The organism is Streptomyces kanamyceticus (assembly GCF_008704495.1).
GTDB classification, from domain to species: domain Bacteria; phylum Actinomycetota; class Actinomycetes; order Streptomycetales; family Streptomycetaceae; genus Streptomyces; species Streptomyces kanamyceticus.
Genome location: NZ_CP023699.1, coordinates 4238134 through 4352193, shown reverse-complemented (window position 1 = coordinate 4352193; position 114060 = coordinate 4238134). Strand labels below are relative to the sequence as shown.

108 protein-coding genes (2 of these 108 cut by a window edge) are annotated in these 114060 nt (G+C 69.8%); 72 read left to right on the top strand and 36 right to left on the bottom strand.

All coding sequences use genetic code 11. The annotated features are described in order from the left end of the window. Nucleotides 1–4226, bottom strand: the 5' portion of a protein-coding gene (locus CP970_RS18110) for an FtsK/SpoIIIE domain-containing protein (RefSeq protein ID WP_055551202.1). Its footprint begins 517 nt before the window's first position; 4226 of the gene's 4743 nt are visible here — the first part of the coding sequence; its start codon is at nt 4224–4226; its stop codon lies off the left edge, out of view. A 309-nt stretch (nt 4227–4535) separates the two neighbouring features. Between CP970_RS18110 and CP970_RS18105 the strand changes: the two genes are divergently transcribed. From CP970_RS18105 to CP970_RS18085, 5 genes are all read left to right on the top strand, one after another. Continuing rightward, a complete protein-coding gene (locus CP970_RS18105) occupies nt 4536–4847 on the top strand; it encodes a hypothetical protein (protein ID WP_055551204.1) in 312 nt (103 codons plus the stop codon). Then, nucleotides 4847–6217, top strand: a complete 1371-nt coding sequence (locus CP970_RS18100) for a hypothetical protein (protein ID WP_055551206.1) — start codon at nt 4847–4849, stop codon at nt 6215–6217. The genes CP970_RS18105 and CP970_RS18100 overlap by 1 nt, the downstream gene beginning before the upstream one ends. Beyond that, nucleotides 6217–6879 (top strand): hypothetical protein, encoded by a 663-nt coding sequence (locus CP970_RS18095; RefSeq protein ID WP_055551208.1) that lies wholly within the window; start codon nt 6217–6219, stop codon nt 6877–6879. The genes CP970_RS18100 and CP970_RS18095 overlap by 1 nt, the downstream gene beginning before the upstream one ends. 1 nt (nt 6880) lies before the next feature. Continuing rightward, entirely contained in the window at nt 6881–7477 is a 597-nt protein-coding gene (locus CP970_RS18090; RefSeq protein WP_055551210.1) for a hypothetical protein, read from the top strand. An 82-nt stretch (nt 7478–7559) separates the two neighbouring features. Then, a complete protein-coding gene (locus CP970_RS18085; RefSeq protein ID WP_063806168.1) occupies nt 7560–8201 on the top strand; it encodes a hypothetical protein in 642 nt (213 codons plus the stop codon). A gap of 22 nt (nt 8202–8223) precedes the next feature. Here CP970_RS18085 and CP970_RS18080 read toward each other — a convergent pair whose 3' ends face one another. From CP970_RS18080 to CP970_RS18060, 5 genes are read right to left on the bottom strand one after another with little or no spacing between them, the layout of a single operon-like run. Beyond that, on the bottom strand, nt 8224–8829 hold the full coding sequence (locus CP970_RS18080; protein WP_055551214.1) for a hypothetical protein: 606 nt from the start codon (nt 8827–8829) through the stop codon (nt 8224–8226). Continuing rightward, a complete protein-coding gene (locus CP970_RS18075; protein WP_055551215.1) occupies nt 8826–9452 on the bottom strand; it encodes a hypothetical protein in 627 nt (208 codons plus the stop codon). The genes CP970_RS18080 and CP970_RS18075 overlap by 4 nt, the downstream gene beginning before the upstream one ends. Further along, on the bottom strand, nt 9439–9873 hold the full coding sequence (locus CP970_RS18070; protein ID WP_055551218.1) for a hypothetical protein: 435 nt from the start codon (nt 9871–9873) through the stop codon (nt 9439–9441). Before CP970_RS18070 ends, CP970_RS18075 begins: the two co-directional genes overlap by 14 nt. A 55-nt stretch (nt 9874–9928) precedes the next feature. Then, entirely contained in the window at nt 9929–11194 is a 1266-nt protein-coding gene (locus tag CP970_RS18065; RefSeq protein ID WP_055551220.1) for a hypothetical protein, read from the bottom strand. Nucleotides 11195–11206: 12 nt separating this feature from the next. Continuing rightward, the gene (locus CP970_RS18060) at nt 11207–11503 is read right to left on the bottom strand and encodes a hypothetical protein (protein WP_055551222.1); all 297 of its coding nucleotides are present in this window, start codon (nt 11501–11503) and stop codon (nt 11207–11209) included. Between the two features lie 411 nt (nt 11504–11914). Between CP970_RS18060 and CP970_RS18055 the strand changes: the two genes are divergently transcribed. Next, entirely contained in the window at nt 11915–12214 is a 300-nt protein-coding gene (locus tag CP970_RS18055) for a WXG100 family type VII secretion target (RefSeq protein ID WP_063806169.1), read from the top strand. Between the two features lie 159 nt (nt 12215–12373). On the opposite strand, the gene CP970_RS18050 is transcribed toward CP970_RS18055, so the two are convergent. Then, nucleotides 12374–13024, bottom strand: coding sequence for a hypothetical protein (locus CP970_RS18050; RefSeq protein WP_055551224.1), 651 nt, complete (start codon nt 13022–13024; stop codon nt 12374–12376). 185 nt (nt 13025–13209) lie between these two features. Here CP970_RS18050 and CP970_RS18045 point away from each other — a divergent pair, with 185 nt between their 5' ends. Genes CP970_RS18045 through CP970_RS18030 form a run of 4 tightly spaced genes read left to right on the top strand, consistent with a single transcriptional unit; the run spans nt 13210 to nt 16005 of the window. Next, nucleotides 13210–13521 carry a type VII secretion target gene (locus CP970_RS18045; RefSeq protein WP_055551227.1) on the top strand — a complete coding sequence of 104 codons (312 nt, stop codon included), beginning with the start codon at nt 13210–13212 and terminating at the stop codon, nt 13519–13521. Then, entirely contained in the window at nt 13518–14735 is a 1218-nt protein-coding gene (locus CP970_RS18040; protein ID WP_150493535.1) for a putative T7SS-secreted protein, read from the top strand. The genes CP970_RS18045 and CP970_RS18040 overlap by 4 nt, the downstream gene beginning before the upstream one ends. A 35-nt stretch (nt 14736–14770) precedes the next feature. Then, nucleotides 14771–15424 (top strand): hypothetical protein, encoded by a 654-nt coding sequence (locus tag CP970_RS18035; RefSeq protein ID WP_224058501.1) that lies wholly within the window; start codon nt 14771–14773, stop codon nt 15422–15424. Between the two features lie 5 nt (nt 15425–15429). Continuing rightward, nucleotides 15430–16005: a hypothetical protein gene (locus CP970_RS18030; protein ID WP_055555972.1), complete on the top strand. Its 576-nt coding sequence runs from the start codon at nt 15430–15432 to the stop codon at nt 16003–16005. A 43-nt stretch (nt 16006–16048) separates the two neighbouring features. Here the strand turns inward: CP970_RS18030 and CP970_RS18025 are convergent, their stop codons facing one another. The 9 genes from CP970_RS18025 to CP970_RS17985 form a co-directional block, all read right to left on the bottom strand. Beyond that, complete coding sequence (locus CP970_RS18025; RefSeq protein ID WP_055555955.1) at nt 16049–17065, bottom strand: hypothetical protein; 1017 nt, start codon at nt 17063–17065, stop codon at nt 16049–16051. Further along, nucleotides 17062–17706: a hypothetical protein gene (locus CP970_RS18020; protein WP_055555957.1), complete on the bottom strand. Its 645-nt coding sequence runs from the start codon at nt 17704–17706 to the stop codon at nt 17062–17064. The genes CP970_RS18025 and CP970_RS18020 overlap by 4 nt, the downstream gene beginning before the upstream one ends. Nucleotides 17707–18002: 296 nt before the next feature. Then, nucleotides 18003–18614: a hypothetical protein gene (locus CP970_RS18015; protein WP_055555960.1), complete on the bottom strand. Its 612-nt coding sequence runs from the start codon at nt 18612–18614 to the stop codon at nt 18003–18005. Nucleotides 18615–18663: 49 nt separating this feature from the next. Continuing rightward, nucleotides 18664–19374: a hypothetical protein gene (locus CP970_RS18010; RefSeq protein ID WP_055555962.1), complete on the bottom strand. Its 711-nt coding sequence runs from the start codon at nt 19372–19374 to the stop codon at nt 18664–18666. After that, entirely contained in the window at nt 19371–19970 is a 600-nt protein-coding gene (locus tag CP970_RS18005) for a hypothetical protein (protein WP_055555965.1), read from the bottom strand. Before CP970_RS18005 ends, CP970_RS18010 begins: the two co-directional genes overlap by 4 nt. Before the next feature lie 9 nt (nt 19971–19979). Further along, nucleotides 19980–21296: a putative T7SS-secreted protein gene (locus CP970_RS18000; protein WP_055555966.1), complete on the bottom strand. Its 1317-nt coding sequence runs from the start codon at nt 21294–21296 to the stop codon at nt 19980–19982. Then, nucleotides 21293–21607, bottom strand: coding sequence for a hypothetical protein (locus CP970_RS17995; RefSeq protein WP_055555968.1), 315 nt, complete (start codon nt 21605–21607; stop codon nt 21293–21295). The genes CP970_RS18000 and CP970_RS17995 overlap by 4 nt, the downstream gene beginning before the upstream one ends. A gap of 141 nt (nt 21608–21748) precedes the next feature. Then, entirely contained in the window at nt 21749–22834 is a 1086-nt protein-coding gene (locus tag CP970_RS17990) for a hypothetical protein (RefSeq protein WP_055555974.1), read from the bottom strand. Further along, nucleotides 22831–23490 (bottom strand): hypothetical protein, encoded by a 660-nt coding sequence (locus CP970_RS17985; protein ID WP_055555970.1) that lies wholly within the window; start codon nt 23488–23490, stop codon nt 22831–22833. The genes CP970_RS17990 and CP970_RS17985 overlap by 4 nt, the downstream gene beginning before the upstream one ends. A gap of 277 nt (nt 23491–23767) precedes the next feature. Between CP970_RS17985 and CP970_RS17980 the strand changes: the two genes are divergently transcribed. The 6 genes from CP970_RS17980 to CP970_RS17955 are packed head-to-tail and all read left to right on the top strand — an operon-like array spanning nt 23768 to nt 28455. Then, nucleotides 23768–25147 carry a hypothetical protein gene (locus CP970_RS17980; RefSeq protein WP_224058499.1) on the top strand — a complete coding sequence of 460 codons (1380 nt, stop codon included), beginning with the start codon at nt 23768–23770 and terminating at the stop codon, nt 25145–25147. Between the two features lie 30 nt (nt 25148–25177). Further along, nucleotides 25178–25492, top strand: coding sequence for a hypothetical protein (locus CP970_RS17975; protein ID WP_055547595.1), 315 nt, complete (start codon nt 25178–25180; stop codon nt 25490–25492). A gap of 8 nt (nt 25493–25500) precedes the next feature. Then, nucleotides 25501–26745 carry a putative T7SS-secreted protein gene (locus CP970_RS17970; RefSeq protein WP_055547593.1) on the top strand — a complete coding sequence of 415 codons (1245 nt, stop codon included), beginning with the start codon at nt 25501–25503 and terminating at the stop codon, nt 26743–26745. Next, nucleotides 26742–27209, top strand: coding sequence for a hypothetical protein (locus CP970_RS17965; RefSeq protein WP_055547591.1), 468 nt, complete (start codon nt 26742–26744; stop codon nt 27207–27209). The genes CP970_RS17970 and CP970_RS17965 overlap by 4 nt, the downstream gene beginning before the upstream one ends. Then, complete coding sequence (locus CP970_RS17960; protein WP_055547589.1) at nt 27206–27868, top strand: hypothetical protein; 663 nt, start codon at nt 27206–27208, stop codon at nt 27866–27868. Before CP970_RS17965 ends, CP970_RS17960 begins: the two co-directional genes overlap by 4 nt. Continuing rightward, nucleotides 27865–28455, top strand: coding sequence for a hypothetical protein (locus CP970_RS17955; RefSeq protein ID WP_063806089.1), 591 nt, complete (start codon nt 27865–27867; stop codon nt 28453–28455). The genes CP970_RS17960 and CP970_RS17955 overlap by 4 nt, the downstream gene beginning before the upstream one ends. 23 nt (nt 28456–28478) lie before the next feature. Here CP970_RS17955 and CP970_RS17950 read toward each other — a convergent pair whose 3' ends face one another. Next, nucleotides 28479–29237, bottom strand: coding sequence for a hypothetical protein (locus tag CP970_RS17950; RefSeq protein ID WP_055547585.1), 759 nt, complete (start codon nt 29235–29237; stop codon nt 28479–28481). 183 nt (nt 29238–29420) lie between these two features. On the opposite strand from CP970_RS17950, the gene CP970_RS17945 reads away from it, so the two are divergent. From CP970_RS17945 to CP970_RS17920, 6 genes are all read left to right on the top strand, one after another. Next, on the top strand, nt 29421–30083 hold the full coding sequence (locus CP970_RS17945; protein WP_055547584.1) for a hypothetical protein: 663 nt from the start codon (nt 29421–29423) through the stop codon (nt 30081–30083). A 74-nt stretch (nt 30084–30157) separates the two neighbouring features. Continuing rightward, nucleotides 30158–30691: a DinB family protein gene (locus CP970_RS17940; RefSeq protein ID WP_055547582.1), complete on the top strand. Its 534-nt coding sequence runs from the start codon at nt 30158–30160 to the stop codon at nt 30689–30691. Nucleotides 30692–30803: 112 nt separating this feature from the next. Then, complete coding sequence (locus CP970_RS17935; RefSeq protein WP_055547579.1) at nt 30804–31445, top strand: hypothetical protein; 642 nt, start codon at nt 30804–30806, stop codon at nt 31443–31445. A gap of 106 nt (nt 31446–31551) precedes the next feature. Continuing rightward, nucleotides 31552–36135: a DUF6531 domain-containing protein gene (locus tag CP970_RS17930; RefSeq protein WP_079043516.1), complete on the top strand. Its 4584-nt coding sequence runs from the start codon at nt 31552–31554 to the stop codon at nt 36133–36135. 7 nt (nt 36136–36142) lie between these two features. Further along, a complete protein-coding gene (locus tag CP970_RS17925; RefSeq protein ID WP_055547575.1) occupies nt 36143–36685 on the top strand; it encodes a barstar family protein in 543 nt (180 codons plus the stop codon). 38 nt (nt 36686–36723) lie between these two features. Beyond that, entirely contained in the window at nt 36724–37062 is a 339-nt protein-coding gene (locus CP970_RS17920) for a hypothetical protein (protein WP_055547605.1), read from the top strand. Nucleotides 37063–37290: 228 nt separating this feature from the next. Here the strand turns inward: CP970_RS17920 and CP970_RS17915 are convergent, their stop codons facing one another. Further along, complete coding sequence (locus CP970_RS17915) at nt 37291–38178, bottom strand: S1 family peptidase (protein WP_055547573.1); 888 nt, start codon at nt 38176–38178, stop codon at nt 37291–37293. Nucleotides 38179–38807: 629 nt separating this feature from the next. Here CP970_RS17915 and CP970_RS17910 point away from each other — a divergent pair. From CP970_RS17910 to CP970_RS17840, 15 genes are all read left to right on the top strand, one after another. Beyond that, on the top strand, nt 38808–39530 hold the full coding sequence (locus CP970_RS17910; protein WP_055547571.1) for a hypothetical protein: 723 nt from the start codon (nt 38808–38810) through the stop codon (nt 39528–39530). A 17-nt stretch (nt 39531–39547) separates the two neighbouring features. Beyond that, nucleotides 39548–40375, top strand: coding sequence for a hypothetical protein (locus tag CP970_RS17905; RefSeq protein WP_055547569.1), 828 nt, complete (start codon nt 39548–39550; stop codon nt 40373–40375). Further along, nucleotides 40372–41682: a CpaF family protein gene (locus CP970_RS17900; protein ID WP_055547567.1), complete on the top strand. Its 1311-nt coding sequence runs from the start codon at nt 40372–40374 to the stop codon at nt 41680–41682. Before CP970_RS17905 ends, CP970_RS17900 begins: the two co-directional genes overlap by 4 nt. 7 nt (nt 41683–41689) lie before the next feature. Beyond that, entirely contained in the window at nt 41690–42685 is a 996-nt protein-coding gene (locus CP970_RS17895) for a type II secretion system F family protein (RefSeq protein WP_055547566.1), read from the top strand. Then, nucleotides 42682–43611 (top strand): type II secretion system F family protein, encoded by a 930-nt coding sequence (locus tag CP970_RS17890; protein WP_055547564.1) that lies wholly within the window; start codon nt 42682–42684, stop codon nt 43609–43611. Before CP970_RS17895 ends, CP970_RS17890 begins: the two co-directional genes overlap by 4 nt. Before the next feature lie 87 nt (nt 43612–43698). Next, nucleotides 43699–43950, top strand: a complete 252-nt coding sequence (locus tag CP970_RS17885) for a hypothetical protein (RefSeq protein ID WP_055547562.1) — start codon at nt 43699–43701, stop codon at nt 43948–43950. A gap of 72 nt (nt 43951–44022) precedes the next feature. Next, complete coding sequence (locus tag CP970_RS17880; protein ID WP_055547560.1) at nt 44023–44457, top strand: TadE/TadG family type IV pilus assembly protein; 435 nt, start codon at nt 44023–44025, stop codon at nt 44455–44457. 50 nt (nt 44458–44507) lie between these two features. Next, nucleotides 44508–44930: a TadE/TadG family type IV pilus assembly protein gene (locus tag CP970_RS17875; protein WP_055547603.1), complete on the top strand. Its 423-nt coding sequence runs from the start codon at nt 44508–44510 to the stop codon at nt 44928–44930. 38 nt (nt 44931–44968) lie between these two features. Further along, nucleotides 44969–45427 carry a TadE/TadG family type IV pilus assembly protein gene (locus CP970_RS17870; protein ID WP_055547601.1) on the top strand — a complete coding sequence of 153 codons (459 nt, stop codon included), beginning with the start codon at nt 44969–44971 and terminating at the stop codon, nt 45425–45427. Between the two features lie 348 nt (nt 45428–45775). Then, complete coding sequence (locus tag CP970_RS17865) at nt 45776–46417, top strand: hypothetical protein (protein ID WP_055547558.1); 642 nt, start codon at nt 45776–45778, stop codon at nt 46415–46417. A 131-nt stretch (nt 46418–46548) separates the two neighbouring features. Beyond that, nucleotides 46549–47514, top strand: a complete 966-nt coding sequence (locus CP970_RS17860; RefSeq protein ID WP_398655303.1) for a hypothetical protein — start codon at nt 46549–46551, stop codon at nt 47512–47514. 41 nt (nt 47515–47555) lie between these two features. After that, nucleotides 47556–47855 (top strand): hypothetical protein, encoded by a 300-nt coding sequence (locus CP970_RS17855; RefSeq protein ID WP_055547554.1) that lies wholly within the window; start codon nt 47556–47558, stop codon nt 47853–47855. Next, nucleotides 47852–49027, top strand: coding sequence for a WXG100 family type VII secretion target (locus CP970_RS17850; protein WP_055547552.1), 1176 nt, complete (start codon nt 47852–47854; stop codon nt 49025–49027). Before CP970_RS17855 ends, CP970_RS17850 begins: the two co-directional genes overlap by 4 nt. Next, nucleotides 49024–49671: a hypothetical protein gene (locus tag CP970_RS17845; RefSeq protein ID WP_224058497.1), complete on the top strand. Its 648-nt coding sequence runs from the start codon at nt 49024–49026 to the stop codon at nt 49669–49671. The genes CP970_RS17850 and CP970_RS17845 overlap by 4 nt, the downstream gene beginning before the upstream one ends. A 30-nt stretch (nt 49672–49701) precedes the next feature. Then, on the top strand, nt 49702–50991 hold the full coding sequence (locus CP970_RS17840; RefSeq protein WP_055547550.1) for a hypothetical protein: 1290 nt from the start codon (nt 49702–49704) through the stop codon (nt 50989–50991). Nucleotides 50992–51096: 105 nt separating this feature from the next. Here the strand turns inward: CP970_RS17840 and CP970_RS17835 are convergent, their stop codons facing one another. Then, nucleotides 51097–51747: a hypothetical protein gene (locus tag CP970_RS17835; protein WP_055547597.1), complete on the bottom strand. Its 651-nt coding sequence runs from the start codon at nt 51745–51747 to the stop codon at nt 51097–51099. Nucleotides 51748–52102: 355 nt separating this feature from the next. Between CP970_RS17835 and CP970_RS17830 the strand changes: the two genes are divergently transcribed. The 6 genes from CP970_RS17830 (at nt 52103) to CP970_RS17805 (ending at nt 61334) form a co-directional block, all read left to right on the top strand. Continuing rightward, nucleotides 52103–55156: a bacterial transcriptional activator domain-containing protein gene (locus tag CP970_RS17830; protein ID WP_150493533.1), complete on the top strand. Its 3054-nt coding sequence runs from the start codon at nt 52103–52105 to the stop codon at nt 55154–55156. A gap of 91 nt (nt 55157–55247) precedes the next feature. After that, complete coding sequence (locus CP970_RS17825; protein WP_079043803.1) at nt 55248–55967, top strand: prepilin peptidase; 720 nt, start codon at nt 55248–55250, stop codon at nt 55965–55967. A 114-nt stretch (nt 55968–56081) separates the two neighbouring features. Beyond that, nucleotides 56082–57281, top strand: coding sequence for a cyclic dehypoxanthinyl futalosine synthase (gene mqnC / locus CP970_RS17820; RefSeq protein ID WP_055552187.1), 1200 nt, complete (start codon nt 56082–56084; stop codon nt 57279–57281). Between the two features lie 7 nt (nt 57282–57288). After that, entirely contained in the window at nt 57289–57888 is a 600-nt protein-coding gene (locus CP970_RS17815) for an imidazolonepropionase-like domain-containing protein (RefSeq protein ID WP_055552185.1), read from the top strand. 152 nt (nt 57889–58040) lie between these two features. Continuing rightward, a complete protein-coding gene (locus CP970_RS17810; RefSeq protein ID WP_055552183.1) occupies nt 58041–58736 on the top strand; it encodes a demethylmenaquinone methyltransferase in 696 nt (231 codons plus the stop codon). 213 nt (nt 58737–58949) lie between these two features. Then, nucleotides 58950–61334 (top strand): zinc ribbon domain-containing protein, encoded by a 2385-nt coding sequence (locus CP970_RS17805; protein ID WP_150493531.1) that lies wholly within the window; start codon nt 58950–58952, stop codon nt 61332–61334. Nucleotides 61335–61379: 45 nt separating this feature from the next. Here CP970_RS17805 and CP970_RS17800 read toward each other — a convergent pair whose 3' ends face one another. Together CP970_RS17800 and CP970_RS17795 are read right to left on the bottom strand one after the other, a co-directional pair. After that, the gene (locus CP970_RS17800) at nt 61380–61667 is read right to left on the bottom strand and encodes a PASTA domain-containing protein (RefSeq protein WP_240507279.1); all 288 of its coding nucleotides are present in this window, start codon (nt 61665–61667) and stop codon (nt 61380–61382) included. Nucleotides 61668–61769: 102 nt separating this feature from the next. After that, nucleotides 61770–62303: a GNAT family N-acetyltransferase gene (locus CP970_RS17795; RefSeq protein ID WP_055543683.1), complete on the bottom strand. Its 534-nt coding sequence runs from the start codon at nt 62301–62303 to the stop codon at nt 61770–61772. 97 nt (nt 62304–62400) lie between these two features. On the opposite strand from CP970_RS17795, the gene CP970_RS17790 reads away from it, so the two are divergent. After that, nucleotides 62401–63687 (top strand): geranylgeranyl reductase family protein, encoded by a 1287-nt coding sequence (locus CP970_RS17790; protein WP_055543684.1) that lies wholly within the window; start codon nt 62401–62403, stop codon nt 63685–63687. 58 nt (nt 63688–63745) lie between these two features. After that, entirely contained in the window at nt 63746–64075 is a 330-nt protein-coding gene (locus CP970_RS17785) for a putative quinol monooxygenase (RefSeq protein WP_055543685.1), read from the top strand. A gap of 101 nt (nt 64076–64176) precedes the next feature. Here the strand turns inward: CP970_RS17785 and CP970_RS17780 are convergent, their stop codons facing one another. After that, complete coding sequence (locus CP970_RS17780) at nt 64177–65004, bottom strand: C40 family peptidase (RefSeq protein WP_055543686.1); 828 nt, start codon at nt 65002–65004, stop codon at nt 64177–64179. 840 nt (nt 65005–65844) lie between these two features. On the opposite strand from CP970_RS17780, the gene CP970_RS17775 reads away from it, so the two are divergent. The 15 genes from CP970_RS17775 to recQ all read left to right on the top strand — a co-directional run bounded on the left by CP970_RS17775 (nt 65845) and on the right by recQ (nt 84196). Beyond that, nucleotides 65845–66204, top strand: coding sequence for an NADH-quinone oxidoreductase subunit A (locus tag CP970_RS17775; protein WP_003992243.1), 360 nt, complete (start codon nt 65845–65847; stop codon nt 66202–66204). Nucleotides 66205–66224: 20 nt separating this feature from the next. Then, the gene (locus CP970_RS17770; protein WP_031035164.1) at nt 66225–66779 is read left to right on the top strand and encodes a NuoB/complex I 20 kDa subunit family protein; all 555 of its coding nucleotides are present in this window, start codon (nt 66225–66227) and stop codon (nt 66777–66779) included. Further along, nucleotides 66776–67531 (top strand): NADH-quinone oxidoreductase subunit C, encoded by a 756-nt coding sequence (locus CP970_RS17765; RefSeq protein ID WP_055543687.1) that lies wholly within the window; start codon nt 66776–66778, stop codon nt 67529–67531. The genes CP970_RS17770 and CP970_RS17765 overlap by 4 nt, the downstream gene beginning before the upstream one ends. Next, complete coding sequence (locus CP970_RS17760; RefSeq protein WP_055543688.1) at nt 67531–68865, top strand: NADH-quinone oxidoreductase subunit D; 1335 nt, start codon at nt 67531–67533, stop codon at nt 68863–68865. Before CP970_RS17765 ends, CP970_RS17760 begins: the two co-directional genes overlap by 1 nt. After that, nucleotides 68862–69635, top strand: coding sequence for an NADH-quinone oxidoreductase subunit NuoE (gene nuoE / locus CP970_RS17755; RefSeq protein WP_079043120.1), 774 nt, complete (start codon nt 68862–68864; stop codon nt 69633–69635). Before CP970_RS17760 ends, nuoE begins: the two co-directional genes overlap by 4 nt. Continuing rightward, nucleotides 69635–70996, top strand: a complete 1362-nt coding sequence (nuoF, locus tag CP970_RS17750; protein WP_055543689.1) for an NADH-quinone oxidoreductase subunit NuoF — start codon at nt 69635–69637, stop codon at nt 70994–70996. Before nuoE ends, nuoF begins: the two co-directional genes overlap by 1 nt. Beyond that, nucleotides 70993–73560: an NADH-quinone oxidoreductase subunit G gene (locus tag CP970_RS17745; RefSeq protein ID WP_055543690.1), complete on the top strand. Its 2568-nt coding sequence runs from the start codon at nt 70993–70995 to the stop codon at nt 73558–73560. Before nuoF ends, CP970_RS17745 begins: the two co-directional genes overlap by 4 nt. After that, entirely contained in the window at nt 73560–74942 is a 1383-nt protein-coding gene (gene nuoH, locus CP970_RS17740) for an NADH-quinone oxidoreductase subunit NuoH (RefSeq protein WP_224059237.1), read from the top strand. Before CP970_RS17745 ends, nuoH begins: the two co-directional genes overlap by 1 nt. After that, complete coding sequence (nuoI, locus tag CP970_RS17735) at nt 74935–75657, top strand: NADH-quinone oxidoreductase subunit NuoI (protein ID WP_224058494.1); 723 nt, start codon at nt 74935–74937, stop codon at nt 75655–75657. The genes nuoH and nuoI overlap by 8 nt, the downstream gene beginning before the upstream one ends. Beyond that, the gene (locus tag CP970_RS17730) at nt 75654–76493 is read left to right on the top strand and encodes an NADH-quinone oxidoreductase subunit J (protein ID WP_055543691.1); all 840 of its coding nucleotides are present in this window, start codon (nt 75654–75656) and stop codon (nt 76491–76493) included. Before nuoI ends, CP970_RS17730 begins: the two co-directional genes overlap by 4 nt. Next, on the top strand, nt 76490–76789 hold the full coding sequence (nuoK, locus tag CP970_RS17725; RefSeq protein WP_055543692.1) for an NADH-quinone oxidoreductase subunit NuoK: 300 nt from the start codon (nt 76490–76492) through the stop codon (nt 76787–76789). The genes CP970_RS17730 and nuoK overlap by 4 nt, the downstream gene beginning before the upstream one ends. A 14-nt stretch (nt 76790–76803) precedes the next feature. Continuing rightward, nucleotides 76804–78699: an NADH-quinone oxidoreductase subunit L gene (gene nuoL / locus CP970_RS17720; RefSeq protein ID WP_055543693.1), complete on the top strand. Its 1896-nt coding sequence runs from the start codon at nt 76804–76806 to the stop codon at nt 78697–78699. A gap of 5 nt (nt 78700–78704) precedes the next feature. Then, nucleotides 78705–80318, top strand: a complete 1614-nt coding sequence (locus tag CP970_RS17715; RefSeq protein ID WP_055543694.1) for an NADH-quinone oxidoreductase subunit M — start codon at nt 78705–78707, stop codon at nt 80316–80318. Beyond that, nucleotides 80315–81964, top strand: a complete 1650-nt coding sequence (gene nuoN / locus CP970_RS17710) for an NADH-quinone oxidoreductase subunit NuoN (protein WP_055543695.1) — start codon at nt 80315–80317, stop codon at nt 81962–81964. The genes CP970_RS17715 and nuoN overlap by 4 nt, the downstream gene beginning before the upstream one ends. A 228-nt stretch (nt 81965–82192) precedes the next feature. After that, nucleotides 82193–84196 carry a DNA helicase RecQ gene (recQ, locus tag CP970_RS17705; RefSeq protein ID WP_055543696.1) on the top strand — a complete coding sequence of 668 codons (2004 nt, stop codon included), beginning with the start codon at nt 82193–82195 and terminating at the stop codon, nt 84194–84196. Between the two features lie 114 nt (nt 84197–84310). Here the strand turns inward: recQ and fahA are convergent, their stop codons facing one another. Further along, nucleotides 84311–85600 carry a fumarylacetoacetase gene (gene fahA / locus CP970_RS17700; RefSeq protein WP_224058492.1) on the bottom strand — a complete coding sequence of 430 codons (1290 nt, stop codon included), beginning with the start codon at nt 85598–85600 and terminating at the stop codon, nt 84311–84313. A 200-nt stretch (nt 85601–85800) separates the two neighbouring features. Between fahA and CP970_RS17695 the strand changes: the two genes are divergently transcribed. From CP970_RS17695 to CP970_RS17685, 3 genes are all read left to right on the top strand, one after another. Beyond that, on the top strand, nt 85801–87072 hold the full coding sequence (locus CP970_RS17695) for a carboxylate--amine ligase (protein ID WP_055543697.1): 1272 nt from the start codon (nt 85801–85803) through the stop codon (nt 87070–87072). A gap of 54 nt (nt 87073–87126) precedes the next feature. Next, the gene (locus CP970_RS17690) at nt 87127–88329 is read left to right on the top strand and encodes an FAD-dependent oxidoreductase (RefSeq protein WP_055543698.1); all 1203 of its coding nucleotides are present in this window, start codon (nt 87127–87129) and stop codon (nt 88327–88329) included. Between the two features lie 145 nt (nt 88330–88474). Then, a complete protein-coding gene (locus CP970_RS17685; protein WP_055543699.1) occupies nt 88475–89287 on the top strand; it encodes a Cof-type HAD-IIB family hydrolase in 813 nt (270 codons plus the stop codon). Between the two features lie 46 nt (nt 89288–89333). On the opposite strand, the gene CP970_RS17680 is transcribed toward CP970_RS17685, so the two are convergent. Together CP970_RS17680 and CP970_RS17675 are read right to left on the bottom strand one after the other, a co-directional pair. After that, on the bottom strand, nt 89334–91334 hold the full coding sequence (locus CP970_RS17680) for a CocE/NonD family hydrolase (protein ID WP_055543700.1): 2001 nt from the start codon (nt 91332–91334) through the stop codon (nt 89334–89336). 28 nt (nt 91335–91362) lie between these two features. Next, complete coding sequence (locus CP970_RS17675; protein ID WP_055543701.1) at nt 91363–92877, bottom strand: peptide MFS transporter; 1515 nt, start codon at nt 92875–92877, stop codon at nt 91363–91365. A 258-nt stretch (nt 92878–93135) separates the two neighbouring features. Between CP970_RS17675 and CP970_RS17670 the strand changes: the two genes are divergently transcribed. From CP970_RS17670 to CP970_RS17655, 4 genes are all read left to right on the top strand, one after another. Next, nucleotides 93136–94146 (top strand): polyprenyl synthetase family protein, encoded by a 1011-nt coding sequence (locus CP970_RS17670; RefSeq protein WP_055543702.1) that lies wholly within the window; start codon nt 93136–93138, stop codon nt 94144–94146. A gap of 238 nt (nt 94147–94384) precedes the next feature. Further along, nucleotides 94385–95638 carry a LolA family protein gene (locus tag CP970_RS17665; RefSeq protein WP_055543703.1) on the top strand — a complete coding sequence of 418 codons (1254 nt, stop codon included), beginning with the start codon at nt 94385–94387 and terminating at the stop codon, nt 95636–95638. Between the two features lie 105 nt (nt 95639–95743). Continuing rightward, nucleotides 95744–96715, top strand: a complete 972-nt coding sequence (locus CP970_RS17660) for an ABC transporter ATP-binding protein (RefSeq protein WP_055543704.1) — start codon at nt 95744–95746, stop codon at nt 96713–96715. Further along, nucleotides 96702–97625: an ABC transporter permease gene (locus tag CP970_RS17655; RefSeq protein WP_055543705.1), complete on the top strand. Its 924-nt coding sequence runs from the start codon at nt 96702–96704 to the stop codon at nt 97623–97625. The genes CP970_RS17660 and CP970_RS17655 overlap by 14 nt, the downstream gene beginning before the upstream one ends. Nucleotides 97626–97648: 23 nt before the next feature. Here CP970_RS17655 and CP970_RS17650 read toward each other — a convergent pair whose 3' ends face one another. From CP970_RS17650 to CP970_RS17635, 3 genes are all read right to left on the bottom strand, one after another. Then, nucleotides 97649–98245 (bottom strand): flavodoxin family protein, encoded by a 597-nt coding sequence (locus CP970_RS17650; protein ID WP_055543706.1) that lies wholly within the window; start codon nt 98243–98245, stop codon nt 97649–97651. Nucleotides 98246–98464: 219 nt separating this feature from the next. Next, complete coding sequence (locus CP970_RS17640; RefSeq protein ID WP_055543707.1) at nt 98465–99430, bottom strand: M28 family metallopeptidase; 966 nt, start codon at nt 99428–99430, stop codon at nt 98465–98467. 160 nt (nt 99431–99590) lie between these two features. After that, the gene (locus CP970_RS17635; RefSeq protein WP_224058490.1) at nt 99591–101045 is read right to left on the bottom strand and encodes a hypothetical protein; all 1455 of its coding nucleotides are present in this window, start codon (nt 101043–101045) and stop codon (nt 99591–99593) included. 186 nt (nt 101046–101231) lie between these two features. On the opposite strand from CP970_RS17635, the gene CP970_RS17630 reads away from it, so the two are divergent. Next, on the top strand, nt 101232–102119 hold the full coding sequence (locus tag CP970_RS17630) for an NAD(P)-dependent oxidoreductase (protein WP_055547924.1): 888 nt from the start codon (nt 101232–101234) through the stop codon (nt 102117–102119). A gap of 29 nt (nt 102120–102148) precedes the next feature. On the opposite strand, the gene CP970_RS17625 is transcribed toward CP970_RS17630, so the two are convergent. After that, nucleotides 102149–102601 carry a VOC family protein gene (locus CP970_RS17625; RefSeq protein WP_055547921.1) on the bottom strand — a complete coding sequence of 151 codons (453 nt, stop codon included), beginning with the start codon at nt 102599–102601 and terminating at the stop codon, nt 102149–102151. A gap of 174 nt (nt 102602–102775) precedes the next feature. Between CP970_RS17625 and CP970_RS17620 the strand changes: the two genes are divergently transcribed. After that, on the top strand, nt 102776–103909 hold the full coding sequence (locus tag CP970_RS17620) for a hypothetical protein (RefSeq protein ID WP_150493529.1): 1134 nt from the start codon (nt 102776–102778) through the stop codon (nt 103907–103909). Here CP970_RS17620 and CP970_RS17615 read toward each other — a convergent pair. Further along, nucleotides 103864–104331: a winged helix-turn-helix transcriptional regulator gene (locus CP970_RS17615; RefSeq protein WP_055547917.1), complete on the bottom strand. Its 468-nt coding sequence runs from the start codon at nt 104329–104331 to the stop codon at nt 103864–103866. The two genes, CP970_RS17620 and CP970_RS17615, sit on opposite strands and share 46 nt — an antisense overlap. Before the next feature lie 91 nt (nt 104332–104422). Between CP970_RS17615 and CP970_RS17610 the strand changes: the two genes are divergently transcribed. Next, nucleotides 104423–105943: an MFS transporter gene (locus CP970_RS17610; RefSeq protein WP_150493527.1), complete on the top strand. Its 1521-nt coding sequence runs from the start codon at nt 104423–104425 to the stop codon at nt 105941–105943. On the opposite strand, the gene CP970_RS17605 is transcribed toward CP970_RS17610, so the two are convergent. Beyond that, the gene (locus tag CP970_RS17605; RefSeq protein ID WP_055547905.1) at nt 105883–106755 is read right to left on the bottom strand and encodes an AraC family transcriptional regulator; all 873 of its coding nucleotides are present in this window, start codon (nt 106753–106755) and stop codon (nt 105883–105885) included. The two genes, CP970_RS17610 and CP970_RS17605, sit on opposite strands and share 61 nt — an antisense overlap. Before the next feature lie 86 nt (nt 106756–106841). Between CP970_RS17605 and CP970_RS17600 the strand changes: the two genes are divergently transcribed. Then, nucleotides 106842–107720 (top strand): NmrA family NAD(P)-binding protein, encoded by an 879-nt coding sequence (locus CP970_RS17600; protein WP_055547903.1) that lies wholly within the window; start codon nt 106842–106844, stop codon nt 107718–107720. A gap of 54 nt (nt 107721–107774) precedes the next feature. Here the strand turns inward: CP970_RS17600 and rarD are convergent, their stop codons facing one another. Both rarD and CP970_RS17590 read right to left on the bottom strand, forming a co-directional pair. Next, nucleotides 107775–108785: an EamA family transporter RarD gene (rarD, locus tag CP970_RS17595; protein ID WP_055547901.1), complete on the bottom strand. Its 1011-nt coding sequence runs from the start codon at nt 108783–108785 to the stop codon at nt 107775–107777. Between the two features lie 183 nt (nt 108786–108968). Continuing rightward, nucleotides 108969–109829: an SDR family oxidoreductase gene (locus tag CP970_RS17590; RefSeq protein ID WP_055547899.1), complete on the bottom strand. Its 861-nt coding sequence runs from the start codon at nt 109827–109829 to the stop codon at nt 108969–108971. A 102-nt stretch (nt 109830–109931) separates the two neighbouring features. On the opposite strand from CP970_RS17590, the gene CP970_RS17585 reads away from it, so the two are divergent. After that, nucleotides 109932–110312 (top strand): winged helix-turn-helix transcriptional regulator, encoded by a 381-nt coding sequence (locus tag CP970_RS17585; RefSeq protein ID WP_055547898.1) that lies wholly within the window; start codon nt 109932–109934, stop codon nt 110310–110312. A gap of 45 nt (nt 110313–110357) precedes the next feature. Here CP970_RS17585 and CP970_RS17580 read toward each other — a convergent pair whose 3' ends face one another. From CP970_RS17580 to CP970_RS17570, 3 genes are all read right to left on the bottom strand, one after another. Then, nucleotides 110358–111449, bottom strand: coding sequence for a 2-oxoacid:ferredoxin oxidoreductase subunit beta (locus CP970_RS17580; RefSeq protein ID WP_055547897.1), 1092 nt, complete (start codon nt 111447–111449; stop codon nt 110358–110360). After that, nucleotides 111442–113373 (bottom strand): 2-oxoacid:acceptor oxidoreductase subunit alpha, encoded by a 1932-nt coding sequence (locus CP970_RS17575; RefSeq protein WP_055547895.1) that lies wholly within the window; start codon nt 113371–113373, stop codon nt 111442–111444. Before CP970_RS17575 ends, CP970_RS17580 begins: the two co-directional genes overlap by 8 nt. 328 nt (nt 113374–113701) lie before the next feature. Then, nucleotides 113702–114060, bottom strand: partial view of a response regulator transcription factor gene (locus CP970_RS17570; protein WP_276204652.1) — the 3' portion only. It continues 301 nt past the right edge of the window; the window shows 359 of its 660 coding nt (coding positions 302–660); its start codon lies beyond the right edge, outside the window; its stop codon occupies nt 113702–113704.

Here is a 114060-nt window from a genome sequence, read left to right as displayed (position 1 = left end):
GTGGAGCGGCCCGACTTGGCCGGGCCCGCGATGACGAACGCGGGCACGCCCTCGGCGAGGTCGGGGCCGTGGCCCATGACCTCGTCGCCACCGATGCCCACCAGGGCCCACAGCTTGGAGCGCGATGCCTCCGGGTCGCGCAGCTCCCACGCCTCGTCGAAGGTGATCCGGCTCGGCAGCGTGTCGACGCGGAACGGGCGCATGGCGCGCGGCACTTCGGCGTCGCGGGCGGTCGCCGCCTCGCCGATCGCGCTGATCGCGGCGGCCTGGCCCTGTCCTGTGACGTCCTCGGAGAGGAGCGCGAACTGCGTCTCCGTACCGCTCTCGTTCTTGAAGGCGCGGCCCGGCGCGATCTCCTCGGGGACCTTGCGGGCCGGGATGCCGAGCATCGAGAAGTCGGAGCGGTCGGCCAGGCGCAGGCCGTACTTGTCCTCGGTGAGCGAGGAGATGCGGCCCACCAGGAGCTGGCGGTCACCCGTCATCACCAGGTGGATGCCGACGCTCGCGCCCTCGCGCATCATCGTGGAGACCTCGTCGGTCAGCGAGCCGTGGTCGATCTCGCCGAGCGTGGGCAGCCAGCCCTCCCAGCGGTCGAGCAGGATGACGATGTGCGGAAGGCGCTCGTCCGCCGCGGCGTCGGCCCGCTGCTCGCCGATGTCCGCGTAGCCCTTGTCGGCAAGAAGGTCCTGGCGGCGGGTGAGTTCGCCCTTGAGGCGGTTGACGAGACGCACCACGCGCTCGGTCTGGTTGCGGCTGACGACGGCGCCGCAGTGCGGCAGGCGGGTCAGGGCGTTGAGCGCGCCGTTGCCGCAGTCGATGCCGTAGAGGTGGACGTCGGCGCACGAGTGGGTGCGGGCCAGGGAGCCCGCGATCGTACGGAGCACCTGGGAGCGTCCGGAGCGCGGGGCGCCGCCGATCATCAGGTGGCCGAAGTGCGCGAAGTCCACGACGACCGGGCGGCGTGCCTGGTCGGCGGGCAGGTCCTCGACGCCGTACGCGGCGGGTGCCAGGGCGCCGGGGCCCGTGCGGGGCGCGGGGAGCGGGATCTCGTCCAGCAGAAGCATCTCGCCGAGCGCGGGCAGCCACGGGCTGTGCTGGGCGGGGATGCCGAGGGTCTGGTTGGCCTCGATGATCGTGTCGACCAGGACCTTCAGGTCGGTGATCTCCTCCTCCTCGCGGGCCTCGGCCTTCGGCTTGGTGGCCACGGCGCGGCCGAGCGAGGTCCAGTCCAGGGCGTCGACCCAGGGCGCGAGCACCGTCGGGTCGGCGGCGCCGGGGCGGCGGCCACCGACGCGGCCCGACTGGAAGGGCACGAGGGAGGCGTGGCCGAGCCTGACGTACGCGCGTCCCGGGGTGTTCTTGGAGATGTGTCCGGCCTCGGGGGCGTCGATGACGTCGGAGGACTCGCCGCCGTCGGTGACGCGAAGGGCGATGCGGAGGTTGGTGTTGGCGCGGATCTCGGGGGAGACGACACCGGAGGGCCGCTGGGTGGCGAGGAGCAGATGAATGCCGAGCGAACGACCCCTCTGCGCGATGTTCACGAGCCCCGTAACGAAGTCGGGCAGGTCGCGCACCATGGAGGCGAACTCGTCGATGACGATGAGGAGTCGGGGCACCGGCGGGTGGGACGGATCGCGCCGCACCAGGTCCTGATAGTCCTCGATGTCCTTGGCGTCGGCGTCGGCGAGGATGTGCTCGCGCCGCTTGAGTTCGGCGCCGAGCGATTCGAGGGCGCGCTCCACGAGGTGCGCGTCGAGGTCGGTGACCATGCCGACGGTGTGCGGCAGCTTCACACAGTCCTTGAATGCGGACCCGCCCTTGTAGTCGACGAGGACGAACGTCATGTTCTCGGGGGTGTTGGCCACGGCGAGCGCGGCCACGATCGTCTGGAGCAGCTCCGACTTACCGGAACCGGTCGTACCGGCGATCAGGCCGTGCGGCCCGTCCTTGCGCATGTCGAGGCCGAAGGGACCGTCGTAGGACTCACCGATGACGGCCATCGTCGACTGCCCGCCCGCCTGCCAGCGTGCGGTGATGGCACCGGGCGTCGGCGGCTCCAGCTGCAGTACGTCGAGGAGCCTGCTGGACCCCGGAAGCGCGGAGTCCTCGGTCTCCCCGCTGATGTCGCGCAGCGGCGACACGGAGCGCGCCAGACGCAGGCACCAGGCGGGGGTCACGAAGTCGGGGCGTACGTCCTTGAGGCGCTCGGCACCTGTCATCTCGACGCGCAGCCGTAGTTCGCTCGGGGCGCTGGTCTGCCGGGTGTCAGGCGCGGTGGCGTGCCAGGCCTGGAAGGAGGGGAAGCCGCCGGGGGCCTGCTGCGGCTGCGCGGGCAGCTGCTGCGCGGAGGCACCGGAGCCGGGGGAGTTCTCGTGCTCGCGGGGCTTGGGCTCGGCGACCACGAACGCCTGGCACTCGCCGGGCAGGAACCGTTCTTCGGTGTCGAGGCAGAGCGCGTACATGCGGACGGCGGGGCCCTCGCGCAGCAGCCGTACGACGCCGGGCAGCGAGCGGAGCCGTCGCGAGCCGTCATAGACGACGACGATGTCCGGTTCGCTGAAGTTGGCGCCCTGGCTCTTGTTCTCCTCCAGGATCTTCAGGCGCGCTTCGAGGACCTGGGTCAGCTCGCCGATGCGGGCGCCGACCGTCTCGGCGTCCGTGCCGATCAGGACGTTGATGTCCTGGCCGCCGGACGGCCTGGCGTGCGGCAGCCAGCGCATCCAGTCCCAGGACTCCTGCGAGGTGTTCTCGGTCAGGACGTAGAACTGGACGTCCATCGGGCTGTGCAGCGTCGCGGTCTGCGCGACCGCCCAGCGGCCGAGCGCGGTCGCCGAGTCGCCGGGGCCCGCGATGCCGATGACGCCGAGGCCCTTCAGGGGCAGCGCGACGGGCGCGTCCTCGATCTTCCACGTGACCTGGCGGCGGTGCTCGTCCTTCTCGGGGTCGTCGAGCACGACCTCGGAGGGCAACTGCCCGGTGCCGAAGCGCAGCAGCAGATGATCGGCGTCGGTGCGGCGCCGCTCCCAGAGCCGGGTACGGGGCCCGGTGCTCAGCGCGAGCACGGTCGCCGGATCGGGGACGGCATTACGTCGATCGAACCGCTCGGCGACGAGCGCGTCCTGCGCGTCCTTCTCGATCCGGGCCTTGGTCTCCTTGTACTCCTTGACCTGCTTCGCATGGGACTTGCGCCCGTGCTTCTTGTCCATGAAGTAGTTGCCGAAGAGCATGATGGGGCTCAGGCCCGCCATGATCAGGTAGTACCAGCGATTGAAGATCATCGCGGCGACGACGGCACCGACGAGCGGGAAGAGCGCCATCAGCCAGGGCAGCGGCCGCGCCTCGAACTCGCGGGGCGGCGTGGGCAGCCGGAACGTCGTCTGCCGCTCGGGCGGGCGCAGCCGCGGCGGCCGGTTGTAGTCGAGCCCCGCGCCGTCCTCGGACCACTTGAGCGCGGCGTTCGGCGGGACGTACCTGACGAGTTCGAGGAGGGTGTTCCCGAGCGCGATCTGAGCGCCGAGGGGCCAGGCGACGGTGGAGCGCGGCCCCGCGGCCCGAGCCCTGGCCCGAGCCTCCTTCCGCTCCTTCCACTCCTTCCGCGCCTGCTTCTCCCGCTGCTCCCGTGCCTTCCTGTCCTTCTTGGACTCTCCCTCGGGCACGGGCTCCGTGATCGGCTCGTCCTCGTCCTTCTCCTCACCGAAGGGGGTGCCGTCGAGGGTCACGCCCGCCTTGTCCTTGTCGCTCCCGTGCAGGGCGGCCTGGCAGGTGCCGTCGGTCGCGACGGACAGGGTGAGGGCGCGGGCGGGCATCTCCGGGTCGTCGACGCGGATGTACGAGGCGGGCCCGCTGCCGATGTCGTACCGCCCGATGCCGAGCCGGTGCACGGCCCCCGCGGCCGCCCCGCTCGCCACCCGCAGCTCGACCAGACCGGACGGCTCCCCGGGCAGACACCCGGCAGGATCGTTCAGGCTCACGACGGCACCCTCGCGCAGCGGCGAGGTCACGACGGTGGCCGAGGGATCGACGGCGTACCCGTCCACATAGATCATCGGCGCGCCCGCGGCCGGAGCCTGATGCTGCCCGATCGGAATGATCTGGGCCCCACTGTGCCCGACCTGCCGGGCCAGCTCCACCGCTATGTCCTGCACGGTGGACTCGGGATCCGCGTCGAGGACCACGTCGGCGGTGCCACCGCCGAACGGATCGACGACGGTCAGAGTCAGGCGCACGATCGTCCTCCCCGTAACTGAACAATGGCTGAGACGATATCCGCTCCCCCCTTTCCGGGGGCAACGGCCTGGACACAGGCCCACAGCGGAGTCGCACGACCCGCGACCGGCGCCGCTTCGCACTTGCTCACGGCGGCGTTGTGGTGGAAACGGACTGTGATCCCTTGTGCACCATCCGTAAGATGCCTGCGCGAGAGCGGGAGATCACATCATCCGTTTGAGCGTTCACGGTGTGCCACGGGGGCGGTCCCTGCTGCCTGTCCTCGCTGCCCGTGGCCGGGTACGACGACGTACGGAGGGGGCGCCCCCATGGGCGAGTACTCGAGGATCGACGACCTGGAGGTCATCCGGGAGATGGGGGTCGGTCTCGCGAGGATCAAAGACGCGTTCGACGGTCTGGGGAAGCTGAAGGGCCAGTACGAGGACGACTTCGGTGAGCATGACCTCTCCTGGCAGTTCGGGGACTTCGTGGGGAACTGGGAGAGCCACCGCGAGGAACTCGGCGACGAGATCAAGCAATTGGGCGAGCTCGCGAAGGCTGCCGCGAAGACGTACGAGAGCGTCGACAGCGAATTGGCAAGGGTTCTGCGGGAGTCCGACAAGAACAGGAAGAAGCCCTGATGGCCGGCGCGCGCACGAAGGACTGGCAGCCGCTCGCCGACCACGACCCGGTGCCGGGCGATCCCGATCGCCTGGAGCAGCTGGGCCGCAAGCTCCGCAAGACGGCTGACGAGCTCGAGCGACAGGTACGTCACCTCAAGGCGGCGTCCGAGGTGGAGTCCTGGGACAGCGACGCGGGCAAGGAGTTCCGTGAGAAGGCCAAGAAGTGCCGGGGCCGCCTGGAGGCCGCGCACAAGCGCTACAAGACGGTGGCCGACGAGGTCGGCGACCGGATCGTGGACCACGGACCCGACTACGAGTCGAATGCCGCGGCCAGGCCCGGCAACTACGCCACCGAACTCCACCGTGCCCAGCGGATCGCCGAGATCGCCCGGCAGGACGCCCAGGATGCCGAGGCCGACAAGGGAGCCGCCCAGAAGGGGCTGGACGGTCTTTCCGGTGACTCCGGCAAGGGCGGTGAGGGCAAGGAGGGCGGCAAGGGGCGCAAGGAGAAGTTGGAGGACCGGGCGGAGGCTGCCGGAAAGGCCCTGGAGGAAGCCCGGGAGAAGCTGCGGAAGGCGCAGGACATCCGCGACGCGGCTGCGAAGAAGGCGCGCGAGGCCATCGACGACGTCATCTCCGGCGATGCCCTCAAGGACGGCTTCTGGGACGGCTTCGCGGATTTCGTGGAGTGGGCGGCGGGATGGACCGAACTCATCTCCAAGTGGGCCGGAATCGCGGCCCTCGCGGTCGGCTGGATCCCCATCATCGGGCAGGGCCTCGCAGGGCTCCTGGGCGCCATCTCCATGGTGGCCACACTGGTCAACATCGCGTGCACGGCCATCCAGGTCGCCATGGGCGACGAGTCCTGGACGGCGCTCGCCACGGCGGCGGTGGGGTTGCTGATGATGGGGGCGGGCAAGGCGATGTCCAAGGTCAGTGGGCGGTATGCCAAGGGGTTGTTGGGGCGTATGCGGCTCGCCAAGGGCGGCAAGGCGACTCCGCGGCAACTCAAACGAAACCGCCACAAACTCAACCATGATGCGGGAGTCGTCAAGGGAATCGAGCGGGGAGACATCTCGAAGTCGATCACGGAGCCCGTCACCGAGATCTTCAAGAGCTCCACGTGGAAGGACGGCTTCAAGGGTGGCTACCGTGAAGCCGCGCAGGCGCTCCGAGATCGCGGAAACGGCAGCGTGATCAAGGGAGGGCTCAAGTCGATGTCCCTGTCGGACGCCTCCGTGGCGTCGGACCTCAAGGAGCTCAAGCATCTGGGCAAGGGGCTGGGCGACGGATACGCGGTCAACCAAGTGTCGAGTCGAGTGACGGCACTGAACGTGGCGGGCAGCGGGATCACCGCTGGTGGCCTTCTCATTGACGAGGTGAGCTGATGGAATCAGAGCAGAAGAAGTCCGCGGAGAGCTCGCTCGGCCCCGAGGACGACTACCTCGTCGAGTTCGACTTCGACAGCGGTTGGCTTCCCCTGACACTGCACGAGGGAACTCGCGCGGAGGCCGCGCAGATGGCCGCGGACCTCGCGGCGCAGTTCAATCCGCTGAGTCTCGGTGTCAGCAAGGCGTCACTCCAACAGGAGCTGGAGAAGCACGCCTTGACGGCCTTCGAGTCCGGCCCTCTCCTGACGACAGTCGCGTACACGGAGGGCGGCATCTTCCTGGCGGACCTGTCGGTCCTCGCCTACGGAGAGGACGGCGTCCCCCGTCCCTCTCCCGAGGAGTACCGGGAGATGTTGCTGAAGTGGTCCTACGCCGAGGTGAGGGGTGAGCCACAGATCCACGACGTCGAACTGCCGATCGGCCCCGCGGTCCGGGTGCAGGCGGTACTGATGGAGAAGAGGCGCTTCGGATGGGGCAAGAAACTCAGTGAGTGCCTCCGGTACTGGGTCTGGCCCACCGGCCATGAGGAGATCCTGCTGATCGAAGCAAGATGGCTCAACTTCGAACGCACTGACGAGCTGACCGATCTCGTGGACCGCCTCGTGCCCAGCTTGCGCCTCGTCCCCGTCCCCGTCCCCGGCTCCTGCGACGAGGAATGAGATGCCCCTCCCCGCCGAATGGGACACCCCACCCACCGACTACACGATCTTCGTTCCCGCTGGCTGGTTCCAACTGCACCTCGACCCCGACGAACGCGACCGCGGCATCGTCGCCCTTGCCGACCGGCAGTTCGCGGGCATCGACAACGCGCCCGTACTCAAGGAACGGCTGATGAGGGACCTGCAGAAGCAGGCGAAGGCAGCCCACCGCGAGGGTGGTGTCGAGCTGTACATCTCGCTGCTGACCGTCGAGGGCGTGCCGTTGGCGTCGTCGCTGCTCGTGAGCCTGCTTCCGGACGGCTGGCCGGGTTGCCGCACGGCACACGACCTGGCCCGCCGCCTGGTGGACACGGGGCACCCGGCCGACGTGCGGAAGCTGGACGCCGCGGGTGACGCCGTACGGACGGAGAAGACCGAAGCCCCTGATCCCAAGCGTCAGATGGGGAACACTCTCGCGACGACGACCGTGAGCTACCACGTGCCCGTCCCCGCGAGCAGGCAGTGGCTGACTCTCACCTTCTCCACTCCGATGGAGGGCCTGGCGCCGAAGATGGTGGAACTCTTCGACACCGTGGCCGGGACGCTGCACTGGGAGTAGACAAAGTCGGCCCTGGCAAAGGCATTGACCCCTTCAGTACCTTCGGGTGGCTCGTCGAACTGTCGCCCCTTGGGAGTCATACGTGAACCGCAGCCGCATCCGCCCGATCGCTGTCTCGCTCGCGGCTGCCGCAGCCCTCTTGCTGACGGCGTGCGGAGGCGGGGGCGACGAGAACGGTGGGAAGAAGAGTGAGAGCCCGCGGGTGCGGAAGAGCGAGGCCGCGGGGAGCGACCGGCCCGAGATGTCACTTCCGTCGGATGTCAGCCTCGTCTTCGACAAGGTGAACGTGACCGACCCCGATCAGGCAGCGGCCATGGGGAATGCGCGGAAGTTCGTGCGGGCGATTCGCCATGGGATCACGAAGCAGGACGTGGACGACCCGGCGTACAAGTTCTACTCGGAATCGCGGAGCCCCGCTCAGGCCTATGCGAAGGACCAGATCGAGCAGCGCGTGGACAGGGGCTTCTCCATCAGCGGGGAGATGCGCTTCAGCCGGACCAAGGTCTCACCGGCCGAGAACGAGAAGTCGGCCGTCGTCTCCTTCTGCAGCGACAGCAGCAAGCTCTACAGCAAGGAAGTGAAGACCGAGAAGGTGCACCGCACGGAGCCGAGCATTAGCGACTACAACTCCTGGCAGGTGCTGATGACTCCGGCCAAGAACTCCGAGGGCCCCTGGCGGGCCCAGAAGGTGCGGGTCGAGGAGAAGGCCGTGGAGTGCCGGTAACCGCGGTGCGGGCTGCGGCCCGTCAGGCGTCCACGTTCACGAACAAGCTCCGCGCGAACTCGTCGAACTCGTCGATGTTCGCCGTGATCCACCCGATGTCCTCGCCCAGGGTTCGTACGATCACGTCGATGCCCAGGGACTCGATGCGCCACGCGTAGTTCACCGAGACGCACATGGCCTCGGCCTTGGCGGCGACGAAGTAGCGGATCGAGCGTTTGCCGCGGCCCAGGTGGGTGGTGTCGAAGTCGATGACCTCGGGGTCCTGGGCGGCGCCCGGCTCGTTCTTCTGGACGAGCTCGTCCAGGGTCGCGTCGACGTCGCCCTCGCTCGGGCCCGCGTGTACGAGGAAGGTCAGGAACTCCCGGCGCGGGTCGGGGACGTAGAGGAAGACCTGGTGGACGGGGACGGTCCGGGGGAGCTGTTCCGCCACGGAGTCCAACTCGTAGGCCAGCATCTTGACCTGCTTCTTGTCGACGGGTTCGTCGTCGACGAGGGCCCACAGCAGCTCCGAGGTGCGGCGGGCCCACTTCTTGCGGTCGCGCGCGGCGCCCCGTCCCTCCCCGAGGATGGGCATGGCGGGCCAGACGGTGGCGTCGCTGTCCGTGTCGAGGGAGAAGGTGACGGTCACTCGGTCCTCCAGCGGAACGTAGTCATGACGGCGTCGAAGAGCTCGACGAGGATCTCGGTGAAGTCGCCCTCGGGGTCGCCGTCGCCGAGGGTGCTGAAGCTGACGACGAGCCAGCCGGAATCGGCTCCGTTCGACGGTACCTGGACGACGTAGTCGACGTGCCGGGACGGTGCCTCGACACCCTTCGCCGGGTCGGCCGGCACCGTGCGCGCCTTGCGCACCGCCGCCGCGCCGTCCACCTCGGCGGGCTCGGAGTCCGTGGCACCGGCGAGCAGCTGGGTCAGCACGTCGTGCCGTGTGACCCCGTCCCGCTGCGCCGTCTCCGGCTTGGTGACGATGATCGAGGCGGCGATGAGGAGCCCGTGCATGGGCTCCACCGGAAGGTAGAGGTCCACGCCGTCCCGCTGGCGTGCCTCCTTCACCGAGGCGTTCAGCCGCCGGTACAGCTCCAGGCGCGCGTCGGCCACCTTGTCCCTGGGCAGGTCGGGGGAGAGCCGGTCCGCGGCGTCGTCGACGATCTTCTTGACCGCGTCCTGGGTCCCCTCCTTCAGAGGGATCCTCGTCCACCCGGGAGGGATCACGAGGGTGTAGCCGAAAGCGTTCCTGGCGTCAGCCGTCGGCATGGTGGCGGCTCCTTCGGTCGAGCGCTCCGTACGCGAGGGTGAGGGCGCCGGGCAGCAGCGGGCTGATGAGGACCGCGGGGTAGTGGTGCATGAGGAGGAGAAGCGGGGCGAGTTGGGCGAGCCCGCCGCCCGCGAAGTAGAGGAGGAAGTCCCCTCGCCACCGGCCCTGGCGGCGCAGCGTGACCACGCCGAGGGACAGGGCGGCGACGGCGAGGAGCGGCAGCGCCTGCCCCGGCACCCGGAAGACGCCGCTGAGCGAATCCGGGAGCGCGCCGGAGTTGATGAGCACCCCGCCGATGATGGCGACGATGAGGAAGGCGAGCGGCGTCACGAGGACGATGCGCGCGTTCCTGATCACCTTTCTGTCCTCGGGGGGCAGGGCGGCGGCCGCGCCGGTGCCCGCTGTGGTGTTGTCCGTCATCCGCACGGCTCCTGGTTCGGTCTGTCGCGGCCTGCCGGCGCGTTGTCGCGGTCGCTCACCAGGCGGACTGGGCCTGTGTCACGCCGTGGCTTCCCTTGAAGTCGTTGTACGCGTCCCAGCTGGGCTTGTGCGGGATGTCGAGACCGTCGCTCGCCGCGTTCAGGGTGTCGTTGTCGCCGAGCAGCTTGTCGCCCCAGTCGACGGCGGTACCGGCGTAGGCCGACCCCATGGCGGCGCCGTAGGCCACGTTGCCGCCCGCCTTGGTGCCGTGCGAGATGCCGTCGCCGAAGAGCTTCTTGTTCGTGCTGATCCCCTTGCGCAGGGCCGCGAGCTCGCTGTCTCCCAGGTGCGCGGCCGTGGACCACTTGCCGGGCGGCGGCAGCTCGTCGGCCACCTTTCCCGCGCGTCCCGCGATGCCCTTGCGCAGGGCGTTCATCTCCGCGCGGATACCGGCCTTGGCCGTGTCGTCGGTCGCGCCCGCCAGCCGGTTGGCCAGCTGGTTGCGCATGGACTTGGTGGCCGCGAGGCCGCCCTTGAGCTTGGTGACCCGCTGCACGGTGGAAGCGGCGCGAGTCGACTTGCTCGCCACCTTGAGCCCGGCCATGGCGCCCCGGCCGATGCCCATGGTGAGCAGTCCGAAGGCGTCGAAGGCGACGTCCATCCAGGTGGCCTTGCCCGCGGCGACGAGCAGCATGCGGCCCAGTACGACGGCGATGCCGATGCCGATGACCAGGAGATTGAGCCCGGGTACGAAGATCGCGACGATGGCCAGGGCCGTGCCGACCCAGCTGAGGATGTCGAGGAAGAGCTTGAAGCCGTCCGCGTGTTCCTTGGCCCAGCCGACCAGGTCGTCCCAGGTGCTGTCCTCCACCGCGTCGTCGATCGCGTCCAGGATGTTCCTGCGCGCCGTCATGGCGTGGCTGTTGAAGTGGGACGTGGCCTTGGTGAGGTCCTTCTTCGCCTCCTTGACCGCGTCCTCGTCCTTCTCGTCGGCCTGCGCCTTGTCGCGCGCCTTCTTGGCCATGCCCTGGGCGTGCTCCAACTCGTCGGCCCAGGTGGTCAGATGGCCCGACACCTTCTCGTACCGGCCCTTGGTCTTGTCGAAGCGCCCGGCGAGTTCGTCCGACTCCTCCTTGAGGCTCTTCGCGTACTTGCCCTTGATGTTGTCGTCGTCGCCGAGCTGACGGAGCTTCTTCACCTGCCGGGACAGTGTCTCGGCGATGCTCGCGAGCCGCTTCGCCTCCGCGCGCACGGCGACCGGGTCGCCCGGAGTCGGGTCTGATTCGGCGAGGGGGGACCAGTCGACCGGACGGCCAGTCACGTGCTGTCTCCCTTACTTGTTCTTCTTCTTGCCCTTGCTGGCCTCGGCCAGTTCCTTGTCGAGCTCCTCGAAGTTCTCGATGGCCTGCTCAACGAGCTTTCCGACCTTGTCGATGTTGTCGAGGAGCTCTTTGCGGTGGTCGTCCCAGTTGGTGGTGAAATCACCCATCGCCCCGGAGACGTAGGGCGATCCGTACTCGTCCCGCAGGTCCTCCTGGTGCCCGGTGCAGTCCTTGAATTCCCTGCGCACCGTGCCGAGGTCGTTCTTGATCGTGTAGAGGTAGTCGTAGTCCACACCGAGATCGGTCACGGTTGTCTCCTTGCGACAGGCAGGGTGCGAAGGGTGTCTCCAGTGCGCCGACGTTAACCGTGGGGTGGCCGGACCGCCAGGGAAGATAGCGGGACAAGTTGCCGCATCCCGCTTAACTGTCACGGTGTCGTGACGCGAAGAGCGCACGGGTGGCCGTCCCCGTCGCCTTTGGCCCGCCTGGGCCGCCGCGTCGAATTGCGTGGTTGCGGTTGCTATCGGCTCGTGTGGGCCCTCATGCGGGTCCTCGTGTACGCGGGAGGGTGCGCGGTTATAGCAGAGCTGCAACTGAACCGGGGTGTGTTCCCCTCCGCCTCACCCGTAAGCTGCTGCCGCAGGAGCGGACGATCACATCTTCCGTTCTGAACGGGAGCCACGGGGGTTGGCCCTGGGGCGAGTTGAAGAGGAGGGTCAATGTCCAAGGACCTTGATGTCACATATCAGGACATGCGGGATGCTGCGAAGCATGTCGTCAAGGAGAAGGACAAGCTCAAGGAGAAGCTCGACGGTCTGCGGAAGTACATCGCGAACCTGGTCGAGTCCGGCTTCGTGACCAAGAGCGCCTCGAAGGCGTTCGACGAGAGCTTCGACGAGTTCGTCAAGGGCGCGAAGGACACCATCGACGGTCTCGACGGCATGGGTGACTACCTCACCAACGCCGCGGACAAGTTCGAGCAGATCGACGACGAGCTCGGCAAGGCCGCCAAGAAGTAGCCGCGGACGTCACGCCGACGAGGAGTGGGGCGACGGGGGTGCCTCCGTCGCCCCACTCCCCGTCGGTAGGCGGGTGGGCCCGAGGCGGTGCGGCGGCGCCGCCGCGGGCCGGTCGTCGGCTCCGTGCGATCCGCGGCGCCAACTCCCCTGCGTGAAGCGTCAGTTGCCCGACGACGGCTGCCGGAGCACGTGCATGTGGAGCTCGCCGCGGAACTCCTCGGTCGTGAGCCGCAGCCACGACCCGTCGTGGAACTTCAGGAGCAGCAACTGGGTCCTGAACTCGCCGAGGAACGGGTCGAAGAGCACGGCTTGACCGGTGGCCAGGCGGGCGACGACCTCCATGCGCTTGTCGCGTCCCACCGACACGCGCTTGGGCGGCGCCGCGAGGACGACCTCGTCCTCGGTCGCGACGACGAAACGCTGATGGTGAGAGGAGTGGCCGTACCAGCGGAGCAGGAACTGCCCCGCCGCGCCACTCCAGTTGCCGTCGAAGACGCGGTCGAGCCCCTGCTCGGCGACGATGGCCTTGCGCCGGGCCTCGTCCTCGCGCGCCCGCCGCTTCTCGTCCTTCTTACTCTCGAACAGCCGATCAAGTGCCTCTCGGGCACTGTCCAGTAGGGACAGCAGCATGACGAACGGCATGAGCAGCGCACCGACCGCTGTCCCGAGCATGCCCAGCGGGGGCATGACGGCCGGGCGCAGCCGTGGGTTACCGGCCGCCTGAAGCACCTCGGCCGGCGGGTCCGGGATCTTGTCGATCGTGCACCATCCCGCCGCCTCGGCCCGGACGCCGAGACGATCGGAAATCATGCGCTGCTCGCCCCTGGAAGTCACGTCAAGACTCTCCTCGTCGGCACGGAATGTCGGTACGGAACAAACTTGCTGCAATCGAGAGCGTATCGGGTGCCGGGTGGCACCCGGGAGGAAGAATTCGGTTGGTGGGACCGCTGTTGTCCCGTGCATAGCCGGTATCAGCCAGAAGGGGGGTGGTCCCCGTGGGGGACCACATCAAGGCGGATCTAGCCGCCATCAAGAAGTGTTCACGAGATCTGGGGAAGATCCACGACGAGTTCGAACGCAACGGGAATCCCGCCGACGAGTACGGCGCCGCGGTGGGGCACGGCGGTCTGAAAGATGCCTTTTCGGAATTTGGGGACACCTGGAAGAAAACCAGGAAGAAGCTCATGAAGGAGCTCGAGAAGCTGGCCGAGTTCACTTCGACCGCCGCCAAGACGTACGACAAGATCGATGAAGAGTTGGCCAAGGCGATCAGGGAAGCCAAGGCGCAGAGCAAGGGGAAGAAATGAGCAGGACGGACAGCGACTGGCCGCCGCTGTGGCATGACGACCCGACCCCGGGCGATCCGGAGGAAGTCGCCGAACTCGGGCGGAAATTGCGCAAGATGGCCGACATGATCGATGAGCAGTCCCGGGTCATCAAGGCCCTCTCGTCGGTGGAGGGCTGGGACAGTGAGGCCGGTAAGGGCTTCCACGAAATGGCGGGTGGCACCGCGGACAAGCTCAAGAAGTCGTACGAGCGCTACGACGAGGCCGCCAAGGCCGTCGGTGAGCAGGTGCGCGAGGGCAGCTCGGACGAGTTCGCCAGCGAGATGCGCAGGGCGCAGCGGAAGGCCGACAAGGCGCTGAGCGACTATCACCTGGCGAAGGGTGACCATGACGTCGCCGAGCGTGAGGTGAAGAAGTTCACCGACAAGTATCCGATGAACAACATTCCCGCGAAGGACAAGGAGGAGTACGACCGCTGGGTCAAGAAGAAGTCCGAGGCCCTTCTCGACATCGGCGCGTCGCGGAAACTGGTGAAGGAAGCCAGGGAGATCTACGACGACGCGGGCGACAAGGCCGCCAAGCACATCAAGAACGTCGTGCACCACGACGACGTGCGTGACCCCGGCGGCTTCATGAACTTCCTCGCGGATTGGGCGGACGCGCTGTCGAACATATCCGCCGTACTGTCCGTGCTCGCGGTGATCTGCGCCTTCGTGCCGCCACTGCAGTTCCTCGTGCCGATCTTCGCGACGCTCGCCGTGCTCACCAGCGCCGCGGCCCTCGCGGGGCATGCGTACGACATGATCGCGCGCGGCGGGAAGCTCGACTTCCTGAAGCTGGGTGCCGACCTGCTCGGTGTGCTCCCCGGCCTCGGCGCCCTGAAGGGCTTCAAGCTGGTCAAGGGCCTCAAGGGGCTTTCCAAGCTGAAGGCGCTGCGCTTCAACGGGCTGCGCGCGCTGGACGGCGTCGGACACAACTTCCTGAACGGCGTGGCGGTCAAGGCGGCCAACAAGATCCTCGGCAAGACCGCGCGCAAGGAACTCCTCGACGGAAAGAAGATCACCGCGGCCATCAAGGGAGGGGGCCTCGCCAGCGCCCTGAACCGGATGTTCCACGGCGAGAACGGCGAGAAGACCGGGTACCAGGCGCCGCCGAAGAAGCCGGCGCCCACCCCCACGCCCTCCCCCTCGCCCCGTCCCTCGCCGAAGCCGTTCAACGCGGCTCTGGCGGCCTGAGAATGAAGGTTCGGATGGCCACTGACAGTACTGAAGTGGAAGAGGACAGCCGCAGCCTCGCGGGGGGCGACGGCATCGAGGTCCGCTGGGTGATGCCCGAGGGCTTCCTCGAGCTGCCCTTCGAGGCCGAGGACCTGGACGACCTCGCCGACCAGCTGCTCGCGTTCGCCGCGACCACGCTGCCCGGCGCCGATGAGGAAGTGCGCGTGCAATGGGCTGTCATGTGCGCGCTGAACTACGACGATTTCATCGAGGCGGGCGTCCAGTACGCCGGGTTCGTCACGACCGAGGTGGAGGGCGTGCGCTGCACCGCCACGGTCAACGTCAGCATGACGGACCTGGACGAGCGGGCGGGACGTAATCCCGCGGGCTTCATCGCCACCACGATGCGGCACCTGGACATCGGCGAGGTGACCGAGGTCATGCTGCCCTGCGGCCCGGCGGTGACCTGCGTCGGCAGCCGTCAGGCCATGGTGGACGCCGCGCTGACCCAGACCGGGCAGGCGGAGCCGCTGACGACCTCCTTCATCCAGGTGCAGATCCCGGTCAAGAACGGGACCGCCGTGGTCCTGGAGATGGGCACCCCGACCGCCGAGGGATGGGACACCTTCTCCGCCATGTTCGCCGGGATCGTGAAGAGCGTGCGCTTCTTCGACGACGAGGGGGCGACTGTGGTGATGCCGGGGTGACGGACATGCCACCGGGGACCGATCTGCCCCCGCCCCGGGCGGCGGTTCCCAGGGACTACCGCCTGCTCGTTCCCCGGGACTGGTTCCGCATCGATCTCACCCAGGACCGGTGGCGCGCCCAGCTCAAGACCTTCGTGGACCGGCAGGCGGAGGGCCGCGGCGTCTCCGCCGACCTCACGCGCAAGGTCTGGGCGACCCTGCGCAACACCGCGGAGACGGGGCGCACGCGCGGCGCCATGGAGTTCTACCTCCTGGCGACCTCGCGGGACGGCGGCATGCCCGCCTCGCTCCTGGTCTCGCTGGTGCCGCTGGGCAAGACTCCGGCGGAGCCGGAGGCGTACGCGGAACTGCTCGAACTGAGGCAGGAGGAGGGCGGTCCACAGCGCGAGATCACGGTGGTGGACCTGCCCGCGGGCCCCGCCGTACGCGTCCTCGGTCCCGCGAGCCTGGACTTCCACGTCCACATGCCGGGCGGCACGGGCTACTTGATGCTCGCCTTCGCGGCGCCGCTCACCGGGATGGTGGGGCCGATGGAGCGGCTGTGCGAGGCGATGGCGGGTTCGCTGGGCTGGGTGGACTGACTCCGGGCCGGTGCCTGCGCACCGGCCCGGTCGTCTCACCGGTTCACCGGTTGATGGACTGGATCTCCTTGACGGCGACGTCCTGTTCGAACGTGGACAGGCCGTCGGGGAGCGCCGGCTGCTGCGCGGGCCCTTCGGGGTCCGCGGAGTTGGTCCAGGTCACCTTCCAGGTGACGCGCGCCTGGAGCTGGTAGGCACCGTCACCTGAGGACTTCCGGTACTTGATGTTGCAGCCGTCCTTCGACGTGTCCAGCTGGTAGCCGGACTTGGACTTGGTCAAGTCGTACGTGCAGGACTGCGGGTCGGCGAATTCGGTGCCCGCGTCGACGCGGAGGGCGACGGGCCTGGCGACGGTGGTCGCCGCGATGTCGACGCCGAGGTGGTCGAAGTGGGCCGTCACCCAGACCGGGTCGATCGGCGCGTCGAACTTCACGTGCGTGGCCAGGTTCACGATCTGGTTGTCGGCGGCGGGCCGGAGCGTGACCGGGGGCGCGGGGAGCTTGGTCCGCGCGTAGGCGAGGCCGGCGAGCACGAGCGGCGAGATGGCCTGCTTGGGCGGGTCTCCCTGCTCGACCCACTGAACGGGCGTGATCGGCGTGCACTTGGCCATGTCAGCGGGCTTGACGTTCCCCGACCTCAGCCGGTCGACGTCGTACGTCCGGTACCACCAGGCGCCCTTGTCCTTCTCGTGGAATTCCTTGCCCTTGTCCCAGCCCGGCAGGGGCTTGCCGGAGGTCGGGTCGATGGGCGCGGTCTTCTCCGAGTACTCCTTGTACTGCTTCCCCGTGAACTTGGGCTGGGTCCAGCACAGCGGCGGGTCCCACGAGCCTTCGCTCTGGGCGATGGGGCTGGCGCCCTTGCCGCCCTTGAAGTTGGTCTTGAACTGGACCTGCGCCCCGATGGCGCCGTTCCCGGACGAGCCGCCGCCGTCACCCGCGGGCGGTTCACCGGAACTGCCGCTGCCGTCGCCCGCCACCGCCGGGCCCACGGAGCCGAGCACCAGGAGAACCGCTATGCCCGAACCTGCCGCGGTGCGGGTCACCTTGCGCAGCCTGCTCACTGGCACTCCTTCGACGAGGTCTCACCGCGGAAGGACTGCACGAGCCAAGTGTCTTGTTCGGTCCTCGCGAGCGTGGCCGTGTTCTTGATGAAGTCCTCGGGGCTCGGCTTGGTCTTGCGCGCCTTGCCCGACTTGATGTCCTTGGCGTACGCCTTGGAGCGGTCCTCGCAGTAGGTGACGGTCGCGGTGTCGTCGTCGTGGCTCTGGACCTTGCGGTCGTAGTAGCGGTAGAGCCCGGTGATGGTGCGTCCTTCCGCCTTCGCTTTCTTGATCTCCGAGACGTAGAACGCGAGTGCCTCATCGGCGTAATACCGCGTCAGATAGCGCGAATTGGGGTCCAGGTCCACATAGACGCGCTGCCGGGCCATCAGCCCCTCGGCCTGCTCCTTGAGGATCCGGTCCTTCGCCTTGTCGCCCGTCGTGTCCGACTCGATCTCGACCTTCACATCGGCGGGCAGGCCGAAGTCAGGGAGCTTGGCCGGTGCGGTGGACGAGTCCTTAGGGGTCTTCGGGCTCGTGCTCGCCTCCCCGCCCGCTCCCTCGATCTTGTCGCTCGAATCGGAATTGCTGCTGCAGCCCGTGAGGACCAGAGCCGTGGTCGCGGCGAGCACGGCGATGGTGGGCATGGTGCGGCGTTTCACGGTCGGCTCCTGTTGGGCGAGAGGGTCTCCATCGCACCGACGGTATCTGTGGGATTGACGGCCGCGCCACCGGCGAAAATGGTGCAAGTCGCCTTATCCAGGCTTACCGTCGCCGTATCGTTCGGCGAAGAGCGCAACGGCCCGTGGCTCCAACAATGGCCCCCGCACCTGGAAAAGCCGGAAGCTGCCGTGCCGCATTGCGGGTTGCTGTCGCTATCGCCTCCCGGATCGCCTCGCGACGGGCGGCGAACCGCACCCTGGGTGTGGGGTTGGACACGGGAACCCCGGCAGGCTCCTCAGTACCTGTTCCGCTCCGGCAGTTCGAGTTCGTCCGCCTCCGGGTGGAAATTCGCCGCGAACGGATAAGGGCCGTAATGCGGGTAGAAGGTCGGAATGTCACCGCCGTTCTCCGCGGCGATGTGGGCGATCTTCCGGTACGCGGCCGCGCGGGCCCTGACTTTCTGGCGCGGGCGATTTCCCCACTGCCGGACCAGTGTGACGACGAAGAGCAGGAGTGTCACCGCGACGATGGCTCCGGCTCCCGCGTAGAAGAGCGACTTGTTGCGGTCCGATTCCCAGGCCTGGACGTACGCGCCCCAGTAGACGAAGAGACCGAAGAGGATGAAGGCGGTGGGATAGCCCGCCCTCTTCCCGGCGCTGATGAGCTGTTCGTCGTCGATGGAGCGCAGCCGCAGCATCTTCAGGACCGCCTCGTCGTCGAGGAAGTCGAACTGCACCCTGCGGCCCTCTACTTCGGCGGCTTTTCGGGCGGCGGGCACGGCGGCGATGACCTCGCCGGGGATCAGCTTCCTGATGAACCCCTCCCGCGCCCGGTACTCCCACGGCCCGGGCTCGCGGTCCTTGTCCTCGTCCCCGTCCCTGTCCTCTTCTTCCCGGTCGTCCTGCATGGGGCCACCGTAATGACTCCCCGGCGGTCGCACACCCGTTTCACACCGGTCACTCCGGCTCGATGACCAGCGGGGTGCCGTCCGCGTGGAACAGGCGGATGCTGCTCACCACGTTCCCGAAGACCGTGCAGAACGTGTCCCAGCCGACCGGTGTGGGCGTGCTCATCTCCAGCACGACCGTGGTCAGGTTCGGCAGCGGGAGGTACACGCGGACGTACGACGTGGGGACCGGTAAATCCGCGCCGGATTCCGTCAGTTGGCCGCTGATCCGGTCCTCGCGGGTGCCGATGCAGGAGACGGCGGGGCCGCACGGGAGCTGGATCTCGGTGACCTCGCCCGCGCGCAGCCCGCGCAGGCCGGCGGCGATCGCCGCGACGGCGTCGCCGTCCTCCGTCTCGGGGCTGTCGGTGAGGGAGGTGAAGACCGTGGCGGTGCACGGTTCCTCGCCGATCGCCGCCACGCAGACGGCCGCGAACTCGGCCCCGTCGGCGAGCAGGTCGTCCATGCCGAGCGCGATGACGACCGCCAGTTTGAGGCAGTCCTCGGGCTCGGCCCCGGGCAGCGCCTTCTCGGCCAGCTCCTCCAGGAGCCGCACCGCCTCGTCCTCGTCGTCCTCGTGCAGCGGGATGTCGTGGAAGATCTCCGGCATCACCCAGCGGACGTGAATGGTGTCGGAGCGGACCGTGGCCGTGTTCGCGCCGGGGGCGGGCCCGGTGGGGATGAATTCGAGGCGGTCCGGCAGTTCGGTGGGGGCGGTCACGTGAGGCCGTTGCCTTCCGGGAGGACCGGGACGGGGTGTTCGGGCGCTTCGGGGAAGAACTTCCGCGAGGTGATGTACATGCCGTAGTGCGGGTAGAGCAAGGGGACGTCGGCCCCGCCGTTGCGCGCGATGACGGCGATCTTGCGGTAGAGCCGCGCACGGCACCGCATGTTGCGGTTGGTCTCGTCGAGCAGGCTGCGCCGCCGCAGCAGGTAGAGCGCGACGAGCAGACCGACGACGATCACGGCGTCCGCTACCAGGAACGCGATCTGGAACGAGCGCGGCTTCTCGACGGCGACCAGGTCCCAGAACGGCCAGGCGCCCGCCCCGAAGACGAACAGCGGCAGGGCGAAGAGACAGCCGAGGACGCCCGCCTTCGCCGTGTCCTGACTGCGGCGGTACAGCATCGCGAGTACGGCACGGTCGTCGAGGAAGTCGAACCGCACCTCCCGCCCGTACCGCTCGGCCGCCTCCTTGGCTGCGGGGACGGAGGCGATGACGGAGGCGGGGACCAGATCGTGCGTCTGGCCGCCGTCGTCGACGAACTGTCCGTTCTGGAGCGCCTGGAAGTCACGGCGCGACGTGGGGCCTGGCATGGCTCCTCCTTACCCTGCGGGTGCGAGCGCGCCGTGGAACGGCGCGGACGTCGGACTCGGCCGCGGGGAGGGCGACGGGCGGTCCGGGGTGGACGGTGGCGTACTCGGGCCCGGCTTCGGGCTCGGCCCCGGACTGGGGTCGGGGGTGGCGTGCTTGGGCGCCTGGTCGCTCTGGTCGGGCAGCGCCCGGTTCAGCTTGATCGCCGACTGCACGCCGAGGTTCGCCAGCGCGGCGCCCTTGATGAAGCGCGTCACGTTCTCCGGCAGGAAGCCGGCGCCGGGGAGCTTGGAACCGATCTTGCTCAAGCCTGGCACCTTCGCCGCCAGCTTCCCGCTCAGCAGCTTCGACGCGAGGCCCACGCCGCTGTTGATGCTCTTCACCGCGATGCCGTTGGTGAACATGCCCCAGGCGACCTCCCTGGCGGCGGCGAGCCGGGTGACGCCCTTGGCGCCCACCGCGAGGCCCTTGAGCAAGCCGACGCCGGGGACGATGCCGAGCACGTCGATGGTGATCTTCACCCAGTCGAACTTCCCGCCCCTGGCGAAGACGTCGTACAACCGGCCCGTCAGCGCCGTGGCGCTCAGCGCGGCGGCCACGCCCACGATGATCGCGGCGATACCGCCCGTCAGGACGACCGCCGCCACCAGGGCCACCACCGCCAGGATCGTGGCCGCCGCGGTGAACCAGTCGGCGTGGTCCGCGATCCAGTTCATGAATCCGCCGGGGTCACGGACCTCGTCGTGATGGATGATCCGCTTGATCTTCTTGGCGGCGGCGCTCGCCGCGTCGTCACGGATCTCCTGGGCCTGCATGATCGTCTGCCGGTGCCCGGCCATCACCTTCGTGGACTCGTCGAGCTTCTTGCGCTGCTTCGAGCGCTCGACGCTGTCCTCCGCCGATGACGGCACCGTGCCGTCGGTCTTGCCCAACGCGGCCTGCGTGGCCTTGTGTTCGGGCTCCATGGCCCGGAAGTCGGCCAGCGCCTTGTCCGCCATGCGCTGCGCGCGGTGCAGCTCGCTGGCGTACTCCTTGGACTCGCCGCCGCCCTCGTTCACCTTGGTGCCGATCGCGAGGGCTGCCTCGTCATAGCGGTCGTACGCGTCCCGCAGGCGCTTGGAGGTGTCGCCCGCCGTCTCGTGGAAGGCGCGCCCGGCCTCGCTGTCCCAGTTCTCGACGGACGCGAGCGCCTTGATGTTCCTGGCCTGCTTGTCGATCTCGTCGGCCATCCGGCGCAACTTCTTGCCGAGCGCGGCCACTTCGTGCGGATCGCCCGGTATCGGATCCGAGTCGAAGAGCGGTTCCCAGTCGGTCGGCCGCGCGCTCACTTCTTCCCCTTCTTGGCGCTCTTCTTCGCGTCCCTGAGGGCCTCGGCGAGGGCATGGTCCACGTCGTCGTACGTCTTGGCGGCTTCCGCCGTGTACTTGGCGAGGTTCTCGATGTCCTTCATCAGCTTCTTGCGCGTCTTCTTCCACGTGCCGGAGAAGTCGTCGAAGATGTCGCGGAGCTTCTCGCTGCCGAGGGCCTTCTCATAGCCGTCGGAGGGGTCTCCGTGCTCCTTGAACTCTCGGTGGATGCCGTACAGCGCATCCGAGCAATCCTTGATGAGGTCCAGATCCGCTCTGAGTCTGTCACCCATATCTCGGCCCCCCCGCCTCGACTTGAACCCGGACGAACGTATCCAGGGGGCCTGGGGTGCCACTAGTGACGATAGTGAGGGGCGCGCCCTTACTTTCGACAGGTTCGATAGTGAAGGGCGCACCCAACTGAGCATGTTCTGCTATCGGTTGATCGACTGCACTTCCTCGACCGCGATGTCCTGAGTGACCTCGATCGTCCCGTCGGGCATCGGCTGCGCGCCCGCCTGGCCCGTGCCCGTCCAGCTGATCTCCCAGGTGAGGGCGGCCTTGAGGGGGAAGGTCTCGCCGCCGGACGAGCGGCCGTAGACGATGCCGCAGGGCGGGGTCTCCTTGGACTTGCCCTTGGCGTACGGCTCGCCGATCTTGCCGTCGACGATGGGGCATTCGCCGCTCGCGGGGATCAGGGTGGCGTCGCCGGTGCCCGGCTTGAGGGTGAGGGACTTGGGCTTGGCGGTCGTCGTCGCGTGGAGTTCGAACCCGGGCACGTTGATCGCGGCCGTCGCCTCGACGTCGTCGAAGACTGCCTTGTCGAGCCAGGCCCAGGTGGGCAGGTTCACCTTGGTGGTGCCGTCGGGCGCGAGGGACACCTTGGTGTCGGGCAGTTGCATGTGCTGGTAGGCGAGGGCGGCGAGCATCTCGGGCGTGATGGCCTCCTCGTACCGGGCCGGCGGCTTCTCGCCGTTGTCGACCCAGAACGGCAGGTCCGTGCAGGACTTGCGCTTGAGGTAGTCGGGCTCTTCGGGGTTCTCGACCCCGGCCCAGAACATCCCCTTGCCGTCCTTGTCGACGTTGTAGTCCTTGTAACCGGGGGTGTCCGCCCAGCCGTAGTCGTCCTCGTAGTGCCGCTGCGTCTCGGAGAGCGCGGCGCCCGCGTGACCGCCCATGCCGGGCTTGCCCATGGCGTCCTTGAGGTTCCCGGACATCTCCTTCTTGAAGTCCTTGGCGCCGAGGTACGGGGCGTACCAGCAGGGCGGCGGGTCCCAGGTGACGTCGGAGGAGGTGACGTTGCCCGGGCTGCCGGGCTTGCTGACGGCGCCGGTGTATTTGACCTGGGCGGCGGCGTAGATGCCGGTCCCGTCGCCGCCGCCTTCCGTGTCCGTGCTGGCGCCCTTGTCCGAACCCACGGGCTTCCCCGCGTAGGCGGGCCCCGCGAGGACGAGAACGCTGACGGCGAGTGTCAGGGCTGTGATGGTGGCTCTGGGGGCAGTACGTCGCGATCTGTTCACCGGCACTTCTCCGCCTTCGTCTCGACGAACACCTTGGACGCCTGCCACAGGCCTTTACCTGTGGGGTACTTGACCATGATGATCTTGTAGTGGTCGAAGTCCTTGATGCTGCCCTCGGTCTTCAGGACCTTCCCCGACTTGATCTCTTTGCCATAGAACTTGCTCGAGTCCGCACAGAACGAGACCTCCACCGACTTGCCGTTCGCGGACGACCGCGTGCTGGCCTGGTAGTGGCGCAGGGTGCCTGTGGCGGTCCAGCCGCCGTCGATCCACTCCTTGATCTGGACCTTCGCGTAGCGGAGCCCGTCGGCAGTGGAGTAGGCGGTCACGGCCGCGTCGTCGGTCGTGCGCTTGTCCACGCCTCGGTAGATGGCCCGGAAGAAGTTGGCGGCGTCACTCATCGCGGCCGCTTCGTTCTTGTCCTTCGGCTTGTTCCAGTCGAAGACCAGATTCATGCTCTTCGGCAGGGTCAGGTCGACGCCGTCCGGCTTGTCCTCCGCCGGTGCCCCGGAGGGATCCGCCGACTTCTCCGGCTTATCCGCGCCCTGCTCGGCTCCCGCGATCTTGTCGCTGTCCTTGGATTCGTCGCCGTCGGAGCCGCCGCAGGCCGTCAGGAGCAGGGCCCCGGTCACGGCGAGCGCGGCGGTGACAGGCATGGTGCGCGTAGTGCGGCGGTTCACAGTCGGCTCCCGGTGGGGCGAGGGGTGTCTCCAACGGGGTGACGCTAGCTGGGGGGTTGACAGTTCCGCCAGGTTTGATAACGGGATATGTCATGCCATCTCGCCGGACTGTCATCGTGTCGTGACGCGACGGGCGTGACGGGTTCCCGGTGGACGTAGCTGCCGGGGCGAGGTCCACTTGCGATGATAACTTCGCTCTACATAGGTGTAGTAGAGCGATGGGTGGGGCGATGGGAGCGGCGGTGCACACGGCATGAGCCACGACGCGCCCGATGCCGTGGAGGATCCTGTGGCGGATCCCGTAGCGGATCCCGTGGCGGATGCCCCGGTCCCGCCCGAGCCCGCCCTCAGGCCCCGCGCCCAGCCCGGCCCCGGCGTGGAGCTGAGCCGTCGCGCGCGGCTCTTCGTCGACGGCGGCGACCTGGTGCTGCGCACCCGCTCCGGCACGCGGCGGCTGCCGGTCGGGGGCGAGGGGATCAGCCGGGCCGTCTTCGTCGATGTGGGGGGACCGGACGCGGAGCGCATGGGGCCGCCGCTCCCCGGCACCTGGGGCGAGCTCCAACTGCAGGACAGTAAGGGCCTGTTGATCGGGCGTGTGCGTCTCGACGACTGGCTGCCCGAGGCCGATCAGCTGCCGCAGCGCTACGTACACGGGGAGCAGCTCCTCAGCCGTACCGGAGTGGCGGGCCTGCTGGCGGCCGCCGGTATTCCGCTGCACACCGTGCGGGACGCGGACGACCCGCTCGTCGACCGGCGCACCCGCCAGCGCGTTGTCTCGCTGGCGCCGGGCGGCGTCTTCCCCGCCTGGTACTGGCTGACGCGCGGCGGCGCCGCCGCCGTCTGGGGCGCCACCTTCACCGCGCTCCTGTTCTCCGACGCCGCCGCGCCGTGGCTCGTCCTGGTGTCGGCGGGCGCGGCCCTGACCGCCCCGGCGGCCCGCCTCGCGCTGCGCGCCTGGACCCGCCTGCGGCTGCGGCGCCACACCGCCCCCGCCGCATCGGCCCGGATCACTCCGCGCCCCACCTCCGGCACGCGCGCCACGGTCAGGTTCTGCCGCGACACCGAGCTCCGCGTCGAGCGCCACGACCTGGTCCTCAAGGACATCTCCGGGCAGGAGCACCGCCTTGCCCGCCGGGGGCCGCACGCCGTGACCGCGCTGGTGCTCGTACGCGTGCGGTCGGGTGAGCCCGTGGGGGTCGAACTGCGCGGCCCCGACGGCCAGATCAGAGTCGTACTGCCCTGGCGCCAGTGGTTCGGCGGCGACGGCGGGCGCGACGGATGGGCGGCGCTCCGGGGCGCCCTGGCCCTGCCGGTGACCGAACGACGGGTGACGGGGCAGGCGGCCTGGCCCAAGGGACCGGCCCTCGGTCTGCGCCTGCTCCCCACGTCCGGGCGGGCGGCGCGGGCGGTGTCCCGCTTCCCCCGCACCCTGGTCGGCGTCTCCTCCACGGCGGTCATGGCCGTCGGCTCCTGCTTCTCGGTCGTGCACGGGGTCCGGCTCATGGACACGCACCCCGCCGCCGCGTGGACGGCGGTGCTCATGGGGGTTCTCGCGACGCTCCTGCAAGCAATTCCGTATGTGATCCATCAACAGCGCGGCAGGTTCCTGCTCGACCGCCCCGCGTGCGGCTAAGAACAGAACGAAGCGAGAAGGGGGAATCGCGTGGGCACTCCGGACCTGTCGGTCGACATCACGCTGCTCAAGACGACGGAGAAGCAACTCCACTTCATCAAGGGCGAGTTCGAGGGCATCGACGACTGGAAGAAGGAACTCAGGGCCGTGGTGGGGGCGCCCCGCATGGCCAAGGCGATGTCCACGTTCGTCGACAACTGGGACCGGCACCGCAAGGGCCTCGTCGAGGAGATCGACAAGATCGGCGGCTGGGTCGAGACGACCAGGCAGACGTTCGAGAAGGCCGACAAGGACCTGGCGGATTCGGCCGCGAAGGCGAAGCGCGAGAAGGCGAAGGGGAAGTAGGGAACATCATGGCGCGCCCCACGGACTGGCATCCGCTCGCCGACAGCGACCCGGTGCCCGGGTCCCCCAAGGACATCGACGACGAAGTCGAGCACATGAAGAACGTCGCGAAGAAGCTGCGCGACCAGGCGGAGAAGCTGCACAAGATAGCCAAGAAGGAAGGCCTGAAGGGCAAGTACTCGGACAAGCTGACCGAGGGCGCCGCCGAACTCGGCAAGAAGCTCGACCAGACAGCGGAGCGGTACGAGGGCGTCAAGAAGCACCTCTCGGGCTGGGCCGGTGAGCTGCGCGGCGCCCAGTCCGCCGCCGGGGACGCCCTTGAGCTGGCCAAGAGCGACGAGGACCAGGCCAAGAAGGACCTGAAGAAGGCCAAGGAGAAGTACGACAACGAGGCCGACCACTACGCCACGTTGATCGAGAACGCCATCGACGACGACCCGCTCACCGACAGCTGGTGGGACAACGTCAAGGACTGGATCGACAAGAACGCGGGCTGGCTGAAGGTCGTCATCGAGATCGCCAGCTACGTCGCCACCGCCCTCGCCATCGCGGCGATCTTCATCTCCGGCATCGGGATCGGGGTGGTCCTCGCCGCGGGAATCGCGGTCCTTGTGGCGAGAGTGGGGATGGCGGCCGCCGGACAGGGCTCCTGGGCGGACGTCGCCCTCGACGTGTTCGCGCTCGCCACCATGGGCCTGGGACGCGGTGCCGTGTCCGGCCTGAAGGCGGGCCAGGCGGCCACCCGGCTCGCCGCGGGGCAGGGCGCCAAGAAGGCCGCCACGAGCGCCGCGAAGAACGGCATGAGCAAGGCGTACGGACAGGCCGGGCGGACCCTCGCCAACAAGGGCGCGTCCAAGGCGCAGAAGCGGGCGGCCCGCGAGGCGATCGAGCAGGCCGACGCGCTGGCGGCCAAGGCGGGCGCTGGCGCGGAGAAGGTGGCCACCAAGGCGCCGCTGCCCAAGGTCAGCAAGGCGGACATCCTGCGGGCGGGCGGCGACAAGGACGCGGCCGTGGCGTACAAGGACATCATGAAGACGCGGGCCGCCTACGCGGGCGACGACGCCGTCCACACGGCCAGCCAGGGCGCCGAGAGCTATCTGCGCCACAACCAGCAGGTCTTCGCCGCGGGCCAGGGCATCGACCTGGGCGGCAAGCTCGCCGGGTCCAGCGACACATGGACCGACAAGCCGTACTTCGAGCCGTTCCAGAACTACAAGAACGAGTACACCGCCGAAGTCGGGTCCACCTGGTGAGCCGGGGGAGCGGTGACGGCGGCCGACGTGAGCCCGGCGAGCGCTACTTCGCGGCCCTCGACCGGAGCCGTGAGGCGAAGGAGCGGGCGGCGGAGGAGGCGGAGGAGGCCTACGGCAAGGACGTCGCCGTGGTGCGTGTGATCTCGCTGGTACCTCCGCTCCTGTACTGCGCGGCCATGATCGTGGCTGCCGCGTCGGATGACGTCACGGCGTTCGTCGTGCGCTATGTCCTTGGACCCGCGAGCGTCGTCGCCACGGCCTTCGTGATCGGGCTGATCCTGAAGTACGAGCGCTCGCCGCAGCGCGACTTCGGGATTCCGGTCGTGGTCTTCGCCCACGCGCTCTTGAACGGCCTGACCGGGTTCGTCACCGGTTCCCTCTTCTACGTACTGATCCCGCTCGCGGCGCCGCTCACCCAGTGGGGCCTGCCCAAGTTCCGTGCCCTGCGAGGGCGCAAGCCATGACCGACGACCGCATCTCACCGAAGGCCGACGTGACCGACCGCACCACCACCGCCCCCCGCGGCTACCAGCTGATCCTGCCGCCCGAGTGGGTCCGCGTCCCCATGCGGTCGGGCACGGAAGAGGCGATACGCGCCATCGTCGACGACGCCTTCGCCACGCTGCCGGCGGACGCGCCGCGCGACCGGATCGGGCCCTACCGGCGCGAGCTGGAGCGACGCCTGAAGGACGCCGTGACCGAAGCCCGCAAGGCCGAGGCGCTCGACGTCTACCTCCCGCTGGAGCGGATGCACGGCATCGCGGTGCCCGCCTCGATCGTCGTCTCGGAGATGAAGTTCCCCGACGAGGTCGCCGTGGACCCCTCGGCCGTCTCGCGCCGCCTCCTTCAAGCACCGGGACGGGACGGCGAGACCACCGCCGCCGAGCTCGACGGCGTACGGGCGGTCCGTACGGAACGCACGGTCGCCGCCAGCGCGCCGGGCGGCGGCGAACTCGCCTCGCGCCGCGTCGACTACGTCGTCCCCGTGCCCGGCGACCCGGGGCGCTGGCTCGGCGTCGTCTTCTCCACGCTCGGCGAGGGCGACCCCGACGACGCGCTCGCCGACCTCTTCGTAGAACTGTTTGACGCGATGATGAGCACCTTCCGATGGAGCCGAGCATGAGCTGGCCGCACGTGGACTACGACACCGATCTGTGGATGCAGATCCCGAACTCCTGGACGGGTACGCCGTGGAAGGGCCCCAAGGAGTGGGGCCGCTACATGTCCGACGCGTGGTGGGGCGACACCGACCTGGACCCGACCCGCAAGGACCTCAAGGGCCTGGCCGCCACGCTGCGCGCCTGCGCGGAGCGGTTTCCGGCGAGCCACCCCGGGTTCGACGTCTACCTCCACCTGCCCGACCCGCGGGAAATGCCGCTGCCCGTGTACGTCGCCTCCGTCGAGGCGGACGGCGACCGCGAGGAGAGCCTGCGGGCCCTGGTCACCACGGACGACACGGCGCTCGTGGAGAAGCCGATCGTGGAGGACTTCACCACCGACGCGCTCGGCACGGGCCTGCGCTCCCTGCGGTACACGCAGACGGACGAGGACCGCGCGATCGTCGCCGGGGTGCGCTACGCCTGGCGCCACGAGGCCGCCGGGTGCGACGTCGTGGTCATCGCCGCGGCGCCGGATCCGCGGCGGATGCTCGGCGCGATGGACGACATCGACGCGTTCGCCGGGTGGATCAGCGTGACGCCGGGCGCCTAGGGCGCGCTGTTACCCGCTGTCCGCTACCCGAGCTTCGCGCTCTGCGCGTTCACGACCGCCGTGGCGATCTTCGCGTCGCCCGGGCGGGACTGGGTGAACGCGAGACCGTCCACGGCGAAGTAGAGCGCGATGGTGTCGCCGTGGCGGGCGGCCTGGGCGCGCAGCGTGTGGGTGTTGTTCTGGTACTTCTGCGTGGCCTTGAAGGCGAAGGACTCGTCGGCGCCCGCGGGGGCGGGGGCGGTCTCGGCGGCGATGGAGGAGTACGGGTTGGTGGTCTTGCCCGCCTTGGCCGTGAAGCCGCCGCCGCAGGCGCTCACCGCCTTGGAGAGCTCGGCGAGAGCGGTCTTCGCCGCGCCCTTCTCGTACGTGGCGAGCGTGACGTAGGTGAAGGCGCCGGGCCCCTTCGCGCCCGCGGCCACGCGTATCGCGTCGGCCTTGGGGGTGCCGAGGGGGAGCTGGTTCATCGCGTACGCCAGCGGGGCGCAGTCCGCCTTGTCGAGCTTGATCTCACCCTTGGACTTGGCGAACACGAACTCCTGGGCGGGCTTGTCGATCCGGTAGCCCTTCACCTCGTCCTTGGCGAGGACGGCGCGGTCGAGATCGGCTGCCGGGTCGGCGGCCTTCTCCGGGGCGTCCGACGTCCCCGACTTGTCGGCGGAGTCCTTGGAGCCGTCGGAGGAGTCGGAACCGGAGTCGGAACCCCCGCAGGCGGTGAGGGCGGCCGCGCAGAGGAGGGCGAGGACGGGGGCGGCGGCGGCCTGGGTGAGGCGGGTCCGCTTCATGAGAGCTCCTGACGTGGTTCCTGTGGCGGGTGGTTCTGACGGGTGGGGCGGGACCGTGCGTCCGCGGCACTTTACTGTGCGTGCGTTCCCGCACCGCAGCAACCTCCCACCGTGCCCGGCCACTTGTCCCCGCACTCCACTGGTGGTGGAGTGACAGCACGGCACAGTTGTCAGGGGGGCATCATGCTGGCCAGGGAGTACGGGTACCGGGTGCTGCCCCGCAAAGCCATCGACACGGCGTCGACCGCCCGTTACCTCGGTGTCTGGCGGCAGAAGGCCGAGGTGGACCACCGCGCGACGCGGCGCAGGACCGTACCGCTGTACATGGCCTTCACCTTGATCCTCTGCGTCATGGCCGCAGGAATCACGGACTCCGGCCCCCTGACCTTCCTTACCGTGTTCGTGATGCTCGGCGTGTGGCCCTTCGCCGACGACTGGTCCCGTGCGCAAGGCGCGCGCCCCCTCGCGCAGGCCCGCGAGCTGCTCACCGCGTCCCCGTGGCAGGTCTGGCCCTGCCGCGTGGAACGCACGCCGCACAACCCCCAGATGCATCTGGTCCACCTGCTCTCCCCGGACCGTGAAGTGGTCCGTACGTTCGTCGGCCGCATGCCGGAGGATGCCTGGCTGTCCATGACCGATGGCCGGGGCATAGTCCTGGTCTGCGGTGATCTGCGATTCCCCGTGGCCATGGCCACCAAGCGGGGGCGGCCCGTCTGGCTCGGCCAGCCGATTCCGACGCCCGCCAGGCCGGACGCCGCGTCGGCCCAGCCGCCGGGCCCCGTCGACGAACTGATCCGGCAGGCCGGACAGGACGCCGTGTCGAACTGGCTCAACGACCTGCTCTGAGCCGGATGTCGCCGTCGCCCCTGGTCCCCATATTCCAGATGCGTACGCACGTGCCCCCTCGGCATGATGGCGCGATGCCCGAAACCGCCGAGACACGCACCGCACCCCACCGCCGAGCCGAACCCCCGCGCTCCGGTGCGGGCGAACGCGCCTCCCTGGTCGCCTTCCTCCAGTACCAGCGCGAGACCCTCGCGATGAAGTGCGCGGGCCTCACCGCCGACCAGCTGCGCGAACGGGCCGTACCGCCCTCGGAGATGTCCCTGCTCGGACTCGTCAGACACCTCGCGGAGGTGGAGCGGAGCTGGTTCGGCAGCGTGCTGAACGGCGAGGACCCGCACGCCCATTGGCGCTCACGGGTGCCCGGTGAGCACGCCGACTTCGACGTGGCGGACGCCGACCCCGACGAGGCGTTCGAGATCTGGCACGCGCAGTGCGCCCGCTCCCGCGCCCTGGTGGACGCCACCGACTCGTTCGACGCCACGGTGCGCTTCCGCGACGAGGAGTACTCCCTGCGCTACATCCTCACGCACATGATCGAGGAGTACGCCCGCCACAACGGCCACGCGGATTTCTTGAGGGAGCGGATCGACGGGGTGACGGGGGAGTAGGGCGACGGGGGAGTAGGGGGAGCCGTCCGCCCTGGCCTCGTAGGCTGGTCGGCGGAAGCCGATCACGACGGTGACGATCACAACGGGGAACGGAACGGGGAGGGCGCCGACCATGGCCCGCTACACGGAACCGCAGACCATCGCGCGCGGTGGATTCAGCATCAAGGTGCCGGAGACGTGGTGGGAGTTCGACGTGCGCCCCGAGTCGCGCGACGCCGCCATCCGGCAGATGCTCAACGACCGCATCCGGCAGCGCCCCGAGCTGGCCCCGCACCGCGAGACCTACGAGGCGTTCCTGCGCAAGGCGTCGCACGACGCCTGGCAGTCCGGCGCCCTGTACTGCGGCTGCATGGCGGAGAGCTTCGGTGGCGACACCCCGGTCACGGGCTCGGTCACGGTCTCCCTGGTCGGCGCCCGCACACCGAACGGCGACGTCCTGCCGACGGACCCCGACCGCATCGTCGCCCAGCTCGGCGTGCGCGAGGCCAAGCGGGAGGGCGATGCGTGGCGGAAGGCGACGACGGTCGACATCCCCGGCGTCGGGCTCGCGGCGCGTACGTACGGCATCGAGGACATCTCCGTACCGGGCGACGAGCGCACGATCCGGGTCGTCCTGATGCAGACGTTCATTCCGGTTCCGGGGCAGGAGGGCAAGGTGGCTCTGGTGTCAGGCAGCAGCCAGCTCCTCGAGCTCACGGACTCGTTCTTCGACATCTTCGATGCGGTGACTTCCACGTTCCGGTTTGCGGAATGACGAGAGGCGACTGAATTCCTCCGCCCCTTCCGCCACTTGCACCTCTGCGAGTAGTTTCGTCCCCGCGTACCCATATTGAAGTTGCACGTGTGACGGGGGAAGTCGCGTGGGAGGCCATCGGCCGAGGGATTGGCATGTCCTGGATCTGGAGAAGGATCCGACGCCGGGTGATCCGCACAGGGTGCGGTCGTTGGCGGGAAATCTGCATGATTTCGCCGATGACGTCGGCAGGGTGCTGCGGGACATCAAGGGGATGGCGGGCGAGGACGCGATCCTGCGGTGGGCGGGCAAGACGGCGGACGCGTTCACCGAGAAGTTCGAGGATGCCCCGGCCAAGCTGAAGAAGCTCAAGAAGAGCTATGAGATGGCGGGCGACGCGCTGTCGGGGTACTGGCCGGAGCTGGAGCGCGCGCAGTCCATGGCGGACAAGGCGCTGGCCGACGGCCGCGCGGCGCGGGCGGATCTGAACAGCGCCAAGTCCCGTCTGTCTTCGGCCGATTCCTGGGTGGAGCGGGCGGGCAAGGAGGCCGACAAGTACCAGGACAAGCCCGGCAAGGACGTTCCCAAGCCGGACGGGGACAAGGTCAGGGCCGCCACGCGCAACGCCGACTCGGCGGAGAAGGCGCAGAAGTCGGCGAAGGGCGAGGTGTCCTCGGCGCAGAGCGCGCTGGACGCGGCGAAGAAGATGGCCGAGGACGCCCGCAAGATGCGTGAGGACGCGGCGGGGACGGCGAAGCGGAAGATCGACGAGGCTTCCGACGCGGGGATCCGCAACCGCAAGTGGTGGGAGGAGATCGGCGACTGGGTCTCGGACAACTGGGACACCATCGTCGCGGTGTGCAAGGTCGTCGTCGCGGTGGTCGGGATCATCGCGATGATCGTCGGCGGGCCGATCCTGGCCGCGATCGTGATCGTGGCCGGGGCGATCGTCCTGGCGGACACCTTGAGCAAATACGCGAAAGGCCAAGCCACGTTGATGGACGTGGCGTTCGCCGCGCTGGACTGCGTACCGGGCATGAAGGGCATCACCACCGCCGCCAAACTCGGCAAGGGACTGAAGGGCCTCAAGGGTGGATTGAAGGGCTTCAAGTCTGCCCGCACCGCGCTCAAGGACGGCGCGAAGGGTGCCTACAACCGGGTCAGGAGCAAGATCAAGGGCTGTGGTGACCCGGTGGACGTGGCCACCGGGCAGATGTTCCTGGCCGAGACCGACGTGACGCTGCCCGGCACCCTGCCGCTGGCCTTCACCCGCCGGGTCGCCTCGGGATACCGCAGCGGCGGCTGGTTCGGACCGACCTGGACCTCCACCCTGGACCAGCGCCTGGAAGCCGACGACGAGGGCGTCGTGTTCGTCACCGAGGACGGCATGCTCCTCGCCTACCCCCACCCCGAACGGCCGGGCCGCCCCGTGCTGCCAGAGTCCGGGCCGCACTGGCCCCTGGTAGCGGCCGAGGACGGCGGCTACCACCTCACCGACCCGGTCGCGGGCCACACCCGCCGCTTCGCCCCGCCCACGCCCGGTGACGGAGTGGCACTGCTGACCCGGATCACGGACCGCAACCACAACACCATCGACTTCGAACACGACGCCGATGGCACCCCGACCGCGATTCGCCACAGCGGCGGCTACCACCTGAAACTGACCGTCGAGGACGAACGCGTCACGGCCCTGGCCCTGACAGGCCGGGACCCGGGCAAGAGCGACGCGGACGGCGCGGACACCGTGATCAAGCGGTACGGCTACACCGACGGCAACCTCACCGCCGTCACCAACTCCTCCGGCCTGCCCATGCGGTTCGCCTACGACGAGCGGCTGCGCCTCACCGCCTGGCAGGACACCAACCACAGTCGCTACAGCTACACCTACGACGACCAGGACCGCTGCACCGCTCAGCAGGGCATGGCCGGGCACATGGCCAACACCTTCACCTACGACCTCAAGGACCCCGCAAGGGCCGGCTGCCGCATCACCGAGATCACCACCCCGCAGGGCGCCACCACCCAGGTCGCCGTCGACGACCGCTGCCTGATCGTCGCCGAGACCGACCCGCTCGGCTCCACCGTCACCACCGCATACGACGCCCGTCAGAATGTCACCGCGAGGACGGACCAGCTCGGACACACCACGGCCTACTCCCACAACGAACTGGGGCAGCCGACCGAGGTGACCCGGCCCGACGGCACCTTCATCCGCATCACCTACGACGAGCGGCACGTCCCCACGGCCATGGAGTTGCCGGACGGCGCCTCCTGGCAGTTCGCCAACGACGAGCGCGGCAACGTCACCGCCATCACCGATCCGCTCGGCGCGACCACGCACTTCACGCGCGGGACGGACGGCGGCCTCACCGAGACCCGGGACGCCACCGGCCGCTCCGCCGTCCGCACGAACAACGCCGCGGGACTGCCGCTGACCGTGACCGACGGCCTCGGCGGCACCACACGCTACGCGTACGACGCCTTCGGTCTGACCTCCGAGGTGACGGACCCGCTCGGCCACCGCACCCGCCTGGAATGGACGGTCGAGGGCCTGATCGCGCGCCGCACCGACCCGGAAGGAGCGCACGAGAGCTGGGAGTACGACGGCGAAGGCAACTGCGTCCGCCACATCGACTCCGTCGGCCAGGCCACCACGTTCGAGTACACCCACTTCGACCGCCTCAGCGCCCGCGTCGGCCCGGGCGGCGACCGCCACACCTTCACCCACGACGCCGGTCTCCAGCTCACCCAGGTGACCAATCCCCAGGGCCTGACCTGGAATTACACCTACGACCCGGTGGGCAGGCTGCTCTCCGAGTCCGACTTCGACGGGCGCACCGCCCACTACGCCTATGACGCGGCCGGACTCCTCACCTCCCGGACCAACGCGCTCGGCCAGCACATCCACTACCGGCGCGACGCGTTGGGACAGACCACCGCCAAGGACGCGGACGGCTCACTGACCACGTACACGTACGCGGCGAACGGCTCACTGACCGGGGCCGTCGGTCCCGAGAGCAGTCTGCGCGTGGAACTCGACGCGGCCGGCCGTCGCATCTCCGAGACCGTCGACGGCCGGACCATGCGCTTCGGCTACGACCTCGCGGGCAACCGCACCCTGCGCGCCACCCCTTCGGGCGCTCGGAGCACCTGGGAGTACGACGCCGCGGGACGTACCGTACGGCTGGCCGCGGCAGGCCACACCATCGACTTCGCGCACGACGCCGCGGACCGCGAGGTCGCCCGGCACATCGACCGTGCGCTCGCCCTCACCCGCGGCTACGACGGCGTCGGCCGACTGGTGACACAGGAAAGCAGTGCGCCGGGCAACCGCCCGCTCTCGGAGCGCTCCTACTCCTACCGCCCCGACGGGCACCTCACCGGGATGCGGGACTCCCGCACAGGCAGCCGCCGCTTCGACCTCGACACCCAGGGCCGTGTCACCGCGGTGCACGCGGCGGGCTGGAGCGAGCGCTACGCCTACGACTCCGCGGGCAACCAGACCGAGGCGGCCTGGCCGACGCGGCACCCCGGCAACGAGGCCACGGGATCGCGCGATTACACGGGAACACGGCTGACCCGGGCAGGCCGGGTCCACTACGAGTACGACGCCCAGGGACGGATGGTCATGCGCCGCAAGTCCCGGCTCTCCCGCAAGCCCGACGTCTGGCTCTACGAGTGGGACGCCGAGGACCGGCTCACGGCCGTCACCACGCCGGACGGCGGCCGCTGGCGCTACACCTACGACCCGCTGGGCCGACGTACCGGCAAGCTCCGCCTCGCCGCCGACGGGGAGAGCGTCCTGGAGCGCACGGTCTTCACCTGGGACGGCAACACGCTCTGCGAGCAGACAACTGAGGGGCCGGAGGAGGCCGCGCAGCGGATCCCGGCGCCGTCTGCCGGGCAGGGCGGCGGGAGCGCGGGCCTGCGCACCACACTCACCTGGGACCACGACGGGCTCTCGCCCGTGAGCCAGGCCGAACGCGTCTGGGCCGCCGACGCGCCCCAGGAGACCATCGACGAGCGGTTCTTCGCCATCGTCACCGACCTCGTCGGAACCCCGGTCGAGCTGCTCTCGCCGGACGGGGACATCGCCTGGTACACCCGGTCCACCCTGTGGGGAAGCACGGTCTGGAACAGCGACGCGAGCGCGTACACACCGCTGCGCTTCCCCGGTCAGTACCACGACCCGGAGACCGGCCTCCACTACAACCACCACCGTCATTACGACCCCGAGACGGCCCGCTACACCAGCCCCGACCCCCTCGGCCTGCTCCCGGCACCGAACCCCGTCGCCTACGTCCACAACCCGCACACCTGGTCCGACCCGCTGGGCCTGGCACCCCTGTGCCAGCAGCACGGCGGGGACAGCGGCAGCCCCGAAGGACTCGGTCGCCTCCCCGGCCCCGCACCGCAACGCGCCACGGACATGCTGAACCAGGTCAATGCCCGGCCCGGCGGAATCGGAAAGGTCGACGGCTACCATGGCAACGCGAACTGGGGTAACAACAAGTCCGCCCTGCCGGGCGGCAAGTACAAGGAATGGGACGTCAACGCCAAGACCGACCTGCCGCAGTGCAGTGCACCGGGCTGCGGAAAGGAGATCAGGGGTCCTGAACGGCTCTTGACTCCGAAGGACGGACCCGGCCCCGCGTACTACACCCCGGACCACTACGGAACGTTCTACTACGTCGGCGAATTCACGGGGTGAAGCAGAAATGACCGGCTTCGATGTCACGGGGACCGCAGCTCCCTGGGTCGTCTTCGTCCCCCGGGGAACCGCCGAGGTGCAACGCCAGTTGGCCGCCCTGGAGTCCAAGGGCGGCCAGGTCCACCGCTTCGCCGCGGCCGACCTCATGACCGAGCAGGGTGTGCACCGCGCGTTCGCCGAGGCCCTTCGGTTCCCCGGCTATTACGGCAGGAACTGGGACGCCTTGGTGGACTGTCTGGACGACCTGTGCGGCGCGGTCACCGGTCGCTTCGGTATCGCGGGTGTCATTCGCGGAGCGGATTCACTGCTCGACGCGGAGCACTTCCCGCTTTTCGTGTCGGTGCTCTGCCAGGGCGCGGACCGGGCGAATTCGGCGGTGGACCTCGACGGATTCCCGCTAGACCGACCCGCCGTCGCTGAGCATTTCATCTTCGAGTTCGACACATTCGACCGTGAAAGGGTCGAACTCGCCGTGCGGCAGCCCGACCTGGTCGTCACGTCGGGGGACGGATTCGTCGCGGCCGAGCTCGATCCGGACGAGTGGCACTGACTCGCGGTACCGACGCCATACGCAAGGGGGACACCATCATGGGCGGCAAGGGCAAGAGTGATCTCTCCATCCCACTCACCGACCTCGAGGACTACGGCGATCGGCTGCGCTCCGTCAAGGACCGCATGAACCGCACCAAGAAGACCTTCGAGTCCTACGAGGACGACATCGGCGACAGCGGCGTGTACGACTCCCTCGATGACTTCGAGTCCAACTGGGAGGACGGGCGCGAGGACATCGGCCAGCAGCTCGACCAGTTGGCGGAGTTGTCCGACGCGGTCGTACGCGAGTTCAAGAAGCTGGACGACGACCTGGCCAAGCAGGCCAGGGACTCCGTGAAAGCGGGCAAGGAGAAGGGCAAGAGCGACGGGGAGTGACGGGGTGAGTGGCGACTTCGGCGGTCTCGCCAGTGAGGAGAGAGGGCCCGCCGGACCATGGCCCGCATGGGTCTCCGGCTCGACCCCGTCGCGGCCGAGTGGGAGGACCCCCCGACGGCAAGGTCTACATCGGCATGGACAGCGTCACACTCCTCGCGGAGACGGCGGTCCGGGGCGTCCTCCTCACACGACGCCCCGGACCGTCAACTCACGTCACCCGCCGCCACTTCAGCGACGGTGCATCGCCCGCTTCACCTTCTTGCCCGCCGCGGACTCGTCCAGCGTCTTCCACAGCTTGGCCGAGCTGAGGGACGTGTAGACGCCGGGGGCGCCCTGCGCGCCGCAGCCGTCGCCGTACGAGACGACGCCGATCAGGATCGGGGCCCTGCGACCGGGCACGTCGCGGAAGATGGGGCCGCCGCTGTCGCCCTGGCAGGAGTCCTTGCCCTCGACCCCGGCGCAGAAGTTGACCTTCGAGTCGTACTCCTTGTAGCTCGTGCCGCATTCGGCGTGCGAGATGATCGGGACCTTGACCTGGCGCAGCCGGTCGGGCGTGTAGGTCATCTCGGTGTCCGTGTTGCCCCAGCCCGCGACGGTGGCCTTCTGGCCCGGGCGGATCAGGGCGTCGGTGCCCTGCGTGGGCAGCGCGACCGGGGCGATGCCGCGGACCGGCTTCGCCAACTGCAGGAAGGCCACGTCGTACGCCTCCTTGCCCTTGAGGTAGCGCGGGTGCACGACCACGCCGCCCTTGGCGACGCTGCGTATCTGCCCCTGCTCGGCGGAGAGCACGGTCCGCCCGACCGCCACCTGGAGGGACTTGGGCTTGACCGGCTTGCCCGCGTCGTCGACGAGGCAGTGCGCGGCCGTCACCACGGTGTCGGCCGTGACGAGGCTGCCACCGCAGAACTGCCGGTCGAGCGCGCTGCCCGACCCCTTGTCCATGAGCGCGACCATGAACGGGTAGGCGTCATTGGAGACTTCGGTGCCGCCGATGACGGCGTGCGCGGCGGGGGCGGAGGTGGCGACCATCGCCAGGGCGGCGGCGGAGGCGGCGACTCCGGCGGCGGTTCTCGTACGGGTCTTCGTGCTTGTACGGGTCTTCGTGGGGGTCTTCATGGGGGGTTGGTTTCTCTTTCGTGCGAGCAGGAATTGCGGTCATTTCTTTGTGCGCGCGAAAGGTCCGAACCAATCGACCGCCAACTGCCGGTGAATGAACGGGGTTTGGTCTATCGTTCAACAATTGCTTTCCGGTTCCCTTGCGCCGGAATGTGAGAGGGGGATGGCGGGAGTCCGGTTCATTCGGCGCCGGGCGGAACCGAGTTGCGTGGGTTGTGGGGAGGAGTGGCGGGCGTTCCGTGACGGCGCCGCCGGGGCGAGGTGCGTGCCGTCGTACGAGGCGTGGCTGGTGGGAACCGATCGGGGCCTGCCCGGCGTCACCTCTGTGGCTGACAAGTGCCCCATCGTGCAAAGCGTCTCTATTCGCGTACGCACATCGATCCCACTTCCTGAGACCTGGGAACGGCATCGGAACCAAACGGCGCGGATTGCGCGTGGATAACGATGAGAGGCCCGTGCTTCGCGATCCTTAACGCGCCTTGAGGGGCTTATGTGCTGCTGATACGGTGCGATGACTTGACACTGATCCTGGGGCTGAATAGCCCGCCCGAGGTGGAGCGTAGAGAGTCGCGAGTGTCACGAATGACGGAAATTGACCGAATCTTCTTGGGCGTGCGGGGAGCAGTTGCGTGAAGATCCAGGAGCGTATGGGGGCGGGCAACAACCGTTCCGCCGCGCCGGCTCAGCCAGGTGTCGGTGAGCGCCTTCCCGCGCCGCCTCGCGAGCGCAAACCGGCACTGGCCGCGCTGGCCGTGCTCCTCATCCTCGTCGGCGCCCTCGGCGCCACGGTTCTCGTGCTGCGCGCCGGTGACCGCATCGAGGTCGTGAAGGTGGTCGCGCCCATCGCGGCGGGCGAGTCGCCCGTCGAGAACAAGAACATCAGGTCCGTGCTCGTCTCCGACGACACCGGCCTGAACTTCGTCAAGTGGGAGCAGCGCGGCGCCCTCTCCAAGCTCAAGGCGAAGAGCGCCATCCCCGCCGGATCCATCGTCGTCGGCGAGATGTTCGCCAAGAGCTCCGGCCTGCCCGCGGGCAAGGCGTCCGTCGGTCTCTCCCTCAAGGAGGGCCAGTACCCGTCCGACCTGAAGTCCGGTGACACCGTCGCCGCGTACCCGGTCGTCTCGGGCACCTCCACGGGCAAGGGGTCGGCGAGCGGCAACGGGGCCGCGGCCGGTGAGCCGCTGGTGGCCTCCGCCCGCGTGAACACCGTCGCGGAGAAGAGCGACGCCACCGTGAGCACGGGCAACCTGAACATCACCCTCCTCGTGCCGCAGGAGGAGGTCGCGGGACTCGCCAGCTCCGCGTCCGACGGCAAGGTCGTCATCGTCCGCGTCACCAATGACAGCAACTAGAGGCGAGTAGAAGAGACATGGCGCTCATCGCTCTCGCCGCGGACAAGGGTTCCCCCGGCGTCACCACCGCCGCCGTCGCGCTCGCCGCCGTCTGGCCGCGCCGCGTGCTCGTCGCGGAGACCGACCCCGCGGGCGGCGACCTGGTCTACCGCAGTGCCGCCGCGCACGGCGGACCGCTCAACCCCAACACCGGCATGCTGAGCATCGCCGCCACGGCCCGGCGCGGGCTCGTGCCCGACCAGCTCTGGGACCACACCCAGCCGCTGTCGGGCGGGCTCGAAGTGCTCGTCGGCCTCGGCATCGCCGAGCAGGCCGCCGGGCTCGCGGGCCTGTGGCCCACCCTCGGCCGCGCCTTCTCGCAGCTCGCCGACTCGCCGAACGCGCCCGCCGACGTCATCGCGGACTGCGGGCGGATCAGCGGCGACACCCCGGCCGTCGAGCTCTTCCCGCAGGCGGCGCTCGTGCTGCTCGTCTCGCGCACCGAGCCCGAGGCCATCGCGCGCGTCCGGGACCGGGCCGCCGCCCTCGCCACCAAGCTGCACGGCGGACCGCGCGGCGCCGCGACGCTCGCGCAGCCGCTCATCGGCGTCCTGCTGATCGCCGACCCCTCGACGTCCGCCAAGCTCGTCCACCAGGTCAACGACATGCTGGTGGCCGCGCAGACCGGCGCCCGCGTCGTAGGCACCCTCGCCGACGACCCTGCGGGCGCCGAGCAGTTGGCCGGGCGCAGGCGCGGCCGCCTCGACAAGTCGCTGCTCATCAGGTCGGCGCGCAAGGTGACCGTCGACCTGTACCAGCAGTACGGCGCGGCCTGGGCCAACCCGGCCGCGGGGGCGGGCCGATGAGCGCACCCGTCGATCATCAGCTGGTCAAGCGGTTCCGGCAGGACGCCGGTGACCGCATCGCCGAGCAGCGGCGCCTCGACCAGGTCTCCGGCGTCACCCCGATGTCCGGCGAGGACGAGCGGCACTACGCCCGCGCCGTCATCGCGCAGATCCTCGAGGAGCACGCGCGCACGGAGATCAACGCCGGGCGCACCCCGCTCGACGCGGAGACCGAGGAGCAGTACGCGGCCGCCGTGCACGCCGCGCTCTTCGGCGTCGGCAGGCTCCAGCCGCTGCTCGACAACGCCGAGGTCGAGAACATCGACATCAACGGCTACGACCAGGTGTTCGTCGGATACGCCGACGGCAGCGAGACCAAGGCCGACCCGGTCGCCGAGACCGACGAGGAGCTCGTCGAGCTCATCCAGATCCTCGGTGCCTACTCCGGTCTCTCCTCCCGCCCGTTCGACTCGGCCAACCCGCAGCTCGACCTGCGCCTGCCCGACGGCTCGCGCCTCTCGGCCGTCATGGACGTCACGCGGCGCCCCGCCCTCTCCATCCGACGTGCCCGCATGGGCAAGGTCTTCATGTCGGACCTGGTGGGGAACGGGACTCTGACGCCCGAGGTCGGGCACTTCCTGGCCTGCGCCGTCCGGGCCCGCAAGAACATCATGATCGCGGGCGCGACGAACGCCGGAAAGACGACGCTCCTGCGCGCCCTCGCCAACGAGATCCCGCCGCACGAGCGCCTGGTGACCGTCGAGCGCGCCCTGGAACTCGGCCTCGACACCTTCGCCGATCTGCACCCCAACGTGGTGGCGTTCGAGGAGCGGCTGCCCAACTCCGAGGGCCAGGGCGAGATCTCGATGGCGGAGCTGGTGCGCCGTTCGCTGCGCATGAACCCCTCCCGCGTCATCGTCGGTGAGGTGCTCGGCGACGAGATCGTGACGATGCTGAACGCGATGTCGCAGGGCAACGACGGCTCGCTCTCCACGATCCACGCCAACAGCTCCAGCGAGGTCTTCAACCGCATCTCGACGTATGCGCTGCAGGCCTCCGAGCGGCTGCCCATCGAGGCCAGCCAGATGCTCGTCGCGGGAGCCGTCAACTTCGTCGTGTTCATCCAGCGGCGCAACAACTACCAGACCGGCGGCAAGCTCCAGCGCATGGTGACGTCGGTGCGTGAGGTCAACGGCGTCGACGGGCGGGTGCTCTCCAGCGAGGTCTTCGCCGAGGCCCCCGACGGCCGCGTCGTCGCGCACGCGCCGATCGCCTGCATGGACGACCTCGCGGCCTTCGGCTACCGGCCCGCCGGGCAATGGGGGTGAGCACGACATGAACTCACTCGGCTCGATGGGCGGAGTCTTCTCGCTGCCCGTCCTGTACGCGCTGGGCTGCGGCGTCGCCGCGGGCGGCGGCCTCGCGCTCCTCGCGATCGCGATCCGCGGCCTGCCCGCCAAGCCCGCGCACGAGAAGCAGAAGGCGAGCGAGCGCGCCGGCGAACTGATCAGCTTCATCGGGCGGCGCGGCTCCGCGGCGATCGGCGTCGGCCTGGTCGTCCTGCTCCTGACCCGCTGGGCCGTCGCGGGCATCGCGGCGGGCATCCTCGTCTTCTTCTGGGACAAGCTCTTCGGCGGCGCCGCGGAGGAACGCACGCAGATGCGCCGCGTCGAGGCGCTCGCCGCCTGGACCGAGTCCCTGCGCGACACGATCGCGGGCGCGGTCGGCCTCGAACAGGCCATCCCCGCCTCCGCGCGCGCCGCGGCCCCCGTCCTGCGCCCGCACCTGGACGCCCTCGTGGACCGGCTGCGCGCGCGCACGCCGCTGCCCGAGGCGCTGCAGGTGCTCGCCGACGAGATCGACGACGCGTCCGCGGACATCATCGTCGCGGCCCTGATCCTCAACGCGAAGCTGCGCGGCCCCGGTCTGCGGCACGTGCTCGGCGCGCTCGCCAAGTCGGCGCGCGAGGAGGTCGACATGCGCCAGCGCGTCATGGCGCAGCGCGCGTCGACCCGGCGTTCGGTGCAGATCGTGGTGGCGGTCTCGGTCGCCTTCGTCCTCGGCCTCTCCATCTTCAACAGGGACTTCGTCGAGCCGTACGGAACGGCGGTGGGACAGGCCGTACTCGCCCTGGTCTGCGGTCTGTTCGCGCTCGGCTTCTGGTGGCTGCGCAAGCTGTCGACGGTGGAGACGCCGGACCGTTTCCTGGTCAAGGACGAGCCGGGCGTGCAGTTCGTGCGCCCGCGCGGCCCCGACCAGGCGGCGCAGCCCGCCCAGCCCGCCCAGCAGGGTCTTCCCGGCTACTCGAACCCTGAGGGGGTACGTCGATGAGCCTGACCATGCCGATAGTGATCGGTGCCGTCCTGGGCCTCGGCATCTTCGCCCTCGTGCGCGCCCTGATGCCGTCCAAGCGCAGCGCGGTCGCCACGGTCGCCCGCATCGACGCGATGCGGGCGCGCGGCGCGGCCTACGAGTCGCACCGGGCCACCTCGGACACCGAAGCCCCGGGGCGGCTCGGCACCATGCGCTCCCGCGTGGGCACGCGGGTCGCCGACTTCTACCTCCAGCAGGGCTGGGAGCAGCGCTCGCTCCGCGCGGACCTCGCGGTCCTCGACCGCAGCTGGGAGAAGTTCCTCGCGACCAAGGTGCTGCTCGCGGCGGCCGGTGTGTTCTTCGGGCCCTTCCTCTTCGCCGTCATCTGGACGCTCGGGGTCGGCAAGAGCCCGATCATCCCGGTGTGGCTCGCGCTGATGTTCGGCGCGCTCTTCTTCTTCCTGCCCGACCTGGAAGTACGCAGGGACGCGGCAGACAAGCGGCGCGATCTGCGCCGCGTCATCGGCGCCTATCTGGACCTGGTGTCGATGAGCCTCGCGGGCGGCCGTGGCCTCCCCGAGGCGCTCATGGCGGCGGCGGAGGTCTCCGACGGATGGGCGACGCAACGCATTCGAAACGCTCTGGCCGACGCCCGGATCACGGGTGTCAGCCAGTGGCAGGCCCTCGGCTCGCTCGGCGAGGAACTGGGCGTCGAAGAGCTCAAGGACCTGTCGGCGTCCCTGGCGCTGGTGGCGGACGACGGCGCGAAGGTGCGCGAGTCGCTGGCCTCCCGCGCCGAGACGATGCGGCACCGCGAACTCGCCGAGATCGAGGGCAGTGCGGGCGAGAAGTCCCAGTCGATGCTGGTCGCACAGCTGATGCTGTGTGCGGGATTCCTGGTCTTCCTCATCTACCCGGCGGCGATGCGCGTGTTCCAGGTCTAGCGGCAGCGATCCAACGACGACGGCGGTGCCGGACGACAACGGGGCCCGGCACCCATCCCCCCACCACTCCTGAGAGGACAACTCACCATGAACGGACGGAACTTCAGCACCGGTAACGCGGGTCTGGACTTCATGATCACTTTCCTGCAGGGCCGGGTGCAGCGCGCCCGCTCCGGCGAACTGGACCGCGGCGCCTCCGCGGTCGAGTGGGTCATCATCTCGGCCGTCGTGGTCGCGATCGTGGGCGTGGTCGCCGCGGTGATCAACGCGGCCCTGGACAAGGGTGCGCACAAGGTCAGCGACTGCATCGAGGGCGCGGACGCGGGCAGCACCTGCTGACGCCCGTCTGCTGGGGGCACTGACGGCATCGTGAAGGGCGACGGGGACGGGGACGGGGTTCGGGTGCGAAGAATGCGTGGATTCGTACGCCGCAGGGTGGAGGCCGCCTCCACTCGCGGCGAATCCGGCATGACCGCGATCGAGTTCGTGCTGCTCACTCCGGTCCTGTTCTTCATGATCTTCGCGACGGTGCAGTTCGCGCTGTACTTCTTCGCGGACCACGTCGCGCAGGCCGCGGCCCAGGCGGGCGCGCGCAAGGCCCGCGCCACGGCGGACGAGAACGCGGGCGGCTGGCGGGGCGAGGCGCGTGACGTGGCCGACGCCTACATCCGCCAGCTCGGCCCGAAGCTGGTGCTCAACCCGGCCGTGAAGACCATCCAGCAGGGACAGGGCACGGTCGGGGTGGAGATCACGGCGAAGGTGCCCTCGGTCTTCCCCGGCTTCAGCATGACGGTGCACGCGCAGTCGGCGGGGCCCGTGGAGCGGTTCGTGGAGGAGGGCGAGTGACGCGGCACGCACCGCGCGAGGGTTCGGCCTCCGCCTCTGCCTCCGCCGGGATGCGGGACGACCGGGGACTCTCCAGCGATGATCGGGGACTCTCCAGCATCGAAGTGGTGTTCCTGGCCCCGGTGATGATCCTCTTCATCCTGGTCCTGGTGGCCTTCGGTCAACTCGTCGACGGCCGCGGGGCCATCGACGGCGCGGCGCGGGACGCCGCGCGCGCGGGCTCGATCCAGAAGGAGCACGGTACGGCGATGGCCGAGGCGAAGAGGGCCGCGCAGGCCGACCTCGCGGACGTCTGCTCGGGCCCGGTCAGCGTCACGCAGAAGAGCGCGGGCTTCGACCCCAACGTCGACCCCTTCTTCACGGTCGAGGTCAGCTGCCGGGTGAAGGGCCTGGCGATGCTGGGCCTCGACGTCGCGACCACGCTGAAGGCGGAGTTCAGCTCCCCGCTGGACCCGTACCGGAGGTCGGCGTGAAGCTCTCCCGGGCCATCTCCCCGGCCATCTCCCCGGCCATCTCCCCGGCGGTACGCGGCTGGCTCGACGCCCGCCGCACGCGCCTGGACGACCGCGGCTCGGGCGCGGGCGCGGTCATCATCTTCGCGATCGTCTTCCTCACGCTCTCCGCGTTCGTCATCGACGGCGGCCTCTCCATCTCCAAACGGGAACGCGCCGCGGACATCGCCGAACAGGCCGCGCGCTACGCGGCCCAGGACCTCGACACCGAGGGCATCTACGAGGGCGCCAAGGGCGCACCCATCAACTACCAGAACTGTGAGGCCCGAGTCCGCGCCTTCGTCGAGGAAGCGGGCCTGATCGGCGCGGACGTCGGCAACACCCACTGCGTGACGGCCAACGCCCAACAGGTCGAGGTCGAGGTCCAGATGACCTACAGCCCGGTGTTCACGGGGATGTTCTACGGGGGCGATGTGACGGTGAAGGGCCGGGCTGTGGCGGAGAACGAGGTCGGCTAGGCCGGAGCGGCGGGGTGCCGGGTCGGCTCATCACACGTATTGATGATGCGTCGGGGCGTATGCCAGGGGCGCTTGCTCTGAGCTGTGGCTGATCCCGGGGGCCGAGCGACTGCGGGCGGCCAGCAGGCGGTCCCTGCGTGTCTTGCCTGGTCCGAGGCATCGGAGCACGGATTCCGCGGGGACCGGGCGGGTGCCTCTCACCCAACAACACCCTCCCTGCGGCCGGTGCGGCCCACCCCGTCCACCGCACGGGATTGGCGGAAACGTCCCGAATGCGCTGGGCCCTGATGGATAGCGTGCGGTTCGCATGAGCGAACCCCATCGCCTCCCTCCCCCTCAGGAGCCCGCGTGAACCACCTTGCCCGGCTCGCATCGGCTGCCGTGCTTACCGCGTCCACAGTCTTGTCGCTGACCGCTTGTGGCGGATCGGGCGCCGGTAGAGCCGACGGCAGGATTGTCGGGGCTGATGAGGGGAGAGGCGGGTCGGAGGGGGCGTCACCGTCCGCGGACGGGGCCGCCGGGCGGCCCGAGATCACGCTGCCCCATACGTTCCAGGCGAACTTCGAAGGCTGGGCGAACAGCGACCCCAAGCTGCAGACCATCCTGAACGACGGGAAGGAGCGGCTGCGCGCCGGTTACGCCGCCATCATCGCGAGTGATCCGCAGGACAGTGCGCTGAAGTTCTACAGCACGGGCGCAACCCTCAAGTCCGGACCTGCGTGGGTCAGGACCTACAAGGGCCTCACCCTCAAGGGGAGCGTCCGCATCTCCAAACCCCAGGTGCACGTGAGCAACGAGGGCTTCGGAGTCCTCTTCTACTGCGTTGACGAGGCCAGGGGATACACCCGGAACCTCAAGACGGACAAGGTCGAAGGTACGCCGGACGGCGATGACCCGAAGGTCCAGTACCGCACGCGGTTGGACAAGAACGCTCAGGGTGTGTGGCAGACCTCGACGATGCAGACGGACCGGGGAGGCTGCGACCGGTGACACTCAACCGGAGCACTGTCGAGGCCGCGTTGGCATTGTGCGCTGTTGCAGCGGTCTTGTTCCCTGCTTCGGCGCTCGCCGTAGGCGGAGGTGGGGAGGAGTCAACGGGCGGCGGGGCGACACATGACTCCGTGGAGGGCGACGCCTCAGGCAACGAGCTGATGGCATCGGTCTCCCACTCGAAGATCAAGGTCACCGGTCCGCGTGGCCGGACGGCGAAGGCATCGGTGGGCGAACTTGCGTCTGTGGACCCCAACTGGCAGCCCCCGGCGTGTTGGTACGAGCCGGTCTTCTCCCCGAAGCAGTTGAAGGCCGCCGTCGCGACCGGCGAGGGCGGGCTCGTCAATGCCCATGTGTGGTGGAGCAACGGCCTCTGGGTGGACCACTACGAGAAGGGGAAGTCGGATACCGACTTCGACCCGAACGTCCCCGGTGGCAGCACCGCCGACGGCTACAAGAACTACAACATCGGCAAGAAGGGGATGTTCTGGCGCAGCACGGTCCGCAAGGACATGTACCAGGACTCCAAGGCGTGGGACTGCGGCCGCATCATGTTCTGGCAGGCCGCCGGCACCATCCCCAAGGACAAGAACGCCCCGACTCCCGAGACCCTCGCAGCCTTCGCGTACGACAAGATCAAGGTCCCGGACACGGAGATCGAGCTGAAGCCGCATGCCCGGTCGACGGTGAACCTGCCCACCTGGGTATGGCTGGACAAGGGGACGTTCAAAGGTGTGGAGGTCCGCGCCGACCTGCCCGGAACAGGCCTGTGGGCGGTGACCACGGCCAAGCCGGTGGCTCTCCATCTGGATCCCGGCACGGAGGACGCGCAGGCGTACCCCGCCTCCGGTGACTGCCAGATCAATGCGGACGGCAGCATCGGAACGCCGTACGCCAAGGGCGCGGCCGACGCGGATCCGCCCTGCGGAATCAACTACCTCCGGGCCACGAGCGGTGAGCCGTACCAGCTGAAGGCATCCATCAACTGGGACATCTCCTGGAAGGGCACGGGAGGCGCACATGGCGATCTCCCGGACGGCACCTTCGAGACCAGCCAGGACATGAGCGTCCAGGAAGTCCAGGCCGTCAACCGCTGACCGGCTGGGCGGTGAGACACCGAGAGGCGGGAGAGCCGCAGGTGAGTGATCTCTACATCGACGGCGACATGCTGGACCGGGTGCGTCGTAGTCTGCGCAGCGTCGAGGACCTCCTCGGCAAGCCGATTCGTGCCATGGCCGATATCGATGCGAAGTCCATGGGGGCCGCTGAACTCGAGCGTCGAATGGAGGAATTCGGCGGCGAGTGGGCTTATGGGATCAGCCAGATGAAGAAGTTCGCCAAGGGAGCGGCGAAGACGCTGGACAGGATCGAGAAGACCTTCGACAAGCTCGACGTGGATCTCGCCGCCGAACTGTCGAAGGCGGCGAAGCCGAAGTGAGTGCTCTTTCCGGCGAGGCCTTCCCCGCCCTCGGGTTCGTTCCGTGCCCTGGGGACCACGACGCGGTCGACAAAGTGGCCGACGCGATTCGTGAGACAGCTAGCGCGCTCGGGGAGGTCAAGCGTGTCCTCAAGGGCGCCGACGACGGCGAATGGCGGGGGAAGGCCGCCGTCGCCTTCCGTGAACTGCTCGATGAGGATTTCCGCCCGAGGATCGACGACGCCTTCGACTCCTTCGACGGTGCCAAGGACGTGGCCCGGGGCTGGGCCGACTACATGCGCGACAAGCAGAAGGCGGCGCGTGCCCTGGAGCGGGAAGCCGCGGAGGCCCAGCATGCCGCAGACAAGGCCGAGGCCGAGGCCAAGGCCAAGGCCAAGGACGAGACGTCTGATGCGACCGATCCGCTCGAAGAGGTACGCAAGCGGGCGCGGACCCTCCACAGCACTTACGAGGAGGAAGGGAAATCCGCTGCCGGGCGCCTGAGGAAGGCCATCGGCATCGCCCCGAACGAACCCGGTTTCTGGGAGAAGCTCGGAGGCACGATCGGCGACTGGCTCGACGGTTTCGGTGACCTCCTGGCCACGTTGCACGACCTGGCCATCGAGTATCTGGGCAGACTCGCCCCGCTGCTGGACCTGATCGGGGACATCGCCGGTCTGCTCAGTGCCCTCACCGGGCTGATGGCCTTTGTGCCGGGTCTCCAGTTCCTTGGGGCAGCTTCCCTCTTCCTGTCGGGAACGGCGCTAGCCGCGCACTATCTCTCGGCAGTCGGTACCACGGGCAGTTTCGGCAAGGCCGCGCTGACCAAGGACGTCATCATGGACGCTGCCGGATTCGGTCTGGCCAAGGCAGGCAGCAAGATCGGCGACGACGTGCTGGCTACGGCCCGGTCGTCGGGGGCACCCACACGTGTGGCGCGCCAGTTCATCGGCCCGGACAAGGAAGTTCCCCACGGGTTCTTCCACTTGGCCATGGGAGGGTCCGTAGGTGCCGGTACTCGTGGCTATGCCATGAGCCAGAGCGAAATGTCTTCACGCACTGCGGGATTCTTCATGACCTGGACGGGCAACGTCATGACCGCCGAAGGCGGCGGCGACACCCTGGAGACAGTGGGCAAGATCGCCGCATGGGACTTCGGCCCGACCACGCAGCAGCCGAAGGTGACCGGGTGAGCGGCCGCGCGGCGACGCCTGCCATCGAACCCGGGTCCGTCAAGCTGACCGTGCCGTCCGACTGGTTCGATCTCATGGCCGACGGGGACGACAGGGAAGCAACCCGAGGGCGCTGTGCCGAACTCATTCGCCTCAGCTATCCGGACACCCCGGCCGAGCACCGGGAGCAGTTCATCGACGTCCTGATGTTCCGCTACGACCACCTCTTCGCCAACGGCGTGCTGATGAACGGGGTGGTCACAGCTCCTTTGCCCAGCACAGGCGCAAAGGTGCTCTGGCAGGTCTACGCGGGCGTCGTAGCCGTCCCGCCGGGACCGCCCGAACTCGACCTCGGGGCGCTCCTGTCCCGCGTGTTCGACGAGGCGTTCCTGGGCGGTATGGCCTACGTAGAGCGCTTCGCCACGGACATGGGTATCGGCATCGGATTCATGGCGCAGTCTCCGGTGGAGGTACCGGTGAGTCGGGAGACCGATGTGTCACCCCATCAGACAGGGCTGGCGGGTGTGCTGAGCTGTCCTCCGGAGGGAGGCAAGGGGCTCCTGGTCGTGGGAACGTGCCTCGATTCCGATCAGGTCAGGGACCTGGCAGGCCTGGTGGCCGTCATGGCCGGACACTCGGTCTTCGTCACTGTGGACAGCGGCTGACGTGACCAACAGGGCGACAGAGGAGCGCAGATGACCGACATCACCAGCGAGCGTCCTACGACGAGACGCTCGCCCCTCCGCGCCGCGCCACTTCCCGACCCACCCGGCGCGGCCGAATCCTGGCCCGGTCGCTCCGAGCTTCTCCGCTCCCAGGAGCAGGCCCTCGACACGCTGGTCCGTGAGGACCTTTCGCGGGCACGGGCGGGGGCCTTTCTCCTGTGCGCGCTGGCGGTCTCCTTCACGGTCATGCTCGTACCGGCAGGGATGGCCGACACCCTCACCTCAGACACGAGTAACGGTGTCGACGTGGCCGTGTCCGTGGTCCTGTCCGCTCTTCTGCTCGTGGGCGTCACCGTGCCGGCGCTGCTGGTCCTGCGTAAGTTGCACACCAGGACAACGCGGCGTTGGCACCTGTTGCGCGAGTGGGCCGCGGTGGACCGGGGGCACGACTCACTGTTCCCCACGGCCTACGGCGCACAGGCACCTCACGCACGATTCTTCAACGCGGGAGTGGCTCTCCTCCTGGTCATCACTCTCGCGGGAATCCTCATCGCATCCGCCACCGACCCACAGGCCGCCGCGGCGCTGCCCGGCACGGTAGTGGCCGGACTGTTCGCCTGGGCCCCGGTCAAGAAGTACGCCGCACGCTACGGCTGGGCCGCACGCGAGCGGGTCGTCCGAGCCCGCGAGCGCATGCGCCACCAGCACCGTGACCAACTGACGGGAACGGCGTCGACCCCGCGATCCGGCATCCACCCGGCGGCCCTGCTCTACTTCGCCACGATCGCGCCGACGGCCGTCATCGGAATCATCTTCGTGGTCGCCCGCCCGAAGAACGCCGCCGCACTGGCCGTCCTCGGACTCCTGGCGCTGTCCCTCCTGGCACTCGGAGCGCCGCTGGTTCAGCTCAGGCGGCGCCGCGAGCGCGCGCTGCTCGCCGAAGCAGCGGACGCTCTCCTGCCGTCGTTCCCCGTCGGGACAGTCGTCCACCCCGTGCGCTACGGCCTCAACGAACAGCCGGCGCACACCCGGCACAACATCGCGGCCGCACCCTCCGCCTGGGACGACGGACCGTCGCGCACCGGCGCCCTGGCCGTCCAGTCCGGGACCCTGCACCTGCGCGGCACGGACGGCGGCGCCCTTGAGGTGCCACTCGCCGACCTCACCGGCGTCGTCTTCCTGCCGTCCACCGTCGCCTGGCTCCACCCCAGCGTCGATCTGCTCCTGAGCTCAGGCGGGGGCATCGAACTCAGATCGCCTCAGGCCAAAGGCATCACGGCTGCCCTCGCGGACTCAGGGGTGCCGGTGGTCACGCCCTGACAGCACGATCGCTGCTAGCGGTTGATGGACTGGACTTCCTGGACGTTCATCTCCTGGGTGGTCTCGAAGGTGCCGCCAGGCACTGCCACCGCCGCAGGCCCTCGGTCATCCTCGGCACTCCTTCACCCTCCCCTGCACCTCGATCTTCTGGGCCTTCCAGATCTTGTCCCCGCCCTTCGGCGGGCTCATCAGGACGCTGAACTTCTGGTAGCTGTCGAGCGATTCCTTGCCGGTGTGGACCTTGCCGCCCTTGATGTCCTTGCTGAAGGACTTCGCCTGGTTGCGGCAGAAGGTGACGAGTACGGCCTTCCCCTCGCTCAGCTCGGTGGCATCGGACTTGAAGTAGCGGTCCGTACCCGTGGGCACCCAGCCGCCGTCGATCCACGCATTGATCTGCGTCTTCGCATACCGGGCAGCCTGCGCGCCCGAGTAGTACCGGTACCCCGGATCGTTCGCGTCCTGTCGCACGATGCCGTGCTTGAGCGCGCGGATGTAGTTGGCCGCGTTGTCGACGGCCCCGGCCTGCTTCGGATCCGACGGCGCCGAGAAGTCGAAGACGAGGTTCAGGTCCTTCGGCACACTGACGTCGGGCCCCGCCGGGTCGGCCGACGCCGAAGCCGACGGCTTGTCCGAACCCCCGCCCGCCCCCTCGGTCTTGTCCTTGGAGCCGTCGTCCCCGCCGCCACCGCAGGCGGTCAGGAGCAGTGCCGCACCGACGGCGAATGCGGCGGCGGTGGGCAGGCTACGACGGGCCACGATCACGGTCTCCCAGAGTTCGGCACACAGACGGGCGTGTGCAGGTGTGCAGGAGAGAACGAAGCTACCAAGCGGGGTTCTGCGGCAGCTGAGCGCTCAAAGAAGCGTCCCGTGGCCTTCGGGGTGACGGAAGTGAACACTTGGTAAGTGCTACGCGGGCGAAGCGATTCCGTACCGGAACTGTGACGCGGGAGAAAGTTGGCGCAAAGGTACGCCCGGTGAGGAATCGGGCAGGTGCTCGCGCTGTCTCCCTGTCCCGTGTCAGTGCGCTTCCGTAACATCAACGCGGTAGCACCTCAGGAAGCTCAGGCCTTCGGTCACGGCTCGTACCCATCACGACTTCAGGACACCCGCCATGGCGCGCAGCACTTCACGTTCTTCGGGCGGCGGCCCGTCGAATCCGCGGTCTCCGCGGAACAGGACGCCGCAGCCCCTGCCGGGGCGCCGTCGTTCCTTCGGGGACTTCGTCAAGGCGTTCTTCGCCTTCGTCGCGTTGACCGTGCTTCTCGTCGGCGTGCCCGGAGCGCTCGCGTACTTCGTGGGGTGGCCGCTGCCCGGGGGTGCGCCCTCGCTGGACTGGCTGCAGCAGGAGATCACCGCCAGCACGTTCATCAACGTGCTGACCGTCGTCGTCTGGCTCGCCTGGGCGCAGTTCACCGCCTGTGTGCTCGTGGAGATAAAAGCCGCGTTCTCCGGTGTCGGCATTCCCGGCCGGGTGCCGGGCGCGGGCGGCAGTCAGCTGCTCGCGCGCCAACTGGTCGCCGCCCTGCTCCTCGTGGGCGCCACCGCCGCCAGCTTCGCGCCGGGGCTCTCGCAGTTCGGGCAGTCCCTGGAGGGCAACCAGAAGCCCGCGTCCGCCGCCTCCGCCCATCAGACTCCCGGGCTCTTCGGGCAGGAGCAGCAGCAGGCCGCGAGCGCCGCCGATGCCCTCGCCGCGCAGGCCGACCAGGCCGCGGCGCACGCCGACGGCGGCAGCGGTGCCAAGGCCGGGGACACGAAGTACTACCGGATCCAGCCCCCCGAGGGGCGCCACCACGACTCCCTGTGGGAGGTCGCGGAGCGGCACCTGGGCGACGGGCGCCGGTACAAGGAGATCTACCAGCTCAACAAGGACCGTGAGCAGCCCGACGGTTCGCGCCTCTCCGAGGCGAGCCTCATCAGGCCCGGCTGGATCATGGAGATGCCCGCGGACGCGCACGGCGGCGAGATCGTCGAGATGCCCGACGAGGCGCCCAAGGTCTCCAAGGACGTACAGGAGCAGATCTCCGACTACTCCAAGTCCGGGGACAGCGGCCAGCAGCAGGGTGGTGGCGAACAGGGCGCCGAGCAGGGTGGCAGTGGGCAGCAAGGTGGCGGCGGGTCCGTCGACCGCGACACCGCGCACATCTCCCTGCCCGAGCAGCGCCCCGCAGGTGACGGGCAGGGGCAGGGCGACGGTCAGGGCAAGGGGCCGCAGCAGCAGGCGCCCGCCGCCACCGGCGCCTCCGACGACGACTCCTCCTCCTTCGGGCTTCCCGAGGCCCTCCTCGGCGCGCCCCTGCTCGCCGCGGGCCTGCTCCTCGCGCTCGGCAGGCGCAGGCGGCACGCCCTGTGGCAGTCCGCCATGGGCGCGACGGGCGGCGGCCGCGGCATGCAGCCGCCGACGCCGACCGGCGACGCGGCCGACGTGCAGGACGCGCTGCTCGTGGGCGCAGACCCCGAGGGCGTACGCCTGCTCGACCTCTCGCTGCGCGGCCTCGCCGCCACGCTCGCGGAGGAGAACCGCCCCCTGCCGACCGTCTACGCCGCGTGGCTGAGCAACGGCGACCTGCACCTGCAGCTCGCGCAGCCCGCGGGGCGGCCGCCCGCCCCCTGGCAGTTGGGGCAGGACCAGACGTTCTGGATGCTGGCGCGCACCGACGCCGAGCAGTACGAGGACGTCGACACCGCGGCGCCCTACCCGGGGCTCGTCAGCCTCGGCACCCGCGACGACTCGCGGCTCCTGCTCAACCTGGAGTCCGTGCCCGGCATCGTCTCGCTGAGCGGCAGCGAGGCCGACCGCGCCGCCGTCTTCGCCTCGGTCGCCGCCGAGCTCGCCACCAACGGCTGGTCGGACCGGATGACCATCACCGTCGTCGGCTTCGGCCAGGACCTCACCCCGCTCGCGCCCAACCGTCTCCGTCACCTGGAAGACGTCGAGGCACTCATCGAGACCATGGAGGCCGAGACCCGGCAGCGGCGCGGCGCGCTCGGCGCCGCGGGCCACGACTCGGTGCTCACCGGGCGTACGGGCCCGGCCCAGCACACCCGTTGGGCCCCGCACCTCGTGCTGCTCGCCGCCGAGCCGAGCGCGGACGACGCGATCAAGCTCGCCGAGCTCGCCGCCGACGCGGGCCGCCTCGGCATCGGCTACCTGGTCGGCACCGAGTCCGGCGACCTGCCCGGTGCCGCCTGGGAGATGGAGATCACCCGCGCGGGCAAGCTGCTCGCCCCGCTGCTCGGGCTCGAACTGGACGCGCAGGCGCTGCCGGAGGCCCAGCAGCGCGCCGTCGTCCGGCTCTTCAGCGACGCCGACCCGGAGAGCGCGGGAGCCCCCGCGGGACCCGACGGCGGCGCACCCGCCGCGGCCCCGCCGTTCCTCGTCGACGTCACCGAGCAGGGGCGCCCCGCGGTCTACGCCCGCCTCGTCGGTACGTACGAGATCATCGGCCTGCAGACGCCGGACGGCGAGCGCAGCCCGCTGATGCACGAGGCCCTGGCCCTGCTGCTCCTGCACCGCGAGGGAGTGCACCCCCGGGTGCTCGCCTCCGCGCTGTGGCCGCGCGGCGTCACCGACGACGTGCGGGACGCGCTCGTGGACCGGCTGCGCGAGTGGCTCGGCACCGAGCCCGACGGATCGCCCAGGCTGCGGGCCGACCAGACGGGGCGGCTCACGCTCGCCAAGTCCGTCGTCTCCGACCTGGACGTACTGCGCTCGCTCTACCACGAGGCCACGCAGGGGCGCGGTGCCGCCAACCGTGCCGTGCGCGGGCGGATGCTCACCGACGCGCTCGTCCTGGTGCGCGGGCCGCTGCTCGCCGACCGGCCGCAGGGACGGTACGCCTGGCTCACGCACGAGATCATCGACGCGCAGCTGCCGCTGCTCGTCGCCGACATCGGGCTCGCGCTCTCCGAGTTCCACCTGGAGAAGGGGCGGGCGGAGAAGGCGATCGAGGCGCTGAACGCCGCGCTGGGCTCCGCGCCGGGCGATGAGCGGCTCTGGAACGAGTTGCTCCGCGCGACGCATGCCACGGAAGACCCCGCCCGCTTGCAGCAGGTCGCTGCGGATCTTGTCACCCGGAGCGGCGCGCGAGGGCTGCCGCCCAGGACCGAGGCGTTGCTGGACGAGTTGCTGCCCGCTTGGCGCAGTGGCCTCACCGCGGTGAGCTAGTGCCACGGTCATCGGCGCTCCGCACCGGGGCGTTGTGCCCACCCGTGCCGCCCTGCGGCACGCCTGCCCACAACGGGGGAGACGGAATCCCGTGGAGCTGATCCTCGTCCTCGGCGGCGCCCTCTGGGGCGCCATCGCCGGGCTCTTCGTGCCCCGCGCCGCCTACCGCCTCTCCGTTCCGCCGGAAGAGGCGTGGCGGGCCGAGACGCCGACCGGGCAGCCGCTCGCCTCGTGGGTCGGCCTCGCCCGGTGCCCGAAGGGCGACTGGTACGGGCCCCGTACCTTCGTCGTCGCCCCCGCCACCGCCCTCGTCTGCGCCGCGCTCGCGCTCACCACGGGGGCGCGGCCCGAGCTCGGCGTCTGGCTGCTGCTCGCGCCCTTCGGCGTGCTGCTGACCATCGTCGACTTCACCGTGCACCGGCTCCCCGACGTCCTGACGCTGCCGCTCGCGGGCGCCGCGCCCCTGCTGCTCGGGGGCGCCGCGCTGCTGCCCGAGCACGGGGGGTCGTGGCCGGGCGCGCTGTACGGGGCGCTCGCGCTGGCCGGTGCGTACTTCGTGCTCTTCCTCATCAACCCCAACGGCATGGGCTTCGGCGACGTGAAGCTCGCGCTGTGTCTGGGGGCGGTGCTCGGCTGGTACGGGTGGGGCTCGCTGCTGCTCGGCACCTTCGCCGGGTTCCTGCTCGCCGCGCTGTACGGCGGGGCGCTGGTCGTCGCCCGCCGTGCCGGACGCAAGACGGCGATCCCCTTCGGCCCCTTCCTGCTCGGCGGCGCGTTCGTGGGCCTGCTCATCGGGTCGTACGCGGCCTGAGGCCACCTTGTACACCCGCCTCGCACGCCCGCCTGAGCCCACGTCGGAGGGCCGAGGGGGCCCTGGCGTACGCTGGCGTGGTCCGTCCACAACCCTTACGAAAGGGACGCCCCGGTGACCGAGAAGGCCGACCTTCAGTCCGTCCTCGACCGTGCCGCCGCAGGTGGGCGGATCACCCCGGAAGAGGCGCTCGACCTCTACCGTGACGCCCCGCTGCACGCGCTCGGCGCCGCCGCCGACGCCGTGCGCCGCCGCCGCTACGCCGGTACGGAGCACATCGCGACGTACATCATCGAGCGGAACATCAACTACACGAACGTCTGTGTGACGGCGTGCAAGTTCTGCGCGTTCTACGCCGCTCCGAAGGACACCAAGAAGGGCTGGAGCCGCGACCTCGACGACATCCTGCGCCGCTGCGCGGAGACCGTCGAGCTGGGCGGCACCCAGGTCATGTTCCAGGGCGGCCACCACCCGGACTACGGCGTGGAGTACTACGAGAAGCACTTCGCCGCGATCAAGAAGGACTTCCCGCAGCTGGTCATCCACTCCCTCGGCGCGTCCGAGGTCGAGCACATGGCCCGGATCTCCAAGGTCTCCGTCGAGGAGGCGATCCAGCGGATCCACGCCGCGGGTCTCGACTCCTTCGCGGGCGCGGGTGCCGAGCTGCTCCCGGCGCGGCCGCGCAAGGCCATCGCGCCCCTCAAGGAGTCCGGCGAGCGCTGGCTGGAGATCATGGAGATCTCCCACAACCTGGGCGTGGAGTCCACCTCCACCATGCTGATGGGCACCGGCGAGACCAACGCCGAGCGCATCGAGCACCTGCGGATGATCCGCGACGTGCAGGACCGGACGGGTGGCTTCCGGGCCTTCATCCCGTACACGTACCAGCCCGAGAACAACCACCTCAAGGGCCGCACCCAGGCGACGATCTTCGAGTACATCCGCATGATCGCGATCGCCCGGATCTTCCTCGACAACGTGGCGCACATCCAGGGCTCCTGGCTGACCACGGGCAAGGAGGCGGGCCAGCTCACGCTGCACTACGGGGCGGACGACCTCGGCTCGGTGATGCTGGAGGAGAACGTCGTCTCCATGGCCGGCGCCAAGCACCGCAACAACCTGCGCGACATGATCGACATGATCCGCACGGCGGACCGCGTCCCGGCCCAGCGCGCCACGACGTACGAGCACCTCGTCGTGCACGACGACCCGGCCAACGACCCCGTCGACGACCGCGTCGCCTCGCACATCTCCTCCACGGCGATCGAGGGCGGCACGGCCCACCCGGAGCTGAAGCTCCTCGCCACCAACTGAGGCCCCGTTGCTGACACTTCACGTCGCCGAGCACTCTCCGGAGACGGCGGTCCTGGCCGAAGGGGCGAGCATCGCCGCCGTCGGCCCCCACGAGGAGCTGGCCGCCGCGCACCCTTCGGCCCGTGTCCGGCGCTGGCCCGGCATCCTGACGCCGGGGCTGCTCAATCCGTACGCCCCCGAGCTCCTGGAAGCCACGTACCACCCGGACCCCCGGGAGGCCGACGAGCTCGGGACCGAACCCATCGGCGGCGAGCGCGCGGCGGCGATCTTCCGCGCCGACCCGTCCCGCCTGAGCGCCAGCGCACGCCGCGGCGTACAGCGGATGCTGGCGCACGGCACGGTGGCGGTCGCGGGTGAACTCCGCGCGCGCCCCGTCATGGACGCCGTCGGCAGGGCGGGCCTCGCGGTGGGCCAGCGCCCACCGCGCCTGCCGGGCCCGCCGTCCCTGTCACCGACCCCGCTGGTCCTGCTCCCGCCGCTGACGGAGGGCGCCGCGGCGAGGTTCGCGATCTTCGACGTACGGAACCGCGCCGAACTGGTGGGACGCGGCGCGGGAACGTGCGTGGCGACGGTGATCGCGGGCCGCTTGGTGTACCGCGCCCGCTGAGGGGCCCCGGCAAGGGGACGCCCCGTAAGGGGCGCGGGGAGCTGCGCGAGCAACCACCACGCAACCCGCACTCGCCAGCGGCGGAAGACGGCACACGTGACGGCGGAACGCCCGCCGCAGGCGAAAGAACCCGGGCCTGCCACAATGAGCAAGTGACCCGCGCCTCCCTGGAAAAGCAGCCCCACGAAGTCGCCACGATGTTCGACGACGTGGCGGAACGCTACGACCTCACCAACGACGTGCTCTCCTTCGGCCAGGCCCGCCTCTGGCGCAAGGCGGTCGCCAAGGCGGTCGACGCCCGCCCCGCGCAGAAGGTCCTCGACCTCGCCGCGGGCACCGCCACCTCCTCGCAGCCGTTCGCGCAGGCGGGTGCGTACGTCGTGCCGTGCGACTTCTCGCTCGGGATGCTGACGGTCGGCAAGAAGCGCCACCCCTGGATGCCGTTCACCGCGGGCGACGGGACGAAGCTGCCGTTCAAGGACGACACCTTCGACGCCGTGACGATCTCCTTCGGGCTGCGCAACATCCAGGACACGAGCGCCGCGCTGCGCGAGCTGTACCGCGTGACCAAGCCCGGCGGCCGGGTCGTGATCTGCGAGTTCTCGCACGCGACCTGGGGTCCTTTCCGGACGGTCTACGAGGAGTACCTGATGCGGGCGCTGCCGCCGGTCGCGCGCGCGGTGTCGTCGAACCCGGACGCGTACGTCTATCTCGCCGAGTCGATCCGCAGCTGGCCCGACCAGCCCGCGCTGGCCGCGCTGCTCCAGGACGCGGGCTGGTCGAAGGTGGCGTGGCGCAACCTCACCGGGGGCGTGGTGGCGCTGCACCGCGGGTTCAAGCAGCTCTGATCAAGGGCCTCTGATCAGGCCTCTGGTCAAGGGCTCTTCGTAACGCTCCAGTTGAGACTGGGGATCCCGCGCCCATGGGAACCGGCCACCGGGCAAGATGTGTCCGTTGTAGCGACCCGGCCATTTCCTTATGTGGTTCTTATGGTTGACGGGTCGGTCATTCTCACCGGTGCTCCGGCATCCGGTGATCTCCTGGACCGACGGAGCGTTCTGATGGCGTCGTACTGCCCACACTGCGGGGCTCCCGCTCCTGACGAGGCCCGCTTCTGCATGAAGTGCGGACGCGAGCGTGCCCCCGAGCCCGGGGCCGAGCCCGAGGCACCCGCGGCTCTACCGGTCGCACCGTCCATGCCCCCGCCGCCCGCGCATCTGCCGGGTCCCGTCACGCCCTCGCCCGTCGGCGCCTTCCTCGGCCGTACGTTCCGTGGGGATTGGGCCGGTGCCGTGCAGGCCGCCCTGTGGCCGCTCGTGCTGCTGCTCGTCGGGGCGGTGGCGCTGGCCAGTCCGTCGTACGGGCAGGACGACGAGGTGGTCGTCGGCTTCGTCGACCGGCTGCGGGTCAGCCTCGCGCTGCTGCTCCAATCCGTCGGCGGCGGCTTCGCGTTGTCGGGCCACGAGCAGCGCCCTGTCTTCGACGGTACGGACGGTCTCGGCTCGGACTCCTCGGAGCAGGTGCTCCAGGGCACCGCGTCGCTGCACTTCGTCCCGCTCACCGTGACCGCGCTGTGGATCGTGGCGCTCCTCATCGGCGTACGCGTCCTGCGCAACCGGATCCGGGTGCGCGCCGCCGCCGCGCCGGGTGGTGTGCCCGGCGGCACGGTGGGGTTCGAAGCCGCCGTCCGCGTCACGCTGCTGGTGACCGCGGGCGTGCTCGCGCTCGCGCTCTTCGCGCAGCCCGAGATCGAGGGCATCGAGATCTCGTCGTCCCCGGTGCTCGCCGCGCTCGGCGCGCTGCTGCTCGGACTCGCCGTCTCCTGCGGGGTGTTGCACCGCGACGACCTCGTGCACCGGATGGCCGCACGCCCCGGCGCGCAGGCCGTCGTCCGCGCCGCGGGCACCGCGCTGCGCGCCCTCGTCGTCGTCCTCGTGCTCTGCTCGCTCGTCGCGTTCATCAGCCTCACCCAGGTCGACGACCTGGCCGAACTCACCGACCTCGACAACACGGACTTCTCCCCGCTCCTGGTCGCGCTGCTCCTCCTGCCGAACCTCGCGGTCACCGCGCTCGGCATCGGCTGGGGCGCGTCGGCCGAGGCGTCGGTGAGCGGCGGCAGTTCGATGTACGGCGGGGGCCAGGAGGGCGGCTCCTTCGGCCTCTCCGAACTGGGTGACGTCACCAACGACTGGGCGATCGTGGGCGCGTTGGCGCTCGGCCTCGTCTGCGCGCTGACCATCGGCGTGCTCGCGGCACGGCGCCTCGCGGGCCGCCGCGGCGAGCAGTTCCTCGCCGCGGGCGTCTTCTTCGGGCTCGTACTGCTGCTCGCCGCTTGCAGCGGGTTCGGCGTCGAGGCGTCCGGGGCCGGTAGCGGTGGCGGGGGTTCGGAGTTCGGCGGGGGCAGCGGCAGCGGCAGCGGTTCCGTGGAGACGGGGATCGGCGTCCCCGAAGTACTGCTGTTCGGGCTGTTGTGGATCGGCGCGGCGACGTTCCTCGCGCCGTACCTGCTGCGGATGGTGGGGGAGCGGGGGGTTGCGGCCGGGGGTGCGGCTGCGGTTCCGGTCGCGCCGATGGCGCCTCCCGTGCCGGGGGCGCTGCCGACTCCTTCGTACACACCCACCTCTTCGAACGCATCCGCCCCTTCGTACGTGCCCACCATCGAAGTCACCCCGTCGTACGCGCCCGCCCCCAAGCCCCGTAGCAGCGCGGGCATCTGGGTGGCCACGATCGCCGGGGCCTTCGTCATCGGCGGCGGCGCGGCGGCCGGGATCCTGTTCTGGCAGAACGGCGGCGGTGACGACAAGACGGACGGTGCGGCGAAGGGGGCCAGCGCATCGGCGAGCCAGTCCGGGTCCCAGGCGCCGAGCCCGGTGGCGTCCGGCGGGACGGAGAACCCGGAGCCGAGCAGCAGCGGGGATGCCGCGAGCGCCGGGGCTTCGGGGGGTTCCGGCGACTCCGGCAATCTCGGAGCGGTGAACGTCCCCGAAGGCTCCGAGATCATGACGGACCCCGAGGGGTTCTCCTTCGCGGCGCCGGAGGGCTGGCGCAGGCAGCCCGTGGATCCGCAGCGCCCCGGGCAGATCACGTACTCCGGTTCGACCGGGCGCGAGGAGTTCCTCGTCGGCGTCGTCACGGACGCGCCCTACACGTCGTACGACAACTTCACCAACATCGAGGAGCACACCAAGTCGGCCCCGGACAAGTCCGACTACCAGCGCGTCAGGCTGGAGCGGAACACCTTCCAGGGGCGGTCCGGCGCGATCTGGGAGTACACCTACACGGACAAGGCGGACCGCACCATCCACGCCCTGGACCAGAGCTACATCGCGGAGAACGGCACGGAGTACGCGATCCAGTTCTCCTGGCGCGAGGACTTCCTGTCGTCCGGCGAGGGCGCGAAGACGCATCGGACGGCCCTGGACACCTGGCGGCTCATCAGCGACTGAGTCGCTGGATGGTTGGGGCTCGGGGCGGCCGGGCCCCCGCGCCGCTCACGGCGCGGCCGTCACCTCGGGCCCCGGCTCGTCCAGCTCCCTGCGCAGTTCGCCGCCGCCCGGCGGCCCCGGGCGGCGCGGCTCGCGCACCCCGGCGCCGCCCTCGCCCTCGCCCGGGCCCAGGTCGAACCAGACGGTGACGGCCGCGCCGTGCGGCACGTCCGCACCGGGTGGCGGGTACTGGCGTACGACGTGTTCGACGACGACGTCGTGGAAGCCGGGGCGGTCGGGCGCCACGAGCCGCACGCCGTGCCGCGCGGCGGCCTCGCGGGCGTCCATCGCCATCAGGCCGATCAGGCGTGGCACGCGCACCTGGGGCGGCTCGGGCACCCTGGGCGGCTCGGGCACGGACGTCACCCCCTCTGCGGTACCGGCAGGGTAGACCCGCTACAGGGTGAGCCGGAAGCAGTGGGCCACGCGCCGGGGCTCCGCATCGCCTTGCGCCCACGGGGTGGTGAACGTCTCGGCGAGCTCCATGCCGATCCGCCGGGTGACCGCGATGGAGCGCTCGTTGCCCGAACGGACCATCGCCACCACGCTCGGCACCCCCGCGGCGCGCAGCCGTTCGACCGTCGCCACCGCCGCCGCGGTCGCGTACCCCTTGCCCCAGGCCGAGCGGGCGAGGCGCCAGCCGATCTCGATCTCGCCGGTCGGGCCCCAGTCGCGGGGCCAGGGCTGGGCGCCGGTGAAGCCGATCGGCTCGCCGTCCGCGTCGAGCAACGTCCACAGGCAGTAGCCCAGTTCGGCGTCGTGTCTGCGCTGGCGCGCGGTCAGCTCCTCGTACATGGAGAGCTCCGCCGACGTGCCGCCGAAGAACTCCATGACCTCGGGGTCGTCGAAGAGCCGGTGCCAGGCGAAGGCGTCCTCGTGGGTGGGAACCCGCAGGTGCACGGCGGGCAGGGTCGCTGTCTGGTCGCTCACGTGTGGCCCTTCGGCTGGCTGATCGGTACCGCCTCATAGACTGCCCGTATCCCGTGCCGGTCGGCACAATGATTTCGAGCCTTGGGGAGAACCCGCCGTGACCGAGCCCCTCTCCGAACACTCAGCGGACGTCATCGTCGTCGGCGCCGGGCCCGCCGGGTCGACGACGGCGTACTACCTGGCCAAGGCCGGGCTCGACGTACTGCTTCTGGAGAAGACCGCGTTCCCGAGGGAGAAGGTCTGCGGCGACGGCCTCACGCCCCGCGCCACCAAGCAGCTCGTGTCCATGGGAATCGACATCTCCGAAGAGGCGGGCTGGCTCAGGAACAAGGGCCTGCGCATCATCGGCGGCGGCATGCGCCTCCAGCTGGATTGGCCGGATCTCGCCTCTTACCCGGACTACGGCCTGGTCCGTAAGCGCGACGACTTCGACGAGCAGCTCGCCCGGCAGGCGCAGAAGGCGGGCGCCCGCCTGCACGAGCGCTGCAACGTCGGCGAGCCGATCATCGACGACCGCACGGGCCGCGTCACCGGCGTGCACGCCAAGCTCGGCGAGGAGAAGACCCCGGTCACCTTCCACGCCCCGCTCGTCGTCGCGGCCGACGGCAACTCCTCGCGGATCTCGCTCGCCATGGGCCTGCACCGGCGCGAGGACCGCCCGATGGGCGTCGCCGTGCGGACGTACTTCACCTCGCCCCGCCACGACGACGACTACCTGGAGTCCTGGCTGGAGCTGTGGGACCGGCGCGGACCCGGCGAGGACCGGCTCCTGCCCGGCTACGGCTGGATCTTCGGCATGGGCGACGGCACCTCCAACGTGGGCCTCGGCATCCTCAACTCCTCCAAGGCCTTCCGCGAGCTGGACTGGCGCGAGGTCCTCAAGGCGTGGTGCGCCTCGATGCCGGAGGACTGGGGCTACACCCCGGAGAACATGACGATGCCGATCCGCGGCGCCGCCCTGCCGATGGCCTTCAACCGCCAGCCGCACTACACCAAGGGCCTGCTCCTGGTCGGCGACGCGGGCGGCCTGGTCAACCCGTTCAACGGCGAGGGCATCGCCTACGCCATGGAGTCGGGCCAGATCGCGGCGGACGTCATCGTGCAGGCACACGCGCGTGCCACCCCCGCCCAGCGCGAACTGGCGCTGCAGAACTACCCGCAGACCCTCAAGGACGTCTACGGCGGCTACTACACGCTGGGCCGCGCCTTCGTGAAGCTCATCGGCAACCCGAAGGTCATGAAGATCGCCACCCAGCGCGGCCTGACCCACCCGATCCTGATGAAGTTCACCCTGAAGATGCTCGCCAACCTGACCGACCCGACGGGCGGCGACGCGATGGACCGGATCATCAACGGGCTGAGCAAGGTGGCTCCGAAGGCGTGAAGCGGCGTCCGTAAGGTCTGATTTGGTCGTAGTGCCGGGTCGGAGGCAGGGTGGACGCATGATTTTCATCGCCGTCAAGTTCACCGTCCGCCCCGAGCACAGCGACAGCTGGATCGAGCGGACCGCCGCATTCACCGCCGCCACGCGCGCGGAGCCGGGCAACGTCTTCTTCGAGTGGTCCCGCTCCGTCGACGTCCCGAACCAGTTCGTGCTCCTGGAGGCATTCGCCGACGGGGACGCGGGCGCCGCGCACGTCGGCTCCGACCACTTCAAGGCCGCCATGGACACGATGGCGGAGGCGATCGCCGAGGTTCCCGAGATCGTGAACATGGAGATCGAGGGCGACGGTTGGTCGCGGATGGCGGAGCTCTCGCCGAAGAACGGCTGAGCGTACGTCCCGAAGAACGGCTGAGCGCACGTCTCAGGGCATGACGAGGGCCGGAACCCCACTGGGGGGTTCCGGCCCTCGTTCGTGTCGCTAAGAGGCCGTCAGAGGACGCGCACGGCGCCCGAGGCCGGGTAACCCGACAGGTCCTGGATGACAACGCCCTTGCTGGGGTTGGCGGCGTCCAGGTACTGGCCGTTACCGATGTACACACCGACGTGGTAGGCGGAACCCTTGCCACCCCAGTAGAGGATGTCGCCGACCTGGAGGTTCGAGGTGCCGACCTCGGTGCCCATCGTCGACTGGTCCTGCGAGACGCGCGGGAGGTCCACGCCCGCCTGCTTGAACGCGGCCTGCACCAGGCTGGAGCAGTCCCAGGCGTTGGGGCCCGAGGCACCCATCACGTAGGCGTCGCCGAGCTGCGACTTGAGGAAGCTGATGACCGAGCCGACGCTGCCGCTGGCCGGGGGAGCGACCGAGTCGGAGGAGCTCGCGGAGGAGCCGCCACCCGTGGACTGCGTCGAGAGGTTCGTGCGCTCGGTGGAACGCGAGGCGCGCTCCTGCTCCGCCTTCTTCTTGGCGGCGGCCTCGGCCTTGCGCTTGGCCTCGGCCTTCTTCTCGGCCTGCGCCTGGTCTTCCTTGGCCTGCTTGGCGGCCTTGGAGGCGGCGGCGTCCTGCTCGGCGCGCGACTCGTAGGAGTCGGCGGCCTGCTGGGTGACGTCGGCGGAGTGCGCGATCTGGGCGGACAGATCGGCGCTGAGCGTGGGCATCTCGATGGTCTCGGTCACCGGCTCGGCCGCGTTCGCCGTACCGGCCGCCGCGGCCACTGCCAGGGTGCTGAGGACGCCACCGGCAACTCCGGCGCGCAGGGCGACCTTCGTGGCGCTGCGGCGGGGCTTCCGGTGGCTGGGTATGTGAGCGGTGTGGGACATGAGACCAACCGCTATCAGGGACTCAGGGTTCCCTTCAAGAAACGTGTCCTGCGCCACAGTTGCCCGCGGCGCGGCTGAATCCCGGGCGTGTCGCTTCTTATTGACGCCGTAACGGGCAATGCGGACACGGCCGATCACGCCTGTGATCATGGGTTTTCCATGATACGTCCGAATTGCCCTTGGTCTACCACCGGTTGAGCCGGTTGGCCAAGCCCGGTTTATTCGGCGCGAGAGGCGTTGTGGCACAGGTCACACGGGGACCCTCTCGGGGGTCTCCCTGAGACCTGGCCGAGACCTCCCTGAGATCTCCCGGAGTTTTCGGGTGCCCTCTGTGCCGATTTCGAACCATCCGGAGGGGTGCTCGCCCGTTCGCGAGACATTCGGTGCCGACCGTTGGCGAGTTGCCTGAGTCGCCCGGCGTCCACCCGTTCGTGAATCGGCGCACGCGTCCACATCCGTCCACACCTCTCCCGCCAAAGTGTGAACGCGGCTCCTCTATCAAGCGATCCCGTCCAGCACCAATTTGCCTGTGGGTCCCCTGTCTTGATAGAGCGGCACGCTCTCGACCAGGGGTGACTCGTCAAGATGTCACCTCTAGTGATCACTCAGGCGCTTCGCGTACGAAGATCACCGCTCATCCGACTTCATGATCCTTCGTCAGGTGGTGGAGATCACAAAGCCGTTGTCGCACCCCGTGTCGCAGATCACAGACCGCCGGGCATAAGATGCGGGGCAGTTGGGCTTGTGACCTGCTTCACATGTGCGCGATCTTCGATGGGATTCAGGGCGCGGTCCGACGCAACCGCCAACAGTCAGTGCCGACTGAGAGGAGCGAGGAGCGTGAACGCCTATGCGCCCATCCTCGTGCTGGGAGCCCTCGGGGCAGGCTTTGCGATCTTCTCCGTGGTCATGGCCACGCTTATCGGTCCAAAGCGGTACAACCGAGCCAAGCTCGAGGCGTACGAGTGCGGTATCGAGCCGACACCGACGCCGGCCGGTGGTGGGCGATTCCCCATCAAGTACTACCTGACGGCGATGCTCTTCATCGTCTTCGACATCGAGATCGTCTTCCTTTACCCCTGGGCCGTCACCTTTGACGCGCTGGGGATTTTCGGGCTCGTGGAGATGCTGCTCTTCGTGCTCACCGTCTTCGTCGCGTACGCGTACGTATGGCGGCGCGGCGGCCTGGAATGGGACTAAAGGTCTGAGGGGCAAAGAGCATGGGACTCGAAGAGAAACTGCCGAGCGGATTTCTGCTGACCACCGTCGAACAGGCCGCGGGCTGGGTGCGCAAGTCATCCGTCTTCCCGGCCACGTTCGGCCTCGCGTGCTGCGCCATCGAGATGATGACGACGGGCGCCGGGCGGTACGACCTGGCGCGCTTCGGCATGGAGGTCTTCCGCGGTTCACCGCGCCAGGCGGACCTGATGATCGTGGCGGGCCGGGTGAGCCAGAAGATGGCGCCGGTGCTGCGGCAGGTCTATGACCAGATGCCCAATCCCAAGTGGGTCATTTCCATGGGGGTTTGCGCGTCATCAGGTGGGATGTTCAACAATTACGCGATTGTGCAGGGTGTGGACCATGTCGTCCCTGTTGACATCTATTTGCCCGGTTGCCCGCCGCGCCCCGAGATGCTGATGGACGCGATTCTCAAGCTCCACCAGAAGATCCAGGGCTCCAAGCTCGGCGTGAACGCGGAAGAAGCGGCCCGTGAGGCGGAGGAGGCGGCCCTCAAGGCGCTCCCCACCATCGAGATGAAGGGGCTGCTGCGGTGAGTGACGCGCACGACTCGCATGGCTCGCACGATGAGCACCTGAACGGCAACGGCGTACCGGCGCCGCGCGACGAGGCCGGCGAGGTCATCGGCGTACGCAGGGGCATGTTCGGCGCCAACGACGGCGGCGACACCTCCGGCTACGGCGGTCTCGTACGGACCGTCGCGCTGCCCGGCGCTTCCTCGCGCCCCTACGGCGGCTGGTTCGACGAGGTCGCCGACGAGCTGGAGGGGGCCCTGGAGGAACAGGGCCTGGTCCCGGAGAACGCGATCGAGAAGACGGTCGTCGACCGCGGCGAACTCACCTTCCACATCGCGCGCGAGCACCTCCTGCGCGTCGCCCAGACCCTGCGCGACGACCCGGCGCTGCGCTTCGAGCTCTGCACCGGCGTGAGCGGCGTCCACTTCGAGGGCACCGCGTCCTCCCAGAACGTGGGCCGCGAGCTGCACGCCGTCTACCACCTGCGCTCGCTCACCCACAACCGGCTGATCCGCATCGAGGTCAGTGCCCCCGACGCCGATCCGCACGTCCCTTCCCTCGTCTCGGTCTATCCGACCAACGACTGGCACGAGCGCGAGACGTACGACTTCTTCGGTCTGATCTTCGACGGTCACCCGGCGTTGACGCGGATCATGATGCCGGACGACTGGCAGGGCTTCCCGCAGCGCAAGGACTACCCCCTCGGCGGCATCCCCGTCGAGTACAAGGGCGCCCAGATCCCGGCTCCGGACCAGCGGAGGTCGTACAGCTGATGTCTGCAACTCAGGGAACTTCCCCCGCTTCCGCTCGTGAGACCACCGAGGGGACCGTATATACGGTCACCGGCGGCGACTGGGACGAGGTCGTCCAGTCGGCGGCCAAGGCCGACGACGAGCGCATCATCGTCAACATGGGTCCCCAGCACCCGTCCACGCACGGCGTGCTCCGGCTGATCCTGGAGATCGAGGGCGAGACCGTCACCGAGGCTCGCTGTGGCATCGGCTATCTGCACACGGGCATCGAGAAGAACCTCGAATACCGCACGTGGACGCAGGGCACGACGTTCGTCACGCGCATGGACTACCTGACGCCGTTCTTCAACGAGACGGCGTACTGCCTCGGCGTCGAGAAGCTCCTCGGCATCGAGGACCAGATCCCGGACCGCGCCTCGATCATCCGCGTGCTCCTCATGGAGCTCAACCGGCTCTCCTCGCACCTGGTGTGCATCGCCACCGGCGGCATGGAGCTCGGCGCGACCACGATCATGATCTACGGCTTCCGTGATCGTGAACTCATTCTCGATATCTACGAGTTGATCACCGGCCTGCGGATGAACCACGCGTACATCCGGCCCGGCGGACTCGCCCAGGACCTGCCCCCGGGCGCCGTGGACCAGGTCCGAGAGTTCGTGAAGAAGATGAAGAAGAACCTCCCGGAGTACGACAAGCTCGCCACCGGGAACCCCATCTTCAAGGCCCGCATGCAGGACGTCGGCTATCTGGACCTCTCCGGCTGCATGGCGCTCGGCGCCACGGGCCCCGTCCTGCGCTCCGCGGGCCTCCCGCACGACCTGCGCAAGACGGACCCCTACTGCGGCTACGAGAACTACGACTTCGACATCCCGACCGCCGACACCTGCGACTCCTACGGGCGGTTCCTGATCCGCCTGGAAGAGATGCGGCAGTCCCTGCGGATCGTCGAGCAGTGCCTCGACCGGCTCGCCCCCGGCCCCGTCATGGTCGAGGACAAGAAGATCGCCTGGCCCGCGCAACTGGCGCTCGGCCCGGACGGTCTGGGCAACTCGCTCGACCACATCAAGAAGATCATGGGCACCTCCATGGAGTCCCTCATCCACCACTTCAAGCTGGTGACCGAGGGCTTCAGGGTCCCGCCGGGGCAGGTGTACACGGCGGTCGAGTCGCCCAAGGGCGAACTCGGCGTGCATGTCGTCTCCGACGGGGGCACCCGCCCCTACCGGGTCCACTTCCGCGACCCGTCCTTCACCAACCTGCAGGCCATGGCGGCGATGTGCGAGGGCGGCCAGGTCGCCGACGTCATCGTCGCCGTCGCGTCCATCGACCCCGTGATGGGAGGCGTCGACCGGTGACCACCACTCCTTCCGAGCAGAGTGCGGGCGTCAGCCTGGGCATGCCCCAACTCCCCGCCCCCGACTACCCGGCCGACGTGCGCGCCAGGCTCGACGCGGACGCCAAGGAGGTCATCGCCCGCTATCCGGACTCGCGCTCGGCCCTCCTTCCCCTGCTGCACCTGGTGCAGTCCGAAGAGGGGCACGTCACGCGCACGGGCATGCGGTTCTGCGCCGAGGTGCTCGGCCTGACCACGGCCGAGGTCACCGCGGTCGCGACCTTCTACACCATGTACCGGCGCAAGCCGTCCGGCGACTACCAAGTCGGCGTCTGCACCAACACGTTGTGCGCGGTGATGGGCGGCGACGCGATCTTCGACGAGCTCAAGCAGCACCTCGGCGTCGGCAACGACGAGACGACCGAGGACGGCAAGATCACGCTTGAGCACATCGAGTGCAACGCCGCCTGCGACTTCGCCCCCGTGGTGATGGTCAACTGGGAGTTCTTCGACAACCAGACCCCCGACTCCGCCAAACGGCTCGTCGACGACCTGCGCGCGGGCGTGCCGGTGGAGCCCACGCGCGGCGCGTCGATCTGCACGTACAAGGAGACCGCCCGGATCCTGGCGGGCTTCCCCGACGAGCGGCCCGGTGCCGTCGAGGCGAGCGGCGGCGCGGGCCCCGCGTCGCTGATCGGACTGCGCCTGGCCAAGGGCGAGTTGCCGCAGCCGCGCGTGGTGCACCCGCGTGATGAGTCGCCCTCTGGCGCGGGCACCGAGGAGGGGGAGTGATGACCGTGGCAGCCGAGATCAACAACGAGACCAGCCCCGAGAAGCTGCTGGCGCCGGTCCTTTCGGCCTTCTGGGACGAGGACAAGTCCTGGACCCTTGAGACCTACCGGCGCCACGACGGGTACGAAGGGCTGCGCAAGGCCCTCGCCATGGACCCGGACGACCTCATCGCGTACGTGAAGGACTCGGGCCTGCGGGGCAGGGGCGGCGCGGGCTTCCCCACCGGAATGAAGTGGCAGTTCATTCCCCAGGGCGATGGCAAGCCACACTATCTAGTTGTCAACGCCGACGAATCGGAGCCGGGGACCTGCAAGGACATCCCGCTCCTCTTCGCGAACCCGCATTCCCTCATCGAGGGGATCGTGATCGCGTGCTACGCGATCCGTTCGTCGCATGCCTTCATCTATCTGCGGGGCGAGGTCGTCCCCGTGCTGCGCAGGCTGCACGAGGCCGTCCGCGAGGCCTACGCGGCGGGCTACCTCGGCAAGAACGTCCTGGGCAGCGGACTCGACCTCGAACTCACCGTGCACGCGGGCGCGGGCGCGTACATCTGCGGTGAGGAGACCGCGCTGCTCGACTCGCTCGAAGGCCGTCGAGGCCAACCGCGACTGCGTCCCCCTTTCCCTGCGGTCGCGGGCCTTTACGCATGCCCCACTGTCGTGAACAACGTCGAGTCCATCGCATCCGTTCCCGCGATCCTGAATCGCGGAAAAGACTGGTTCAAGTCGATGGGGAGCGAGAAGTCCCCCGGCTTCACGCTCTACTCGCTCAGCGGGCACGTCACCAGCCCGGGGCAGTACGAGGCGCCGCTCGGCATCACGCTGCGCCAGCTGCTCGACATGAGCGGCGGCATGCGGGCCGGGCACCGGCTCAAGTTCTGGACGCCCGGCGGCTCTTCGACCCCGATGTTCACCGACGAGCACCTCGACGTACCCCTTGATTACGAGGGCGTGGGCGCCGCCGGATCGATGCTCGGCACCAAGGCGCTGCAGTGCTTCGACGAGACGACGTGCGTCGTGCGGGCCGTGACCCGCTGGACCGAGTTCTACGCCCACGAGTCCTGCGGCAAGTGCACGCCCTGCCGCGAAGGGACCTACTGGCTGGTCCAGTTGCTCCGCGACATCGAGGCGGGCAAGGGCGTCATGGCCGACCTCGACAAGCTGAACGACATCGCCGACAACATCAACGGCAAGTCGTTCTGCGCCCTCGGCGACGGCGCCGCATCACCGATCTTCTCCTCGCTGAAGTACTTCCGCGAGGAGTACGAGCAGCACATCACCGGCAGGGGCTGCCCCTTCGACCCGGCCAAGTCGACGCTCTGGGCCGACAGGCCCGCCCACACCACGGAGGTGAACGCATGACAGTGACCACCAACAGCGCTCCCTCCGGGGGCGGTGAGGCGGCGGTTCCGCCCGAGGACCTCGTCTCGTTGACCATCGACGGCATCGACATCAGCGTCCCCAAGGGGACCCTGGTGATCCGGGCCGCCGAACTGCTCGGCATCGAGATCCCCCGGTTCTGCGACCACCCGCTCCTCGACCCGGCGGGCGCCTGCCGCCAGTGCATCGTCGAGGTCGAGGGCCAGCGCAAGCCGATGGCGTCCTGCACGATCACGTGTACGGACGGCATGGTCGTGAAGTCGCAGCTGACCTCGCCCGTCGCGGAGAAGTCGCAGCGCGGTGTGATGGAGCTCCTCCTCATCAACCACCCGCTGGACTGCCCGGTCTGCGACAAGGGCGGCGAGTGCCCGCTGCAGAACCAGGCGATGCAGGTCGGCGACCCGGACACCCGCTTCGAGGGCAAGAAGCGGACGTACGAGAAGCCGGTGCCGATCTCCACGCAGGTGCTTCTCGACCGCGAGCGGTGCGTGCTCTGCGCGCGCTGCACCCGCTTCTCGAACCAGATCGCGGGCGACCCGATGATCGAGCTGATCGAGCGCGGCGCGCTCCAGCAGGTCGGCACGGGCGAGGGCGATCCCTTCGAGTCGTACTTCTCCGGGAACACCATCCAGATCTGCCCGGTCGGCGCGCTCACCTCGGCGGCGTATCGCTTCCGCTCGCGCCCCTTCGACCTGGTCTCGTCACCCTCGGTGTGCGAGCACTGCGCGGGCGGCTGCGCGACCCGCACGGACCACCGGCGCGGCAAGGTCATGCGGCGGCTCGCGCAGGACGACCCCGAGGTCAACGAGGAGTGGATCTGCGACAAGGGGCGCTTCGGCTTCCGGTACGCGCAGAAGCCGGACCGGCTCACCACCCCCCTGGTGCGCGACGCGTCGACGGGTGAACTGGAGCCCGCCAGCTGGCCCGAGGCACTGGACGCCGCCGCGCGTGGTCTCGCCGCCGCGCGCGGCCGCGCCGGTGTCCTGACCGGCGGCCGCCTCACGGTGGAGGACGCCTACGCGTACAGCAAGTACGCGCGCGTGGCGCTCGACACGAACGACATCGACTTCCGCGCGCGCGTGCACAGCAGCGAGGAGGCCGACTTCCTGGCGGCCCGGGTGGCGGGGCGCGGCAGGGACCTGGACGGGTCCGGCGTCACCTACGCCGCCCTGGAGAAGGCCCCCGCCGTCCTGCTCGTCGGATTCGAGTCCGAGGAGGAGGCGCCCGGCGTCTTCCTGAGGCTGCGCAAGGCCTGGCGCAAGCACGGCCAGCGCACCTTCTCCCTCGCGACGTTCGCGACCCGCGGTCTGGAGAAGGCGGGCGGCACGCTGCTGCCCGCCGCGCCCGGCACCGAGACGGAGTGGCTGGACGCGCTCGCCGCCGAAGTGAGCCTCTCGGACGACGGGGCCAAGGCCGCCGAGGCGCTGCGCACTTCGGGGTCGGTCATCGTCGTCGGCGAGCGGCTCGCGGCCGTGCCCGGCGGGCTCACCGCCGCCGTGCGGGCCGCCTCCGCCACCGGCGCGCAACTGGTGTGGATCCCGCGCAGGGCGGGGGAGCGGGCCGCCATCGAGGTGGGCGCGCTGCCCTCGCTGCTGCCCGGCGGACGCCCGGCCACCGACCCGCGCGCACGGGACGAGGTCGCGTCCGCCTGGGGCGTCGCCGAACTCCCGCACCGCTACGGCCGCGACACCGGCCAGATCCTGGAGGCCGCCGCGACCGGTGAGCTCGGCGCCCTCCTGGTGGCGGGCGTCGAGGTCGCCGACCTGCCCGACCCGGCACGCGCGCGTGAGGCGCTCGGCGAGGTCGGCTTCCTGGTCTCCCTGGAGCTGCGGCCCAGCGAGGTCACCGACCACGCCGACGTGGTGCTCCCCGTGGCCGCGGTCGCGGAGAAGCCGGGCACCTTCCTCAACTGGGAGGGCAGGGCGCGGATGTTCGACGCCGCGCTCAAGCCGGACCAGATGACGCGCAGGCTGGCGCCGACCGACGCCCGCGTCCTGCACATGCTGGCCGACGCCGGTGACATCCACCTCGGCCTGCCCGATCTGCTGACCACCCGGCGCGAGCTGGACCGGCTCGGCGGCTGGGACGTCCCGCCCGTCTCCCACCACCACCCTTCTGACGAGGCGACAAGCGCCACACCTTCCTATTACGCGACCGAGCCCCTGGAGACCGGCGCCCAGTCGCCGAGGCCCGCCTCCGGAGAGGCCGTCCTCGCCGGACACCGGCTGCTCCTTGACCGGGGCCGCCTCCAGGACGGCGACGAAGCGCTCGCGGGGACGCGGCACGCGGCCCACGCGCGCGTGTCGCCCGCCACGGCCGCCGAGGCGGGCGTCAAGGACGGCGACGTCCTCGCCGTCAGCGGCCCGGCCGGGACGACCGAACTCCCGCTCCAGGTCACGGAGATGCCCGACCGGGTGGTCTGGCTGCCGCTGAACTCGACCGGGGGCGGCGTCACTTCGGACACCGGCGCGCACCCCGGCGACCTCGTCCGCATCGGCCCGGCGGTCCTGCCGGAGCCCTCTGAGGCCCCGGAGGTGACGTCGTGATGCACACCGTGGTGCCGCTTGCGGCGGAAGACCTGTCCATGTTCGGCCGTGACCCCTGGTGGCTGGTCGCCGTCAAGGCGGTCTTCTGCTTCGCGTTCCTGATGGTGACGGTGCTCTTCTCCATCGTGTGGGAGCGCAAGGTCGTCGCCTGGATGCAGCTGCGCATCGGCCCCAACCGGCACGGCCCCTGGGGCATGCTGCAGTCCCTCGCGGACGGCATCAAGCTGATGCTGAAGGAAGACCTGATCGTCAAGCGCGCGGACAAGGTGGTCTACATCCTTGCCCCGATCGTCGCCGCGATCCCGGCCTTCATGGCGATCGCCGTGATCCCCTTCGGCCCCGCGGGCAACGAAGTCTCGATCTTCGGCCAGCGCACCACGATGCAGCTCACCGACCTGCCGATCGCGATGCTCTACATCCTCGCGGTCGCCTCCGTCGGCATCTACGGCATCGTGCTCGCGGGTTGGAGTTCCGGATCCACGTATCCGCTGCTCGGCGGTCTGCGCTCCTGCGCGCAGATGATCTCCTACGAGATCGCGATGGGCGCGGCCTTCGCCTCCGTCTTCCTCTACTCCGGGTCGATGTCGACCTCGGCGATCGTGGAGGCGCAGGCCGACCGTTGGTACGTGCTGCTGCTGCCCGTCTCGTTCCTGATCTACATCGTGACGATGATCGGTGAGACCAACCGCGCGCCGTTCGACATGCCGGAGTCCGAGGGCGACCTCGTCGGTGGCTTCAACACCGAGTACTCCTCCATCAAGTTCGCGCTGTTCATGCTCGCCGAGTACGTCAACATGGTCACCGTCTCGGCGGTCTCGGTCACGCTCTTCCTGGGTGGCTGGCGGGCTCCGTATCCGATCAGCACGTTCTGGGAGGGCGCGAACCACGGCTGGTGGCCGATGCTCTGGTTCGTCATCAAGGTCCAGTTGCTGCTGTTCTTCTTCATCTGGCTGCGCGGCACGCTGCCACGCGTCCGCTACGACCAGCTGATGAAGCTCGGCTGGAAGGTCCTGATCCCGATCTCGGTGGTCTGGCTGATGCTCGTGGCCACGGTCAGGGCGATGCGGAACGAGAACTACGACTTCACCTCGATCGCGCTCTACGTGGGCGGCGGAGTCATCGCACTGCTGTTGCTCTCCGTGGTCGTCGACATCTTCCGCGACAAGCGCGAGAAGGGCGAGGCGGCGCTCGTCGAGGAGGAGGAGCCGGTCTCCTTCGACCCGATGGCGGGCGGATTCCCCGTGCCACCGCTGCCAGGACAGAGCCTGCCACCCGTGCCACGCCGCCGCTCGCGCCAGGAGCGGGAGCTGATTGTCAGTGGTGGCCCCGATACTCAAAGTGACGGAACCCGCAATGACGGAAAGGAGGCGTCCGATGGCTGAGCAGTCGAACCAGCCGGCCCGGTCGGGCAAGTCGAAGCTGCCGGCGCAGCCGCAGCAGTCGGCTGAACCGAACCAGTCGAATCAATCGAAGCAGGGGTTCCAGAACCCCGTGGCGGGCTTCGGCGTGACCTTCAAGGCCATGTTCAAGAAGCGGCTGACCGAGCAGTATCCGGAGCAGCAGAAGACCACCGCTCCCCGGTTCCACGGCAGGCACCAGCTCAACCGCCATCCGGACGGCCTGGAGAAGTGCATCGGCTGTGAGCTCTGCGCCTGGGCCTGTCCCGCGGACGCCATCTACGTGGAGGGCGCGGACAACACCGAGGAGGAGCGCTACTCACCCGGTGAGCGCTACGGCCGCGTCTACCAGATCAACTACGCCCGCTGCATCCTGTGCGGACTGTGCATCGAGGCGTGCCCCACGCGCGCGTTGACGATGACGAACGAGTTCGAGCTGGCCGACAGCAGCCGCGAGAACCTCATCTACACCAAGGAGCAGCTGCTCGCCGGGCTCGACGAGGGCATGGTCGAAAGCCCGCACTCGATCTTCCCCGGCATGGACGAGCAGGACTACTACCGAGGGCTCGTCACCGAGGCCGCGCCGGGGACCGTTCCCCAAGTGGCCGTCTCCAAGGGCGAGAAGCCCGCCGACGAGTCCTCCGAGAAGCCCTCCGAGAAGCCCTCCGAAGAGTCCCGGCACAAGGGGGTGGAGGCATGAGCGCGCTCGCCGCCTACTCCACCTCCACCGGCGAGGCCTTCCAGTTCTGGGTGCTCGGCACGGTCGCGGTGATCGGCGCCCTGTGCACCATCCTCATGAAGAAGGCCGTGCACAGCGCGCTCTGCCTGGCCGGGACCATGATCATCCTGGCGGTCTTCTACCTCGCCAACGGCGCGTACTTCCTGGGCATCGTCCAGATCGTCGTCTACACCGGCGCGATCATGATGCTCTTCCTCTTCGTGGTCATGCTCGTCGGCGTCACCGCCGCCGACTCCCTGAAGGAGACCATCAAGGGGCAGCGCTGGCTGGCCGCCCTGTGCGGGTTCGGCTTCGCGGTGCTGCTCTTCGCGGGCATCGGGAACGCCTCCGTGAAGGAGTTCAACGGCCTGGGCAAGGCGAACGCGGGCGGCAATGTGGAGGGCCTCGCGGGGCTCATCTTCACGAAGTACGTCTTCGCCTTCGAGATCACCGGCGCCCTGCTCATCACGGCCACGGTCGGCGCGATGGTGATGACCCACCGCGAGCGTACGGAGCGCGCCAAGACCCAGCGCGAGCGGGCCGAGGAGCGGGTGCGCGAGGGCAAGCACCTGCCGCCGCTGCCCGCCCCCGGCGTCTACGCACGGCACAACGCCGTGGACATCGCGGGCCTGCTCCCCGACGGCACCCCCTCCGAGCTCACGGTCATGCAGACCCTGCGCGAGCGCGGCCAGATCCGCGACGTGTCGGACGAGGCGCTCGAAGACCTGCGGGCGCTCGAGCAGCGCTCCACCGATCGGCTCGAGCGGCCCGACCTGCGCCGCACCGACAGCGGACGGACCGAGGAGGCGTCGAAGTGAACCCGGTCAACTACCTCTATCTCTCCGCCCTGTTGTTCGCGATCGGCGCGACCGGCGTGCTCATCAGGCGGAACGCGATCGTGGTGTTCATGTGCATCGAGCTGATGCTCAATGCCTGCAACCTCGCGTTCGTCACGTTCTCCCGCATGCACGGCAACCTCGACGGCCAGATCATCGCCTTCTTCACGATGGTCGTCGCCGCCGCGGAGGTCGTGGTCGGGCTCGCGATCATCGTGTCGCTGTTCCGTTCCCGCCACTCGGCCTCGGTCGACGACGCCAGCCTGATGAAGCTGTAAGGGGTCGCTGAATCGTGGAGAACCTGATTGCGCTGCTCGTCGCGGCGCCTCTGCTCGGAGCGGCCGTACTGCTGTGCGGCGGGCGGGCGTTGGACCGCGTGGGCCACTGGCTCGGCACGCTGCTCGCGGCCGCCTCCTTCGTCATCGCCGTCGTGCTGTTCACCGACATGCTGGGCAAGGGCGCCGAGGAGCGCTCGCTGTCCCAGCACCTGTTCAGCTGGATCCCCGTAGAGGGCTTCCAGGCGGACGTCGCCTTCCAGCTCGACCAGCTGTCGATGACGTTCGTCCTGCTGATCTCCGGTGTGGGCACCCTGATCCACATCTACTCCGTCGGGTACATGGAGCACGACGATCGGCGCCGCCGCTTCTTCGGCTACCTGAACCTCTTCCTCGCGGCGATGCTCCTCCTGGTCCTCGCCGACAACTACCTGCTCCTGTACGTCGGATGGGAGGGCGTCGGCCTCGCCTCGTACCTCCTGATCGGCTTCTGGCAGCACAAGCCCAGCGCGGCCACCGCCGCGAAGAAGGCCTTCCTGGTCAACCGGGTCGGCGACATGGGCCTCTCGATCGCCATCATGCTGATGTTCACCACCTTCGGGACGTTCGCCTTCGGGCCCGTCCTGGAGGCCACGGGTGACACGTCGGAGGGCAAGCTCACGGCCATCGGCCTGATGCTGCTGCTCGCCGCGTGCGGCAAGTCCGCGCAGGTGCCGCTGCAGTCCTGGCTCGGCGACGCGATGGAGGGCCCGACCCCGGTCTCGGCCCTGATCCACGCCGCCACCATGGTGACCGCGGGCGTCTACTTGATCGTCCGCTCCGGAGCGATCTTCAACGGGGCGCCCGACGCGCAGCTCGTCGTCACGGTCGTGGGCGCGGTCACGCTCCTGTTCGGTGCGATCGTCGGTTGTGCGAAGGACGACATCAAGAAGGCCCTCGCCGGGTCGACGATGTCCCAGATCGGCTACATGATCCTCGCCGCGGGCCTCGGCCCCATCGGCTACGTCTTCGCGATCATGCACCTGGTGACCCACGGCTTCTTCAAGGCCGGGCTCTTCCTCGGCGCCGGATCGGTCATGCACGGCATGAACGACGAGGTCGACATGAGGAAGTACGGCGGCCTCAGGAAGTACATGCCGGTCACCTTCGTGACCTTCGGGCTCGGCTATCTCGCGATCATCGGCTTCCCCGGGCTCTCCGGCTTCTTCTCCAAGGACAAGATCATCGAGGCGGCGTTCGCCAAGGGCGGCACGGAGGGCTGGATCCTCGGCTCTGTGGCGCTCCTGGGCGCGGCCATCACCGCGTACTACATGACGCGTGTGATGATCATGACCTTCTTCGGAGAGAAGCGCTGGCAGCCCGATGCGGACGGCAACGAGCCGCACCCGCACGAGTCCCCGAAGTCCATGACCATCCCGATGATCGTGCTCGCCTTCGGGTCGGTCTTCGCGGGTGGCTTCTTCTCCATCGGCGACCGCTTCATGCACTGGCTGGAGCCGGTCACCAAGCACGACCACGGCGACTCGCCGCTGAGCGCCGCGACGGTCACGGGCGCCACCATGGTGGTCCTCGTCATCGGCGTCGCCCTCGCCTACGTCCAGTACGGGCGCCGTCCCGTCCCGGTCACCGCCCCGCGCGGCTCGCTCGTCACCCGGGCCGCCCGCCGCGACCTCCTCCAGGACGACTTCAACCACGTCGTCCTGGTACGCGGCGGCGAGCACCTCACACGCTCCCTGGTCTACGTCGACCACACCCTGGTCGACGGAGTCGTCAACGGCACCGCGGCCTCGGTCGGCGGCCTCTCCGGGCGGCTGCGCAAACTGCAGAACGGCTACGCCCGCTCCTACGCGGTCTCGATGTTCGGCGGCGCTGCGGTACTCATCGCCGCGACCCTGCTGATGAGGGCGGTCTGATACCGATGTCCTTTCCCCTCCTGACAGCGACGGCGGCCCTGCCCGCGGTCGGCGCGATCGCCACGGCGGCCGTACCGGCCGCCCGGCGGAGCGCCGCCAAGTGGCTGGCGCTGCTCGTCTCGCTCGCGACGCTCGCGCTCGCCGTGACCGTGCTCGTGCGGTTCGACCCGGACGGCGCCCGCTATCAACTCACCGAATCGCGTTCCTGGATCGCGGACTTCGGAGTGCGTTACGAACTCGGCGTGGACGGCATCGGTGTCGCCCTGATCGCGCTCACCGCGCTCCTGATGCCCTTCATCATCCTCGCGGGCTGGCACGACGCCGATCCTTCCCCAAGCTCTCAACTTCGTTCGAGCAGGGGAGGCCCCATCGAGACCAAGGCCCCCTATAAATGGCGTCCCACTCAGGGCTTCTTCGCCCTGATCCTGGCCGTCGAGGCGATGGTGATCATCTCCTTCGAGGCGACCGACGTCTTCCTCTTCTACATCTTCTTCGAAGCCATGCTCATCCCGATGTACTTCCTCATCGGTGGCTTCGGGGACCGCGCCCACTCGGGCAGCGACGAGAAGGCAGCGGCCCAACGCTCGTACGCGGCGGTCAAGTTCCTCCTGTACAACCTCGTCGGCGGACTGATCATGCTGGCCGCGGTCATCGGGCTCTATGTGGTGGCGGGGAACTTCTCGCTCCAGGAGATCGCCGAGGCCCGTGCCAACGGCACGCTGGACATGGCGACCAACACCGAGCGGTGGCTGTTCCTCGGCTTCTTCTTCGCCTTCGCGGTGAAGGCGCCGCTGTGGCCGCTGCACACCTGGCTGCCGAACGCGATGGGGGAGTCCACCGCCCCGGTCGCCGTACTGATCACGGCGGTCGTGGACAAGGTCGGCACGTTCGCGATGCTGCGCTTCTGCCTCGGGCTCTTCCCCGAGGCGAGCAAGTGGGCGACTCCGGTCATCCTCGTCCTGGCCCTGATCAGCATCATCTACGGAGCGCTGCTCGCGGTCGGCCAGCGCGACATCAAGCGCCTGGTGGCGTACGCGTCGATCTCGCACTTCGGGTTCATCGTCCTCGGCATCTTCGCGATGACCTCGCAGGGGCAGTCCGGCGCGACGCTCTACATGGTCAACCACGGCATCTCGACGGCCGCCCTGATGCTGGTGGCGGGCTTCCTGATCTCGCGGCGCGGCTCGCGCCTGATCGCCGACTACGGAGGGGTGCAGAAAGTCGCCCCGGTGCTCGCGGGCACCTTCCTGATCGGCGGCCTCGCGACGCTCTCGCTGCCGGGGCTCGCGCCGTTCGTCAGTGAATTCCTGGTCCTGGTCGGCGCGTTCGCGCGCTACCCGGTGGTCGGGATCATCGCGACGGTCGGCATCGTGCTCGCCGCGCTCTACACCCTCGTCCTCTACCAGCGGACGATGACGGGCCCCGTGAAGGCGGAGGTCTCGGCCATGCCGGACCTGCGGGTGCGGGAACTGGTCGTCGTCGCCCCGTTGATCGCGCTCCTGATCGGCCTCGGGGTCTACCCGAAGCCGCTCACCGAGCTGGTGAACCCGGCGGTCAAGCACACGATGTCCGACGTACAGAAGAAGGACCCCAAGCCCGAGGTGGAGGCGGCCAAGTGAGCGCATCAGCCGTCCACAGCCTGTGGACAATGGCGGCAGATCCGATCGACAAGATCGACGCGCCCAAGATCGAGTATGGGCAGCTGTCGCCGGTATTGATCGTCATCGGCGCGGCCGTCATCGGAGTGCTCATCGAAGCCTTCGTCCCGCGCAAGTCCCGTTATTACGTTCAGTTGTTCGTGTCCGTGGTCGCGCTCGCCGCCGCCTTCGCCGCCGTCGTCGGGCTCGCCGCCCGCGGATTCGGTACGACGAAGGCGCACATCGCGGCGATGGGCGCGATCGCCGTCGACGGACCCGCGCTCTTCCTGCAGGGCACGATCCTGCTCGCGGGCATCGTGGCGATCTTCACCTTCGCCGAGCGCCGCCTCGATCCGGTGACCCACGGCAACCGCGTCGACTCGTTCGTGGCGCAGGCCGGTGCCGTGCCGGGCAGTGAGGGCGAACAGGCCGCCACGAAGGCCGGGTTCACCACCACCGAGGTGTTCCCGCTGGCGCTCTTCGCCGTCGGCGGCATGCTCGTCTTCCCGGCGGCCAACGACCTCCTGACGCTCTTCATCGCGCTGGAAGTCTTCTCCCTGCCGCTGTACCTGCTCTGCGCGCTCGCCCGCCGCAAGCGCCTGATGTCGCAGGAAGCCGCCGTCAAGTACTTCCTGCTCGGCGCCTTCGCCTCGGCGTTCACGCTCTTCGGCATCGCGCTCCTGTACGGGTACGCGGGTTCGGTGTCGTACGCGACGATCGCGAACGTCGTCGAGGGCAACGTGAAGACCGTGGACCCGGCGCTCGCCGACACCATGGGCAACGACGCGCTGCTCCTGATCGGCGCCGCGATGATCGTGATGGGGCTGCTCTTCAAGGTGGGCGCGGTGCCGTTCCACATGTGGACGCCGGACGTCTACCAGGGCGCCCCGACGCCGGTCACCGGCTTCATGGCGGCGGCGACGAAGGTGGCCGCGTTCGGCGCGCTCCTGCGGCTCCTCTACGTGGTCCTGCCGGGGCTGCGCTGGGACTGGCGCCCGGTCATGTACGCCGTCGCGATCATCACGATGCTGGGCGGCGCGATCGTCGCGATCACCCAGACCGACATCAAGCGGCTCCTGGCGTACTCGTCGATCGCGCACGCGGGCTTCATCCTCGCCGGTGTCATCGCCACCACGCCCGACGGCGTCTCCTCGGTGCTCTTCTACCTGGCCGCCTACTCCTTCGTGACCATCGGCGCCTTCGCCGTCGTCACGCTGGTGCGGGACGCGGGCGGCGAGGCCACGCACCTGTCCAAGTGGGCGGGGCTCGGGCGCAGGTCCCCGCTGGTCGCCGCGGTCTTCGCGGTCTTCCTGCTCGCCTTCGCCGGTATCCCGCTGACCTCCGGGTTCTCCGGGAAGTTCGCGGTGTTCAAGGCGGCGGCGGAGGGCGGCGCGGGCGCGCTCGTCGTGGTCGGTGTGCTGTCGTCGGCGATCGCCGCGTTCTTCTACATCCGCGTGATCGTGCTGATGTTCTTCAGCGAGCCGAAGGCGGACGGACCCACGGTCGCGGTGCCCTCGCCGCTGACGATGACGGCGATCGGCGTGGGCGTCGCGGTGACGCTGGTGCTCGGTGTGGCCCCGCAGTACTTCCTGGATCTGGCGGGTCAGGCGGGAGTCTTCGTCCGTTAGCCCCGCCCGTCCGGTAGTCCGCTCTTCCGTACGTCTCTTCCGTATGTCGCCGCCCGGCACCCTGTTCGACTGGGGTGCCGGGCGGTGGCGTGTGGTGGGTGCGGGCCTGTGGATAACTTTCCGGGCTGTCGGTGCGGAGCCCTATCGTGGAGGGCAGTGGTCGAGGCAGGACGTGCGACGGGGACGACCGGTACGGCGGGGGACAGGGCGATGGATGGGATCAGTGGCATGAGCGAGGTGACGGCACCGGACCCGGTGGCGGGTTCGGTGACGCAGAGCGACGCGCTGCGGACGCTCCATCGCGTCTTCGGGTACGACGCGTTCCGTGGCGAGCAGGAAGGGATCATCGACCACGTGGTGGGCGGCGGGGACGCCGTCGTCCTCATGCCCACCGGCGGCGGAAAGTCCCTCTGCTATCAGATCCCGGCCCTGGTCAGACCGGGCACGGGCGTCGTGGTCTCGCCGCTCATCGCACTCATGCAGGACCAGGTGGACGCGCTGCGGGCGCTCGGCGTGCGGGCGGGGTTCATCAACTCCACGCAGGACTTCGACGAGCGGCGCGTGATGGAGGCGGAGTTCCTCGCGGGCGAGCTCGACGTGCTGTATCTGGCGCCGGAGCGGCTGCGCCTCGACGCCACCCTCGACCTCCTGTCGCGGGGCAAGATCTCCGTCTTCGCGATCGACGAGGCGCACTGCGTCGCGCAGTGGGGGCACGACTTCCGGCCGGACTACCTGGCGCTCTCCGTGCTCGGGCAGCGCTGGCCCGACGTGCCCCGCATCGCCCTCACGGCGACGGCCACGCACGCCACGCACCGGGAGATCACCGAGCGTCTCGGCATGCCCGACGCCAAGCACTTCGTGGCGAGCTTCGACCGGCCCAACATCCAGTACCGCGTCGTGCCCAAGGCCGAGCCGAAGAAGCAGCTCCTGTCCTTCCTGAAGGAGGAGCACGCGGGCGACGCGGGCATCGTCTACTGCCTCTCGCGGAACTCGGTCGAGAAGACCGCCGAGTTCCTCTGCAAGAACGGCATCGAGGCCGTCCCGTACCACGCGGGCCTGGACGGCGCCCTGCGCGCGCGGAACCAGTCCCGCTTCCTGCGGGAGGAGGGCCTCGTCGTCTGCGCCACGATCGCCTTCGGCATGGGCATCGACAAGCCGGACGTCCGCTTCGTCGCCCACCTCGACCTGCCGAAGTCCGTCGAGGGCTACTACCAGGAGACGGGCCGCGCGGGCCGTGACGGGGCGCCGTCGACGGCCTGGATGGCGTACGGCCTGCAGGACGTGGTCCAGCAGCGGAAGCTGATCCAGGGCGGCGAGGGCGACGAGGCGTTCCGGCGCCGGGCCGCCTCGCACCTGGACTCGATGCTGGCGCTGTGCGAGACCGCCCAGTGCCGTCGGGCCCAGCTCCTGACCTACTTCGGCCAGGAAGCGGGCGCGGAGTCGTGCGGCAACTGTGACACCTGCCTCACCCCGCCCGAGACCTGGGACGGCACGGTGGCGGCGCAGAAGGTGCTCTCCGCCGTCGTGCGCCTGCAGCGCGAGCGCGGCCAGAAGTTCGGCACCGGCCAGATCATCGACATCCTGCTCGGCAAGAAGACCGCGAAGGTCATCCAGTTCGACCACGACCAGCTCTCCGTCTTCGGCATCGGCGAGGAGCTCGCGGAGGGCGAATGGCGGGGCGTGGTCCGGCAGCTGCTGGCCCAGGGGCTGATCGCGGTCGAGGGGGAGTACGGCACGCTGGTGCTCACCGAGACGAGTGGTTCCGTCCTCGGCAGGGAGCGCGAGGTGCGGCTGCGCAAGGAGCCGAAGCGGGCACCGGCGGCGCGGGCGTCCAAGGGCGAGCGCAAGGCGAAGTCGGCGGCGGCGGTCGCCGAGCTGCCCCAGGAGGCGATCCCGCTCTTCGAGGCGCTGCGCGCCTGGCGCGGCGCCCAGGCCAAGGAGCAGGGCGTCCCGGCGTACGTCATCTTCCACGACGCCACACTCCGCGAGATCGCCACGCTGCGCCCCGGGTCGGTCGCGGATCTGGCGGGCATCAGCGGCGTGGGCGAGAAGAAGCGGGCGACGTACGGGGAGGGCGTGGTCGGGGTCGTCGCGGAGTTCCTCGGCGGGGCGCCTGCCGCCGCGGGCGCCGCACCTGCCGGGTCCCCCTCACCCGCCGGGGCCGAGCCGCCGCTGAGCGATGAGGTGGAGCCGGATTGGTGGGGGGACGAGGAGCCGGACTGGGCCTCCTAGGGGGAGGCCGGTGAGGGCGGCGACGCGTTCAGCGTCGCCGCCGGGCGACCGTGCCGCCGGGCGACCGTGCCGCCGGGCGACCGTGCCGCCGGGCGACCGTGCCGCCGCCCCGTGCTATCGCGCCGCCGCGATCCGCCCCGTCACCTCGCCGAGGCCCACCCGGGTCCCGTCCGGGCCCGGTGCCCAGGCCGAGAGCGTGACCTCGTCGCCGTCCTCCAGGAACGTCCGCTTGCCGTCGGGGAGTTCGAGTGGGTCGCGGCCGTTCCAGGTGATCTCGATCAGGGAGCCGTACTGACCGGCCGAGGGGCCGCTGACCGTGCCCGAGCCGTACAGGTCGCCGGTGCGCAGGGACGCTCCGTTGACCGTCATGTGCGCCAGCTGCTGGGCGGCCGTCCAGTACACGGTGGAGAACGGCGGCTCGGAGATCACCTGGCCGTTGAGGGTCACGGTCATGCGCAGGTCGTAGCCGCCGGGCTCGTCCGCCGCCGACTCCGCGGAGTCGTCCAGGTAGGGCAGCAGCTGGTGGGTGCGCTCCGGAGGCGTGATCCGGGCCGTGTCCAGCGCCTCAAGCGGGGTGATCCACGCGGAGACCGAGGTGGCGAAGGACTTGCCGAGGAAGGGGCCGAGCGGCACGTACTCCCAGGCCTGGATGTCGCGCGCCGACCAGTCGTTGAGGAGGCAGAGGCCGAAGACGTGCTCCCGGAAGTCCGCGAGCGGTACGGGGGTGCCGTGCGCGGAGGGGGCGCCGACGACGAAGCCGACCTCCGCCTCGATGTCGAGCCGCACCGAGGGCCCGAAGACGGGGGCGGTGTCGGCGGGGGCCTTGCGCTGGCCCGTCGGGCGTACTACATCCGTCCCGGAGACCACAACCGTGCCGGACCGGCCGTGGTAACCGATGGGCAGGTGCTTCCAGTTGGGGGTCAGCGGCGTCGGCGCGTCCGGGCGGAAGATCTGGCCCAGGTGGGTCGCGTGGTGCTCCGACGCGTAGAAGTCGACGTAGTCCGCGACCTCGAAGGGGAGGTGCAGCGTCACTCCGGAGAGGGGATGCAGCAGGGGGCGTACGGCATCACGGTGGGCCGGGACGGTCACCCACGCCGTCAGGGCGCGCCGCACGTCGGACCAGGCCGTGCGGCCCGCGGCGAGCAGCGGGTTGAGCGTCGGGCGCGCGAGCAGCGACACGTAGGGGGAGCCGAGCGCGGCGGCCGCGGCGCCCGCGTCCAGGACGTACGAGCCAAGGCGGACCCCGACCCTGCGCCGGTCGTCGCCCTCCCCGGCCAGGGAGAACACTCCGTAGGGGAGGTTGTGCGGGCCGAAGGGGTCGCCCTCGGGCAGGCCGAAGGGATCACCGTCGGGGAGGCCGCGGGAGTCGTCGGCGGCCGGGTCGAGCGGGGTCTGCTCGGACATGCGTACCTGCCTCGCTTTCCATAGGTGTGTGCCACACGTTACGTGTGGAGCGCCTGTTTTCGGCAGTGCCTAAAGAGTTCGCAATGTCCGAATAAGCCTTGCTGGAGTGGTCAATTCCGGCTTAGCGTCCTTTGGTGGGGGACGCGGACGGGGTGGGTCCGGGTCGGTAGGGGGCATACGTGGGGGGACCCGTGGCCAGGATGTCCGACAGCGCGCGACTCACACCGGACCGGAACGTTCCGGGACTCATCGTCAAGTTCGGTGGCTACCCGCTGCACCACGGCGGCGTGGGCGCGATCCGTACCCTCGGCCGCCTGGGCGTACCCATGTACGCGATCACGGAGGACCGCTACACGCCGGCCGCCGCCTCCCGCCATCTGACCCGTGCCTTCCCCTGGCCGACCACCGGGACGGAAGCGCCGGAACGCCTGGTCGACGGGTTGCTCCGGATAGGGCGCAGGATAGGCAGGCCGACCGTCCTCATCCCCACCGACGAGGAGGCGGCCGTCCTGATCGCCGAGCACCAGGACGAGCTGTCGGGGACCGGCACGGGATTCGGCGGTTTCCTCTTCCCGAGGGTGGAAGCGGAATTACCCCGCCGCCTCGCGAGCAAGCAGGGCCTGCACGAGCTGTGCGAGGAGCACGGCATCACCTCGCCCGCCGCCTCGTTCCCCGAAAGCCGGTCGGACATCGCGGAGTTCGCCGCCACGGCGAGCTTCCCCGTGGTGGCCAAGAATCGCGAGGCGTTCACCCGCCGCACGTGTCCCGCGGTGAACGGGACGACGCGGATAGAGACCCCGCAGGGCCTGCTCGAACTGGCTCGCGACTGGGGCGAGCGGCCCGGCGTGATACTCCAGGAGTACCTGCCGCGCGAGCAGGCCGAGGACTGGATCGTGCACGCGTACTTCGACGCAGACTCGATGCCGCGCGCGATGTTCACGGGTGTCAAGGTCCGCTCCTGGCCACCGCACGCGGGCATGACGGCGAACGCGTTCGTGGTCGACAACCCGGAACTCGCCGACCTCGCCGCGCGTTTCATCAAACAGATCGGCTTCACCGGCATCATCGATCTGGACCTGCGCTTCGACCGGCGCGACGGTCAGTACAAGCTGCTCGACTTCAACCCGCGCATGGGCGCCCAGTTCCGGCTCTTCGAGAGCGAGTCGGGCGTCGACGTCGTCCGTGCGATGCACCTGGACCTGACAGGGCGTGCCGTTCCGGAGGGGGAACAGCGCGCCGGTCATCGGTACGTCGTGGAGAACATCGACCTGCCCGCCCTGCTCGCGTACCGCCGCAGCGGATACACGACGCCGCACGCGCCCACCCGCGCGAGCGGCACGGAGCTCGCCTGGCTGGCCGCGGACGACATGAAGCCGTTCTTCACGATGCTCGCCCGTTTCGTACGACCGGGGGCGAAGCATCTGTACCAGCTGTGGCGGACCAACCGCCGAGGAAGCACCACCACGAAGTAGGCACACGCGTGACGTGAAGGACAGCTTCATGGTGACGTCCTGGGGAGGGACTTCGTGATCCAACCGGTAGCAGTCATCGGGGCCGGGCCCTACGGCCTGTCCACCGCCGCCCATCTGCGGGCGCGCGGCATTCCGGTGCGGGTGTTCGGCGAGCCGATGGTGAGTTGGCGGTCCTGCATGCCCGAGGGGATGCTGCTGAAGTCGACCCCGGTGGCCTCGAACATCGACGCGCCGCAGCGCGGCCACACCCTCGTCGACTACTGCGACGCGGCGGGCGTCAGACGCCTCGTCACCGACGAGGACATCATCCCGGTCGAGACGTTCGCCGCGTACGGGGAGTGGTTCCAGCAGCAGCTGGTGCCCGACCTGGAGCGGGTCAGGGTGGTCTCCGTGGACCGGCGCGGCGCCGGGGGCTTCGAGCTGAAGCTGGATTCCGGAGAGCAGTTCACGGCCCGCGCGGTCGTCGTCGCCACCGGTCTGTCGGGCCTGGCCCGGACGCCGGGCGAGCTCGCCGCCGCCGTGCCGGACGGACCTACCCCCACGGGCCCTGTCTCGCACAGCTCGCAGCTGCACGACCTGTCCCGCTTCTCGGGGCGCGACCTGATCGTGGTGGGCGCGGGGCAGTCCGCCCTGGAGACGGCCGTGCTCGCCGCCGAGGCGGGCGCGCGGGTGCGGGTGGTGGCCCGGGGCAAGGGCGCGGTGGCGTTCGGCGAACCGCCGTGGCGGCAGCCGAAGTTCCGCCCGGAGTCCCCCTTCGGCCGGGCCTGGTCCCTGTACGCACTGAGCTACCACGCCGATCCCTACCGCCATCTGCCGCCGTCGGCGCGGCACTTCCTGGTCCGGCGCATCCTGGGCCCGCTGGGCGCCTGGTGGCTGCGCGACCGCTACGACGGCAAGGTCCAGACCCGCGAGGTGCGCCGCATCAGGGCCGCACAGGTGCGGGACGGACAGCCCGTCCTGACCGTCGAGACGCATGACGGGCGCAGGGAGGACCTCGCCGCGGACCACGTGGTGGCCGCGACGGGCTACCGCGTCGACATCGAGGCGATGGACTTCCTCGGCCACGGGCTGCGGGCCCGGCTCGCGGTGAGCCGCGGCACCCCGAGGCTGGGCGCGGGCTACGTGTCCTCCATACCGGGGCTCTACTTCACCGGGATGCTGGGCGGCTCGTCGTACGGACCGGTGATGCGGTTCGTGTGCGGCACGGAGTTCGCGTCGCCGCGGCTCGCGCGGCACGTGGCGCGGACGCACGGCTGAATCGGGCATTTCCGGCCGGGCGGACGCTTTCCGGAATGAGATCTTCCACTTTCCGGTGAACCGTGGACTGCTCGGCCGCATCCGGCCTCACATGAGCCCTGTCAAGCCGCATACGCCAGGGCTCAGGATCCGTATTCTCTCGATCATGGCCGCTCGGATCGCATATGCCCTCATCGCCACGGACCTGGACGGAACGCTGCTGCGCGGCGACGACACGGTCTCCGACCGGTCGCGGACAGCGCTCGCGCGGACGGCGGGCGCGGGGGCCCGGCACCTGGTGGTGACAGGGCGGCCCGCGCCGAGAGTCAAGCCGCTCCTCGACGACCTGGGGTACGACGGTCTCGCCGTCTGCGGTCAGGGCGCGCAGCTGTACGACGCCCGCGCGGACCGCATGGAGTGGTCGGTGACGCTCGACCGCGAGCTCGCCGAGGCCGCGCTCGGGAAGATCGAGGCCGAGGTCGGACAGGTGTACGCGGCCGTGGACCAGGACGGCGTTGAGGGGCTCACGCTCATCGAACCGGGGTACGAGATGCCGCACCCCACGCTCCCCGCGGTGCGGGTGCCGGGGCGTGGCGTGCTGTGGGAGGAGCCCATCAGCAAGGTCCTGCTGCGCCATCCGACGCTGGCGGACGACGAGTTGGCCGCGGTCGCCAGGGACGCGGTCGGCTCGCTCGCCACGGTGACGATGTCGGGTCCCGGCACCGTGGAGCTGCAGCCGTGCGGGGTGACCAAGGCGACCGGGCTCGCGCTGGCCGCCGAGCGCCTCGGCCTGACGGCGGCCGACACGGTCGCCTTCGGTGACATGCCCAATGACATCCCGATGTTCGCGTGGGCGGCACACGGCGTGGCCATGGCCAACGCCCACCACGAACTCAAGGCGGTCGCCGATGAGTTGACCCTGTCCAACGAGGAGGACGGGATCGCCGTCGTACTGGAGGGGCTGCTCGGGCACGGGTAGGGCGGGCCTGCTCGGGCACGGCCAGCGCGGGCCCACCCGAGCACGGCTAGCCCGCCGTCCGCCGGATCCGTCGTTCCCAGGTCCGGTGGAAGACGACCTCGTCGCCGTCCTTGCACACGACCTCGTTCGCGGTGATGAAGTCCGCCGCGTCGCAGGTGATCTCCGAGTGCGTCTCGATGCGGACGTCCCACGCCAGTTCGGGCCGGTGCAGGCGGATCGTCCAGTCGGAGCGGGTGCGGGCGCTCAGCGGGTCGGACTCGTTGATCGTGTACGTCTCCAGGGCGTCCTCGGTGAATTCGAGGCCGTCGGGGTACACGCGCGTGCCGCCGTAGCGCGGGTCGACCTCCAGGCGCCACTCGCCCTTGGCGACATCGCGTACGACGAGACGCTCGGGACGCTGCTCGTCGAGGGTCGCGGGGTAGACGACGCCGAGCGGCTCCGACTGCTCCGGGGCCTCGAAGGTGATCGTCGGGTCCAGGTCGCCCTCGCGCACCGGGAGTTCGAGCGAGCTGCCGACCGGATCGAGCGTGAAGCCCGCGGAGTCCGCCCGCGGCCAGATCCAGGGCCAGTACGCGGAGGAGACGGCGAGGCGGATGCGGTGTCCTGGCGGGAACGTGTGGCCGATGCCGTTGAGTTCGAACGTGACGTCCTCGGTGGCACCGACCGGCCAGGCGTCGGCGCGGTCCCTGCCGTGGCGCGCGGAGAGGTTGAGCACGCCGCGGGTGACCAGCGTGGAGGAGCCGTCGGGGGCGACGTCGCAGACGCGGGCGATCGCCTGCCCGTGGGGGGCGTCCACGCGCAGCCGCAGCGTCACCTTCGGACGGCCGAGCACGCGCACCCGCGCGGGCACCTCGAATTCGAAACACGCCGACTTCGCGTCCTCGTCGCGCTGGTCGGGCGGCAGGTCCGCGTCGTTGCCGAAGGGGAAGAAGCGGCCCGCGTCGAGGCCGGTGTGCTGAGGGGATTCGACGACTACGGGGGTGCCCTGGAGGGCGTACGAGAGGGGGGTGACGTTCGGCGATGGCCAGGCGGGCTCGCCGGTCCAGCCGCCGGGCAGCTCTTCGTAGACGGTGGCCGGCGGATGTGAGTCGCTGATCCAGGAGCGCAGCTTCGGCTCGGCCATCACTCCGGTGTCGACGCCCTTGAGGTGGTGGTCCCACCAGCGCAGCGTCTCCTGGAGGAAGCCGATCGCGGGCCCCGGCGGCAGGCCGCGGTCCGGGTACTGGTGCGACCAGGGGCCGATGAGCCCGCGCACGTCGCCGGGCAGGTGTTCGACCAGGCGTAGGACCGTGTCCCGGTAGGGGTCGTGCCAGCCGCCGACCGCGAGGACCGCGGCGCCGATCGCGGAGTAGTCCTCGCAGACGCTGCCGTGCCGCCAGTAGTCGTCGCGGGTCTGGTGCTCCAGCCAGGTGTGGATGAAGGGTTCGACGGCCTCCAGGCGGGTCAGCCACATCTCGCGCCAGGCGTCGCCGACGAAGAGCGGGTCCGGCGGGCGCGACACGAAGGCGAGCATCGTCGCCGCCCACGCGTGCATGTCCACCGCGAGGACGGAACCACCCATGTAGTGCACGTCGTTGTCATAACGGTCGTCCGCGGAGCAGACCGTGACGATCGCCTTGAGCGGCTCGGGCGCGAGGGCCGCGATCTGGAGGGAGTTGAAGCCGCCCCAGGAGATGCCGAACATGCCGACCTTGCCGCTCGACCAGGGCTGCGCGGCGAGCCAGTTCACCACCTCGACGCCGTCCGCGAGCTCCTGTGCCGAGTACTCGTCGGTGGGCAGGCCCTCGCTGTTGCCGTGGCCGCGGACGTCGACGCGCACGGAGGCGTAGCCGTGGCCCGCGTACCAGGGGTGGCGCTGCCAGTCGCGGGGCGCCGTCCAGTCGCTCAGCCGGTAGGGGAGGTACTCCAGGAGCACGGGGACGGGCTCGTCCGTGACGGGGCGCCACACGCGCGCGTAGAGCTTCGTCCCGTCGGAGAGGGGTACGCGGATGTCCTCGTGGGCGGTCTCGTACGGGAAGTCGGTCTGGATCTTCGGTGTGTGCGACATGGGAGGAACCTCGGTGGACGGGACGTCCTCAGTGGACGGGGTGCATGGTGCGGCGCAGCCAGGGGGCGAGTGCGATGACGGCGATGCCCGCGAGGACCGCGATGCCACCGTTCACGCCGAAGTACGCGGGGTTGGAGACCTCTCCGTAGAGCTTCACGACCTGTGCCTGGATGCCGTTGGCGAGCGCGAGGGACAGGAACCAGAGCGCCATGGTCTGGCTGGCGAACGCCTTCGGGGCGAGCTTCGTGGTGGCGGACATGCCCGAGGTCTCCAGGAGGACGTCACCGAGCCCGAGCAGCAGGTACGAGCCGACGATCCACCAGGCGGCCATCTTGTAGCTGTCGCCGCCGTGCCCCGAGGTCGGAATGACCATGAGCAGGAACGAGAGGCCGCCCAGGATCACCCCGAACGCGATCTTGTTGGAGGCATGCGGCTGGCGGGGGCCCATCCGCGCCCAGAGGGTGGCGACGACGGGGGCGAGCGCGACCTCGAAGGCGCCGAGCGCGGAGGCGTACCAACTGGCGGGGAAGTGGAAGCCGAGGATCGACGTCTCCGCGTTGGTCGACGCGAGCAGCATCATCGTCGAGTACGCCTGGAAGAGGATGAAGTTGAAGACGACCGAGGCGAGGAAGAGCACGACGTAGGGGCGCAGCCTGCGCCGCTCCTCGCCCGTGACGCGCGGGCTGCGGAACATCACCGCGAAGTAGACGACCGGCGCGATCACCGAGATGAGGGTGAGCAGGTCGACGAAGCGGTCCATGGTCAGCCAGCCGAGGGCGGCGAGGAGCGCCGCGACCGCGGCGGCCGCCGCACAGCCGACGACGATCGTCAGGACCGCCCGGCGCATCGCGTCCCTGGGCAGCGCGAACTCGGCGGACGCCTTGCGCCCCGCGAGATGACGCCGCCCCGCGACGTACTGGATCAGGCCGAAGGTCATGCCGATCGCGGCCGCCGAGAAGCCCCAGTGCCAGCCCTTGTGGTCGCCGAGCCAGCCGGTGATCAGCGGTCCCGCGAAGGCGCCGACGTTGATCGCCATGTAGTAGAGCGCGAAACCGGCGTCGCGACGCTCGTCCTCGGTGCGGTAGAGCTTGCCGACCATCGAGGCGACGTTCGGCTTGAGCAGCCCGGTGCCCGCGCTGATCAGGCCGAGGCCCACCCACGTCATCGTCGGCGTCGGCACGGCCATCGAGTAGTGGCCGCAGGCGATGAGGACGCCGCCCCACAGGACCGCGCGGTACGAGCCGAGGATGCGGTCGGCGAGCCAGCCGCCCGCCACGGAGACCAGATAGACCAGCGTTCCGTACGCCGCGGAGACCGAAGCGGCCGTGCCCGCGTCCATGCCCATGCCGTCGTTCGCCACGGAGTCGGCGAAGTAGAGGACCAGGATGGCCTGCATCCCGAGGAACGAGAACCGCTCCCAGACCTCCAGGCCGGAGAGGGTGAGCAGACCGCGCGGCTGCCCGAAGAAGGCGTGGTCGTCGCCCGGCGGCGGGTCCGTCGGCGGCTCTGCGGGCGGCTCGTACTCGGCCGTAGTACGGGACAAAGCGGCTGCTCCCGGTCGTTACACACCTTCTGGTGCGGCAGGGTCTTGTCGGTCGTATGGGCTGATCAAGAACATACCGGGGGAGATTGGCTTCCGCCCGGCCGCCTCTGTGCGGGCAGGTGCTCGCTGTGATCGAAAGTCGACCGGATACGCTGACTTGAGTGATGGCAGCGACACATCGACAAACCGTGTCATCGACCGAGATCCAATGATCGACCGAGTTCGCCATGTGATCGTCAGCAGACAGGAGAACCTCTCGTGACCGTCGTCGGGCCGTTCGGTCTTAGCGTGCGGGACCAGGCTCTCGAAGCCGATGTCCAGGCCGGGTTGGCGGCTGTCGAGGAGGGCCTGCTCGAGGCCACCAAGAGCGAGGTCCCGTTCATCACGGAAGCCGCTCAACACCTCGTCCGCGCCGGGGGCAAGCGCTTCCGCCCCCTCCTCGTCATGCTCGCGTCCCAGTTCGGTGACCCCTATGCGCCGGGCGTGGTGCCCTCCGCCGTGGTCGTCGAGCTCACCCACCTCGCGACGCTCTACCACGACGACGTGATGGACGAGGCGGACGTGCGCCGCGGCGTCGAAAGCGCCAACCAGCGCTGGGGCAATTCGGTCGCCGTCCTGACCGGCGACTTCCTCTTCGCCCGCGCCTCCTACATCCTGGCCGACCTCGGCCCCGACGCCGTCCGGATCCAGGCCGAGGCCTTCGAGCGCCTGGTCACCGGACAGATCCTGGAGACGGCGGGGCCGACCGAGGGACGCGACCCGGTCGACCACTACCTCGACGTGCTCGGCGGCAAGACGGGATCGCTCGTCGCCGTGGCGTGCCGGTTCGGCGCGATGATGTCGGGCGCGGACGAGACCGTCGTCGACGTCCTCACGCAGTACGGCGAGCGGCTCGGCGTCGCCTTCCAGCTCGCCGACGACGTCCTGGACATCGCGTCCGACTCGCACGAGTCGGGCAAGACGCCGGGCACGGACCTGCGCGAGGGCATCCCCACGCTCCCCGTCCTGCGGCTGCGCGAGCGCGTGGCACGGCTCGGGCTCGCCGAGGACATCGCCCTGAGCGAGCTGCTCGAATCGGACCTCACCGACGACGCGCGGCACGCGGAGGCGCTCACCAGGCTGCGGGCCCACCCGGCGCTCGAACAGGCCCGCAGGGACACCGTGCGGTACGCGGAGGAGGCGCGGGCCGCGCTCGCGCCGCTGCCGGAGTGCGACGCGAAGGCGTCCCTGGTCGAGCTCTGCGATCTCGTGGTGCACCGGGCGGGCTGAGGCCAGGCCGGTGCGGAGCCCCGCCCCCTACGGGTCGGGGGAGGCGGCGCCGCCTCATGTCATCCCAGGGAAGTAGGCGGAGTTGCGCCCGGGGTCTGACGTTTCTCGACGGCCGATTTGGTCGGATGGAGAGCAACAAGGACCACCACTCCTGACCAATTCGGGTGAGAATGGCGGCGCGGGGTGGACGAGGCACGTCACGGGTTAGGCCGCCGCCGACCACGGAGGTAGGGCACACATGGCACCGTACGAACCGGAGCAGGACACCAGCGAGACGGGGGAGCTGCGGGTGGGCCGCCGCAAGGCGGCGCGCTACGTCGTCCCGATCGCGGTGGCGGGGGTGGCCGCGGCGACCATCGGGCTCGTCCCGGCGCTCGCCACCTCGGGCGACCCCGACCTGCCGAAGATCTCGGCACAGAAGCTCATCGAGAAGATCGCCGCTTCGGACACGCAGCAGCTCTCCGGCAACGTCAAGATCAGCACCGATCTGGGCCTGCCGTCGATGGGCGGCCTCGCGGGCGGCTTCGCCGGTGGCGGCGGCTCCGGCGGGGACGGCGGCGAGGAGGGCAAGGGCTCGGCCGCCGACCCCAAGGCGAAGCTGATGGAGCTGGCGTCGGGCACGCACACCCTGCGCGTCGCGGCCGACGGCCCGGACAAGCAGAAGGTGTCCGTCCTGGAGGACGCCGCCGAGTACAGCCTGATCCACAACGGCGACGACGTATGGGCGTACGACAGCGCGTCGAACGAGGCGTACCACGCGAAGGACGCGGGCTCGGCCGCGGGCAAGGGCAAGGGCGCCGACAAGGACGTGCCCAAGGAGGTGCCCGCCACCCCCAAGGACTTCGCCGAGCAGGCCCTGAAGGCCGTCGACAGCACGACGTCCGTGCAGGTCGACGGCACCGCGCAGGTCGCGGGCCGCGACGCGTACCGCCTGGTGGTCAAGCCGAAGCAGTCGGGCTCGACGATCGGCCAGATCACCGTCGCGGTGGACGCCGAGACCGGTACGCCGCTCAAGTTCACCCTGACCCCGGCATCCGGCGGCGCGGCCGTCGTCGACGCGGGCTTCACCAAGGTCGACTTCGGCAAGCCGTCGGCGTCCACCTTCGACTTCACGCCGCCCAAGGGCGCGAAGGTCACCGAGGCCGGTGACCACGCCGACAAGGGCGGCGACTTCAAGGGCAAGGACCAGCTCAAGGGCAAGGACCAGTTCAAGGAAGGGGACCTGGACGGCCTGAACGTCATCGGCGAGGGCTGGGGCACCATCGCCGAGCTGAAGCTGCCGGGCGGCCAGGGCCTGCCGACGGCCGGTTCGGGCGATGTCCCGCCGGACGCGCAGAAGCTGCTCGACTCCCTGGGCGACCAGGTCAGCGGCAAGTTCGGTAAGGGCACGGTCTTCTCGACCCGCCTGATCAACGCCCTCGTCACGGACGACGGCAAGGTCTACGTGGGCGCGGTCACCAAGGACGCGCTCGTGAAGGCGGCGAACCGCTAGACGCGCGGGCGGGACCGGCGGACCGGGGGTGAGGCCACCCTCGGTCCGCTTGTTGATCGGGGCGCGGTCCGCGGGGGCGTGGTCCGCGGGGAGTGGGAGGCAACGGTGTCGGGAACGAACGAGCCGTCCGGTGCGACGGCGCCGACCGGCGTGATCGAGACGCACGCGCTCAGCAAGCGCTACGGCAAGCACCTGGCCGTCGACCGGCTCGACCTCACCGTCCCCGAAGGCAGCGTCTTCGGCTTCCTCGGGCCGAACGGCTCGGGCAAGACGACCACCATCCGCATGCTGATGGGCCTCATCGAGCCGACGTCGGGACGGGCGCACGTCCTCGGCCGCCCCATGCCGCGCGCCACGCGCACCGTGCTGCCGCACGTGGGCGCGCTGATCGAGGGCCCGGCGCTGTACGGCTTCCTGTCCGGCCGTGACAACCTCCTGCGGTACGACTCCGCGGACCCTGCCGCCGATCCGCGCACGCGCCGGGCGCGGGCCGACGCGGCGCTCGACCGGGTCGGGCTCACCGCGGCGGCGGGCAAGAAGGCCAAGGCGTACTCCCTGGGCATGAAGCAGCGCCTGGGGCTCGCGGCCGCGCTGCTGCAGCCGCGCAAGCTGCTCGTGCTCGACGAGCCGACCAACGGACTCGACCCGCAGGGCATGCGGGAGATTCGCACACTGGTGCGGGAGCTGGCGGCGGAGGGTACGACGGTCTTCCTCTCCTCGCACCTCCTCGACGAGATCGAGCAGGTCTGTACGCACGCGGCGGTGATGACCCGGGGCCGTCTCATCACGCAGGGCCCGGTCGCCGACCTCGCGGCGGGCGCGCGCGGACGGCTCGTCGTGACGACACCGGACCCGGGCGACGCGGCCCGGGTGCTCAAGGAGCGGGGCGCGACGGACCTCGTCGTGACGGAGGACCGTGTGACGTGCGAGCCACCCGGCCAGGACGCGGAGCTGTCCGACCTGACCGCCGCGCTGGTCGGCGCGGGCGTACGCGTCCGCGGCTTCGGGCTCGAACGGGCCTCCCTGGAAGACGTGTTCGTGGCTCTGACGGGGGAGGGATTCGATGTCGCGGGCTGACCTCGTGAAGGCGGGCGGGAGCAGGAACGGGGGAGAGGCGCGGTCGGCGTACGGCATGCGGGAGCCGAAGCCGCTCTGGACCCTCGGACTCTTCCGCAGCGAACTCGCGATCACCTTCCGTCGCTGGCGGACGATCGCGCTGCTCGGTGTGCTGGCCGCCGTGCCGATCCTCGTCGGTGTCGCGGTCAAGATCGAGACGAGCGACGGTTCGACGATCGGCGGAGGCGGCGAGGGAGGCGGTCCCGCGTTCATCGCGCAGATCACCAACAACGGCCTGTTCCTGGTCTTCACCGCGCTCGCCGCGACTCTGCCGTTCTTCCTGCCGATGGCGATCGGTGTCGTCGCGGGCGACGCGATCGCGGGCGAGGCGAACGCGGGCACGCTGCGCTATCTCCTCGTCGCCCCCGCCGGACGCACCCGGCTGCTGATCGTGAAGTACGCGACCACACTGACGTTCTGCCTGGCCGCGACGTTGGTGGTGGCCACGTCCGCGCTCGCGACCGGCGCGCTGCTCTTCCCGCTCGGCGACGTCACCACGATCTCCGGCACCCGGATGAGCTTCGGCGACGGGCTGCTGCGGGCCCTGCTCATCGCGCTCGTCGTCGCCGCCTCACTGATCGGCGTGGCCGCGCTCGGCCTCTTCGTCTCGACGCTCACCAGCAGCGGGATCGCGGCGATGGCGACCACCGTCGGCCTGCTGATCACGGTCCAGATCCTCGACCAGATCCCCCAGCTGCACGGCCTTCACCCGTACTTCTTCTCGCACTACTGGCTGTCCTTCGCGGATCTGATGCGCGATCCGATCTACTGGGACGACCTGATCAAGAACCTGCAGATGCAGGGCCTGTACGCGGCCGTCTTCGGGTCGGCGGCGTGGGCGCGGTTCGGGGCGAAGGACGTGCTGGCGTAACTACGCCCGGTCGGCTGGCGTAACTACGCCCGGTCGTAGGGGTAGCGGGCCACCGGCGGCTCCTGCGCGAAGAACGTCTTGGCGCGCGCCAGGGCCTCGTCGTCCTTGAGCACGTGTCCGGGCCTGGTGCCGTTGCCGAGCAGGACGCCGCCGAAGCGCATGGGGAAGAAGGCGGCGGTGTGGTTCAGGGTGCCGATCAGCGGCTCGGCCACCACTTCCTCCGTGTGCGCGAGCGCCGTCACGCCCCACAGGGTGCGGCCCGTCAGGGTGTCCTTGAACTCGGCCTCGGGGGTCTCGAGCCACGCGTCCCAGTAGTCCAGGTAGCGCTTGACCTGGGACGAGAGGGAGTACCAGTACAGGGGCGAGACGATGACGATGTCCGTGGCCTCCAGGGTGGCGTCCAGGAGGAGTGCCTCGTTGTTGTCGACGGGGCGGGGGCGGGCCCGGACGCCGTTCTCGTCGTGCCGCAGGTCCTCGAAGTCGGGCAGCGGCAGGTCCGCCAGGTGCAGCCAGCGCTGCTCGACGTCCGGGGGCAGCTGCTCGGCGGCCTCGCGGGCCAGGAGCTCGGAGTTGCCTCCGGTGCGGGCGCTGCCGACGACGAACAGGAACTTGCGGGTCATGGGAGTCCCCCTGGGCTCGGCCGGTCGCGTCGCATGCGGCCGGGCGGCGATTACTTGCACGCGCACTATATGCACGCGCAAGCAATCGCGTCCAGGGTCATGGGGCAGGGGTGCCTGTTGTGGGCGCGCCGACTACGGAGACGCGCATTACGGAGACGCCCGCTACGGAGGCACCCGCTACGGAGGCACCCGCTACGGAGGCACCCGTTTCAGGGGCGCTTACGCCGAAAGACCCCACACCGCGTACGCCACCGCGTCGCTGTTGCGGTCGAGCGCGGTCTCGTCGAGGTTCGACTCGTCGTCGCAGGCCGAGTGGTAGCACTTGTCGAACGGCTCGCCCGCCGTGCCGCCCCACTTCTCCGCCTGCGCCGCCGACTTGGTGGTCTCGGCGCCGCTGAACAGGCCGCCGACCGGGACGCCCGCCTGCTTGAACGGGGCGTGGTCGGAGCGGCCGTCGCCCTCGTCGTCCGGATCCGTGGTGATGTTCTGGCCCGCGTAGTAGTCCTTGAACGTCTTCTCGATGGTGGGGTCGTCGTCGTAGACGAAGTAGCCCGTGTTCGGGGAGGCGATCATGTCGAAGTTCAGATAGCCGCTGATCTTCGAGCGGTCGGCCGCGGGCAGCTTGTCGACGTAGTGCGAGGAGCCGACCAGGCCGATCTCCTCGGCGCCCCACCAGGCGAACCGCAGGTGCTTCGTGGGCTTGTACTGCTCGCGGGCCACGGTGAGCGCGGTCTCCAGGACGGCGGCGGAGCCCGACCCGTTGTCGTTGATGCCGGGGCCTTCGGAGACGCTGTCGAGGTGGGCACCGGCCATGACGACCTTGCCGTCGTCGCCGCCGGGCCAGTCGGCGATCAGGTTGTAGCCGGTGTCGCCGCCCGCCGTGAACTCCTGCACGGAGGTGGTGAATCCGGCCGCGTCCAGCTTGCCCTTCAGATAGTCGATGGACGCCTTGTAGCCCGCGCTGCCGTGGGCGCGGTTGCCGCCGTTGGCGCTGGCGATGGACTGCAGTTCGGACAGGTGCGCCTTGACGTTGGCGACGGGGATGTCGGGTGCGGCGGCCGCCTCGCGGGGCGTCGTGGGGGACGCCGAGGTCGGGGCCGCGCTGGATATCGCGCTCGTGGTCAGGAGTCCGGCGACGGCTATGACTGCGGCCGCGGCGGTACGTCCGGGAACGGAGAGTTTCATGTGGGGGCTCCGGTTTCCGTGTTACGTATTCCGTTTTTGTGTGGGGTGACTCGCTCGTATGGCGTACGAGTTCGAATGGGCCTGATGGTGCGGGTGGGGCCGTGGTGACGTCAAGAGCGCAAAACGGGCAGGGAGTTACGGATATCGGGCGCGTCGGCCCTCAGGGGCGTACGTGGACGACCCAGCCGGGGGCGTAGGTGCCCGGCACGGCGTGGCGCGGCCAGTCGCGGGCCCAGCGCGGGGGCGCGGCGTCGCGGAGCACGAGGGCGGCGGGGGCGGGGGTGGGGTCGGCGGTGGACCGCGCGGATCCGCCGGGCTCGCATCCCGTGGCGTACGCGATGGGGATCACGGAGGTGTTCCCGCGCAGGACGCAGGGGGAGGCTGCGCTGTCGCCGCCGACGCCCCGCGCGTTCAGCGCCTCGGCGACCCGCGCCCAGTCGCCGCGGGCGCCCGCTTGGATCCTGGAGTTGCCCTGGACGAGCTGGAGTTGGGTTATGAGGTGGCCGACGAGGGCCAGGGCGAGAGCGAGCGGGAGCACGACACCCACCGCACGGGCCCGCCCGGCGCCGCGCGCGTGCCCGGCCAGCGGGAGCAGCCCCGTCGCAGCCGTGGGGGCGAGCAGGGCGTGGGTGGGGAGGAGGAACCGGGGAGCGGCGTAGGGGACGAGGAGGAGGTAGGGGAGGGCGGCGGAGAGGGCCGTGAGGAGGGCCAGGGCGTGGGCGGGCAGGGCGCGGGGGGTGCGACGACGCAGGGCCAGGAGCCCGGCGGTCAGCAGGATCGGCAGCAGGAGCCACCATTCCGCCGTCACCAGCCTGATGCCGTCGCTGTCGCAGGGGCGGCAGAGCAACGGGCCGTCCAGGACCGTGAGCTGGTGCGTGAAGGAAAGCAAGGGCCGCAGATCGCCTTGGACTTCACTGGCCCGCGCGAGCCGCTCGCGGACCCCGCCGAAACGGACGTACGCCTCGATGAGCCAGGGCAGCGCCCCCGCCGCGAGCCCGCCGAGCACGGCCAGCAGGCGACCGTGACTCCGCAGGGCCGGTACGAGCAGGGCGGCGAGCAGGAGCGGCACGGCGATCGCGGCGCCGTCGTTGGGCCGCATCAGGGTGGCGAGGGCGAGCCAGGCCGCGATCCCCGCGTACGCGGCGGGGGCCGGTCGCGCCCGCAGGAAGAGGCCGACCGCCCCGACGGCGCCCATCGCCGTGTAGTGGTTGGGCATCGCGGCGCTCGCGTAGAACAGCGCGACCCACAGGCCGCCGTACAGCGCGGCCGCGACGGCAGCCGCCGACGGCCGGTGCGCCGCGCGGAGCCAGGGGCGGAACCCCAGGTAGAGCGCGGTCGCGGAGAGCAGGGTGAGCCAGAGCCTGAGCAGCACGACCGAATCGCTCCAGGAGGCGACGGGCGCGATGAGGAACGGGACGCCGCGGGTGCGGGGCGCGCTGAAGGGGGTGGCGGGCGCGTACGGGGAGAACCGGCTGGCGTACACGAGTTCGTCCCAGCCGAGGGGCAGGGAGGGCGGGACGAGGACCAGGGAGAGCAGGGCGAAAGCGGCGCAGGTGGTTAGGAGGAGACGGTGGGCGCGTTCGGCGTCGGTAAGGGCGGTGTGTCTCGGAGGCATACCGGCCTTCCTGGCTGACGGGGCGTCACCATCAGCTTGCCACCGCGCGCGGCACAGAAGGCCGCCGGTCACCCACCTAGGGGTAAGTGCGCACTATTTAGTGGGTACTTGAGGGTTTCGTCGCGGCCACCCGAGCATGAGGGGCGACACCGCTTCCCCTTCACCCACCCGGGACAGGAGCACTACATGACGGACGGCACAGGCACCCCCGTGACGGTCATCGGACTCGGCTCGATGGGCGCGGCCCTGGCCGACGCCTACGTCGACGCGGGCCGTCCGACGGCCGTATGGAACCGCAGCGCGAGCAAGGCGGCGCCGCTCGTCGCCAAGGGCGCGACGCACGCGGCGTCCATCGAGGCGGCGGTCGCCGCGAGCCCGCTGATCATCACCTGCCTGACCACGTACGAGGCCACGCGCGCGGCACTGGAACCGGCCGCCGCCGGGCTCGCGGGACGTACGCTGGTCACCCTCAACTCGGGGACTCCCGCGGGCGCCCGCGCGATGGCGGCCTGGGCGGCGGAGCGGGGCGCGCGGTTCCTCGACGGCGCGGTCAAGAACGTGCCCGCGGCGGTCGGCGCGCCGGACACGCTGCTCTACTACGCGGGCGATCGCGCGACCTTCGACGAACACGTGGACACCTTGCGGGTCCTCGGCGGCGACACCGTGCACCTGGGGGCGGACCCCGATCTCGCCGCCCTCTACGAGTCGGCCGTCGGAGCCACGCTCCTTCCGGCGCTGGTCGGCTTCTTCCAGGGCGCCGCTCTCGTGCAGGCGCGCGGGCTGCCGGTGAGCTCGATGGTGCGCTACGAGGTCAAGTGGCTGGAGATGATCGCCTCCCTCCTGCCGATGCTGGCGCAGGAGATCGACTCCGGCGACTACAGCCGACCGGCCTCCTCCGTGGGCGTGTTCCACGAAGCGATCGGATACGAGGAGGAGCTCGCCAGGGAGGCGAACATCGACGCGTCCTGGGTCGAGCCCCTCAACGACCTGGTGCGCAGGGCGGTCGAGCGGGGGCATCGCGAGCACAGCATCTCGGCGCTGGTCGAGGTGCTGAAGAAGCCGACGGGGGACTGAGGCGTTCTGTCGGTGCACGCGGAACTCGTTCAGTGCACGCAGAACTCGTTGCCCTCCGGGTCCTTCATGATCACCCACTCGCCGCCGGGCTCCTTGACGTGCTGGTCGACCGAGGCGCCGAGCCCTTGCAGGCGCGCGACTTCGTCGTCGCGGCGGCCCGGCTCGGAGTGCACGTCGAGGTGCAGCCGGTTCTTGCCGCTCTTCGTCTCGGGCACGCGCTGGAAGAGGATCCTGCGGAGCAGGCCCGTGCCGGTGGCCTCGTCGTACGGGTCGTCGGGGTGCCGGACGGCGATGAGGTCGCGCCAGGCGCGACGGCCGCGGAAGTCGAGGGTCGCGGCCTCGGGCGCCGCGCCGATGCCGAGGAGCCGTTCGATCAGGGCGCTGTTGTCCTCGATCTCATAGCCGAGCGTCTCGCTCCAGAAGACCGCCTGGGCGTGCGGGTCGTTGGCGTCGATGACGAGTTTCCAGTGCAGGGTGGTCATGGTAACCAGTTATATCGGTTACCGAGTGGTTGGTGAACTCCCCTCACCTAGGGGGGCTTTGGGGGGCGGGTCGGGGTGGTCCCGGATCACGGCGGGGTGTGGCTCGGGCCACTCTGGAATCACACGACGGACTCACACGACCCGTCGCGCGATCGGAGAGAGGGGGGCGGGTTCATGCGGCGTAGAACTCTCGTGCGTGCCGCCGACGCCGCCGTCCCGCTGAACGTCTTCGCGCTGACCGGGATCGCCACGGTCCTGGTCACCCGCGCCTTCCTCGCCCAGGCGGGGTACCCCAAGCTCGGCGGGGGCGGCGACAGTCAGCTGCACATCGCCCACATGCTGTGGGGCGGGCTGCTGATGATGGCGGCGATCCTGCTGACGCTCGGCTTCCTCGGGCGGGCGGCCCGGCTGACCGGGGCCTTCGTCGGGGGCGTCGGCTTCGGCCTGTTCATCGACGAGATAGGCAAACAGATCACGGACGAGCCGGGGTACTTCTACCAACCGGCCGCCGGGATCATCTACTTGAGCTTCGCGCTGCTGCTCCTGCTCGCCCATGCCCTGCGCCGTCGTACGGCGGACAGCGCGGCCCTCGACGCGGGGCAGCGCACGGCGAACGCCGCCGACCTCGCCCTCGCGGGAGTCACCGGCGGTCTCACGGCCGAGCAGCGTCAGGTGGCGCTGCGGCTCGTCGAGGGTTCGGACCGGGAGGTGGACGCGGCGCTGCTTCGGCTGCTCGCCGCCGTCCCCGAGCGTCCACCGGCGCCGCCCGTGTGGTGGCGGCGCTGGGTGGAGGGCGTGGGGCGCGGGCTGCGGTGGCTGGCCAGGACCCGGCTCGTGTGTGCGATCGCCGTGGCCTGTCTGCTGACCGAGGCGCTGCTGTTCGCGGGCTGGATGTCCTTCGACCTCTTCGCCGGACAGCTGGCGCGTGAACCGCAGCCGGGCGCCCAGTTGGCCGTCGCACTCACCGAGGTCGCGTCGGCGACGCTGGGGGTTGCCGGTCTGCTACGGCTGCGGCGGGACCGGACGGCGGCCCTGCGGCTGTTCCGGGCCGCCCTGCTCGTGGACCTCCTGGTCGGCCAGATATTCAAGTTCACGACGGACCAGTTCGCGGCGGTCGTCGAGCTGGGCGTCGACCTGGGGCTGCTCTGGGTGGTCTCCGTGTTCCTCGCCGCCCGGCACGCTCCCGCCACCGGGCTCATACCCGGGGCCGGGCGCGCGACCGTCGCTCAGCCCGTCACCGTCTCTCAGTACGCCTGCGTCGCTCAGCGCACCCCGGTCGACTCCTCCGCGGCGGCGCGCGCGTCGTAGTCGGCGCGGGCCACGGCGATCTCGTTCTGGTGCTCCTCCGTCCAGGAGACCAGGGTCTGGATGGTGTGGTGCAAGGTGCCGCCGAGCGGGGTGAGTTCGTACTCGACGCGGGGCGGCACGACCGGATGCACGGTGCGCTTCACCAGGCCGTCGCGCTCCAGCTGCCGCAGCGTGACCGTGAGCATGCGCTGGCTGATCCCGTCGATCTCGCGCCGCAGCTCGGTGAAGCGCAGGCGGCGGCGGTCCAGGAGCGCGATGACGAGGAGGGACCACTTGTCGGCGACCCGGTCGAGGATCTGCCGCACCTGGCAGTCCTCGCGGGTGTCCCACTGGAAGGGATCGGCGTCTCCGTAGTCCACGGAGCCCTTGTGGTCCACGGTGCCTTCGCGGTTACTCGGTGACTTCAAAGTGCCTTCTTCCATGCCTCTCGATGCTGCCGCAGGATGCCATTGGTTACAAGAGGGAACCGACCCTCGGCCGAGTAACTGTCCCCGCCTTCGAAGGAGCTCCATCATGGGTGCACGCGCCTGGGCGCTGCTGCTCGTCCTCTGCGGGACGGTGTTCCTGGAGGGCATCGACATCGCCATGGTCGCGATCGCGATCCCCTCGATCCGGTCCGACCTGGGCCTTTCGACCGCCACGGCGGCGTGGGTGGTCAGCGCCTACGTCCTCGGGTACGCGGGCTTCACGCTGCTCGGCGGCCGGGCGGCCGATCTGCTGGGCAGACGGCGGATGTTCCTCGTCTGGCTCGGGGTCTTCCTGGTCTTCTCGGGCCTCGGCGGCTTCGCGACCGAGGGGTGGATGCTGGTCGTCGCGCGGTTCGTCACCGGTGTGGCCGCGGCGTTCATGACGCCCGCCGCGATGTCGATCATCACCACCTCGTACGAGGAGGGGCCCGAGCGGAACAAGGCGCTGCTCGTCTTCGCGGGGACGTCCGCGGGCGGCTTCTCGCTCGGCCTCGTCGTGGGCGGGCTGCTCACCGAGCTCGGCTGGCAGTGGGTGTTCTTCACGCCGGTGTTCTTCGCGGCCGCGATCCTGGCCGCGGCGCTGCGGCTCGTCCCCCCGGCACAGGCGCCCACAGGGCCGAAGCGGTCCCGGCGGTTCGACCTGCCGGGGGCCGCCGCCGCTGCCGGGGCCATGCTGCTCCTGGCGTACGGCATCGTCCGGCTCGAACACGGCTTCGCCGACTGGCCGTTGACGGTCGCCGCGGTGGTCGTGGGGCTGCTGCTGATCGCCGCGTTCGTGGGGATCGAGCGGCGCACGGCGGATCCGCTGGTGCGGCTCGGGATCTTCCGTACGGGGTCCGTGGTGCGGGCCGGGCTCGGGTCGCTGCTCTACCTCGGGGCGTTCATGGGCTTCCAGTTCGTCCTGACGCTGTACCTCCAGGAGCTGCGCGGCTGGCCGTCCTGGCAGACCGCCGTCGCGATGCTCGTGCTGGGCTGCGACGTGCTGCTTTCGCCGACGCTCACCCCGCGCCTGGTCAGGCGGTTCGGCAACGCGCGCGTGATCCTCGGTGGCTTCCTGATGGCCTTCGCGGCGTACGCGCTGTTCCTGCCGGTCGGCGCCGACTGGTCGTATCTGGCGATGTTCCCGACGCTGCTCCTCGCGGGCACCGGCTTCGCGCTCACGCTCGGCCCGCAGATGATCGCGGCGACGGACGGCGTGGCCGCGAAGGAGCAGGGCCTGGCGAGCGGACTGCTGCACACCGCCACGCAGTTCGGCGCGGCGATCGGCATCTCCGCCGTGACCGCGGTCTACGGACTCGTCTCGTCCGGCGGGCACGCGGGCGGGGCGGGCCACGGGGGCGGGGCGGACGGCGTGGACCTGTCGGCGTTCCGGGTGGCGCTGATCGTCCCGGTGGTCATGGCGGGCCTCGGCGTGGTCGTCGCGGTGGTCGGCGTACGCGGCGCACGCAAGGGAAGGGGTGCGTCCGGCGGCCACGCGGGCGGGAGCGGGCCCGTCGCGGGTGGCGGTCAGCCCGCCGCTCTGAGGGAGCCCGCGGCCGTCCGGTTCCCGGTCAGCGACGCGCGGTAGCCGCTCGGCGCGATGCCCCTGATCCGCTTGAAGGCGTCGCTGAACCCGAACCCGTCGGCGTACCCGACCTGCCCCGCCACCGCGGCGACCGTCGCGCCGGGCTCGGCGAGCAGTTCGGCGGCGAGCGTCATGCGCCACTCAGTGAGGTACGCCATCGGGGGCCTGCCCACCAGGTCGGTGAAGCTGCGGGCGAAGGCCGCGCGCGAGACCTGGGAGCGCGCGGCGAGCGCCGCCACCGTCCAGGACCGCGCGGGTTCGTCGTGCATGGCGCGCAGGGCGGGGCCCACCACGTCGTCGCCGAGCGCGCGGTACCAGGCGGGCGGGCGGGAGCCCGGCAGGTCGAACCAGTCGCGCAGGGTGCAGGCCAGCATCCAGTCGAGCATCCGGTCCATCACGTACTGACGGCCGGGGCGGTCGGCGGCCACCTCGGCGGCGATCAGCTCGATGATGGGCAGGCACTCCGCGCCGCCGGGGACGACGAGCAGCGGCGGCAGCGCGCTGATCAGCCGCCGTCCGACGCAGCCGTCGAACTGGTAGGCACCGAAGACCAGTTCACACCCGCCGGAGCCCGGGCCGCCCGTGCGCGCCGCCGTGTAGGGCGCGGTCGTGGAGACGATCGCGGTGTCACCCTCGTGCAGGGTCCGTGGTTCGTCCGACTCCGCGGTGATCAGTGCCGAGCCGCGCACCACGGTGATCAGTTCGAGGGCGGCGCCCTCGGCGCACGTCACCTCCCACGGTCCCGTCAGGACCGCACGGTCGAACCGCGCCCCGTCCGCCCGTATCCCGCGCAGCAGATCCCCCAGAGCATCCATGCCCCCACGGTAGACGTAGACGGACACCGATCCCTGCGAGACGGATGCCCATGTCACGCGCCGCGCAAGGAGAGTTGGCTGGCCCCATGACAGAGACCGAGCAGCAGACCACCCAGTCCACCCAGACCGCTGAGTCCACCGACCCCATCCTCGTACTCGGCGCCACCGGCAAGACAGGACGCCACGTGGTGGCCAGGCTGCGCGCGGCGGGGCATGCCGTCCGCGCCGCCTCGCGGACCTCGGGGACCCGCTTCGACTGGACCGACCGCGCCACCTGGGCGCCCGCCCTCGCGGGTGTCAGGGCGCTCTACCTGGTCGTACCGACCGAGGCCGAGCCGATCGCCGACTTCATCGCGCAGGCCAAGGCCGCGGGCGTGCGGCGCTTCGTGGTCCTGTCGGGCCGCGGGGTCGAGCTGTACGGCCACTCGTTCGAGCCGGGCATGGCGGAGGCGGAGCAGGCGGTCCGTGACGCGGACGTCGACTGGACCGTGATCCGGCCCAACAACTTCGCGCAGAACTTCGACGAGGACCTCTTCCACGGGCCCCTGCTCGCCGGGCGCCTCGCGCTGCCCACCGGCGACGTGCCGGAGCCCTTCATCGACGTGACGGACATCGCCGAGGTGGCGGCCGCGCTCCTCACCGAGGAGGGCCACACGCACCGCGTCTACGAGCTCACGGGCCCGCGCGCGCTCTCCTTCGGCGACGCGGTCGCGGAGATCGCCGCGGCGTCCGGCCGGCCGATGCGCTTCGAGCACGTCACGGAGGAGCAGTACGTGGCCGAACTCGTCGCGGACGGCGTCCCCGACGAGGCGGCCCGCTCGCTGGCCCACGTGTTCGTCTTCCTCTCCGAGGGCCACAACGCGACGCCCACGTCGGGAGTCAGGGACGTCCTGGGCCGAGAGCCGCGCGACTTCTCGGAGTACGTACAGGAGCGCGCGAAGGCAGGGGCCTGGGCGCCCCGTTAGGGGCGCGGGGAACTGCGCGCTCAGCCACGACGAACCCGAGCTCGCCCACCGTGCTCAGACGACCGTCTCCCGCGCCTCACGACCGGGCGAGGCGGCCGACGCGGCCGCAGGCCGGGACGCCGCCGAGGCCACCGCTCCCCTGGCGGCAGCCACCCGCACCGCATTCCGCCGCGCGATGCGCAACGCGTCGAACGTCAGCAACGACAGCGCGAGCCACACCAGCGCGAAGCCCGCCCACCGCTCGGGCGGCATCGCCTCGTGGAAGTACAGGATCCCGAGCAGGAACTGGAAGACGGGCGCGAGGTACTGCAGCAGCCCCAGCGTGGAGAGCGGCACCCGGATCGCCGCGGCCCCGAAGCAGACCAGGGGCACGGCGGTCACCACACCGGTGGTGGCGAGCAGCGCCGCGTGCCCGACGCCCTCGGACCCGAACGTGGCGTCGCCCTGCGCGCCGAGCCACACCAGATAGCCGACCGCGGGCAGGAACTGCACGGCGGTCTCGGCGGTGAGCGACTCCAGGCCGCTGAGGTTGACCTTCTTCTTCACCAGGCCGTACGTCGCGAAGGAGAAGGCGAGGACGAGGGAGATCCACGGCGGCCTGCCGTAACCGAACGCGAGCACGAGCACCGCGGCGAGGCCGACGCCGACCGCCGCCCACTGCACGGGCCGCAGCCGCTCGCCGAGCAGCAGGACGCCCATGGCGATGGTGACGAGGGGGTTGATGAAGTAGCCGAGCGAGGCCTCCACGACGTGGCCGGTGTTCACCGACCAGATGTAGAGGCCCCAGTTCACGGTGATGACCGCCGCGGCGATCGCCACCAGGCCCAGCCTGCGCGGCTGCCGGATCAGCTCGCCCGCCCAGGCCCAGCGCCGTACGAAGAGCAGCGCGATGCCGACCGCGACGAGGGACCAGGCCATCCGGTGGGCGAGGATCTCGATGGCGCCGGCCGGTTTGAGCAGGGGCCAGAAGAGGGGGACGAGCCCCCACATCCCGTACGCCGCGAAGCCGTTCAGGAGCCCGATCCGCTGCTCACTCCTCGACTGCCCGGCTGCTCCGCTGTCCACGGCCCCTCCTTGGTGCTCGGCAGCCCCACGCTGCCCCCTGAAGGTAGCGCCGGGAGCCCCGCCATGTCATGCCCGTAAAAGAGAGACGCTCATGACACAGGGGGAGGAGGAAAAGCCCGTCCGGCGTTTGAGGACGAGCCCGAAGGGCGAAGGGGTTGAGCCGCTCCGCCCCGGGCCGGGGCATCAGCCAGTGACCGCCACAGACACAGCGTCAGCGATCCGCGTGGTGGGCCGCCCGATCAGCCGCGCCAGGTCACCACTCGTCCCTGCGAGGCGCCCCCGCCCGATAGCCGCGTCCACGTCGACGAGGAGCGCCGCCATCGGCTCCGGCACCCCGGCGCCGGTCAGGATCGCGAGGTGCTGCTCGGCGGGGACGTTCGCGTACGAGATGTCCTTGCCGGTGCGCGCGGCCACCTCGGCGGCGTACTCGGCGAGGCTCCACGCCACGTCGCCGCTCAGCTCGTAGGTCTTGCCCTCGTGGCCCTCGCCGGTCAGTACGGCGACGGCGGCCGCGGCGTAGTCGGCACGCGAGGCGGAGGCGACGCGGCCCTCGCCCGCCGAGCCGACGACGGCGCCGTGCGCCAGGACCGGGGCGAGGTGCTCGGTGTAGTTCTCGTGGTACCAGCCGTTGCGCAGGAAGACGTGCGGCAGGCCGGAGTCGAGGATGATCCGCTCGGTCTCCTTGTGCTCGGCCGCGAGGTCGAAGTCGGCGTCGGGGCCGCCGAGTATGCCCGTGTACGCGAGGAGCGCGACGCCCGCCGAGCGCGCGGCGTCGACCACGGCGCGGTGCTGCGGCACCCGGCTGCCGACCTCGCTGCCGGAGATCAGCAGGACGCGGTCGCCCGCGGCGAAGGCCCCGCGCAGGGTCTCGGGGGCGCTGTAGTCGGCGACCCGCAGCTCGACGCCACGCTCGGCGAGGTCGGCGGCCTTGTCCTTGTCGCGGACGACGGCCGCGATCTCCCCGGCCGGGACCCGGGCGGCGAGCAGCCCCTCGACGACGAGACGGCCGAGGTGTCCGGTGGCTCCGGTGACGACGATGCTCATGTCTGAAATCTCCTGGTGGGTAACGCTTCGGTGTGGTCTGCCACCCACCCTAGCTTCGACACTAACTATCCGTAAGTACCCACCTTGAAGTAAGGTACTTGCATGGCCGTAAGTACCCAGAAGTCCGCCGTCGAGGCGCTGTGCCCCTACCGCCTGGTCCTGGAGCACGTCACCAGCCGCTGGGGCGTCCTGATCCTGATCGCGCTCGAAGAGCGTTCGTACCGGTTCAGCGAGCTGCGCCGCGCCATCAGCGACATCAGCCGCGTCAGCGAGAAGTCGCTGACCCAGACCCTGCAGACCCTGGAGCGCGACGGCCTGGTGCACCGCGATGCCAAGCCGGTGATCCCGCCCCGCGTCGACTACTCCCTGACCGATCTGGGACGCGAGGCCGCCGCGCAGGTCAGGACCCTCTCGACCTGGACGGAGCGGCGCATGGGCGACGTCCAGAAGGCGCGTGAGGCATACGACGAGGCCCGGTCCTGACGGATCAGGACCGGGCCTCGGCGTACGGCAGTCGACCGGCGAGGGCTAGCCGACGACCGTCCACGTGTCGCCGCCCGCGAGCAGCGCGGCGAGGTCGCCCTTGCCGTTCTGTTCGATGGCGCTGTCCAGCTGGTCGGCCATGAGCGTGTCGTACACCGGCCGCTCGACGTCGCGCAGGACGCCGATCGGGGTGTGGTGCAGGGTGTCCGGGTCGGCGAGCCGGGAGAGCGCGAAGGCCGTCGTCGGCGACGTGGAGTGCGCGTCGTGGACGAGGATGTCGCCCTCGTTCTCCGGGGTGACCGCGACGACCTTCAGGTCACCGGTCACCGCGTCGCGGACCACGCCCTTCGTCCCGTCGGCGCCGAAGCGGATCGGCTGCCCGTGCTCCAGGCGGATCACCGCCTCCTCGGCCTGCTGCTTGTCCTTGAGGACCTCGAAGGCGCCGTCGTTGAAGATGTTGCAGTTCTGGTAGATCTCCACGAGCGCCGTGCCGGGGTGCTCGGCCGCCTGGCGCAGCACCGAGGTGAGGTGCTTGCGGTCGGAGTCGACGGTGCGGGCCACGAAGGACGCCTCGGCGCCGATCGCCAGCGAGACCGGGTTGAAGGGCGCGTCGAGCGACCCCATCGGCGTCGACTTGGTGATCTTGCCGACCTCGGAGGTCGGCGAGTACTGGCCCTTGGTGAGGCCGTAGATCCGGTTGTTGAAGAGCAGGATCTTCAGGTTCACATTGCGGCGCAGGGCGTGGATCAGGTGGTTGCCGCCGATGGAGAGCGCGTCGCCGTCGCCGGTGACCACCCAGACGCTCAAGTCCCGCCGCGAGGAGGCGAGTCCGGTGGCGATCGCCGGGGCGCGGCCGTGGATGGAGTGCATCCCGTAGGTGTTCATGTAGTACGGGAAGCGGGAGCTGCACCCGATGCCCGAGACGAAGACGATGTTCTCCTTCGCCAGGCCGAGCTCGGGCATGAAGCCCTGCACGGCGGCCAGCACGGCGTAGTCACCGCAGCCGGGGCACCAACGCACCTCCTGGTCGGACTTGAAGTCCTTCATGGACTGCTTGGCCTCGGCCTTGGGCACCAGGGAAAGCGCTTCGATCGTGCTCCCGGTCCCCTCTGACCCGGCCGTCTTCGTGTCAGCCATCGATGGCCTCCTTGAGAGCCGTGGCGAGCTGCTCGGCCTTGAACGGCATGCCGTTCACCTGGTTGTACGAGACCGCGTCCACCAGGAACTCGGCGCGGACCACTGTGGCGAGCTGACCGAGGTTCATCTCGGGGATCACCACCTTGTCGTAACGCTTGAGGACCTCGCCCAGATTCCGCGGGAAGGGGTTGAGGTGGCGCAGGTGGGCCTGGGCGATGGGCCGGCCCGCCGCGCGCAGCCTGCGGACCGCCGCGGTGATCGGGCCGTACGTCGAACCCCAGCCGAGGACCAGGGTGTTGGCGTCGCCGCCCTTGTCGTCGACCTCCAGGTCGGGCACCTCGATGCCGTCGATCTTGGCCTGCCGGGTACGGACCATGAAGTCGTGGTTGGCCGGGTCGTACGAGATGTTGCCCGTGCCGTCCTGCTTCTCGATGCCGCCGATGCGGTGCTCCAGGCCCGGCGTGCCCGGGATGGCCCACGGGCGTGCCAGCGTCTGCGGGTCGCGCTTGTAGGGCCAGAAGACCTCGGTGCCGTCGTCCTCGGTGTGGTTGGTGCCCGAGGCGAACTGCACGCGCAGGTCGGGGAGTTCGTGGATGTCGGGGATGCGCCACGGCTCCGAGCCGTTGGCCAGGTAGCCGTCGGAGAGCAGGAAGACCGGGGTGCGGTAGGTGACGGCGATCCGGGCCGCCTCCAGGGCCGCGTCGAAACAGTCGGCGGGGGTCTTCGGCGCCACGATCGGCACCGGGGCCTCGCCGTTGCGGCCGTACATCGCCTGCAGCAGGTCGGCCTGCTCGGTCTTGGTCGGCAGGCCCGTGCTCGGGCCGCCGCGCTGGATGTCCACGACGAGCAGCGGCAGTTCGAGGGAGACGGCGAGGCCGATGGTCTCCGACTTGAGCGCGACACCGGGCCCGGAGGTGGTGGTGACCGCGAGCGAGCCGCCGAAGGCCGCGCCGAGCGCGGCACCGATGCCCGCGATCTCGTCCTCGGCCTGGAAGGTGCGCACGCCGAAGTTCTTGTGCTTGGACAGCTCGTGCAGGATGTCCGAGGCGGGCGTGATCGGGTAACTGCCCAGGTACAGCGGCAGATCGGCCTGCCGCCCCGCCGCGATCAGGCCGTACGACAGGGCGAGGTTCCCGGAGATGTTGCGGTAGGTGCCGGTCGGGAACGCCTGGGACGCCGGGGCGACCTCGTAGGAGACGGCGAAGTCCTCGGTGGTCTCGCCGAAGTTCCAACCCGCGTGGAACGCCGCGATGTTGGCCTCGGCGATGTCCGGCTTCTTGGCGAACTTGGCCCGCAGGAACCTCTCGGTGCCCTCGGTCGGCCGGTGGTACATCCACGAGAGCAGCCCGAGCGTGAACATGTTCTTCGAGCGGCCCGCGTCCTTGCGCGAGAGGTCGAAGTCCTTGAGCGCCTCCACGGTCAGCGTGGTCAGCGGCACCGGGTGCACGCTGTAGCCGTCCAGGGAGCCGTCCTCGAGGGGCGAGACGTCGTAACCGACCTTCTGCATGGCGCGCTTGGAGAATTCGTCGGTGTTGACGATGATCTCCGCGCCGCGCGGCACGTCGGCGATGTTCGCCTTCAGCGCCGCCGGATTCATCGCCACAAGCACGTTCGGCGCGTCGCCCGGCGTGAGGATGTCGTGGTCGGCGAAGTGGAGTTGGAAGGAGGAGACGCCCGGGAGTGTTCCGGCGGGTGCGCGGATCTCCGCGGGGAAGTTCGGCAGCGTCGACAGGTCGTTGCCGAAGGATGCGGTCTCGGAGGTGAACCGGTCGCCGGTGAGCTGCATGCCGTCCCCGGAGTCACCCGCGAAGCGGATGATCACACGATCCAGGCGGCGTACGTCCTTCTCACCCGCGTGCTTTCGCTGCTCTCCGACGACTGCCCCGTCGGCTTGCTCGGCTGGGCTACTGACCTGGCTGGTCACTGAACTGGACCTCCCTCGAGGCGGCTGAGCGGAAACGCCAGGACGGCTGACGCCTCCAAGGCCCACCCTACGTCTGTAAGGGTCGCCTTCCTCGGGTAGCTCGCATGGTGGACGTGCTTCTGAGACGCCCTTACGTACCGACTTGTCATGGTCTGCCTCGCCCCCCGGCCCTTCTTGGATGACGCTTCCGGCTCATCCTTTGGTTCTAGGACTCTCTATGGCTTTCCTTGCGGCGTTCTGGTGGCTCACTTGCGACTGTCCGACGGCTGCCTGGTGGGCGTCGGACGAGCGACTGCTCGCCGACGCCATCTGACAGGGTGTCAGTTCCCTATGAGTTGAGGTAGGTGAGCACCGCGAGCACGCGGCGGTGATCCCCGTCACTCTGGGACAGGCCGAGCTTCAGGAAGATGTTGCTCACGTGCTTCTCGACGGCTCCGTCGCTCACCACGAGCTGCCGGGCGACCGCGGAGTTCGTCCGTCCTTCGGCCATCAGGCCGAGTACCTCGCGTTCACGCGGAGTAAGCCCCGCGAGGACGTCCTGCTTCCGGCTGCGGCCGAGCAGCTGCGCCACGACCTCGGGGTCGAGCGCCGTGCCCCCGTCGGCCACCCGCACCACCGCGTCGACGAACTCGCGCACCTCGGCGACCCGGTCCTTGAGCAGATAGCCCACCCCCCTGCTCGATCCGG

Excerpts from the sequence above, each read along its gene's own strand:
- CP970_RS18105 (WP_055551204.1), top strand. The coding sequence starts at position 4,536 with ATGGGCGAGTACTCGAGGATCGACGACCTGGAGGTCATCCGGGAGATG.
- CP970_RS18100 (WP_055551206.1), top strand. The coding sequence starts at position 4,847 with ATGGCCGGCGCGCGCACGAAGGACTGGCAGCCGCTCGCCGACCACGAC.
- CP970_RS18095 (WP_055551208.1), top strand. The coding sequence starts at position 6,217 with ATGGAATCAGAGCAGAAGAAGTCCGCGGAGAGCTCGCTCGGCCCCGAG.
- CP970_RS18090 (WP_055551210.1), top strand. The coding sequence starts at position 6,881 with ATGCCCCTCCCCGCCGAATGGGACACCCCACCCACCGACTACACGATC.
- CP970_RS18075 (WP_055551215.1), bottom strand. The coding sequence starts at position 9,452 with ATGCCGACGGCTGACGCCAGGAACGCTTTCGGCTACACCCTCGTGATC.
- CP970_RS18070 (WP_055551218.1), bottom strand. The coding sequence starts at position 9,873 with ATGACGGACAACACCACAGCGGGCACCGGCGCGGCCGCCGCCCTGCCC.
- CP970_RS18055 (WP_063806169.1), top strand. The coding sequence starts at position 11,915 with ATGTCCAAGGACCTTGATGTCACATATCAGGACATGCGGGATGCTGCG.
- CP970_RS18050 (WP_055551224.1), bottom strand. The coding sequence starts at position 13,024 with ATGATTTCCGATCGTCTCGGCGTCCGGGCCGAGGCGGCGGGATGGTGC.
- CP970_RS18040 (WP_150493535.1), top strand. The coding sequence starts at position 13,518 with ATGAGCAGGACGGACAGCGACTGGCCGCCGCTGTGGCATGACGACCCG.
- CP970_RS18030 (WP_055555972.1), top strand. The coding sequence starts at position 15,430 with ATGCCACCGGGGACCGATCTGCCCCCGCCCCGGGCGGCGGTTCCCAGG.
- CP970_RS18015 (WP_055555960.1), bottom strand. The coding sequence starts at position 18,614 with ATGCAGGACGACCGGGAAGAAGAGGACAGGGACGGGGACGAGGACAAG.
- CP970_RS18005 (WP_055555965.1), bottom strand. The coding sequence starts at position 19,970 with ATGCCAGGCCCCACGTCGCGCCGTGACTTCCAGGCGCTCCAGAACGGA.
- CP970_RS17995 (WP_055555968.1), bottom strand. The coding sequence starts at position 21,607 with ATGGGTGACAGACTCAGAGCGGATCTGGACCTCATCAAGGATTGCTCG.
- CP970_RS17985 (WP_055555970.1), bottom strand. The coding sequence starts at position 23,490 with ATGCCTGTCACCGCCGCGCTCGCCGTGACCGGGGCCCTGCTCCTGACG.
- CP970_RS17980 (WP_224058499.1), top strand. The coding sequence starts at position 23,768 with ATGAGCCACGACGCGCCCGATGCCGTGGAGGATCCTGTGGCGGATCCC.
- CP970_RS17970 (WP_055547593.1), top strand. The coding sequence starts at position 25,501 with ATGGCGCGCCCCACGGACTGGCATCCGCTCGCCGACAGCGACCCGGTG.
- CP970_RS17960 (WP_055547589.1), top strand. The coding sequence starts at position 27,206 with ATGACCGACGACCGCATCTCACCGAAGGCCGACGTGACCGACCGCACC.
- CP970_RS17955 (WP_063806089.1), top strand. The coding sequence starts at position 27,865 with ATGAGCTGGCCGCACGTGGACTACGACACCGATCTGTGGATGCAGATC.
- CP970_RS17950 (WP_055547585.1), bottom strand. The coding sequence starts at position 29,237 with ATGAAGCGGACCCGCCTCACCCAGGCCGCCGCCGCCCCCGTCCTCGCC.
- CP970_RS17945 (WP_055547584.1), top strand. The coding sequence starts at position 29,421 with ATGCTGGCCAGGGAGTACGGGTACCGGGTGCTGCCCCGCAAAGCCATC.
- CP970_RS17940 (WP_055547582.1), top strand. The coding sequence starts at position 30,158 with ATGCCCGAAACCGCCGAGACACGCACCGCACCCCACCGCCGAGCCGAA.
- CP970_RS17935 (WP_055547579.1), top strand. The coding sequence starts at position 30,804 with ATGGCCCGCTACACGGAACCGCAGACCATCGCGCGCGGTGGATTCAGC.
- CP970_RS17925 (WP_055547575.1), top strand. The coding sequence starts at position 36,143 with ATGACCGGCTTCGATGTCACGGGGACCGCAGCTCCCTGGGTCGTCTTC.
- CP970_RS17920 (WP_055547605.1), top strand. The coding sequence starts at position 36,724 with ATGGGCGGCAAGGGCAAGAGTGATCTCTCCATCCCACTCACCGACCTC.
- CP970_RS17915 (WP_055547573.1), bottom strand. The coding sequence starts at position 38,178 with ATGAAGACCCCCACGAAGACCCGTACAAGCACGAAGACCCGTACGAGA.
- CP970_RS17905 (WP_055547569.1), top strand. The coding sequence starts at position 39,548 with ATGGCGCTCATCGCTCTCGCCGCGGACAAGGGTTCCCCCGGCGTCACC.
- CP970_RS17900 (WP_055547567.1), top strand. The coding sequence starts at position 40,372 with ATGAGCGCACCCGTCGATCATCAGCTGGTCAAGCGGTTCCGGCAGGAC.
- CP970_RS17895 (WP_055547566.1), top strand. The coding sequence starts at position 41,690 with ATGAACTCACTCGGCTCGATGGGCGGAGTCTTCTCGCTGCCCGTCCTG.
- CP970_RS17890 (WP_055547564.1), top strand. The coding sequence starts at position 42,682 with ATGAGCCTGACCATGCCGATAGTGATCGGTGCCGTCCTGGGCCTCGGC.
- CP970_RS17885 (WP_055547562.1), top strand. The coding sequence starts at position 43,699 with ATGAACGGACGGAACTTCAGCACCGGTAACGCGGGTCTGGACTTCATG.
- CP970_RS17880 (WP_055547560.1), top strand. The coding sequence starts at position 44,023 with ATGCGTGGATTCGTACGCCGCAGGGTGGAGGCCGCCTCCACTCGCGGC.
- CP970_RS17875 (WP_055547603.1), top strand. The coding sequence starts at position 44,508 with ATGCGGGACGACCGGGGACTCTCCAGCGATGATCGGGGACTCTCCAGC.
- CP970_RS17840 (WP_055547550.1), top strand. The coding sequence starts at position 49,702 with ATGACCGACATCACCAGCGAGCGTCCTACGACGAGACGCTCGCCCCTC.
- CP970_RS17830 (WP_150493533.1), top strand. The coding sequence starts at position 52,103 with ATGGCGCGCAGCACTTCACGTTCTTCGGGCGGCGGCCCGTCGAATCCG.
- CP970_RS17805 (WP_150493531.1), top strand. The coding sequence starts at position 58,950 with ATGGCGTCGTACTGCCCACACTGCGGGGCTCCCGCTCCTGACGAGGCC.
- CP970_RS17800 (WP_240507279.1), bottom strand. The coding sequence starts at position 61,667 with ATGGCGATGGACGCCCGCGAGGCCGCCGCGCGGCACGGCGTGCGGCTC.
- CP970_RS17785 (WP_055543685.1), top strand. The coding sequence starts at position 63,746 with ATGATTTTCATCGCCGTCAAGTTCACCGTCCGCCCCGAGCACAGCGAC.
- CP970_RS17780 (WP_055543686.1), bottom strand. The coding sequence starts at position 65,004 with ATGTCCCACACCGCTCACATACCCAGCCACCGGAAGCCCCGCCGCAGC.
- CP970_RS17770 (WP_031035164.1), top strand. The coding sequence starts at position 66,225 with ATGGGACTCGAAGAGAAACTGCCGAGCGGATTTCTGCTGACCACCGTC.
- CP970_RS17760 (WP_055543688.1), top strand. The coding sequence starts at position 67,531 with ATGTCTGCAACTCAGGGAACTTCCCCCGCTTCCGCTCGTGAGACCACC.
- nuoF (WP_055543689.1), top strand. The coding sequence starts at position 69,635 with ATGACCGTGGCAGCCGAGATCAACAACGAGACCAGCCCCGAGAAGCTG.
- CP970_RS17745 (WP_055543690.1), top strand. The coding sequence starts at position 70,993 with ATGACAGTGACCACCAACAGCGCTCCCTCCGGGGGCGGTGAGGCGGCG.
- nuoH (WP_224059237.1), top strand. The coding sequence starts at position 73,560 with ATGCACACCGTGGTGCCGCTTGCGGCGGAAGACCTGTCCATGTTCGGC.
- nuoI (WP_224058494.1), top strand. The coding sequence starts at position 74,935 with ATGGCTGAGCAGTCGAACCAGCCGGCCCGGTCGGGCAAGTCGAAGCTG.
- CP970_RS17730 (WP_055543691.1), top strand. The coding sequence starts at position 75,654 with ATGAGCGCGCTCGCCGCCTACTCCACCTCCACCGGCGAGGCCTTCCAG.
- CP970_RS17715 (WP_055543694.1), top strand. The coding sequence starts at position 78,705 with ATGTCCTTTCCCCTCCTGACAGCGACGGCGGCCCTGCCCGCGGTCGGC.
- recQ (WP_055543696.1), top strand. The coding sequence starts at position 82,193 with ATGAGCGAGGTGACGGCACCGGACCCGGTGGCGGGTTCGGTGACGCAG.
- fahA (WP_224058492.1), bottom strand. The coding sequence starts at position 85,600 with ATGTCCGAGCAGACCCCGCTCGACCCGGCCGCCGACGACTCCCGCGGC.
- CP970_RS17695 (WP_055543697.1), top strand. The coding sequence starts at position 85,801 with ATGTCCGACAGCGCGCGACTCACACCGGACCGGAACGTTCCGGGACTC.
- CP970_RS17685 (WP_055543699.1), top strand. The coding sequence starts at position 88,475 with ATGGCCGCTCGGATCGCATATGCCCTCATCGCCACGGACCTGGACGGA.
- CP970_RS17680 (WP_055543700.1), bottom strand. The coding sequence starts at position 91,334 with ATGTCGCACACACCGAAGATCCAGACCGACTTCCCGTACGAGACCGCC.
- CP970_RS17665 (WP_055543703.1), top strand. The coding sequence starts at position 94,385 with ATGGCACCGTACGAACCGGAGCAGGACACCAGCGAGACGGGGGAGCTG.
- CP970_RS17655 (WP_055543705.1), top strand. The coding sequence starts at position 96,702 with ATGTCGCGGGCTGACCTCGTGAAGGCGGGCGGGAGCAGGAACGGGGGA.
- CP970_RS17650 (WP_055543706.1), bottom strand. The coding sequence starts at position 98,245 with ATGACCCGCAAGTTCCTGTTCGTCGTCGGCAGCGCCCGCACCGGAGGC.
- CP970_RS17640 (WP_055543707.1), bottom strand. The coding sequence starts at position 99,430 with ATGAAACTCTCCGTTCCCGGACGTACCGCCGCGGCCGCAGTCATAGCC.
- CP970_RS17635 (WP_224058490.1), bottom strand. The coding sequence starts at position 101,045 with ATGCCTCCGAGACACACCGCCCTTACCGACGCCGAACGCGCCCACCGT.
- CP970_RS17630 (WP_055547924.1), top strand. The coding sequence starts at position 101,232 with ATGACGGACGGCACAGGCACCCCCGTGACGGTCATCGGACTCGGCTCG.
- CP970_RS17625 (WP_055547921.1), bottom strand. The coding sequence starts at position 102,601 with ATGACCACCCTGCACTGGAAACTCGTCATCGACGCCAACGACCCGCAC.
- CP970_RS17620 (WP_150493529.1), top strand. The coding sequence starts at position 102,776 with ATGCGGCGTAGAACTCTCGTGCGTGCCGCCGACGCCGCCGTCCCGCTG.
- CP970_RS17615 (WP_055547917.1), bottom strand. The coding sequence starts at position 104,331 with ATGGAAGAAGGCACTTTGAAGTCACCGAGTAACCGCGAAGGCACCGTG.
- CP970_RS17610 (WP_150493527.1), top strand. The coding sequence starts at position 104,423 with ATGGGTGCACGCGCCTGGGCGCTGCTGCTCGTCCTCTGCGGGACGGTG.
- CP970_RS17605 (WP_055547905.1), bottom strand. The coding sequence starts at position 106,755 with ATGGATGCTCTGGGGGATCTGCTGCGCGGGATACGGGCGGACGGGGCG.
- CP970_RS17600 (WP_055547903.1), top strand. The coding sequence starts at position 106,842 with ATGACAGAGACCGAGCAGCAGACCACCCAGTCCACCCAGACCGCTGAG.
- CP970_RS17590 (WP_055547899.1), bottom strand. The coding sequence starts at position 109,829 with ATGAGCATCGTCGTCACCGGAGCCACCGGACACCTCGGCCGTCTCGTC.
- CP970_RS17585 (WP_055547898.1), top strand. The coding sequence starts at position 109,932 with ATGGCCGTAAGTACCCAGAAGTCCGCCGTCGAGGCGCTGTGCCCCTAC.
- CP970_RS17580 (WP_055547897.1), bottom strand. The coding sequence starts at position 111,449 with ATGGCTGACACGAAGACGGCCGGGTCAGAGGGGACCGGGAGCACGATC.